The sequence below is a fragment of the Priestia aryabhattai genome (assembly GCF_023715685.1).
GTDB classification, from domain to species: Bacteria; Bacillota; Bacilli; order Bacillales; family Bacillaceae_H; genus Priestia; species Priestia aryabhattai_B.
On the sequence record NZ_JAMBOQ010000003.1, the window covers coordinates 634384 to 749726 of the forward strand.

A 115343-nucleotide genomic window follows, 5' to 3' on the forward strand; every position below is an offset into this window, starting at 1 on the left:
CCTTTATTTGAAGAAATTTCACCTGAAATTATAGAATTGCTAGATGATGCTTATTTTGTTGCACATAATGTGGCATTTGATTTAACTTTTTTACAAGAAGAACTCTATCAGTGCGGAAGCGAGACGCTTTATAATTCAACGGTAGATACCGTCGAACTTGCCCGGATTCTGCTGCCTACAGTTGATGGGTATAAACTTAGCCAATTAGCTGAGTATTTACATATTGAACATGAAAACCCTCATCAAGCAGATAGTGACGCAGAAGTAACAGCCCGCATTTTACTTTTGCTAATTGAAAAATTAAAGAAGCTCCCTTTAACAACCTTAAAACAGCTGTACGCGCTAAGTTTGCACTTTAAAAGTGAAATTGGAGAACTGATTCAACAAGTGATGGACGATAAAAGCTATGCAGAGGATGATTCCTATGAATTTGTCCATGGCATTGCATTAAAAAAATATCAGCCGCATTCAGCTAACGAAAAGCAGCACTCTCATACTTACGAAATATTTGAAACTGAAAAGCAAAAGCTGTTTCATCAGGCGTTGCCATTTTTTGAAGAACGAAAAGGGCAATGGAATATGATGAACTTTGTACAAGAATGCTTTACAGGTAACGAGCATGCCTTAATTGAAGCCGGGACCGGCATTGGTAAAACCTACGCTTATTTAGTACCTGCCGTGTTTTATGCTTCTGTTCATCATCACCCAGTCATTATTTCAACTAACACGGTAACGCTTCAGCAGCAAATCATCGAAAAAGATGTGCCCATTCTAGAAAAGATGGTTCCGTTTCCTGTTACAGCAGCCGTTTTAAAAGGAAGAGAACACTACATTAGTATAAGAAAATTTATTCAGCTTTTAAAAGAGCGTAATAATAATTACGATGCGATCCTCACAAAAGCGAAGCTGCTTATTTGGCTGACGGAAACCGAAACGGGCGACAGCGATGAAATAAACTTGCCTTCTGGCGGCAAACTTTTTTGGGAACAGCTAAATGAAAGCAATCCGTCTCCAAGTGACTTTAAGCATCCTTGGAAACTGTATTCTTTTTATGAACGAGCGCAGAACAGAGCACAAAATGCCCATATAGTGGTGACAAATCATCGCTTGCTGTTGATGGATGTAATGAGTAATCATGAGCTGCTACCTGATTATGAACAGATTATTATTGATGAGGCTCATCATTTAGAAGACATTGCCGGAGAAGAGTTGGGAGAGCGCTTAGATTATTTTGCCGTTCATGCACTATTAAATCGAATCGGAACCATTCAAGACAAAGGTCTGTTAAAAAAAGTTCATCATACGCTTGTAAAATATAGCATCGAGCTTAACACTGAACTTCTTCAAAATCTGTTTGTGCAGCTTCATTCTGAGTGCGATGACTTATTTCGTTTGATTCATTCTTTTGTCCAAAAAAGAACGGGCAATCAGCAGGGCGAGATTGGAAGAAGCAGCTATCGATATAAAGTGGAAAAAGAGCATGGGCATTACTGGACGGCTATTCAAGAAGCAGCGTCACGCATTCGTTTTTTAATTCACGATCTTCTTACATGGAATGATGGAGCACGACATTCCTTTGACGAACTATATGACAAAGTTACAAAAAATGAACAGTCGTCTCTTCATGAATTTCAAACGGCTGTTAAAGGATTTGAGCACATATCTCAGCAAATAGAAAAGCTTCTGTTCAAACAGCAGAGTAATCACGTAACGTGGTTTGAGATTGAGCCAAAAGGAGCAGCAAATGCTACGTATATCTATAGTCAGCCTACTTCCGTTGCCGATACGCTGGCTGATGAATTTTTCGCCAAGAAACAAAGCGTTATTTTAACATCGGCTACATTGACGGTGAATGGAACATTTGATTATTTAATTCAAGAGTTAGGGTTATATGACTTTCAGCCTGCTCAACTCATTCTTCCTTCCGAGTTTGATTATGAGAAGCAAGCTAGAGTCTATATTCCTCAAGATATGCCTGCTGTTAACGAAGTATCATTATATGAGTATAGCGCTATGATGGCAGAAAGTATTCTTGACGTAGCCAAAGTAACAAATGGTCGTATGTTGGTGCTTTTTACTTCATATGACATGTTGAAAGCTACGTATAGTTATTTAAAAGAGTTAAACGATCTTGAAGAGTTTGTACTGCTAGGTCAAGGAGTTACAACTAGAAATCGTAATAGACTGTTAAAAGACTTCAGTCAGTTTGAGCATTCGATTCTTTTAGGTACAAACAGCCTGTGGGAAGGAATTGATTTGCCAGGAGATTTATTATCATGTCTCGTAATTGTCAGACTTCCTTTTTCATCTCCAAATCAACCTCTGTTGACAGCTAAATTTGAGCAGATGAAAAGAGAGGGGAAAAGTCCTTTTATGAATTATTCACTTCCTCAGGCAGTTATCCGTTTTAAACAAGGATTTGGACGGTTGATCCGTTCAAAAAGTGACCGAGGAGCCGTATTTATTTTTGATAATCGTATTACACGAACAGCATATGGGTACCATTTCCTTCACTCACTTCCAAAAGTCCAGGTTGTTCAAAAAACGTTTTCGAATATCTTACTGAACTACCAAGAATGGTGGAATGAAAAGACTTGAGCATACGCTTAAGTCTTTTTTTATGCATACTGTCTCTTCACTTGAGAGACGATAGTAATATACTATGATAAGCAAATGAGGACAGTATATGATTAAAATGTTGATAAGTGCTGTACTGTTTTTTAGTTTTATGAACTGCTCGGTTTCAGCAGCCGTCATTAAAAACGTAGATTTTGGTTTGCAAGCTGATGAAGTAGTGATCACCTTTTTACCTCTTTCAGATGGAGAAGCGAGTCTGATTCAAGACGGAAGCGGTGAGACGATTTTAGTGAATACCGGGAATGCATCTTCCTATCCCGAGCTAAAGAAGTGGTTGAAGCGATATAAAGTGAAAAAAATAAACCAATTAATGATTACGAAACAGCAAAAGTACTATGATTCAAATGTTCAGCGAGCTGTGAATGATTATCATATAGAGCGTATTATTGTCCCGGCTCAGTACCAGGCGGAATTTCAAGCAGAGCAGTGGAAAGAAAATGATTTATTTCAGTTAACAGGTAATATACACGTTGATGTTTTGCATGCATCGAAGCAAAAAACAGCGGCTATGGATCTATTATTTACGATCGGAGAGCATCGAGTTCTATATGCAATGAGCAGCTCAGATGAAGTAGAAGAAAAGTTTTTACGCATTCCTCTTACACATGTAGATGTATTGAAAATTCCTAATTTTGGAGAGGGAGCATTTTTTTCGAATGCATTTTTGAAGCAATTAGACACACAGCTTGCCGTTGCGTTTACTAAACCAGACCGTTCCTATTCCCCTCGACTACTTTCAAATTTAACATCTGAATGGATTGAATTATATGACGTAAGAGAGGGGAGCGCTTACTCTATTAAAATGTCACTAAAATCCTACGATGTGATGAAATTTTCTGCAAAATAAACAAATTTCCTTTTGCAAAAAGAGGTAAATTCCTTATAATATTATATATGTTTACTTATTTATTCGGTTTTTACGCAAAACGTATAGGCTGAGTTTATGAGTGAAAAAGATGACGATGGTTTTTGAGACCTGTTATAATACGGATATCGTCATTTTTGCGTCAGATAGACGAGCTAGGAGGTTTACAATGGAAAGTAGGATTGAAGTATTATCAACTGTCCGCGTGGAAAATTCCTCGGATTTATATAAAATTGTTGATAGTTTGAATCGCACGTTAAAAAAGCAAGATTTGATGTTCGGATTAGCGTTAGATGAAGAAGATCAAAGCAAAGCTGTATTTACAATTTATCGTACATAAGTAGGGATTTTATGAAGAAGTTAATTATTGTAGCGGTAGCTGCTGTGCTTTTAATTATCGGAGGCATTTCTTTTAGCGTTTATCATTCATCCGTGAAAGATGTTCAATCTGCTGAGGAAAAAGCAGCAGCACAAGCAAAAAAAGAATTTAATTTGAAATCTGTCACAAGCACCCAGCCATATTTCGGCAATCATGCATTTTATGTAGTAGAAGGTACAAACCGAAGCAATCAAAAGGTAATTGCTTGGATGCCTAAAAGCAAAAAACAAACAGCTGTTTTAAAGAAAGCAAGCAGCGGGATCACAAAAGAGAAAGCCATTTCCATTGTAAAAAATGATAGAAACCCGCAGGAAATTAAGTCGGTTCGCCTAGGCATTGAAAATAAAAAGCCGCTGTGGGAAGTAACATATGTGGATAAAGATAAGAAGCATTTAACATACTATTATCTTGATTTTTCCAGCGGTGAATTTATAAAACGATACAGCTTATCTCAATCATAAATCGTTTATACCATATGAAATACCATATGTGTCATAATATAAGATTTCAGCGCTTTATGAAAATGAAGCCAATTTTTTATCTATAATCAGCTTGCGGGCTGATTATAGCTTTAGTTCATAGGGGGAGATTTTAGTGAAGTTAGCAAAACGTGTATCAGCATTAACGCCATCATCAACATTAGCGATTACAGCAAAAGCGAAAGAATTGAAAGCGGCTGGTCATGATGTGATTGGACTTGGAGCAGGGGAACCTGATTTTAATACGCCACAGCACATTTTAGAAGCGGCTGTCACAGCAATGAATGATGGTCAGACAAAATATACGCCAGCAGGCGGCCTTGCACCATTAAAAGAAGCGGTAATTGAAAAATTCAAACGCGACCAAGGCCTGACGTATTCACCTTCTGAAATTATTGTTTCTACAGGTGCTAAGCACGCACTGTATACGTTATTTCAAGTTCTATTAGACGAAGGTGACGAAGTGATTATCCCAACTCCTTACTGGGTAAGTTATCCTGAGCAAGTAAAGTTAGCAGAAGGCACACCAGTATTCGTTGAAGGTTCTGAAAATAACGAATTTAAAATCACACCTGAACAATTAGAAGCGGCTATTACTGCTAAAACCAAAGCTGTTATTATCAATTCACCAAGCAACCCAACAGGTATGATTTACACGAGAGAAGAGCTTCAAGCTTTAGGAGAAGTTTGCTTGAAGCACAATATTTTTATCGTATCAGATGAAATTTATGAAAAGCTTGTGTATGGTCAAAATGAACATGTATCGATTGCACAGCTTTCACCAGCGTTAAAAGAAAAAACAATTATCATTAACGGTGTTTCTAAGTCACATTCCATGACGGGCTGGCGCATTGGATATGCGGCTGGTGATGCCACAATTATTAAAGCGATGACAAACCTAGCGAGTCACAGCACGTCAAATCCAACATCTATTGCTCAATATGCCACAATTGCCGCTTATAACGGCACTCAGGAGCCGGTGGAAATGATGCGACAAGCTTTTGAAGAGCGTCTAAACGTGATTCATGAAAAGCTGATTAACATTCCAGGATTCTCATGCTTAAAACCACAAGGTGCTTTCTATTTATTCCCTAATGCAATTGAAGCTGCAAAGTTAACTGGTTTTGATACAGTTGATGCATGGGTAGAAGCTATTTTAGAAGAAGAGAAGGTAGCGCTAGTACCTGGATCAGGATTCGGTTCACCTGAAAACGTACGTCTTTCTTATGCTACATCATTAGATCTGCTAGAAAAAGCAGTGGAACGCATTCATTCATTTATGACCCGTCATATGAAATAAAAAGGATTATATCTAGAACAAAAAGAGCCTTTTAGCACAAACTACACGTGTTAAAAGGCTCTTTTTGTTTGTTACTTGTTATTATGTTTGTCGAAATGTATAATAGGATGGCATACATAATTACGAAATGTAAGTTTTTTGGAGGGATATTAATCGTGAAAATTACGATTTCAGAAGCAAGCAAGCATGTAGGAAAAGAAGTAACAATCGGTGCTTGGTTAGCGAATAAACGTTCAAGTGGTAAAATTGCCTTTTTACAGCTGCGCGATGGATCTGGATTCATGCAAGGGGTAGTTGTAAAAGCTGAAGTAGAAGAAGAAACTTTTAAATTAGCTAAATCTATCACGCAAGAATCATCACTATATGTAACAGGTGTGGTACGTGAAGATGAGCGTTCACCGTTTGGCTATGAGTTAACAGTTACAAGCCTTGAAGTTATTCATGAAGCTGTTGATTATCCAATTACGCCAAAAGAACATGGAACAGAGTTCTTAATGGATAACCGTCATTTATGGCTGCGTTCTAAACGTCAACATGCTGTTATGAAGGTTCGTAACGAAATTATTCGTGCAACGTATGAATTCTTTAACGAAAACGGGTTTACAAAAGTAGATCCTCCAATCCTAACGGGAAGTGCTCCTGAAGGCACAACAGAATTATTCCACACGAAATACTTTGACGAAGATGCATACCTTTCTCAAAGTGGACAGCTTTATATGGAAGCAGCAGCAATGGCGCTTGGAAAAGTATTTTCATTCGGTCCAACATTCCGCGCTGAAAAATCCAAAACACGTCGCCATTTAATTGAGTTTTGGATGATTGAACCAGAGATGGCTTTCTACCAATTCGAAGATAACTTGAAATTACAGGAAGAGTATGTGTCTCATGTCGTACAGTCTGTTTTAGCCAACTGTAAGTTAGAGTTAAATGTACTAGGCCGTGATACATCTAAGTTAGAACAAATTAAAGCGCCATTCCCGCGTATTTCGTACGATGAGGCTCTTAAATTCTTACATGAAAAAGGATTTACAGACATTCAGTGGGGAGATGACTTTGGAGCACCGCATGAAACGGCTATCGCAGAAAGCTATGACAAGCCGGTATTTATTACACACTATCCAACGTCATTAAAACCGTTTTATATGCAGCCAGATCCAACAAATGAAGACGTAGTATTATGTGCAGACTTAATCGCACCAGAAGGCTACGGAGAAATCATTGGAGGCTCTGAGCGTATTCATGATCAAAAGCTTTTAGCTCAGCGTGTAGAAGAGCACAAATTAGATACAGAAACGTATAAGTGGTATTTAGAGCTTCGCAAGTATGGCTCAGTTCCGCATTCAGGATTTGGTTTAGGTCTTGAGCGTACAGTAGCATGGATTAGCGGCGTAGAACACGTTCGTGAAACCATTCCATTCCCACGCTTATTAAACCGTTTATACCCGTAAGGAAGTGAAAAAAGTATTCTGACTCCTGTAGTCAGGATACTTTTTTAGCTTTTTTGATGAATCATACAAAGAAAAGAAAAACGAGGCTTTTACCTATATCAGAAGGAAACAAAGGTAAATATAGAAGAGACTCTAACTTAAAAGGGAGTTGCAAATCTTGAAAAAATAAGTTAGTGTAATATTTTTGGAAGAAAGTCATCGTTCAGATATGTTTTATATGTGCAGATCAATGGTGCGGTTTCAGCGGAAAGTTTTACATAGAAGCTTTTTTAGCTTCGAATAATTATTACTTTGACTATAAACTTCATGATATACTAACTACTGAGGTGTTCGGATATGAAAAAAGAAACGTTAATTGAATGGTTTGAACAAGGCACAGTTTCGATTCCGAAGCTGTTGTTTAATCACTATAGCGATTTGGGAATGAACGAAACGGAATTCATGACGTTAATGCATATTTATGTTTCCATTGAAGGCGGTGAGGGTTTCCCGACACCTAACGAATTAGCGGCAAAAATGAGTATTTCAAGTGCTGTCTGTATGGATACGCTGCGAGCATTAATTCAGCGCGGTTTTTTATCCATTGAGCAAGATCAACAGCAAAATGCCCTTATTTGTGAACGTTATTCATTAAAACCGCTTTGGGAAAAGCTTATTCATCATATGATGCAAGAAACAAGAGAAGTAGAAAAAAGCGAAGAAGAACAAGAAGAGCTTAATTTATATACAATGTTTGAAAAAGAGTTTGGCCGAGCGTTGTCTCCGTTTGAATGCGAAACGCTAGCGATGTGGATTGATCAAGATCATCATGATCCCATTATTATTAAAGCGGCACTAAGAGAATCGGTGATGTCTGGAAAATTAAACTTTCGGTACATTGATCGTATTTTATTTGAATGGAAGAAAAATGGTATTCGGACAATTGATCAAGCCCGTAAGCATAGCCAAAAGTTTCGTCAAAATCAACAGCCCAAAAAACTACCGTCTGTTAATCCTTCACAGTCTACATCAGCCATTCCTTTTTTTAACTGGCTAGAGCAATGAAATGACAGGATAAAAAGCTGCTTCAGGATCCAAGTAATTGAATCTTGAAGCAGCTTTTTTTAAAAGAATATGGGCAAAAGTAGCATTTGACAGGAACCCTATTGTAAAATAGGAGGGAACTACCTGTAAGAAGAAGGAGAACTAGTATGTTAACGTTAAAACAAATCAGACAGTGTCTAGATGCTATGGCGGAAATGTTTCCTGACGCTCACTGTGAATTAAATCATCGAAATCCCTTTGATTTAGTTATTGCTGTAGCGCTATCTGCTCAGTGTACAGATGCTTTAGTCAACCGCGTAACAGCGGATTTATTTAAGAAATATCAAACGCCTGAAGACTATTTAGCCGTTTCGTTAGAAGAGCTGCAGCAAGATATTAGATCAATCGGCTTATATAGAAACAAAGCTAAAAATATTCAAAAGCTTTGCCGTATGCTGATTGATGAATATGGAGGAGAAGTTCCAAGAGATCGTGATGAGCTGACTAATCTCCCAGGAGTAGGGCGAAAGACGGCTAACGTTGTTGTATCTGTAGCTTTTGGAGTACCATCAATAGCAGTAGATACGCATGTAGAACGCGTGAGTAAACGCCTTGGGATTTGCAGGTGGAAAGATTCTGTTTTGGAAGTAGAAAAAACGCTGATGCGAAAGATTCCGAAAGATGAATGGTCAGTTACGCATCATCGCCTTATCTTTTTTGGACGCTATCATTGTAAAGCACAGTCTCCTCAATGTCATGTCTGCCCGCTTCTTGACCTTTGTAGAGAAGGAAAGAAACGAATGAAAGGAAAAGAGAAGAAGACAGATGTTATCAATTGAAGTGCCGTCACATTTTATATACGAACCATTCTATTCAAAAGAAGATCGGATGCTTGAAGTAGATGCAAAGAATGGAAGGTCTTTTTTTGCTTATGATATTTTATATGATGTACACAAGGAAACGAAAACACCTTGGAGAGATGTTCAAAAGGACATACGGCCATTTTTTGAGAAGTGGGAAACTCAAAAGGAAGAGCTGCATATGCTTTTTTCTCAGCGAAAAGCAAAAAAAGCAGCTCCTTATATGAAACAAGCAGCTGCTATGTACATTAGTTTATTGTTTTGGATTAATGGACAGCCCGTTCGACGGTTAAATCAACTGCAGGAAGATATAGCAGATTTAACCTATAAGCCTATTAACTGTGCTGAGAGGCTTATGTTTTTATTGCAGCGAGTTTCTTCTTATCAATCCTATATTCAGCTGACAGAATTATTTAATGAACTGCGTAAGCAATATGCAAAAATGCTTATTTTTCATAAAAAATAAAGCCCCTACACGTGTAGGGGCTTTTTACTGCTACGTTAATTTTCAGTTGTTGGCTCTTGCTGCGGTGTAGCAGGCGTAGCAGGTGTTGACGGCGTTGATGGTGTAGCAGGTGTTGACGGCGTTTGACTTCCTGAGTCACTTCCACCGTTGTCTGCTGGAGGAGTTGTTGTGCCTCCGTTATTATTGTTGTTACCGCTATTACCATTGTTAGCATTACCGCTATCATTATTGTTATTATCGGTATTTCCGCTATTGTTTCCGCCGTTATTGTTGCCATTATTGCTGTTTTGGTTATCGTCCGGTTGCGTAGATGAATCGTCACCTTGATCAGAGCCGTTGTTTTGATCAGTGTTGCTATTGTCTTCATTTTGATTATTGTCCGTTGTTCCATCATCTTCAGGCTTAGTAGAATCATCTTCGGTAGCTTGATCTGATGAATCAGGAACTTTTACAGAAGAACTAGCGCTTTCGCCCGTATTTGTTGTTACGGTGAAACTATACGTTGCGCCTGGTGCGGGGCTGGAAATTGTTTTTCCACCGGCTCCTGCGCCAGATGCGAGTTGTTCAGAACCGCTAGGTGATGACATTGTGACGGTAAAGGTCGTATCACTGGCTGCGTTTGACGCTGACCAGTTAACAGAAATTGCTCCTCCGCTATACGAAGCAGTAATTTTTGGCTTCACATCTTTATTGTCTTTTTTGTCCTCTTTTTTATCTTCTTTCTTTTCTTCTTTTTCTTTTTCTTTTTCTTTCTTCACAAATGTTTGAGATACTTTTGTCGGTGCAGTACCGCGTACAAAGTATTCTTTAGTGATTAAGCTCGAAGGAGTAGAGCCGCTTGGACGTTTTAAGTCTTTGCCTGTTGGTTTTTCCACAGAACGTTCAACTACGCTGTCCGGCTGTTTGAAACTTCCTTTAGGTTTGCCTTCAGAAATATGAGTAATAACATGCTTAAAGATATTTTTTGCCATGCCTGTTTCACTAGCACTTAAAATATAGCCGTCTTTAGCAGTTTCATAGCCTGTCCATACGGAAATTGTATAGTTTGGCGTAAATCCATTAAACCAAACGTCTTTTTCACCAGCGTCTGGAATATTGTATCGTTTTTTCTCATCAGCACTAAAGTTTGAAGTTCCTGTTTTACCCGCAATTTCTAATCCTGGTGTACGAACAGCACGAGCTGTACCATATGATTCGTTTACGACAGATTTCATCATGTCCGTCATCATAAATGCCGTATAATCTTGCATTGCACGTTTTGATTTTGGCGTTAAATCAATTTCTGTTCCGTCAGGGAATTTTACTTTTGTAACTGTATGAGGTGCATTGTACACACCTTCATTTGCAAAAGCGCTGTAAGCTCCGGCCATTTGTAGAGGCGTAACACCAGTACGGAAGCCCCCAATAGAATAAGATTCAGAATAAGCTTCGCCGTCTTCCTCGTCTAATTTCAGCCCAAGGCCTGTAGCGAACTCTTTTGCTTTGTCCGCACCAGTTGCTTGGAACGCTTTTAAAGCAGGGATGTTCAGTGAGCGCCCTAAAGCTTCACGCGCTGAAACCCAGCCTTTATAGTTACGTCCAAAGTTTCGGATTGGCGTGCCGTTTGAATAATGATATTCTTCATCTTTTATCGGTTGTCCAGTGGACCACTTTAAGTTCTCAATCGCTGGACCGTAATCTAAAATCGGCTTAATTGTTGACCCGGGCTGACGTCTCATATTCGTTGCAAAGTTTAAGCCGCCAGATACACGATTACGTCCGCCTCCAATCGCTTGAATACCGCCTGTTTCATTATCTACAACGACAAGACCTGCTTGGAATTTATCGTTCGGGAAGTTAACGACTTTGTTATTCATCACATCATCCACATAGTCCTGAGCATCAGTGTCAAGCGTTGTATAAATTTCTAAGCCCGCAGAAAATGGATCCGCGTCTGTTTTCTTTTTTACTTCCTCGATTACTTGATCAATAAATACATCGTACTTAGATGTTGATTCAGTTTGTTTAGCTAAGTGAGCTTGTACATCTACTTGTTTTGCTTTGTCAGCCTCGGCTTGTGTAATGAAGCCGTTTTTAGCCATTAAGTTTAATACTGTGTTACGGCGTTTAGTAGCATTCTCTGGATTTGTAACTGGGTTATAAGTAGTTGGCGCTTTTGGTAAGCCTGCCAACATAGCAGCTTCATCAAGAGTTAAATCTTTTACGCTTTTAACTCCGTAGAATTTTTCGGCTGCTCGTTCAATACCGTATACTTCACCTGATGCGAAATATATTTTGTTTAAATACATTTCAAGAATTTGTTGCTTCGAATATTTACGCTCAAGCTGGTAAGCTAACCACATTTCTTGTACTTTACGTTTAACCGTCTTCTTTGGTGATAAGAACGAATTCTTTACCACTTGCTGAGTAATCGTACTACCGCCCTCAGCACCGAAGCCGTTTTTAAAGTTCGCCATTAATGCTCCGCCAATACGGTAAAAGTCGACGCCGTGATGTTTATAAAAGCGAACGTCTTCCGTAGCGATAAATGCGTTTTTGACGACTTGAGGGATTTCATCGTATTGCACATATGTACGTTTTTGAGCTCCAATTTCTTTTACAACTGTCTTTCCATCGTTTGCATATACTTTAGATGAAAAAGAGTTTTTTAATACCGAGTCATCAACTTTTGGAGCATCGCTTATCATAGCAAAAAAAGTTCCCACTCCGGCAATGAGCCCGATGATTCCTATCAGTAAAACTGCGGCAACAATTTTACGAAATAGGCCTCCTTTTTTCTTCTTTTTCGGTTTTCCTTGAGATTTACCTTCTGGTTTGTTGTCATTCATAGCTCTTCGTCGTTCTTCACGAGAGCGATAATTATCTGACATAAAAACTCCTACCTTTCAACACATTGTAAGAGAATGATTTCCGTAAACATATATATCATACTCTTAAAAGTATAATTTATCTATAGTTTTTATGTAATCGATTCTCGGATGGTAACCAAGTTCGATGAAATGTCCTTTTTTTTCAATATCTGCCTTAGGGATTGATTTTCGTCCATCTTTTTTCATGGCATCCCAATAAGGAAAAAGGAACTGTGCTTCGAACAAGTATATTTCTTGTAAAGTAGAGAACATTAATATAACGAAACAAATCCCGTTTTGTTTCACAATTTGCTTCATATGTTCAATTTGATGTTCATGAAAATTACGCAGCGGAAATGAGGTTTTATTTCTCGTTTCTTTTGCTTCAAAGTCAAGGTATTTTCCTTTATAGACTCCGTTATAGTCTGTAGTAGAAGCCTGCTTAAAATAAGCTTCTTTGATAACAGCGGCACTTCTCTTCGGATAGTCTACTTTTACAATTTGAACAGGGGTTGGTTTTTTGTGAACAATGGCTATTCCTTTTGAAACATAGTATTCGTTTGTTTCGTTTAAATCGTCCTCCAGCGTCATACCACGATTGCTATAGCTAGCTTCTAGCTTTTTAGGGGAAGGACTGCTGGTATTTAATGGCTTATAGGCCTTTCCGTTAGGATAGCGAATCATAACCATCACTCCTTTAGTGTAAATCTATTAAACAAACAAATTCTATTATACCAAATCCTACAAATAAAAATAGATGAAAGAAGATGAAGAGATGTCACTCAATAGTTCGGAACAAGCGCTGTTGACGGCGATTAAAAAAACAACAGACAAGCTGAATATTGATAATATATCAAGAACCCAAGCTTATGCAACTTTTTATCATAGATATCCTGAAGTAAAGTGGGCATTTCTCGCAAGTATGGTATCACGCAACGCAGGGTGGAATATGTGTGATTTGCAAGGAGAAAAAATGAAAAAAGCGTTATCAAAGCAAAGGCGCGATTTATTATTTTTAACGTATGAAAGAGCAAATTGGCTTATTTTTAAAGACGCCTTTCCACAATTACTATTGTATGCTGTTTCGCGTAAAAAACATGTCTCTTACGTTCATTTACTTCCCTATTTAAATGTTTCATCTTTTATCGAGGAGAAGTGGAGACAATTTATGCAGAGACCTTGTGAACTGCAGCTTATTCATGCGTTAATTGTGAATGAGCAACATGTTATTCAAAAGCCCGTTATTGAACAGCCTTTTTATCAAGATAGAGTGTTTAAAAGTATGCTGTTTTTTTTTCAAGATATATTTCACTTCAGTTCCGTCCTTTTTCCTACTACAAAAGGGGAGCTATACGGCTGTTCTGTTCATGATTTTACAAAAGTAAATAATCGTATTGATTTGGGGAAGAAATTAGCGGCTTTATTATTTCATGAAAAATATTATCCCTTGTTTTATGAATTTTCTTTGAAAACAAAGCATACAGGTTCGAGATACGATTATGAGCAGTATTTTTTAAATGAAACCAGTTGTTGTACACCTGCTCTTAGAAAGGTGTATCCGGCTATTAGACATCACGAAAAGAAGAGAGAAAAGTGGTTTTTAACGAAAAAAGACGAACGAAAGCTCATGAAAAAGCCGCCTTTTCCAAAGAAAGTTCATTTTACAACATGGTATCTTCAAAAACAAAAGCAGCTACATATATTAATGAAAGTAGCGCAAGTATTTAATGTAAATAAAAACGGTCACAAGTGACCGTTTTGTTCTTAAGTAGAAGGCTGGTTAGGACCGTTTAACTTTTTAGGATCACCGTAGGTTTTTGTTTCAGGCTTATTTTTAGGCTGTGATTTTTGCTGTTTGTTGGCCATATCTAGGCACCTCCTATCATGTTTTAATGAACGTTCAGCAGCAGAATGTATCCGCTTAACTGAAATGTCTATACTAGTGTTTTCAATATGGTCTCTTTCGATTCACCATAAATGAAAATGTCGAAAACATCTTTCTTTGACGAATAGAAACTAGTTTTGTCATGTGTGAAGGGACAATGAAAAAAAGGGAGAATACGTTATGCAAAGGAAAATTTGGAGGGATGGCGATGAAACAAAGTATGGTTAAAACAAGCGAAATGATGACTTTATTAGATAGCTTACTAGAGCAAGTAGATTTAGTGGATAAAACGATGTCTACATCTATAAATGAAGCATTTACACATTGTGAAGAAACATATATGGAACAAGTTCATCGCATTGACCAATCACTGCAAGAAATTGAAGTAGCTGTGTATGAAAGCATGCCTTCCGGAACAGAATGGGGTAGAAGCCGAAGAGAAATGGTTCTTCATACAGTATAAAGATTGTTTATGTTACAATAGTCATCGTAGAGGTGACGAATAACGATGAATGAAGATGTGAAAAAAAGTACGGAGAACATGTTTCAATATAATGAAGTAGCTGTAGAACGATTAGCGTCTATTCAACAGGAAGAAAATTATGAAGTGAAATTTTTTGAAGAAGTAAAGCCTTATGGAGATATTTTCTTCAAAGAACTCGATGAATGGGCTAGTCTTGTAACGGAATGGCTGAAGAAGGATCGACCAAAATATATTCATGTTAATCAAGTAGAGACGTTAAAAGAAAATTTACAAAACGTTGTACTACAGTCATTTTATCCCGAGACGCGAGAAAAGCGATTTAAAAAGATGTATCACTCAAACAAGTATGTGCTCGAGTCGATATTGAATAATTAAATCCCGGCCTTCCGTTAAGATCTACAAGGTGGGGATTTTCTATGGAGGCCTAAAGAGGAAACTCTTTAGGCCTTTTATCATTATCAATAAAAAGTTAATCAAAATCTTTTTGAGGTTGGATAGAAACAGCTGGGTGATCTTGTGAAGCGACTGTATCGATATGATAATCAACTTTTTCGGTATGTTTAGAAGCAACGGCGTTATTTGTTTTCGTTACTGCGCTTTGTCCTTGCTTTTTATGATCAAAATGTTTTCCACGACTCATGAGATAGACCTCCTTTATTGAATACTACATTAAAGCTTTTATAGTATAAACAAGTCAAAAAAGAAGTATGTGTTCCCTTTATAGGAAACAAAGAAACCACCGATTTCTCGGTGGTAGTAAAAAAATTAATCATCTTGTGCACTAAAATCGGGCTTAGTAGCTCCAATTTGTTCGAGTTCACGCACAGCGGCTTTGTAATTCATAGGAGTTAAAAAACCTTTTAAATACTGCTGCTGGGCAAAATCGAGTAATTCATTACTTGACTGCGGCTCATATTGTTTCACCGCAATAAAAGCTTCTTGAAGTTCGTTCACATACATGTAAATTCCCTCCTAATCCCCATTTGTGCCACTACGTATAGGTAGTATCACTTGTTCTTATCGTACCATATATTTAAATAATCTCGTTTTTTTGAAAAATTTAAACTTTCGACAGAAACCTACATATTTTCGAATGTGGTTTCCAAAAGTACAAGTAGACGAACGTCACCTCTTATTTCTGCATACATACTATATATTATGTAATATTAAAAAGGAGGTATTGATTTTGCATGTATACAAGTAAGCACTATCCGTATTATGAGCAACATCAACCAGAACGTTTTGATTTAAGTCAGGTACATCCATTTCCACAGTATCATCAGCAGCCATGGACGGAAGCTTATATGCCGCAACATCCGTACGCTCAGCAACAAATGCCTTTTGGTCCTCAGCAAATTCCCTATATGAACGGAATGTACCAGCAGCCCATGTACAATAATGCTGGTGCGCCTTTTAATCCATACCCTAAAGCTCAGCAGCAAAAGCCCCAGCCTTCTCAATTTCAGTCATTAATGTCTCAGTTTAAATCGAGTGATGGCAATTACGATATGAACAAGATGATGAATACTGCGGGGCAGATGATGGGAGCCATGAACCAATTAACATCTCTAGTAAAAGGATTTTCCGGGATTTTCAAAGTGTAAGGACTAGAAGGTGTTTTCTAGTCCCTGCTTATTATTTTTCCTTTTGATTTTTCAAATAGGTTTCTCCAAGAAGTGTAAATACTTCATTGTAAGTTAATCCAGACTGAGCATTTAAACGTTTGACTTCTTCGACATCTGTTGTTGATGAAGTTGAAATTTGATGCTTGTTTTTTTTCATAAAACCTCTCCTTCTTTATGATGTAAAATGAATAACATCCCATCTTAGTATATTTCCAAATGTGCCCCTTCTATAAGTGGAAAAAAACGCCGAAGACACTCATGGTTCTTCGGCGTTTTTTTTGCAATAAAGATGATTGTTTAGGGAAATTAAGAACGACGAGAGCGACGAGTAGAACGACGAGAACGGCGAGTAGAACGACGAGAGCGACGAGTAGAACGACGAGAGCGACGAGTAGAACGACGAGAGCGACGAGTAGAACGACGAGAGCGGCGAGTAGAGCGACGAGAACGGCGGGTAGAACGACGAGAGCGGCGAGTAGAACGACGAGAGCGGCGAGTAGAACGACGAGAGCGGCGAGTAGAACGGCGAGAACCGCGAGTAGAACGGCGAGAGCCGCGAGTAGAACGACGAGAACCGCGAGTAGAACGGCGACTACTGCGGCCAGTGCTACGAGAAGAGCGACGCCGTCTTGTTAGTGGGCCGGCAGTTGGCTCTTGAAACATAAAAGATTTTAGTTCTGTACATTCTAGAGCTTCAGCAGCCTCTTTAATTTTTTCAGCTGTAATATGCAATACAAAAACCTCCTTTTCAATTGGACTAGGTCTTGCATTAATAGAATACGCGCTGATGCTTGTCCTTGATATAAGTCAAAAGTGGAGTTTGCGGAAATAGTTGATGTGATGGGGTATCATGGAGAATTTGCCCTTCATATACTTTAATAATTGAAGAAAGGTGGTCGAGTAATGAAGCAAAAAGAAATTCCTCAATACGCTCTGTTTGTGAATGTAAAAGATTTAAAGGAAATGCAAAGAGATATTTGGTCAGAAGAAGCGTTTCAGGCAACGATGAAGTTTAATAAAAAACGTTACGATATTGATTTGTTGCTAAGAGGCTCCCATATTCGGAAGATGAAGAAAAAGTCATATTATATTGAATTTTATTCTCCAAAAATATTTCAGCGTGCCAAAGAAATACACTTGAATGCTGAATACAAAGATCCATCGCTTATGCGCAACAAATTGTCCCTCGATTTTTTCTCCTCCTTAGACGTTTTATCTCCTCACTCTCAGTTTGTCACTCTTAAGATTAATGGGAAAAATGAAGGGATATATCTTCAGCTCGAATCGGTAGATGAACTATTTTTGAAAAAAAGAAATTTAGCGGATGGATCCATATTTTATGCAGTGGACGGAGATGCTAATTTTTCTTTGATGAGCGACTTGGATAAAAAGCCGAAAACGACTTTGTTATCTGGATATGAAGATAAAGCAGTAAAACAAGGGGATGAGGAAAAATTAGAAAAGTTTATCTTTAATCTTAATACATGGACAAATACAGAATTCGAACAGAATATTGATAAGTATCTGAACGTCGACTGTTACTTATCTTGGTTAGTTGGCATTATTTGTATGCAGAATTACGATGGTTTTGTCCATAACTATGCTCTCTATCTAAATCATGAAAGCGGGCGATTTGAACTGATTCCGTGGGATTATGATGCAACTTGGGGAAGAGATGTAAATGGAAAAGTAATGGAGGGGGACTACGTCCGTGCACAAGGATTTAACACGCTTACAGCTCGCTTATTGGCAGTAGATAGCATTAAAAAACATTACATTCAAAAAATGAACAATGTTCTAAATAATCAATTTACAATAGAACATATGAAACCAATCATTTATCAACTGCATGAGTATATCACTCCTTATGTATTAAAAGATCCTTACGTAAAAGATAACATGGAGCAATTTTATAAAGAACCCGACTTTATGCTGTCTTTTATAAAAGAACGAACAGCGTATATTAAAAATAACCTTTTGACTCTTTAAATATGGATAGATTTATAGGCAACAGTGGATTTTGTTAATAATAGGCAAATGAAGGAAATCAATAGCTGTACATGATACGTATATATACAGTATGAATGACCAATAAGGATAACTAATAAGGAGGAAAAACAATGAGTAACTATTACTATGACCAAGAACAAGGGCAAAATCAAAATCCACGTCAAAAATCAAGCCAAAAATCAAGCCAAAAGCGCAGCCGAAATGTACAAATGCCTGATAAAGGCTATTCTTCTCACTTTAAACCCCTAAAAGGAAGAGTGGTGACCGTTTATCGTGGAGGACCTGAATCTAAAACAGGTTATTTGGTTGACGTGCAATCAGATTATTTAATCTTAGCGGTAGAAAGCAATAATAACAATAATAACAATAATGGTGAAAATAACAATCAAAACAATCAAAACAACCAAAACAACCAAAACAACCAAAATAATAATCAACAAGAATATACCCTTGTATATTATCACTTAGCTCATGTAAAAAGCATTACTGAAGATACTATGTCAAATTCGGCGCAAACATTTACAGGAATTAGCACAGAATTAGAATTATATCGAGGAAAAACTTTTGCTGGAACTTTATCATTGATGAAAACTAAATATGTGCAGGTTAACCAAGGTGGACCTGAGAAAAAAGCAGGTCAGCTTCTTGATGTCTTAGGTTCATTTGAATCTGCTTATATAGTATTACTCACAGAGGATGACGGTGTTATCTATATTAACACTGAACACGTTAAGAGTGTAAGTGAATATCAAAATAATGATGGGAATCAAAATAACAATGGGAATCAAAATAATCAATCTGCAAATGAACTCTTCTTGAGCCAAGAACCAGAATATATGAAATCTAAGAATTTTAACGATCTGTTTGCACACCTTTCTCATAAATGGGTATCTATCAACGGTGGAGGACCTGAAGCCGTAGAGGGCGTGTTAGTACAAAGTCGAAACGGTACATTTACACTTGTTCAGAATAATCAAGTATTACGCTTACAGCCAAGACACGTTAAAACCATTTGTGTAGGAGCAAAAGGAGCTTTTAAGCAAAACGACAACAATCAAAATAACGAGCAAACAGAAGAAAATGGAGAGACTGAATCTGCAAAGTCTAAAGAAGAACGTACAGGAAGCCGCACGGGAGGACGTACAGGAGGACGCCGTACAGGAGGAGGTCGCACAGACGATCGCTCTCGAGGACGCCGTACAGGTTCACGCTCTTCAGTACCAGGCGAGAAAGTTATTAAAACGAAAAATTATCGTTGGAAAGCATGATGAAATGGAACATAAAAGGTGCTTATAAAGCACCTTTTCTATCATATAGGAAAAAGGAGGAGAATGAGTATGAGTATGAATCATTATATCAATAAAATTGTGGAATTGGATATTTCAGGTAAAACGACGTTTGTTGGCAGACTTATTGATCTTGGATTAGATATTATGGTTTTGTATAATGGACATGATTATTTGTATATTCCTCTTTTACACATGCATCGTTTGCGAGAAGTATCAGAAGAAGACTATACGGTTTTACGTGAAATAGAAGAGAACTTAATAGAAGAAAGTCAGCGGATTTCCTATCGTAATATTTTACAGCAGGCAAAAGGAAAATTTATTGAAATTTATGTAACAGGAGGAAAGTCATTGCATGGTTATATTACAAGCGTGCTGAATGATTATCTTGTGTTTTATTCTCCAGTGTATAAAAATGTATTTGTTTCTCTGCATCATTTAAAATGGCTTACCCCTTACAGTAACGAGTTAACCCCTTATTCTTTAAGTGACAAAGAGCTCCCAGTAAGGCCTGCCTCTGCACCTTTTGTCAGAAACTTTGAAGAGCAGCTTAAAAAATATGAAAATCAATTGGTTGTATTAGACTTAGGAGATCAATCAGAAAAAATTGGCGTACTTAAAGAAGTTTCTAATAATATTGTTGAATTAATTACGGCAAATGGAGAAAGTATGTATTGGAAGTTAGCTCATGTAAAATCTGTGCACTTGCCTTAGAAAAAGAGACCTCGCTGTCGTCTCTTTTTTTATGCGCTTATCAGGACAAGTGCATCGAATAAACAAATGAGATAATTTAAATTTTTTAGAAAATTATGTTGACAATAAAGAAAATCTTTATTAAAGTTATTAACAACAAACGTTAACCAACAACAATTATATAGAACTCTTATCAAGAGTGGCGGAGGGACTGGCCCTGCGATGCCCGGCAACCATCAAATGAGACATTCATTTGAACGGTGCTAATTCCTGTGGAACATCAGTATTGTTCTAACAGATGAGAGAAATCGTGTATAAACGAACACTCTTCCATCTGTGAAGAGTGTTTTTTATTTTGAGTTAAGGAGAGAAATAGATGAAAATTGAAACTTTATTAGTTCGTTCAGGAGTAGGCCGTGACCCTTCAACAGGTTCTATTACAACACCCATTTACCAAGCATCAACATTTGCTCATCCTGCTTTAGGGCAAAGTACAGGATTTGACTATGCACGTACGGCAAACCCTACTCGTACAGCATTGGAAGAAGCAATTGCAGCTTTAGAAAAAGGAGAAGTAGGAGTAGCATTCGCTTCAGGAATGGCGGGTGTAATGGCAGTTTTAGCGCTATTTAAAAACGGAGATCATTTAATTGTATCAGAGGACTTATACGGAGGAACGTACCGAGTACTAAATGAAATCTTTTCAGAGCAAGGAATTACTGTTTCGTACGTCAACACAGCCCATCTCGATCAAGTAAAAGATGCGCTTCGTCCCAATACGAAAGCTTTATTTATTGAAACACCTACAAATCCAATGATGCACGTGACTGATTTGCCAGAAGCTATTGCATTAGCTAAACAGCATGATTTGCTTACTATTGTTGACAATACATTCATGTCACCTTACTATCAGCGTCCTTTAGAGCTTGGAGCAGATATTGTGATACATAGTGCGAGCAAATACATTGGTGGTCATAATGATGTAGTTGCTGGTCTTGTAGTGGCTCGATGTAGTAGCTTAGGAGAGAAAATTCGTTTTTATCAAAATGCAGCTGGGGCAATCTTAGGTCCACAAGATAGCTGGTTGTTATTGCGCGGTGTTAAGACGCTAGCGCTTCGTATGGAAAAACATAACGAAAACGCACTGAAAATTGCAAATTGGCTTACTACCCATGATCTCGTAGAAAAAGTGTATTACCCTGGTCTTGAAACACATCCAGGTTATGAAATCATGAAGAAACAAGCGACTGGATTTGGAGGCATGATTTCTTTTGCTGTCTCACGCCCTGACATCGTGTCCACGCTTTTGGAAAATGTCAAAGTTATTACGTTTGCAGAAAGCTTAGGAGGTGTGGAAAGTTTGATGACATTCCCAGCTCGTCAAACACACGCTGATATTCCCGAGGAAATTCGAAATCGTGTCGGAGTAACAAACTGTTTACTGCGATTATCAGTTGGAATTGAGCACGCAGATGATTTAATTAAAGATTTGAAGGAGGCATTTGATGCATACCAACAATAATAAACATAGATTTGGTACGAACTTAATTCATGCAAATACAGGAATTGACGGTCATTTTGGAGCGGTTAACGTACCTATTTATCAGGTGTCCACATTTAACCAAGAAGATGAGACGAACAACGGCCGCTATGACTATTCTCGTTCAGGAAACCCAACTCGTGAGGCTTTAGAAAACACCATTGCTCAGCTAGAAAATGGATACGCTGGGTTTGCTTTTTCATCAGGTATGGCTGCCATCTCATCGGTGTTATCTATTTTTGAATCAGGGGATGAAATTTTAGTTTCACATGATACGTACGGCGGGACATATCGTGTATTAACACGGTTATTTTCAAAGTTTGGTATTAAAACAACCTTTGTTGATACAACGAAGGTTGAGAAAGTAGAAGAAGCTATCACAAAAGATACGAAGGCTATTTATATCGAAAGCCCTTCAAATCCATTTTTACACGTAACGGATATTAAAGCAGTAGCAAGTTTGGCGAAGGAGCGCAATATCCTTACAATTGTGGATAACACGTTTTTAACACCTTATCTACAGCAGCCGATTGACCTTGGTGTAAATATTGTGATTCACAGTGCTACAAAATATATCAGCGGCCACAGTGACGTCATTGGTGGTTTAGTTGTGGTAAGCGATGAAAAGCTAGCAGAAGAAGTAAAGTTTGTACAAAATGCTTTTGGTGCTATTCTAGGACCACAAGATTGTTTTTTGCTTCTTAGAGGAATCAAGACACTAAAAGTTCGTTTAGATCAGCAGTTAAAAACAGCACTGCAGTTTGCGAAGTGGCTTGAAGAACAATCTTTAGTAAGCCGTGTATACTACCCAGGCTTAAAAAGTCATCCGGATCACAAACTGATTTCAGAACAAGCAAATGGATATGGAGCTATGATTTCTTTCCAAGTACAGGATGAAAAAGTAGCACGACATATTTTACAAGGAGTCAAATTGGCTTCAATTGGCGTTAGTCTAGGTGCAGTTGAATCAATCTTAACGCATCCTGCAACAATGTCTCATGCAAGTATCCCAAAAGAAGTACGTGATGAAAAAGGAATTACTGATTCCCTTCTTCGCCTTTCCGTAGGATTAGAGGAATTCGAGGATTTGAAGCAAGACTTTAACGCTGTTTTTCAAAACTTAGAAGAGAAAGCCTTAATTAAATAAAGAAAAGGACTTCCATCAAGGAGGTCCTTTTTTGTAGTTATATACAGCTATCTAAAAGGTTTGTGTATAGTGACGTAAGCGCAACTTTTTCATCAGAGGAAAGGCTGCTGTTTAGAATTCTTTTTATGCCAAGATGATATTTTATATGCGGTGTTTGTCGGACGCGCGGATGAGTCATTTCATCCTTTAAATCTTTCAGAATGGCTTCGTGAAGCTGATCTTCACTTGTCATGGATTGTTTGGAAGCGAACGAACGGTTCAACCATAGGGTTTGATAAGCTGCTAGTAAATGTTCAGAAGTCATTGTGCAAAGAGCTCCTTTAGATTAGTTTCTTCATTATAGTAACTTATAGTTTACCACAAGTATTAATACGTGTACGTAACTTTTACAGAAGCAGATACAGTCAAGGACTGAGCTTGAATAGGGGGAGAGGCTGCTAATAACTTAGGCGAGGAGCCAGATGACTGATAGACGGGGCCTTCTTCGATTAAAATAGGGATTTGGTTAATCGGAAGCTGTAGCGTATTAGCAATGGTAAAGGCCTTTTCTTTGGCATTTAATAAAGCTTTACTTATCGCTTCTTGTTCATATTTATCATCATTCGTAACGTGAAATTGAAGGTCTTGCGCTACATTGGCTCCGCTTGAAAAAGTAGCGTTATAGACATCGCCAGCTTGTTTTACATCTTGTACTCTTACTCTAAACAAGTGCTGTACTTCGTATCCTGTAAGAGTCGATTTTCCATCACTGTAATCATATTTAGGATTTATGGTAAAGGAAGCCGTCTCAATTTGCTGGTCATTGATTCCAAGGTTTTTCATCTCTTGCAGCAGAGTATTTGAAACAGCTGAATTTTCTTTTAAGGCTTCTTGAACATCTCGGTTCTCCGTGCGCGTTCCAATCGTCATGGAAATTTCATTTGGAATTGCTGCAGCTGTTCCTTCACCAATTACTTTAATTTCTCTATTTTGTGTATCTACGCGCAGTTGCTGTGTAGGTTCATAAGGGAAATAAGAATGTTGCATACAAAAAAACCTCCTTCACTGATCTTTAGTATGTATATGATAAGAAATGGAGATTAAAAACAAAAAAGATACACAAGTAAAAACTTGTGTACCTTTTTGTTTATTTCGATTCTTGCATTAAAATTTCTTTCATTTCAATAAATTGATTTTGAACATCGTTTGACGGTTTCTTTGTTATTAAACTTACGACGATGACAGCTAACAGACTTAAAAAGAACCCAGGAATCATTTCATAAAGAGCATCTTTTAAAGTTGGTACGTTCACCCAAATCAATACAGTGACAGCGCCTACAATCATACCTGCAAGTGCTCCCCATCGTGTCATACGCTTCCAATACAGACTCAGCAGAATAGCAGGACCAAAAGCAGAACCAAATCCAGCCCAAGCATAGCCGACCAATCCTAAAATGGTATCACTAGGTCTCAAAGACAGCACAATAGCGATAATTGCAACGCCTAAAACCGCAGTTCTCCCCACAGTCACAAGCTCTTTGTCAGAGGCTTGACGACGAAAAAATGTTTTGTAAAAGTCTTCTGTAACAGAGCTTGCTGTTACAAGTAGCTGAGAAGAAATGGTACTCATAATCGCAGCTAATAAAGCAGCATATAAAAACCCGGTAATTAAAGGGTTAAAAAGTATATCTGCAAATTTAATAAAAATAGTTTCAGGATCTGCTAGCTTCATACCCGTTTTTTCTACATATGCAATTCCAACAAGTCCTGTCAGCAACGCACCAATAATAGAAATAATCATCCAGCTCATTCCAATACGGCGTGCGGGTTTTAATTCCTTAACAGAAGAGATAGCCATAAAGCGAACGATAATATGAGGCTGTCCAAAATAGCCAAGTCCCCAGGCTAAGAAAGATATAATACCTAAAACCGTTGTACCCTTAAAGATGTCAAGGTATGTTGGATTAACTTCCTGGACAATATCCATTGTTGTGTTGACGCCTCCAACATCGGTGAAAGCCACAATGGGTACTAAAACTAAAGCAAGAAACATAATAACACCTTGAACAAAATCTGTTAAACTAACGGCTAAAAATCCACCGAAAAGAGTGTAGGCAATAACAACAGATGCTGTTACAAACAAGCCAATCTGATAATGTAAATCAAATGCTGATTCAAATAAGCGTCCGCCTGATACCATACCAGCTGAAGTGTAAAGAGTGAAGAAGATAAAGATAACGATCGCTGATACCGTTCGAAGAATTTTGGCATGGTCGCCAAATCGATTTTCAAAAAAGTCTGGAATTGTAATGGAGTCGTTCGCTACTTCCGTATAAGTGCGAAGACGCGGAGCGAGGATTAAATAATTTAAATAAGCACCTATAGACAATCCCACCGCTAGCCATACGCTAGAAAGGCCCGTTACATACATGGATCCAGGAAGCCCCATTAACATCCATCCACTCATATCGGAAGCACCAGCTGAAAGGGCGGTAACGGCTGGGCCTAGTCCGCGTCCTCCTAACATATAGCCAGCTACATCTTCAGTGGTTTTTGTATAGGCATACCATCCTATTCCGAGCATTCCCACAAAATAAATACCGAGTGAAATATAAACTCCAATATCCACAAAATCTCCCCTTTATGCATTTTTTATGCATGAGATAAGTAATACATCTCATGAAAACATCTTATGGTTTTTAAAACTAACAAACTTTTCTTATACTATCAACCCACAAAATCGTAAATTTTCTAAGTCTAAAATCCCCTAAACCTTTATACAAAAGAAATGAAATCGTTTTCAAAATAAAGTAAAATAAAAATATTCAGAAATTAATAGCGGGTTTTTTATGCAATATTTTATGCAGTAAGTAAAATAAAAAGAGCATTTTATAAAATGCTCTTTTGACATTCATGTATATTAGCGTGAATTTGGAAACACGCGTCGAACAACTTCCGAAAACTCGTCAAACAGTCCAGAAACGGGTTTGCCGGTTTGAAGCTTGTCTACATATCCGTTCATACGGTTTACAAAGTCAGGGTTTGTTGATACAAAAACTCGATGAACACTGCCGTCTGCTTTTCTTACTTCATGTGCAATCTTATGTTCCATATCTTTTGTAAGATTACCTTCTTTATTATCATCTAATACAGCTGCCACATAAGCGGTATGATCAGTTACGATTACATTAGCATCTTTTACGTTTTTTAATGCTACGATACGATCAGCTGCCACATCGGCTACTCTCATTCCACCAGACTGATTATATTGTTCTTTTTCGTTACGCTGTACGTCTTGCGTATCGTTTACGTCATTCATTTTCGTTTTATTGTTCCCATTTTCATATGTGACGTTGCGGACTGTATCATCATCAATGACGCCATCTTTACCTTGATCTGCTGTACTGCAGCCGAATAAAGAAAGAGTCGTCATACAGCCTACAACAAACAAAAACGATTTCTTCATGATAGTATCACTCCTTATAAGTTTTAACCTTTCTTATAATTTGTTAAAAACGTGTGAAGCATACATGAAAAATACAAAAAAGCCTATACTATCGAAAAAGGAGGAATATGTATGAGTGGAATCCAACAAAGCGTATTTGTGCTTCATACAAAAGAAGAAAACCATGAAGAAACAACAACATTTGCGTTAACTTCAGAAGAAGCTAAGCTATTATTTGAGACCTTGCAAAATAAACGAAAAGAAATTATCGACGCCCATATTGATAACATGTTGACGTAAGGAAGATAGATATCTTGCAAAAGGGATGGGCCATACATTAAGAATGGCCAAATATTTGCATTCTACATATAGGTATAGTATAATGTAAACGCAACCAAATTTAATAAATGTAAGTAATACTACGTTTTGACCATACACTCGAATTAGATTTAGTGAAAATTCACTTGTTATAAAAGAGATCTACTTCGCGTAGGTCTCTTTTATAATATGTGAATTTTTTATTTACGGTATAAATGTAAATATAGAGTAACATATTAAAATTTTTACATTCTTTGGAGGTTTTTTTACATGGCTACTACAGGTACAGTAAAATGGTTTAACAGTGAAAAAGGCTTCGGTTTTATCGAAGTACCAGGCGAAAATGACGTATTTGTTCATTTTTCAGCTATCCAATCTGAAGGTTTCAAAACATTAGAAGAAGGCCAAAAAGTTGAATTTGAAATCGTTGAAGGACAACGTGGACCTCAAGCGGAGAATGTTGTAAAATTATAATTCAACGCTAAATATGAAAGCTGCCGATAGGCAGCTTTTTTTGTACGAATTCGTTCGTTTATTTGTCTGATTAAAGAAATAGATTGAAATAGGGGAGAAGGGAAGGTATGAGTTCATTTCATTGCTGTGCCACATGTCAACATTTTCAAAGCATTAAATTGGATAAGGGAATGAAGTATCAATGCAAAAGACTAGGCTATGAGACCCGTCCTTCTTATCGGTTTACATGCTGGGAGCCAAAAGAAGTAGTTAAAAAGCTAATGGAAAAACGAAATCAAAAATAAGCTCTTTAAAAAGAGCTTATTTTTGACTATTCCTCGTTATTTGTGCCTTCCTCTGAAGGCAAATGCTTCCCGCAAAACTCTTTTACAGCTTCTTCTTCCTCTTCTTCAAGGGCGAAGTCTAATACTTTATTTGTTGAAACTTCGTAGAAATGAGTTTGGGCAATAGAAGTGTTGTCTTCGCTTTTAATATATACTACGCGGAGTGCTAGGTCGTTGCCGGTATATAATTCATCCTCTTCTTCTACTTCAATGTATAAATGAAATTCATAGCGTTCACCTAGAAGGAGACCAAATGGATCCTGCAATTGTTCAGCTGTATATTCTTTAATTGTAAACATATGTACGTCCTTTCCATGATATCAGTAAAATACTTGCATCATCTATTATAGTTTTTCTTTGCAAAGAAAGAAAGTGCATGGGTAATTCATGAACGGATTTATTCCTTGCTCATTCTATTTAGCAAATGTACTTGATGCGATGGCACAAGGACTTCGATTATTTACTTAAAGGCGGAAGAAACGCGCGTATATTTTTGCTTATACATGGCAGCATCTGCTTTTTGAATTAATGTATCTAGGTTGGTGTCGTCTGAAGGCGCACATATAATAAATCCGTAACTCGCAGACAGTGCATATGGCTTATTAAATTCTCTCTTTTTATCTTCTAGTTGTTCATTAATATTTTGCCACAGCTCTTGTACGTATTCTTCCGTTTGTTCAGGAGCAATTAATAAAAACTCATCACCTCCGTAGCGAAATAGCGTATCATCCTTGCTAATATAACCACTAATTGATTCCGCTATTGTTTTAATAAGCCAGTCGCCTTCTCCATGACCGTATTGATCATTTACTAGTTTTAAAGAATTTATATCGATAAAACATAATAGAAAAGATGTATCATTGGTTTTAGCTCTCAGCAGTTCCAACTGCAGTTTTTCCATTCCGTTTCTTCGATTTAAAATTCCCGTTAGCACATCAGTTGAAGCGTGCAAGCTCAATTCATGCTCAACCGCTTTTAAATCGGTTATATCGGTAATACCTGCGAGAATGCAGCTTTCGCTTTGATACTCTAGTAATTCATAATTGATCATAACCCACTTAGAATCTCCATGTTCACGTGCTTCTAGGACGTAGTTTTTTACATATTTCTCTTGTTGAAGACGTTTTAAAATCTTCCCTCGATCTTCATCGGTAGGATAGATTATAAATCCGTCTATTTGATCAAGGTCTTGAGAAACAAGATTGTAAAAATGAATAGCTTTATTGTTAATGAGCAACACTTTGTGGTCGGATAATCTCGTTAATATTAAAGGATATGGATTAATTTTAAACAACGTAGAAAAATTACGTTCGCTTTCTTTTAGCTGTAAATGATTTATATATTCTTTGTGACGGTATGTATAAAGAATGTATGAAATAAGTAAAGCAATAGCAACTGCTGCAGTTGTATTGATCTGCTTCGAAATAAGGGAAAAAGAATCCGATACATATCGTGATAAACCGTATAGTAAAAAAAGATGGTTAGAAATAAAAATAATACACAGATGTTTTAGTTTCATAGGACATAAAACAGCTGTGGAAATCAAAAGCATCATATACACGTCTACACGACCTGTGAAAAGCTGACTGTTAATAGTAGAAAGTGCTGCAGCAAATACGTAATAAAATATATAGCCATACACAATGGTGCTTAAGTAGTTAGCAAACCGCTCTTTTCTTTTACTAAAATAATAGAAAAATAAATAAAGAGAAGAGAGAGCAAAACTAGTGAAATGAATACCAATTAGTGTATGTCTGAACTGAGGTGTTCCCGCATGTTGAAGTAAAGAAAACCCTATATAAATATAAATAGGATAGGAAACTACAAGAGCAAGTGAAACTAGCTTGACTCTCTGTTGAAGCATTTCTACATTTGTTTTATCGAACATTTTATCTTCATTAACTTCTCTTCCTGAAGGGAAATGAAATTTCTTCAGAAATGGGAAAGGTAAAAGCGAAAGAAGAAAAGACATGACCATCATCTCCATATCTTTTTTTAGGTATTTTAGCATGTTTGTATAAGAAAAGACATGAATTTTTTAGATGAAAATGTCTGCTTTTCAATCAAAAAAAAGCATTGAGATTTATATGATTAAGGGTGAGGCCAAAGGGCCTCACCTTTTTTATTGAAGTTTATTCGATTCAGCATGCCGTACAAACATAGTTTCATCTTCTACTAATCCGCAAGCTCCGCATTGAATGCGTTTTTGCGGTCCGTTATAAGCAGCGTGAAATGCATCGAGTGTATCGTTTGTGTATTCTTCTACGACGTCTCCGCTTCTTGGATCCATTTTTACAGGTTTTGCATTTTGTTCAATGATATTAAAGCGCGTTCGATTTGTTTTGCAGCTAGGGCAAAGATAAGGGCTTCCCATTTTTAACATCTCCTTGAAAAATTTACTGTATTAATACCATGTCCGAATCCACCAAAAACATGCAAAAACTTATGGTTTTCTATCGAACGTTCATTCGTTAAAATAGAAGAAGGTGATGAAAATGAGAATACGAAAAAATTTACAAGAAGTAATGGATATTTTGCAAACGAATCCATCGTATCAGCAAAATATTGTTCATTGGCATACAATCGAAGAGAAAGAAGCTAAAACTGCGCCATTTCCAGCTTCTTTGCATACGAAACTGCGGGAAGCACTTGAGAAACGAGGAATTGGTTCGCTTTATACGCATCAAAAAACAGCGTTTGATTTGGCGACAGCTAAGGAGAATGTTGTGGCCGTTACGCCAACAGCGTCGGGGAAAACACTGTGCTACAACTTGCCGGTACTGCAAAGTATTATGGAGAACGATCAAGCTAGAGCCCTTTATTTGTTTCCGACAAAAGCCCTTGCCCAAGATCAAAAAAGTGAATTAAATGAAATCATTGAAGAAATGGAAGTACCAATCAATAGCTATACGTATGATGGAGATACTCCGGCAAATATCCGCCAAAAGGTAAGAAAAGCAGGCCATATTGTTATTACGAATCCGGATATGCTTCATTCAGCTATTTTACCTCATCATACTAAATGGGTATCACTGTTTGAAAATCTGAAGTACATTGTGATTGATGAACTTCATACGTATCGCGGTGTTTTTGGAAGCCACGTAGCCAACGTTATACGCCGCTTAAAGCGAATTTGTCGCTACTATGGAAGCGATCCTATCTTTATTTGTACATCAGCGACCATTGCTAACCCAAAAGAACTCGCTGAACATTTAACGGGAGCTGATGTTACGTTAGTGGATAACAACGGAGCGCCTAGCGGTCGCAAGCATTTTGTTTTTTATAACCCGCCTATTGTTAATAAACCTTTAAACATTAGAAGAAGTGCTACGCTTGAAGTGCGAAACATTGCAGGAGAGTTTTTGAAAAATAAAATTCAAACGATTGTATTTGCACGAAGCCGCGTACGGGTGGAAATTATTTTAACGTATCTACAGGAGCTCGTAAAAAACCAGCTTCAAAATAAATCTATTCAAGGGTACCGCGGAGGATATTTGCCGAAGCAGCGACGCGAAATAGAAAGAGGACTTCGAGAGGGAAGTATTTACGGGGTAGTCAGTACGAATGCTTTAGAGCTAGGAGTGGATATCGGCCAGCTGCAGGTGTGTGTGATGACAGGTTATCCAGGCACGGTTGCAAGCGCTTGGCAGCAAGCAGGACGAGCAGGAAGACGTCACGGAGAAGCCGTCATTGTGATGGTCGCAAGTTCAAGTCCGCTTGATCAGTATATGATTCAGCATCCGGATTACTTTTTTAGCCGAAATCCAGAAACAGCTCGAATTAACCCTGATAATCTTGTTATTTTAGTCGATCATTTAAAATGTGCTTCCTATGAGCTGCCGTTTAAACAGGGAGAAACATTTGATGGGGTAGAAATCGAAGACGTGCTGGAGTTTTTGCAAGAAGAGCGAGTTATTCATTTTAGCGGAGACAAATGGTACTGGATGAATGATTCGTTCCCGGCTCATAATATCAGCCTGCGCTCTGCATCCCAAGAAAATGTCGTCATCATTGATCAATCGGACGTTGCAAATGTGAAAGTAATTGGAGAAATGGATCGCTTTAGTGCCATGACGCTTCTTCATGATGAGGCGATTTACTTGCATCAAGGCATTCAGTATCAAGTAGAATACTTGGACTGGGATGAGAAAAAAGCGTATGTTCGTGAAGTCGATGTAGACTATTTCACCGATGCAAACTTAGGGGTTAACTTGAAGGTCCTAGAAGCTGATAAAGAGCGACTGGAAGGAACATATTCAATCGGTTATGGTGATGTAATGGTCAGCGCCATGGCTACGATATTTAAAAAAATAAAGTTTGAGACGCATGAAAACATAGGGTCAGGTCCCATTTCACTTCCGGAAGAAGAGCTTCATACAAATGCCGTGTGGCTAAGCTTTGAAAAAGAACAGTTTCACGAATCTGAAGAACGATTGGAACAAGCGCTCATTTCCATGGCAAATGCCATTCAGTCAATTGCGCCGCTTATGGTGATGTGCGATCCGTCTGATTTACATGTAGTGCCTCAGATAAAAGCCGTGCACAACGAACAGCCGACTATCTTCTTATATGATCGATATCCCGGAGGCATTGGGCTAAGCGACAAAGTATATGAACAAATGAATGATGTGCTAAGTCAAACCAACCAATTAATTGTAAATTGTTCTTGCGAAAGCGGCTGTCCGTCTTGTATTGGTATGGAAGCACAAGGAGAACAAGCAAAAAGCGATGCGCTCGTACTGCTACAACAACTGCAAAGTAGGTGAACTCGTGTCTTTTAAAAATAAATTAGACCGTATGAAAAAGCATCTTCATGTTACAGAAGCAAAGCCGCCGGTTGAAAGTAACCGGCAACGAACTAAGAGCACGTCTATTCCCTATGAGCAGGAATGGAAGGGAAATCATGCTGCCCCTTACTTTGCCGAAGACAGCTACTGTATGATTAGAGAAGTGATTTACCCGCTTGACTACAAGCATGGACATTATGAATTTAATGAGCTGAAAAAAGTAGTGGAAGTATGGAATCAGTCTACAGTTGCTCATCCGCTTTCATCAAAAGGCCACACATATTCAGATTTATTTTTCTTTGATACGGAAACGACGGGGCTTAGTACAGGTACGGGGACGACTATCTTTTTGCTAGGGTATGCAAGGGTGCTAAAAGATTCCGTAGTTTTTCGTCAACATATATTAACAGAGCCGAGTGGAGAAGTAGCATTTTACGAAAGTTTTTTAAAAGAAGTAGACTATACGACGCTTGTGACTTATAATGGGAAATCTTTTGATTGGCCCCATGTGAAGACTCGCCATACGCTCTTGAGAGATCACTTGCCCAAGCTCCCTAAGTTCGGTCACTTCGATTTACTGCATGCGTCAAGAAGGCTGTGGAAACACAAAATGAATTCAGTTAAGCTCGCGAATGTCGAAAAAGAAATACTTGGAATTGAACGCGTTGATGATATTCCAGGTTTCTTAGCTCCCATGATTTATTTCGATTTTATTGAAACGAAAAATCCAAGAGGCTTATTCGATATTATGAAACATAATGAACATGATATTTTATCACTTATTACGTTATACATTCATTTATCAAAACATCTCCTTACTAGTGAGGAGTTTACAGAAAAAGAGACATATGAAGTAGCAAGGTGGTATGAGCAGTTAGGGGAGAACAAGCATGCTTTCTCTCTTTATCAAGGCGTAGCAGAAAAAGAAAAAGAAGAGCATGAAAAAGCTCAGCTAGCTATGGCTTATCATTATAAAAAAGAGAAGAGTTGGAAAGAGGCAGTGGACATGTTTGAACTTTTGGTTCAAACATGTGAAGGTGACGTTGCTATAGAAGCATTGGTTGAGCTAGCTAAAATTTATGAACATCGTTTTAAAGATGTTCATAAAGCACTTCTATATACTGAGCTAGCCTGGGAGAAGTGGAATCAACTCAGAGGAATGACTAAAAAAACGTCGAAAGAAGCGCTTGAAAAAAGACTTCTTAGACTAAAAAATAAATCAGCTAAAGCATAGACTTCAGCTGATTTATTTTAAAATATTCAGAATTATTATTCTTTTGTTTTGTGGATGTTTTATATTGTTCTATTTTTCAGTCATTGATAAAATTAGTCAATGTAAGACTTATTCTTACAGCTTAAAAACAGAACTTTGGTGAGATGGAGAGAGGCCCCATGAAAAATGTGATTTTAGTATCATTTTTCGCATTAATTTGTTTAACAGTAATTGTCTTAAGCAGTTTGAAAAATTCGTATAACTCCTTTATGTAGGCCAAAAATAGGTGTTTGTCTTAGTACATGTACACTACCCTTCACATATTGTAATAGTGTAATAACTAAACAGTGAAAGGGGAAAAAGGATATGTATCCAAGACCAACAAAATGTACGCCACCAATTGTGCATCCAACAAAATGTTGCACGCAGTTTACTTCTCAGGAGGTAGTTGTACCTCACATTCATCCGAGTCATAATACATTGGTGAATCATACAAATGTGAAGCACGTGCATTACTTCCCGCAAACGCAATCTGTTGTAAACGAAACTTCAAATCAACAGTTTTTTGGCGGTGCGCAGCAATATCCAACTCAAGTAGGGGGAGCAGGCTATCCAGGTCAAGGAGGTTACCCAGGTCAAGTAGCAGGTGCTAGTTATCCAGGTCAAGGAGGCTACCCAGGTCAAGGAGGCTACCCAGGTCAAGTAGCAGGTGCTAGTTATCCAGGTCAAGGAGGCTATCCAGGTCAAGGAGGCTACCCAGGTCAAGTAGCAGGTGCTAGTTATCCGGGACACAAAGGTTGCGGCCAAGGTAGCTGTGGTACAAAAGGTGCGCATCAAGGACCTAATTCAGGTTATTTTAGATAATGTACGTTAATAGGAGCTGATTACATCAGTTCCTATTCTATTTTGTTATAAAGGAGTTATATAATGAAGGTGCTAACAGTTACTGGTTATAAGCCATTCGAACTTGGAATTTTTAATGAAAAACATCAAGGCATTACATACATAAAAAAAGCGCTCTATAAAAAATTACAGGAATTAGTAGAAGATGGATTAGAATGGGTATTGATTAGTGGCCAGCTAGGAGTAGAGATTTGGGCAGCGGAAGTGGTATTAGATCTGAAGCTCGATTATCCCGAGCTTCAGTTAGCTGTTTTAACACCATTTTTGGAGCAAGAAGAAAAATGGAATGACGTTAATAAAGAATTGTATGAATTCGTCTTAAGTCAAGCAGATTATGTAGATAGCATCACAAAAAAGAAATATGAAAGTCCAGCACAGTTTCGGTTAAAAAATCAATTTTTAATAGAAAAAAGTGAAGGTATTTGTTTAGTTTACGACGAAGAGCACGAAGGAAGTCCTAAATATATGTTAGAAACGGCTAAAAAACGTGCTGAACGAGAAGAATACCCTATTATAATGGTTACGTCTCACGACTTACAAGATATCGTAGATGAAGAAAAATTTTCATCTTTTTAACGCTACTTGGCGAAACATTTTAAAAGATAAATTGACATTTGAAGCTATTTTTGAAAAAATGAATTATAATAAAGATAAGGTTTATCGTATTCGAGGTGATAGAGATGTTAGCTGATAAAATTCGTTTAACGGCCAAAGAAATTTTAGAAAAAGAATTTAAAACAGGCATGAGAGGCTATAATCAAGAAGAAGTAGATAAGTATCTAGATTCTATTATTAAAGATTATGAAGCATTTCATGAAGAAATTGAAGTATTACAAACTGAAAATTTACGCTTGAAAAAGCAAGTAGAAGAGTTATCTAAAAAGCCGCAACAACCTTCGTTTACCCCGCCGCCTGCCCAACAGCAGCAGCAAGCGGGTACGACAAACTTTGATATTTTAAAACGTTTGTCGAACTTAGAAAAACATGTGTTTGGAAGTAAATTATACGAATAACCTAAAAATAGGAGTTGCATTCAACTCCTATTTTTATTATACTAAGGAAAGTCGTTATCAATAACGTTCGGGTAATTGCTGCATCACATATGAGGATGTAGAGGAAAGTCCATGCTCGCACAGACTGCGATGTCTGTAGTGTTCGTGCCTAGCGAAGTCATAAGCTAGGGTAGCTGTTAAAAGCTAACGGCGGGGAAAAAGCCTAAGTCTTTCTAAGATATGGCTTGACTACTCTGAAAGTGCCACAGTGACGAAGTCTTATCAGAAATGGTAAGAGTGGAACGAGGTAAACCCCTCGAGCGAGAAACCCAAATAATGGTAGGGGAACTTTCTGGAAGGAACTGAACGGAAGGAAAGACAAAATGGTTACATTTTGTAGATAGATAATTGCCACCGGAGTACGAGGTAGCTAGCCGCTTGCAGTACAATGGTACAAAACATGGCTTACAGAACGTTATTGAAAAGCAATCGACAACTGTTGTTATACACTATATTTTAATCCAACCCAGCTCTTCGTATAACGGAAGAGCTTTTTTTATGTCAAAATGACAGCTTATCATAAGCTGTCATTTTTTTGTACAATCAGGCTGAGCTTGTTATCAGCCTCAGGTCTTAGGAGAAAATAAAGCTCTAGCTCGTTTTGAAAAAACGTCATAATCCTTAAACTAAGTATATAGAGAAGCGAAAGGAGGAAACAAAATGAAAAAAGTTGGTTTGTTTTTGATTGGAGCGGTAGCTGCTATCGTTCTTCTTGCAAATGCCGGTCCGATGGTAGGACTTGCGCTTGGCCTGGTTATTTTGTACGTAGCATGTAAAGGGTTTGTTAAAGCAGAGACCCCCTTTAAAAAATGGCTTTGGGGGTTTATTGGTGTTGTCGTACTCTTAACAACTGTTTCAAACCTCCCGGCCCTTGCTGGTATCATCGCAGCAGTAGTACTTTACATTGTATATAAAAAGTGGAATAGCAGCAGCTATGTAAAAACAGAACAAGAAGATCCGTTTAAGCATTTTGAACGTCAGTGGGCTGACTTAAATCAAAAATAATAAAATTTTACTTCATTATCTAAGGAGATGAACAAAATGAGAAACTTATTTACTCGAATGAAAGAAACGATTTCTGCAGACCTTCATCAATTACTTGATCATAAAGAACAAAAAAATCCAATTGCTGCATTAAATCACTATTTGCGCCAATGCGAGCAGGAGACCGAAAAGGTAAGGCAGCTTGTTGAGAGACAGTACACGTTAAAAGAACAGTTTAATCGCGAGTACCATATGGCGCTTGACATGATGAAAAAACGTCATGAGCAAGCACAAGTAGCACAAGCAGCTGAAGAAGCAGAATTACATGAATTTATTTTAAAAGAACATGCTCATTACGAAGAAAGAGCAAAGCGTGTAAAAGAATCTTATGAAGATGCATCCAAACAGTTAGAGAAGCTTGAACAAAAGTATGAAGAAATGAAGCATAAGGTAAAAGATATGCATATTCGCCGTATGGAACTAATGGGGCGCGAAAATATTGCCCGTGCGCATCATCGTATGAATTCAGTAATGAAAACAGAATCATCTTATGCGTCTTACAGCCAGTTTAATGAAATGGAAACCTATATTGACCAGCTTGAAAATCAAATTAATACAAATTATTATAGACAAACGGTAGACAGCAAGATTGCTGAATTAGAAAAAAGAGTAAAATCATCATAAAAAATCAGTGTTACTGCATAAAACATGGTATTCTAAAAAAGGCGTAGGTTTCTGCGTCTTTTTAAGGTGAGAGAATAGATATCTGCAGGAATAGCATCCAAAGAACGCTATGTCATCTACGAGGAGAAAGGAGAGGGAGCTGTGCAAAGCGTAAACAAAACAGAATCTCTTATGTTCATTTTTATTTGCAGTTTATTTGTCCTGTTTATTGAAATTATGTTTTTTCACAGCGGCTTGATCTTTTCTGTATTAATTGCCGGTGCGTTCATGTATATTGGGCGGAAAAAAATGAGAAGAAAACTAGGGCGCATTTTATTTTGGATTGGCGTTATTGGACTTGTGTTGAATATATTTAATACGGTTGCATTTAAGTTTTTAGTTATTGCTCTTTTTCTGTATTTTTTACTTAGATTTATTCAATCAAGAAAGCATCCGGTTGAATTCAGACCAACTGACGAATTTACACAGCAGCCAAACCAAAGTTTGGTGCAAGTCCGGCCAGTTTTCACGAATAAACTTCTTGGTAGTCAAAGAACCGAAGATTCAGTATACGAATGGGATGATATTAATATTCAAAGCGTATGGGGAGACATTGTTGTTGATTTAAGCAATACGGTTCTACCAAAAGGTGATGCGGTTATTTTTATTCGTCAAGTGTTTGGAAATATTAAAGTGCTCATTCCTTACGAAACGGAAGTATCTGTGAATCATTCTAAACTAGCAGGAAACGTAACGGTTTTCGGACATCAGCGCGGCTTTTCGTTCAATGAAAATTTGTCTATCAAAACAGAGGAATTTGAACAATCTGCTCATAGGGTGAAGATTGTTACAACTGTTGTGATTGGAGATTTAGAGGTGCAAAGGATATGAGTATTCTTCAACGGCAGTTATTATGGGGGATTTTCTCAAGTTTTTTTGTATTTTTATCCGTGCTCCTTACCGTGTTTTTCGCATATCCTGTTTTTCACCTTAGTGACTTATGGGAAACAAGCGTATTTGGCATGCCTTTTGTGCTGTTTTCCTTCAGTTTAAGCCTTACGATTGGAAGTGTGATTGGAGGAATCATGGGGTTTATGTGGAGACAACAGTGGACATATGTTGAAAACCGATTATATGAAATAGAAAATGGCCACCGGCATATGTCGGCAAATGAACCGCTTATTCAAGAAACGTCTCGAATTATAAGCCGTTTAAACAAAGTAGATCATAAAATGATTCTTCAAGCACAGCAATCTCAAAAGATGGCAACGGAAAAAGTAGAAAATCAGCAAAAGCAAGTGCAAGAAATCGTTTCTCAGGAACGAAATCGGCTTGCTAGAGAACTGCATGACTCCGTTAGTCAGCAGCTATTTGCCGCTTCGATGCTTATGTCTGCTATTACGGAATCCAACCTTAAGCTACAAGACTCCCAAGCTAAGCAACTAAAGATGGTCGAAAAAATGATTAATCAATCGCAGCTTGAAATGAGGGCTTTGCTTCTTCATCTTCGACCTGCAGCATTAAAAGGAAAATCGCTACAGGCTGGAATGAAAGAACTGATGAATGAGCTTGCTCAAAAAGTACCGCTTGAATTAAATTGGAAAATAGAAGGATTTGAACTAGATAAAGGCATTGAAGACCACTTGTTTAGAATTTTGCAAGAATCCGTATCAAATACACTGCGTCATGCAAATGCAACAGCTTTAGATGTACTGCTGATTAAACGTGACTTTTCCATTATTTTACGTATTGTTGATAACGGAGTTGGCTTTGATGTAGAAAAGGAAAAAGTCGGATCGTACGGCCTGCAAAATATGTATGAACGCGCAGTTGAAATTGGAGGCATATTAAAAATTATTAGTTTGCCCGACAAAGGAACAAAGCTAGAAGTAAAAGTACCGTTAGTAGAAAGAGAGGAGAAGCAAAATGATTAATGTGCTGTTAGTAGATGATCATGAGATGGTTCGTATTGGGGTAGGAGCGTATTTGTCGGCTCAAACAGACATTCATGTAATAGCTGAAGCGGCAAATGGTCAAGAGGCCGTTGAATTGGGGCTTCAGCTGCGCCCGGATATTATTTTAATGGATTTAGTCATGGAAGAAATGGACGGGATTGAAGCAACAAAACAACTTATTAAGCAGTGGCCAGAAGCAAAAGTGATTATTGTCACTAGCTTTCTAGATGATGAAAAAGTATATCCCGCTCTAGAGGCAGGGGCAACAAGCTACTTATTAAAAACGTCTAAAGCAGGAGAAATTGCAGCTGCTATTCGCCGTACATATGAGGGGCAATCCGTATTAGAGCCGGAAGTAACCGGTAAAATGATGTCTAAAATGAGAAAACCGTCTTTACCTCATGAAGAACTGACAACTCGTGAAATGGAAATTTTACTGCTAATGACACAAGGTAAAACAAATCAAGAGATTGCAGACGAATTATTTATTGCGCTAAAGACGGTAAAAACACATGTGAGCAATTTATTAAGTAAGCTAGATGTACAGGACCGGACTCAAGCAGTCATCTATGCCTTTAAACACAAATTAGTGGAGTGAGAATCGTTATTCAAAAGAGAATAACGATTTTTTTTGTGAAAAACCTATTTTTTTGCAGGTATTCATTATAAAATAGCGATATGCGTAAATGCGAACGCTTATGTAAAAGCACTATTTTGAGGGGTTGAGCACATGGAAAAGAAATGGTGGAAAGAAGTTGTTGCGTATCAAATCTACCCGCGGAGCTTCATGGATTCAAACGGCGACGGAATTGGTGACATTCAAGGGGTTATTTCAAAATTAGACTATTTATCTGATCTTGGAATTGATGTCATTTGGATTTGCCCGATTTATCAGTCTCCTAACGACGATAATGGCTACGATATCAGTGATTATAAAGATATTATGAAAGATTTCGGAACAATGGAAGACTTTGATGAGCTGCTAGATGAAGTTCACCATCGTGGAATGAAACTGATTATGGATTTAGTTATTAATCATACTTCAGATGAACACCCTTGGTTTGTAGAATCTAGATCTTCTAAAGAAAATCCATATCGTGATTATTACATCTGGCACGAAGGTAAAGATGGAAGAGAGCCAAACAACTGGGAATCTATTTTTAGCGGATCAGCTTGGGAGTTCGACGAAAAGACAAAAGAGTATTACATGCACGTATTTTCTAAAAAACAGCCAGATTTAAACTGGGAAAACGAAAAAGTACGTCATGAGCTTTATGAAATGGTTAACTGGTGGTTAGATAAAGGGATTGACGGCTTTCGTGTAGATGCTATTTCGCATATTAAAAAAGTGGCGGGCTTCCCAGATCTACCGAACCCTGAAAAGCTAGATTATGTGCCATCGTTTGAAGGGCATATGAATCGACCGGGAATTCAAGAATATTTAAAAGAGCTAAAAGAAAATACGTTTGCCAAATACGATATTATGACGGTTGGAGAGGCAAATGGTGTAACATCGGACAGCGCAGATGAGTGGGTAGCTGAAGATGGCGGAAACTTCAATATGATTTTTCAGTTCGAGCATATGGGACTGTGGGATAAAGGAGAAGAAAAACCGCTGGATTTAATCGAGCTAAAAACGATTTTAACTAGTTGGCAAAATGGTTTAGAAGAAATCAACGGCTGGAACGCTTTATATTTAGAAAATCATGACCAAATTCGTTCTGTAAATAAATTCGGCAGCGTAGCTTACCGAGTGGAAAGTGCAAAGTGCTTAGCTGCACTATACTTTTTAATGAAAGGAACACCGTTTATTTATCAAGGACAAGAACTTGGAATGACCAATGTTAAGTTTGATTCTATTGACGATTATGATGATGTTGGTATGATTAACTACTACCGTATTCAGCGTGAAAAAGGCGATTCACATGACGATATTATGAAAGTTATTTGGGAAACAGGCCGCGATAATTCAAGAACGCCAATGCAGTGGAATACAGAAAGAAATGCAGGATTTTCTACTGGGAACCCTTGGATGAAGGTAAATCCAAATTACGTAGATATTAACGTAGAAGAGCAGAAACGTGATAAGAATTCGGTACTGAATTTTTACAAACAGCTCATTACAATTAGAAAACAACATGATGTGCTGGTGTATGGAACTTATAAGCTGTTGGCAGAAGAAGATTCCGCTATTTACGCGTATACGCGAACATTAGAAGGTAAAACCGCTGTTGTTATTTGTAATATGTCACCGAATAATCAAACCTTCGAGTTCCCTTCAGAGAGCTCATTTGCAAACACAGAAGTGCTGATTCATAATTATCCGTTGGATACAAACGAAACGCTTGAAAAATGTACGCTGCACCCATATGAAACACGTGTATACTTACTTTCATAAACAAGTTGAGCAACCGATTGCGCAATTTTAAAGTGAAAAGCTTTTAAAAACAAATTTATATGCGACATATATAAAGAAACTGCTGGCTCTACCAAGAGCGAGCAGTTTCTGCATTTTGATAAAAAGACGGAGAAAGCTTTGACTACGGCGCATGTATATGGTACTTTTACACTTAGTGTAGATAATTAGAAACAAAATGAGGTTGAAAAATGGCGAAATATAAAATTATTGCAACAGCAGCAATGGGAATTGAAGCACTGGTCGCTAAAGAAGTGCGTGCTTTAGGATATGAATGTGAAGTAGATAATGGCAAGGTTATCTTTGAAGGAGACGAGCTCGCAATTGCTCGCTGCAATTTATGGCTTCGTACAGCAGATCGAATTAAAGTACAGGTTGGACAGTTCAAAGCTCGTACGTTTGATGAGCTTTTTGAACAAACAAAAGCATTAAATTGGGGAGATTATTTGCCCGTAGATGCACAGTTTCCTGTATCGGGAAAATCAGTTAAATCTAAATTGTTCAGCGTTTCAGATTGTCAAAGCATTGTGAAAAAAGCAATTGTTGACAGCATGAAAAAACATTATAACAAAACAACAGGCTGGCTCGAAGAAACGGGGTCAACGTTTAAAATTGAAGTAGCGCTATTGAAAGATGTTGCCACATTAACAATTGATGCAAGCGGTGCAGGACTTCATAAGCGCGGTTACCGCGTTGGGCAGGGGGAAGCTCCTTTAAAAGAAACGCTAGCGGCAGCTCTAATCATGCTAACACCATGGAATGCGAATCGCCCGTTTGTCGATGTGTTCTGCGGTTCTGGTACAATTGCCATCGAAGCAGCGCTTATCGGTCAAAACATTGCACCAGGATTTAATCGTGACTTCTTATCAGAAGAGTGGCCGTGGATGTCAGCAAGTATTTGGGACAAAGCGCGCGAAGAGGCAGAAGACTTAGCGAACTACGACCAAGTGCTAGATATTGCTGGTCATGATATTGACCATCGTATGGTAAAAGTAGCAGAGCAAAATGCATTTGAAGCTGGGCTTGGAGATTTAATTCAATTTAAGCAAATGCAAGTGCGCGATTTTACTACACCGAAAGAATATGGAATCATCATTGGTAACCCTCCGTACGGTGAACGTTTAAGCGATCGTCCTTCTGTTGAAAAAATGTACGCTGAAATGGGCGAGGCGTTTTCTAAGCTTGATACGTGGTCTATTTATATGCTTACATCTCATGAGCAGTTTGAACAGTACTACGGTAAAAAAGCAACGAAAAAACGCAAATTGTTTAATGGGTTTATTAAAACAGACTACTATCAGTACTGGGGACCTCGTCCTCCACGCAACGATTAATAAATACAAAAGCCAAGCGGTGTAAAACCAGCTTGGCTTTTTGTACGTTATTTCTTTTTTAAACCCCGATAAGCTAGCATTCCAAACAAGCCTATACCGAGCACGACAATTAATAAAATAAACCAAAATGTAGCATTAAGCAGGTATTTATATAGTCCGTCATAATAATTATGCATATACTCACCCCATTATGTTTTTTATAGTATGGGCGAGTAGCAGTGCAATATATGTATTCATTTCTTTTCAATAGCAGACTTAAAATGAGAAATGATTATCTTATTTCTAACATATTAAGCGCTACTTATCATCTACTATGTTTATTTCCTTTGTAATTATGGTTGAAAGCTATATTGCTGAAAAAAAGAAGTGGTGGATATTCCCTCATCCTCCCCATCGATATCTAACAGGTGAAGCTGCTTTACTTTTAGGTCCATTTTTAGCAGGTTCTTTATGGATTAAAAAGTTCACATATGGCCATTTTGGAAAATATATGTTATTAAATGCACTCGTAGATACATTTTTTGTTTATCCTTTTCACCGAATTATGAGGCGCGCAAATCTTTTTAAGGTAGGCACATTTAAAGAGTACCATCTGCTAGGTATCTTCCTACTGTAGCCATTGATGGTATCGAGAGTCGAAGAGCGATTTTTGGATATATTTTCCACTCTGACGCTCCGTCCATGCGAGCAGCTTCGAATAGTTCCTTTGGCAAAGTTTTCATAAACCCCGTTATAATAAACACACCGATTGGAAGCAAAAAAATTATGGAGACGATAATGACGCCTATTAGCATATTGACGAGCCCGAGCTTATTCATCAGTAAAAAGACAGGAATCATATTGACTTGAGTAGGGACGATCATTCCGCAAACAAAAAAATCGTATACAATCCATCCAAGCTTTTGAGGAAGCTGAATAATAGCGTAAGCAATCATGCTTGAAAACCATAGAAAGAATCAATTTATTAAGCCAGAGATACTGGTTTTGAGAATAAAATAAACAGCTGGTGTATAGAATGATAGTATTCACTTTTATAGTAAGCACTACAGAGAGAGGATGTTTATAAATGGATAGAAACACACAATTCACTATGATTCGTCAAGCGTTGGAAAATAGCTATCATTTAATGCAGCAGGGAATAGAAGTTAGAGGAGAGACGCTTACTCAGCTTGAACAAGCAAAAGCTGAATATGAAGCCGCCTTTTTATTGTCTCAGTCCACGGACTCAAAATTCCGCTGTAATTAATTTTTTAATAGCACTTATTTCGTTTTCGTTCTATATACACGTCTTTTATATAAAAAGTTCTGTCCTTACAGGCAGAACTTTTTTATGTTTAGCTCTTTTTATTGACATTTTAGGTAAAGTAGTCAATAATTAAGTTTTGCTTACATGAGAAATTTACTAGATAAAAAGAAGTGAAGCTAATTTTTATTGATAGATATTCACATAAATAAAGGAGTCAGTATCGATGATGAGAGAGCGGTTGCCTTTTACAATTGAGCGGGATGAAAATTTTTTTGACAAATTAAATGAATGGATAGGTGATGTTTTTTATGATCATCTTCCAGATGCAGGGTTAGAACTTCGAGACGAACAAATTTTTATGGCTTTTCAAATCGAACGAGCTTTTAAAGAAAAAAATGTAATCTTTGCAGAAGCAGGTGTGGGAACAGGGAAGACCATTGTGTATTTACTTTACGCTATTTGTTATGCAAGATATATCGGCAAGCCAGCTATTATTGCCTGTGCGGATGAAACATTAATTGAACAGTTAGTAAAAGCCGAAGGAGACATTGCCAAGCTCTCTGGTATTTTAGATATTAACATGGATGTTCGCTTAGCAAAATCTCAAGATCAGTATCTGTGTTTAAAGAAATTAGATGCTGTAACAGCGCGAACAGATAATGAAAACATTGAAGAAATTTATGATACGCTTCCTGATTTTGTTCATGATCATAGCGGTATGCAGTCGTTCTATCACTACGGAGACCGTAAAGAATATCCGCACTTAACAGATGAGGAATGGAATCAAATTAACTGGGATACCTTTCAAGACTGCTCGTCCTGTGAGCAGCGTCATAGATGCGGCTTAACGCTTTCACGTGAGCACTACAGAAAAGCACATGACTTAATTATTTGCTCTCACGATTTTTACATGGAGCACATTTGGACATACGAAGCCCGCAAGCGTGAAGGACAGCTTCCGCTTCTTCCTGAAAGCAGCTGTGTTGTATTTGATGAAGGCCACCTGCTGGAATTTGCTGCCCAAAAAGCTTTAACGTATCGCATTCAAGAAGATACGTTAGAAAATTTGTTAACGCGTCTATTAGAAAATGACGTGCGAGAAGAATTTGCTGTGAAGATCGAGCACGCTATCGATGTGTATGCAATGTTCTTTGACCGTTTAAGTGAAGCAAGCACAGAGATCGTTGGTTCTAGCCGTAAAGAAGTAGCCCGCACAAACGGATTACAAAGTGTAGGAAAAGAACTTTTATCGCTGCTTGAGCATATCGGAAACGAGCTTGTGTTTGAGAGTGAGACCTATACAGTAGACGAATATACGCTGAGAATTGTAGATGAGTACCTAGATCAAATTGATTATTCGCTGCGCTTATTTATGGACAACGAAAATGCCATCTACTGGGTGGAAGAAAACAACTGGCAGCTGACGTTGGTTATTATGCCACAAGCAGTAAAGGACGTCTTAAAGGAACGAGTATTTGCGAAGAAAATACCATATATTTTCACTTCTGCCACTCTTTCAGATAACCAATCGTTTGATTATTTAGCATATAGCTTAGGAATTGCAAAGCCGCTTTCTTTTTCCGTTGAATCGCCATTTGATTATGATGAGCAAATGAAAATTGCGGTAAAAAATGTTTCGGATGATCAAGAAGAAGCTTTTGCTGAAAAATTTGCCTTTACTGTTGCTCAGCTCGAAAAAACGAACGGACGGGCACTTTTATTATTTAACAGCAAAGAAGAACTAGAGATGTTTAAAGAAGCTTCAAAAGAGTTAAATCAGTACACATTTTTATTTGAAGGGGATCAAGAGATCAGCAAATTAGTATCTCAGTTCCAGCGGGAAGAAGAAACGATTTTATGCGCTGTTCATTTATGGGAAGGGTTGGATATTCCAGGACCTTCGCTATCTAATGTAATTATTTGGTCTCTGCCTTATCCGCCGAATGACCCGGTCTTTGAAGCAAAGCGCAATCAAGTAGTCGATCCATTTTGGGATGCGGATATGCCGTATATGCTTCTTCGCTTAAAGCAAGGAGTTGGAAGACTGATTCGCTCTCATAACGATAAGGGTCTAATCACGATCTTTATGCCAAAAAGTACAGATTCAAAAGTGCGTTCAATCATTGAACAAAATGTTCCAACGAAAATAGAAAACGTATAAAAGAAAGCGCGGCTACCACCGCGCTTTCTTTTATGTGTATAATAGATTGAATATTCAGTTATATACATACCGTTACTATTATGATAAAATAATTTATGGTGAAATAAGGAAAGTAAGGAGGAAAAACAATGAGAGAAGACATACAAAAAATTGAGAAACAGTTTTATGAATACATGAATAAAATCAAAAGTTATCACGAGGCTATCGGAGTGATGTATTGGGATTTAAGGACGGGTGCTCCAAAAAAAGGGGCAGATCAACGTTCTGAAGTTATTGGCATGATGTCATCAGACGCATTCAATCTTTCTGTTTCTGATGAAATGGCAGGTTTTATTGAAAAATTAACGAACCCCCAGTCACAGTCTTACATAAACGATATTACAAAAAAAGCAGTGGAAGAATGTAAAAAAGAATATGACTTAAATAAAAAGATTCCTCCGCATGAATATAAAGAATACGTTACGTTAACTTCAAAAGCTGAGTCGGTTTGGGAAGAAGCAAAAGAAAAAGCAGACTTTGCTTTATTTCAACCGTACCTTGAAAAAATTGTAGCGTTCAATCAGAAGTTTGTGGAGTATTGGGGGTATGAAGGAAACAAATATAACCGTTTATTGGACCTTTTTGAACCGGGGATGACGGTTGAAATCTTAGACGAGGTATTTGGAAAGCTACGGGAGCATATTGTGCCTCTTGTTCAGCGAATCGCCGGTTCAAATACAAAGCCGAATACGGAATTTTTATTCCGTACTTTCCCAAAAGAAGCGCAAAAGCAATTTAGTCTAGATGTGTTAAAAACACTTGGCTATGATTTTGAAGCGGGGCGACTTGATGAAACGGTCCATCCTTTTGCTACTGGTTTAAATCCGGGAGATGTGCGCATCACGACTAAATATGCCGAAAACGATTTCCGAACGGCTATTTTTGGAACGATTCACGAATGTGGACATGCTTTATATGAGCAGAATATTTCAAAGAATCTTGTTGGTACGGTTCTATGTGAAGGTACTTCAATGGGAATTCATGAATCACAGTCGCTGTTTTTTGAGCAGTTTGTCGGGAAAAATAAAGCATTTTGGCAACATCATTACGACGTACTAAAAAAGCATGCTCCGGGACAATTTGACGATGTAGGTTTAGATGATTTTTACCGAGGAGTAAATGAGGCAAAACCGTCTCTTATTCGTATTGAAGCAGATGAGTTAACGTATCCTCTTCATATTATGATTCGTTACGAGATTGAAAAAGGATTAATAAACGGGGAATATAAAGTCGAAGATTTACCGGAAATTTGGAATGAGAAATACGAAGAATATTTAGGGGTTCGTCCAAGTCACGATGGAGAAGGTGTGCTTCAAGACGTACACTGGGCCGGAGGAAGCTTTGGGTACTTCCCTTCCTATGCTCTGGGCTATATGTACGCAGCGCAGTTTAACCATACCATGTTAAAAGAATTGCCTAATTATGATGAACTTCTTGAAAAAGGAGATATTTCGCCGATTACAAATTGGTTAACACAACATATTCACCAATACGGAAAAATGAAAAAACCTCTTGAAATTCTAAACGATGTGACGGGCGAAGGGTTAAATGTAGATTATTTAATTCAATATCTAGAAGAGAAATATGGACAAATTTATCACGTATAAAAAGTGCTATAACCGAATATTATGTTTTGTATTGCAAGTAAATGTTCGAAAATATCTTTTTTAGATATTTTCAAATAAAAGATTTGCTGATATAATACAATTAACTCAATAACGCACTCATATAATGACGAGAATAGGGCTCGTAAGTATCTACCAAACTACCGTAAATAGTTTGACTATGGGTGAGCGATGAAGTTTGTTTTTCACTTTTGTGCGTAAAAGCTCAAAGACATTGCTCTACTCATATACGAGTGCAGCTATGTTTTTGAGCTTTTTTAATACAAACGTTGGAGGAACGAACTATGAAAGCTTTGCAAAACAAAATTTTAACAGATGGTATCGTATTATCGGACACGGTTTTAAAAGTAGACACATTTTTAAACCATCAAATGGATCCTGTATTGATGAAAGAAATTGGAGAAGAATTTGCTTCGCGTTTTGAAGATGCAGGAATTACGAAGATTTTAACGATTGAATCATCAGGAATTGCTCCAGCGATTATGACCGCATTGAAGCTAAACGTTGAGATGGTGTTTGCTAGAAAAAGAAAATCTTTAACACTTCAAGACGGACTGATTACATCAAAAGTATATTCATTTACAAAAAAAGAAGAAAATGAAATTTCAGTTGCTGATAAATTTATTCGAGAAGATGATGTGATTTTAATTATTGATGACTTTTTAGCAAACGGTCAAGCTGCATTCGGCTTGATGGATATCGTTCAAAAAGCAGGTGCTAAAGTAGGCGGTATTGGTATTGTTATTGAAAAATCGTTCCAAGATGGAGGGAAACAAATTCGTAAATCAGGCGTTAAAGTAGAATCATTAGCACGCATTCAGTCTTTATCAAATGGTAAAGTTGCATTTGTTGAAGATAAACCAACAGTGGAGGTTTAATATGAATAAAGGAAAAGTCTTTTCACTTGGTTTACAGCATGTCTTAGCTATGTACGGAGGTGCGATTGTTGTTCCGCTTATTGTTGGAGGAGCCATTGGCTTGACTCAGCAGCAGCTTACGTATTTAGTGGCGATTGATTTATTTATGTGCGGTGTGGCCACATTACTGCAAGTATGGAAAAATCGATTTTTTGGAATTGGTCTTCCAGTTGTATTAGGGTGTACGTTCACAGCCGTAGGACCTATGATTTCAATTGGAGGTTCTTACGGCGTTTCCTCCATATATGGTTCTATTATCGTGGCTGGTTTACTCATTGTCCTTCTTTCTGCTTTTCTAGGTAAATTGGTTAAGTTTTTTCCGCCTTTAGTTACGGGTTCGGTCGTAACAATTATTGGAATTACGTTAATTCCTGTAGCGATTAAAGATTTAGCCGGAGGAGAAGGAAGTAAAGATTTTGGCAGCTTGAGCAATTTAGGCTTAGGTTTTGGCGTTTTGCTATTGATTATTGTTCTGTATCGATTTACAAAGGGATTTATGCGCTCCGTCTCCGTTTTATTAGGATTAGTTGTTGGAACAATTGCAGCGTCTTTTATGGGAAAAGTCGATTTTTCCGGCGTGAAAGAAGAAGCATGGATTCATATGCCACATGTGTTTTACTTTGGGATGCCAACTTTTAATATTATGGCCATTCTGACAATGTTTCTTGTTTTACTCGTTGGAATTGTCGAGTCAACAGGCGTTTATTTTGCTGTTAGTGATATTTGTAAAAAAGAAGTGGATGAAAAAGATTTATCTAAAGGCTATCGTGCAGAAGGATTGGCGATTTTATTAGGCGGATTTTTTAACGCGTTTCCTTATACAGCTTATTCTCAAAATGTAGGACTTTTACAGTTGTCAGGTGTTCGCACAAGAAATGTTGTATTTGCAGCGAGTGGAATTTTAATCGTTTTAGGTTTTCTACCTAAAATAGCAGCCGTAACGACAGTTATCCCGAGCTCTGTACTTGGAGGAGCAATGGTGGCCATGTTTGGAATGGTAATCTCTTCAGGTATTAAAATCCTTAGTCAAGTTGATTTAGCAAAACAAGAAAACCTTCTTGTGATTGCATGTTCGGTTGGCATGGGTCTAGGGGTGACGGTTGTACCTGAACTCTTCAAAAACTTACCAGAGAGTCTTCAAGTTTTGACAGGAAGCGGTATTGTAATGGGGAGTTTTACAGCAATCTTTTTAAATATTGTCTTTAATATGATGAAATCACCTCGTACGCAAGTTGCGGAAACAAAGTTAGCAAATGAAGTGGTATCGAAATAAAAAAGAGTGCCCAGCGGGCACTCTTTTTTATTTGCTTTTCCTATTAAGAACGTGTTTTGAAAAACAGTGTGTAAAGCATCTTTCCCACGTCAGGGTTTTTCGCCACTAATGAAATTTCTCTTTTTAGCTTGAAGTCTGTTATAGGTAAAGCTTTAATATTTGAGCTTTGTAAGTGGCGCATAAAAATTTCAGGAAGAATTGAAATACCTAAATTAGCTGAAATAAATCCTATGATACTTTGAGCAAATTCAATTTCATTTGCAATGGGAATTTTTAAGTTATGACGATTGTACGCTTTTTCTACTAGCGTCCGAACATCGCACCCGGGGGGAAGAACTACAATGGGCTCTTCTTTGAAATCTTCAAATGATACGTTTTCTTTTTCGGCCAACGAGTGCTGATCATTAACAAATAAATAAAAGTCTTCTTTGAACAATAGCTTTGACCAGTAAGTATGTTGAACCTCTCGATCATCAAATAAAGCTCCATCAATTTTATTTCTTTCTAACTGCTCTACCAAATCGTAATAGTGATGCGAGGTTTTTATATCAATATGGCGATTGTGGTCTTTAGCAGAAGCCAGTTGATAAGGTAAGTAAAAAGCAGCCATACTTTGCCACGTTCCGATGGTTAAATCACAAGCTTCTTGCATAGACACTAATTTTTTTTGAAGAGCATGAACGCTTGATAATATCGATTCGCCTTCTTGTAAAAGAAGTTCACCTGCTGAGGTTAATTCTACTCCTGTAGCGGAGCGAATAAATAATGTAACTCCTAAATCTTCTTCTAGTTTTCTCATTTGCTTACTAAGTGCAGGCTGCGTCATATGCAGCTGTTCGCTTGCTTTGCTTAAGCTTTTTGTTTTGGCTGTTTCAATAAAAGACTCAAGCCATTTTGTTTTCATATTTATCACCTATAACCTTTTGTTATACCCATAGTATAGAAGGGAAGTTCTCATAAATCAATGAAGATGCTAGTGTATATAGTGTAGTTAACACAGCACAAAGAAATTCACACAACTAGGAGGATGAATTATGTATCCAAACAAACTATATATTAACGGTGAATGGACAACAACAGAAGAGAAAATTGATGTGGTCAATCCAGCAACAAAAGAAGTTATAGGACAAATTCCAAAGGCAGGCGCAAGGGAAGCAGCTTCTGCAGCTGATGCAGCGGCAACGGCTTTTAAAACATGGTCGAAAAAAACTGCTCAAGAGCGCAGTGCTATTTTAATGAGATGGCATCAGCTAATTGAAAATCATAAAGATGAATTAGCAGAAATTATGACAACGGAACAAGGTAAACCATTTGCAGAAGCTAAAGGTGAAGTGCAGTATGGTAATGATTATATTGCTTGGTTTGCTGAAGAAGGAAAGCGTGTATATGGTGAAACGATTCCAGCTCATCACACGCATAAACGTATCACGGTTAAAAAACAGCCTGTTGGCGTTGTAGCAGCTATTACTCCATGGAACTTTCCTGCAGCAATGATTACGCGTAAAGTTGCGCCAGCTCTTGCAGCAGGATGTACAATTGTTTTAAAACCATCTGAAGAAACACCATTTACAGCATTTCGTTTAGTAGAGCTTGCAGAAGAAGCGGGCGTTCCAAAAGGCGTGATCAATGTTGTCACTGGGGATGCAGCAGCTATTGGTGACACATGGCAAAAAGACGGACGCATCCGCAAATTAACATTTACTGGTTCAACAGCGGTTGGTAAACATTTAATGCGCGGTGCTGCTGATACTGTGAAAAAATTATCGCTGGAATTAGGCGGTCACGCACCGTTTATCATAACAGAAAATGCAGATTTAGACGCTGCTGTGAACGGCGTAATTGCTTCTAAGTTTGTCAACGCAGGTCAAACATGCATCTGCACAAACCGCGTATATGTACAAGAATCCATTGCAGATGCTTTCGTTGAAAAATTTGCAGCAAAAGCAGCGGAATTAACAGTAGGAAATGGATTAGAAGAAGGTACACAAGTTGGACCGTTAATTAACGACAAAGCGGTTGAAAAAGTAAAAGCACAAATTGCGGACGCTAAAAGTAAAGGAGCCAAAGTTGTGGTTGGCGGACAAGCTATAACAACTAAAAACGGTTTCTTTATGGAGCCGACAATTATCACAAATGTAACAGATGACATGAATTGCATGTTTGAAGAAACGTTTGGACCATTGGCACCTGTAGCAACATTCAAAACAGTAGAAGAAGCGGTAGAACGAGCAAACAATAGCCCTTATGGTTTAGCAGCTTACGTATTTACAGAAAACATTAAAGAAGCAACGTTTGTATCTGAAGAATTAGAATACGGCATTGTAGGGGTAAATGATGGCTCTCCATCTGCAGCTCAAGCTCCATTCGGCGGTTTTAAAGAAAGTGGCCTTGGACGTGAAGGAAGTCATTACGGCATTGAAGATTATTTAGAAGTAAAATATATCTCAATGGGACTTTAATAGAAAGCAACAGCAAAGAGAATTTCTCTTTGCTGTTTTTTTTATGCACTTCTGTAAAGAAAATTTGGAATAATAGTTCTTTAGCGTAATTAATTGCATTTCTAGAATGTCTGTGCAAGAATAAATAGTTCAAAAATGGTTTAGTTTTATTTAAAGCGTGGGTAATATAACAAATGCACATGGTTGCTTGTTAGATAAAATGGAAAAGAAGAACTTTACCACTGATAAATTACGTAAGCTAGAACCAAAATAGTAGTACTGAATGGTGAAAAACATAGGAGTTGATATAGATGATTACAGCAGAGAAAAACATAGTGAAATTTAAAGCAAAAGACGAACGTGAAGTCACTATTCGCCCCGCACAGGCAAGTGATGCAGAGCATATTACAACAGCCGTAAGAGAAATTATTGAGGCGGGGGAATTTATTCAAAAAGATGAGCCGCGGACAGTCCAAGAAGAACAAGATTTTATTGCATCAGTAGAAAAGAACAATCACATGTACGTTGTAGCTGAAGTTGAAGGTGAGGTGCTTGGAATTGCACGTGTTCTTAGAGGCGAAATTAAAATGAAGCGCCACACGGGGCTCTTCCGTACATGGCTTATTTCAAAAGCACAGGGAATGGGAATAGGAAAGCAATTTATGAATTATACGCTAAACTGGTGCAAAGAAAATAATCTTCATAAACTGTCTTTAACTGTGTTTGCTTCTAATAAAGTAGCATACGAATTGTATAAAAAGGTAGGATTTGAACAAGAAGGCGTTATGAAAGAACAAGCTTATTTCAACAATGAATATGTAGATGAAATTTATATGTCCATCTTCTTTTCATAAAAAAATGAGCGCCTATTTTCGTCAATCCATAAATTGTATCTGTACATTCAGATTATTTGCGCTATAATAAAAGTGCACAACAAACATACACTTCTTCAAAACGTAGACTTTCCTGAGTTACAGGAAAGTTTTTTTATGTTCCGCCTCCATTCCACTAAAAAGGATTGAATAAATCCCCAACTATTACAAATGTTAAATGTAACGCAATCAAAGAGGTGAAGTGTATGCCAAAGATTATCTCAGTTGGATTTGGAATTCCCCCTTATGAATTAACTCAGCAAGACACGCTGCTATTTGCAAAAGAACTTTTTTCCGAATCGTTTAAAGATATTAATCGTCTGCTGACCGTTTTTCAAAATGGTCAAATTGAGAAACGTAATTTTGCAAAAGATTTATCTTGGTTTCAAGAAGATCATACATTTGAAGAAAAAAATGATGCTTTTATAGAATCTGCTGTTGAATTAGGCACAAAAGCAATTGAAGACTGCTTAACAAATAAGGACTATGTAAGTACCCCTTTGCCGTGTGGAGAAATTGAGGCTATTTTTTATGTTTCAACAAGCGGTTTAGCTACGCCTAGCATTGAAGCGCGAATTATGAATAAGCTTGCGTTCTCAGACCATACAAAAAGAATTCCTATTTGGGGATTAGGGTGTGCTGGAGGAGCGTCTGGACTTTCAAGAGCTTATGAGTATTGCAAAGCCTTTCCGCGTGCCAAAGTCCTTGTTTTATCCATTGAGCTTTGCAGTTTAACTTTTCAGCGAAATGATCGTTCAAAAAGCAACTTAATTGGTACATCTTTATTTGCAGATGGAGTAGCGGCTGCTTTAGTCGCAGGTGACGAAGCAGATACCACTTTTGCCATTCAAAAAAGCTATCCTTACATTTTACATACACAATCGACGCTTATGCCCAATTCAGAAGATGTAATGGGATGGGAGATTAAAAGTGATGGATTATTTGTTGTCTTTTCAAAAGATATTCCCACGATTATCGATTCGTGGTTAGGCGGAGAAGTTGAGTCTTTTTTACAAACTCAACATTTGACCAGTCGCGATTTAAAGCATTTTGTTGCTCATCCTGGAGGGAAAAAAGTACTTGAAGCATATGTATCAACGCTATCATTAAACGAAAATATGATTGCTGATTCCCTAGATGTACTTAAAAACCATGGAAACATGTCTTCGGCAACCGTTTTGTATGTGCTAGACCGCTTTATGAAAAAAGAAATTTCGAGTAAAGAATACGGTTTATTAACAGCTCTTGGCCCTGGATTTAGTTCCGAAATGCTTTTATTAGAGTGGAGGTAAAGCGATTGTTTTTTTATAGCTTTTTTGTATTTATTATCTTACAGCGCCTATGTGAATTGGTTATTGCCACAAGAAATGAAGCTTGGATGAAGAAGCAAGGAGCATATGAAGCTGGTCAAAGTCACTACAAATGGATGGTAAGCATACATGCCGCTTTTTTTGCTGCTCTTTTTACGGAAGTGTATGTGTTAAACGATAGAATGTATCACTTTTCTTTTTTGTTGTTTAGCTTTTTTGTGCTTGTTCAACTTGCAAGAATATGGGCTATTTCTTCGTTAGGAAAGTATTGGAATACAAAAATTATCGTCTTGCCTAATGCGAAGGTTGTGCTAAGAGGTCCTTATCGTTTTATGAAGCACCCTAATTATACAGTGGTAGCGGCAGAATTGGTGTTAGTTCCGCTTATGTTTCAGGCATACTGGACATTAGCTGTTTTTTCTGTTTTCAATTTGTGTATATTAGCCGTTAGAATTCCCTTAGAAGAGCAAGCGTTAACGAATGAAACAAATTACGGCGAAGTCATGCAAAATAGGGGACGTTTCTTTCCTTCAAAAAAATCTTAAAACTAATTGAAAATGATTATCTTTCATGATAAGATAAAATTAAATGATAAAGATTATCAATTTCATCAAGTAGAAACGGTGGTGGACGTAATGGTTAGTCTTTTTGTGATCGGAGCACTTGCTACATATGTTGGCGTCACAACGTATGTAATGAAAAATATTGAAAAAGCCCAAAAGGCGTAACATACATGCGGTGAATAAAAAGTACGATGCAAAGCTGTCAAATTATTGACAGCTTTTTTATTGTTTTTGTAACTAAAAATTCAGTTTTTTATGGGAAAACGCATGTGAATCAAGTAAAATAGAGAAAGAATAAGCAGAAATAAAGATGGATAGAGAACATTTAAATACAGTCTTGAATGAGGCAAAAGGGGTAGAGTAATAATGAGTAAAGTGAGTGTGAAACATCAAGAAAACCTCCAATTGAAAGCATCTCTTTTTCATTTACATAAGCAATTTCAATCAGCTGGAGATGAACAGCAGGCAGCAAAAGCAATACAGCTGTTAAAAAAGTGGGTGAACGGTGAATTTGTTGTAGCATTTTGCGGCCATTTTTCGGCTGGAAAATCGAGCATGATTAACGAATTAATGGGGCAAGCAATTTTGCCTGCAAGTCCTATTCCTACAAGCGCAAACTTAGTATCAGTAAAAGCTGGGGATGAGCATGCAACCGTTTATTACCGCAAACAGTCGCCGGTGCGTTATGAAGCGCCTTATGAGTATGAGCAAATTAAGCAGTTTGCTGTCGATGGAGATGAAGTAGAGTCCATTCATTTATCGATAGATACAGATGCTATTCCTAAAAATGTTGTGGTGATGGACACACCGGGAATTGATTCAACAGATGATGCGCATCGTGTATCGACCGAGTCAGCTCTTCACTTAGCGGACGTTATTTTCTACGTGATGGATTATAATCATGTGCAGGCAGAATTAAATCTTCAATTTGCAAAACAGCTGCAAGAAGCTAATAAAACGCTTTATTTAATTGTAAATCAAATCGATAAACACCAAGAAGATCAGCTTACATTTCAAGCATTTAAAGAATCTGTAGAAACGTCATTTTTAAAGTGGAATGTGAGACCAAAAGGAATCTTCTATACGTCGTTAAAAGAGCCAACCAATCGTCATAATGACCTTTCATACGTAAAGTCTCTATTACTTGCTATGATGAGTGAAAAAGAAAACCGACATCAGCATATTCAACATGCGATGCAAATGTTAATTGACGATCACCTTGCCTTTATTGAAGACCAAGAAGAAGAAAAGTTAACGATTCATGACGAGCTGCGCCATAAGCTGACGCTTGAGAACCATGAAATGAATAAGCAGCAAAAAGAGGAGCTAATCGAAAAAGAAGCTGAAATGAAGCGTGCTGAAAAGCAGTTAGCAGAAACGTATCAACGAGAAACAGGCAAGATACTAAGCAACGCCAATTTGACACCATATGAAATGAGAGAAAAAGCTAGGCTGTTTTTAGAAACGACAAAGCCTGATTTTAAAGTGGGTCTTTTATTTGCTAAGAAAAAGACCGAGGAAGTAAAAAAAGAGCGGCTAACGTTATTTTTTGATGATATGAAAGAACGAGCAGCCTCTCAGCTACAGTGGCACTTGCAGCAATATGTGCAAGAGCTAGTGAAAAATCAAAATCTTACCGCCCCGGATCTTATACGTCAAGTCCAGCAGTTTGAAATCCCGCTAGAACCGCATGATTTAATTGAAACGGTAAAAGCAGGAGCTACGATTAATGGTGATTATGTTTTAACGTACGCAAAAGATGTAGCCGATCACATTAAGAAAAAAGCCACGCGATTATTATACGAGCTTTATGCGCAGATCGAACAGAGCAAAATAGAGCAAGATGAAATAAAGCGTGAGAACATTTATCAACACTTGCAGGAATGTGAAGCATTTGAAGAAGCGTATACATCTCTTCAGGAAATGAAAGAAAAACTGGCACATACAAAAGCTTTGCTTCAATCTTTACAGCAAAGTGATGACGACCTAACGGTAGAAGACACAAACGAGTTGTCATATATGTTACAAGAAGAATATGAAACGGGTATCATGAAAGTTGAAGAAAAGCATGAAGCTGCGAGTGAGCGGGAGTTAGTTTCACAGCCTGAGGAAGCTGTGCATGAAACAGGAACGGAAAAGGTTCTTCAAGATGTATCAATTGTTCTCGAACAGCTTCGTTCATTTGGAAAGTTAGACCGCTTTATTAACAGGCTTCAAGAAAAGCGTAAAAAGCTATCAAATCAAACGTTTACCGTGGCTTTATTTGGCGCATTCAGTGCCGGGAAGTCGTCTTTTGCTAATGCGTTGATTGGAGAAAGATTACTTCCGGTATCTCCGAACCCGACAACAGCAACTATTAATAAAATTATGCCTCCAACAGAAAAACGGCCGCATAAAACAGCTGTTGTGCAAATGAAAACAAAAGAGCAGATGATCCAAGATTTAAATGGTGCGCTTAAGCTGTTTCATCATGAAGTAGAATCAATTGAAGAAGCGCTAACGATTATTCCAACTCTGCAGGCAACGGAAGAGCTGCAGCTGCATTTGTCGTTTTTACAGGCAGTAGAAAAAGGCTACGGCGAAGTTAAGCAACATATCGGTTCAGAAGTAGTAGTGGATACAGAAGAATTTCATGACTATGTAGCCAAAGAAGAAAAAGCGTGTTTTGTTCAATTTATTAACCTGTATTATGACTGTGAATTTACTCGCTTAGGCATTACGCTCGTCGATACACCTGGGGCTGATTCAATCAATGCGAGACATACGGGAGTAGCGTTTGAATATATCAAAAATGCAGATGCCATTTTATTTGTAACGTATTATAATCATGCATTTTCAAAAGCTGACCGAGAATTTCTTATTCAGCTTGGCCGTGTAAAAGATGTATTTGCGCTTGATAAAATGTTTTTCTTAGTAAATGCAGCAGATCTAGCAAGCTCGGATACAGAGCTACAGTTAGTTCAGACTTATGTAAAAGAGCAGCTTGAACAATATGGTATACGCTTTCCGCGCTTATACCCGGTATCAAGTTTACAGGCTTTACAAAACACCGAAGATACAATGTTTTTGCCGTTCAAAAATGCGTTTTACCGCTTTATAAATTATGAATTAACAGAGCTTGCTATCCAAAGTGTCTATGCAGATTTCGAACAAATTTTAGCAGTGGCCAATGAAATGAAACAGGTGCAAACAAAATCAGAAGTGGATAAAAAGCGATACATTCAATCTCTTCACATAAAAAATGAGCAGGTAGCAGCAAAACTGCATGAAATTCACTTTGAATATGAACAACAGCAGTTTGAACGAGAATTAGAAGAGCTCTTATTTTATGTGAAAAAACGTCTCTTTGTGAGGTACGATGACTTCTTTAAAGAAGCATTCAGTCCGGCAAACTTAAGAGATGATCGAGGTGAAAAGCAAAAGCAGCTGCGCCTGTGTTTGCAGGAGCTGTTAACGTCTATTTCCTTCGACGCAACTCAAGAAGTGCGTGCGACCACTCTGCGAATCGAAAAATACATCGTAAAATTAATCGAAGATTGGCATCAAATGATCGTTACAAAGCTACAGCGCTATGAACCGACGTTTACTCCCACGTTGAACTCATTAGAGCCTCCAAATGGCAGCGAAGTTGTGACAAGTCATCAATTTGATGAGAATGAATCGTATCAAAAAGAGCTTTCACTGTATAAAAACAATAAAAGCTTTTTTGAAAAAAATGAAAAAGCAAAGCTTCACGCTGCTTTACTAGAACGTATTAAGCCAGATGTTAATCACTACATTGCGAAAGAAGAAGCCGCTCTTCATTCACACTATACACATTTAGTGAATCAGTACATTTTAGCGCATAAACAGTCTGTATCTGAAGAATGGTATGATTATTACAAACAGCTGCAAGCTGCCGTGTCTGAAGAATTTCCAATTCAAGAATTGGTAAGTACAATGACGGTGCTAGAACATGTATTGGAGGAAAGAAAGGATCATTAATTTTTATGTCCACACACATAAATAAACGTTTACAGGAAATTGAAAAAGAATATAAGGTGGAAATTTTGTTTGCTTGTGAATCAGGCAGTCGTGCTTACGGACTCGACACGCTAGCGAGTGATTTTGACGTCCGCTTTATATACAAGTATAAAGCAGCACGCTATCTTCATCTCAATAGGCCGCAAGATGTCATTAATGTAATAAAAGGCAATTATGATATGCAAGGGTGGGATTTGTACAAAACCATTTATTTGTTTACAAAATCAAACCCTTCGCTTTACGAGTGGCTATGGTCGCCTGTTGTTTATTACCAGAAGTCATCGTTTGCTGAGCCTCTTCGGCAAATGATGGCTCAATCATATTCCTTAAAAGCACTGGGATATCATTATTTTAAAATTTTAACGATAAATAGTAAAAGAAATCTGATATCTTCTGTTACAATAGAGGATATAAAAGTGATGCTCCAACTGATTCGTGCATTTTTATCACTGAAAGTAGTAGTAAATCAGCGCAGTTTACCTGTCGTTTTATTTGCCGACTTATGTAAGCAGGCAAACCTTGACGATAGGCAGCAATCCATCATTGAACAATTTGTACAATGCAAGATAAGCGGGCAAGTTGTTTTTAATGAAAAGATGAAAAACTTTTTGGATAGCATTAAGAAAGAAGCTGTAGCGATAGAAGAAAACTTAAAAGAATTACCAGAAAAGCAAATCAGTCATGAGGACATTAACTTATTTTTACTAACTCAGCATAATATAATGGAGGAAAGAACATGAGTGTACATAAAGAAATTTCAGCCCATTCTAAAAAACAACATGAATTAGTACGTGCTTTTGCCAGCTTAGAAGCTCGACGCGAGCAAGCCATTGAAGCAGCTGTGCTTCTTTGCAAAGAAGGGAAGCCCTTTTCTGTAGACGGTATTAATGCTGTAACAGCGGAAATTAATGAGCTATCTCAAAAATATACCATCATTCCAGGCCGTAAAGTAGTAACAGAAGAAATGGTTAAAGAGTACGTAGCAAGAATATAAACGTGCTAAGCTCTGCCGTTTTTACCTTAATTTGAACAGGATATGACGCGCCGCTTAATCCATACTAATAGTGTACCAACGAGGTACAAATAGGAGGAGATAGCGATGGGTCGTCAAAAATTAGGTAATAAAAATGCGCAAGCGAACAACAATGCAAAGCATAATTATAACCAAGAGTTCTCTTCTGAGTTTAAAGCAAATCAGGCTCAAAAAGCAAAGCGAGCAAAAAGTGCAAATGACACTTATGCAGGGGAGTTTGCTTCTGAGTTCAACGTACAACAAAACCAAAACAATTCTGTTAACAAGAAGTTAGAAGCTAATAAAAGTGCAAATAATCAATATGGACAAGAATTCGGCTCTTATGCTGAAGTTGAATCTGCCAAAATGAATAATGCTGCACAAAAAAAGCGTAAAAAATAACAGAACTGTTTACAAAAGCGTCGGGATTAGTCTGCTCTGTCAGCAGATTAGCTCGGCGTTTTTTGTTGGGCAATATTTGCTTGGGTACGAGACGTAAATACATCGTAAACTATAGATGAGGTGAAGCAATATGAATAAAGGAATTGTCATTGCTCTTTCATCAATCAGTTTAGCCCAAGCACTAAAAATCCCGATTAAAAAGTATCAAACAGGAAAATGGGATATGCGGATGATTGCTGCGTCGGGTGGAATGCCAAGCTCTCATTCAGCCGGCGTATCTTCTTTGGCTACGTATGTAGCGTTAAAAAGAGGTGTTTCTACGATTGACTTTGCGCTAGCATCTGTTTTTGGAATTATTGTTATGTACGATGCACAAGGAATTCGAAGGCAGACTGGCGAAATTACTATTAAAGTGAATACGTTAGATGAAGAAATTGAAAAGCTTGCTGGTCTTCCAGACGGAGGCTTTCACGATTTGACGGAACAGCGCTTGAAAGAAATGCTTGGGCATCAGCCCGAAGAAGTGATTGGCGGAGCCATTTTAGGAGTAGCACTTGGAGCAATTGGCTATTTTTTAGAAGGGAAATCATAGTCAAATAGCCAAAAGTAAGCTAAGATAAAGAAGAACCTTTGCAAAAGGATGGGACGAAAAAGTGACAAAAACAGCTCAAACCGTTGAAGAGTATCTTCTTTATCTTGAAGAAAAAGGCTTTCATTTAGCAGAAGATGCACGTGGATTTATTTCATTTGGTCAGCAGTATACGCGTGCAGCTGACCAAATAGTCATATTTACAATTGAATGGACATTAAAAGTACAAAAAGAATTTGACGGCAGTTTTTTTGTATCTCTCCTCGAGAATTTGACATCAAATCGTATTAGCAATCAAAAACAAGCCATTCAATATTTAAAAGCATCAGGTATGATTTAAGCAGGATTACATTCCTGCTTCTTTTTGATTAATGGCTTGTCTGGCCAGCTGATCAGCACCTGCATTTTGAGAGCTAGGAATCCATTTTATAAAAAATAAATCAAATTGACTCGACAATTTGAGGGCTTCTTCCAGTAAAGGAGCAAACGCTTTATTTTTAACGTATTCTTGGTTCATTGCGCGGTCTACTAGCTGAGAGTCCGTTCGAAAAGATACGCTCGTATACTTTTTTTCTAAACAAATTTTTAATGCATGAAGAAGTGCATGGTACTCTGCTTCATGATTCGTCATTGTCCCAAGAGCAATAGCGTAGCGATGATGTTCACCATTCCCTTTAATTAAAATACCAGCTCCAGAAGGACCAGGGTTGCCAGCAGTGGCTCCGTCTATATAAACTTCAATCATCATACAGCCTCCTTGTTAAAACGATATAAGCTTAAACCATGTTTTTTTATCAATAGTATTGTATCATAAGTACTTCAGCTATTTTATATTAGCACGTATAAACGCTAAAATCCGCTTATTAGGTAAGAAAACTGTCATGAAAAGACATAATAGAAGATAAAATACAAAAAAGCAGAAAAAGTGTTGAATTCAAAATTGCTGATGAAAGGAATGCTCGTTATGAATTTCCAAATTGAATGGCATTATAAATCCACGAAACATAAACAGTTAATTTTCACATCCGATTTCACAGATGCGAATGAGGCGCTAATGATTGTGGGTGATTTAGAAAAAACAGGTCGAACGAAGGAAATTTTTCTACTTGATGAGCAACAGCAAAAATGGACTGTAAAAGAAGCGAAAAAGCTCTTACAGGAAGTACAGACCGAGCCTCACGATATTGTTGCATATTTTGACGGAGGCTATGAGCATGATACGCTCTTAGCGGGGCTTGGGGTTGTGATTTATTTTAAACAGAACAACCAGTCTTACCGAATACGACGTAACTCAAGACTGCAAGAGATTGAATCAAATAACGAGGCAGAGTATGCTGCTTTTTATTATTTAATACAAGAGCTTGAGGAACTGGGTGTTCATCATATATCGGTAACGTTTAGGGGTGACTCTCAGGTTGTATTAAATCAGCTGGCTGGGGAGTGGCCCTGTTTCGAAGAAGAGTTTAATCGGTACTTAGATCGAATAGAAGATAAAATGCAGGAACTCGGTATCCGACCCGTATATGAGCCTATTTCAAGGAAGGAAAATGAAGAGGCTGATCAGCTTGCTACTCAAGCTCTTCAAGGGATACCAATTGCTAGCAGGAAGCAAGTGTAACACACAGAACGAAATGGAGATGAACGAGAGTGGAACGTAAACAATTATTAGAAGAAGTAACGGAGTTATTGGATTACTACTGTAGTGATTGTTTTGTAAAAAAAACGTTTAATAAAGAAAAGGGCAAAACATACGCTCAGACGTTTTGTATTAAAGAGTGTACCGTAGGAGAAAAAATTAAGCAGTATGGAGATTTGCTGACTAAAAAGTAAGCGTGTATAATTTGCTGGCAGCAGCTTCATTCTATCCATATGGAGGTGTTCTTTCAATGGATAAGTTTTCAAATGAAGAAGTAACAACAGGATATAATGATTTAAAGCAAGTAGAAGTGTCAATTCAATCTGCTCAAAAGATGATTGGGACAGCTACGATGAGTATGAGTCCTCAGCAGCTTGAAGAGGCAACGAATGCGCTTAATGATGCAAAAGCACAGCTTCAATCTGCCAAAGCTCATGGCACAGGAGTAGACGAGCAATTTCTTCAGCAGTGCATGCAGTCTATCCACACGTGTGAACAGCAGCTTACTGAGGCCAAACGCTAGGTACAACAAAAAAGAGACTCGGAAAAGAGTCTCTTTTACTATAAAATAAAAAGATCTATTTATGATAGCTTAGTGACATTAGCGGCTTGCGGGCCTCTATTGCCTTCTACAATTTCAAAAGATACCTCTTGTCCTTCTTCCAAGGATTTATAACCTTCGCTTTGGATGGCAGAAAAATGTACAAATACGTCGCTGCCGCCTTCAACTTCAATAAAGCCATAGCCTTTTTCATTGTTGAACCATTTTACTTTACCGTTTTGCATAACTTGAATCCCCCTAGTACTGTGCAGCATCATGCTGCTGAAACTCGAATTATCATTTCCAATAGAGGTAAATGATTGGTTATATTATATAATAAGAAGAAATAAAATTTCAACATTAAAATTTCACTTTTCTGAAAATTAAATTTTATTTAAAACGAACGTAGTACATTTTAAATAAAAAAATTTCTTGCGAGATGAAAATAACTGAAAATTTAGTTTATAATAAAAGTATAGTCAGCATAATTTTAACGCGGTGATAAGGAGTGGATCGTGTATGTATCGTACACAAGTAAAGGGAAAAGAAATCATTTTGTTATTTTCAACGCTCGAAGCAGCAAAGAGCCGCAGCAACCTAGAAAAAGAACAAATTTATAAGCGAGTATTGCATTTAAATGAGCAGCTGTTAATGTTTCAAAATGGAACAAGCTTCACCATTGGCGATCCGTTAGGGTTAATTGTAGCTCAAGTGAAAAAAAGCGATTTGACAACCATATATATAGAACATATCATTGATAAACAGTTTATGTATGATGGAGATGGTCATCGAGGTGAAGTAGTGTAACAAGATGACACCTATATATGAAGAAGCGTACGGAGATACTCGTACGCTTCTTCATATGTAGGATTAAAAACATGTTATTTTACAAATATTAACAGAGATAAATGACAAATTTCAATAAATTAAAGAAGAACAGTGAAACCATGAATAGCAATCACCTTTTTAGCTAAAAAATATAGATACACATCATCTTATGTAATGAGATAGTTAAGCTTTAAAATCAATGAACACAAGAGGTTTTATAAAGCTTAAATTGAAAAACGTGTTATTGTGACGTTAATTAGAAGTAAGGTTTGGAGGACGCTATGGAAAGTAGAAAAAAATTGGATTTACTTGCTCTTGCTTCTGTGCCACTTATCATGACCCTCGGAAATTCAATGTTAATTCCGGTATTACCGGTGATTGAAAAACGTCTACAGATAAGCTCGCTGCAGGTATCCATGATTATCACGGTCTACTCAATTTTCGCTATTTTTTTAATCCCGATTGCTGGTTATTTATCAGATCGATTTGGCCGCAAGAAAATTATTATTCCCAGTTTGCTGCTTGCTGCAGTAGGAGGGGCTTTAACAGGCTGGGCTTCATGGCAAATGGCCAATCCTTTTTGGGTTATTTTAATTGGCCGCGCGATTCAAGGAATAGGTTCAGCAGGAGCTATGCCTGTTGTGATGCCTTGTGTAGGAGATATGTTTAAAGACGAGCAAGAAATTACAAAAGGACTAGGTTTAATTGAAACAGCTAATACGTTTGGGAAAGTACTAAGCCCAATACTAGGAGCTTTTTTAGCGGCTATGATTTGGTTTCTTCCTTTTTGGTTCATTCCTATCCTTTGCCTTATCTCGATTCTTTTGGTTATCTTTTTAGTAAAAGTTCCGAAAAATGATAGTTCTTCTGAATCTGAACAAAAAAAGAAAAATATTACGCAGTTTTTAAAGGATTTGAAGAAGACACTCAAAGAAAATATGGGATGGCTTATGGCTATTTTTATTTTAGGAGCCATTATTATGCTTGTATTATTCGGTGTTTTATTTTACCTATCCACCATATTAGAGGAGCGTTATCATATTGTGAATACGAAAAAAGGTTTAGTAATGGCTATTCCTTTGCTAGCTTTATCTATTTCTTCTTTTGTGGCAGGGAAAAAAGTAGGAAACAATAAAATCGTTATGAAGTGGTCTGCTTTTTTTGGCTTTTTATTGTTAACATGTTCTTTCATCATTTTATTTTTTAATACGTCTCTTTTTAGTATTTTACTCACTTTAGTGCTTGGTGGAATTGGAATCGGAGCAGCTCTTCCCAGTCTTGATGCACTTATTACAGAAGGAATTGAAAAGGAAGAGAGAGGAACCATTACGTCTCTTTACAGTTCGATGCGCTTTGTCGGAGTAGCAGCTGGACCTCCTCTTTATACATTGCTTATGAAGTGGTCGGACATGGCTGTGTTCCAAACGTCTCTAGGGATTAGTGCAGTAGGGGCAATTTTAGTTTTAAAAGCTATCAAACCAAAACCTGAAGGCGGCGTAAAACTGAAGAAAGCTGAAGTATGATTTTATGGAGCTGTCTTATGATAAAAGACAGCTCTTTGCTATTTCTAGCTCCGTCAATATGCTTAAATTTATATTGCATGTAGAAAAAATCCTTGAAATTTCTTATACTTCAATTTATAGACAGCAGATGCAATAGTTCTTATTTTATCGAATAAGGTGGTTTTAAATTGAGTATAAATTATCAGAAATTAAAAAGCATGGTGGATCACTATCAAATATTTGATCTTGTAACGTATATAACAGAAGAAGTACAAAGCCTTCAACCAAAGAGCCTTGCAGGCATTGTGAAAGAATGGTTAACAAACCTACAAACGGAAGAAGAGCTGTACGAGCTTATCCGCTTTTTTGATGAGGCTTTATTAAATCGTTTAAGCCGAATGTTAACGATATACGGCTATCGTCGATTTGGCTCCATTCGAATGGTGACTCTTTATTGTGATGATCTCCTACGTGAAGGCAAGATACTCGATGCTGATGATAGACTTTCTTTATTAATTTCTCAGCTGGATACGGACTCAGTTAAAGAAGAGCAGCTTGAGAAAATCTATTTTTTAAAGGTAAGAATTCTTTTAGAAATGAAACAAGTGGATGAAGCTTCTAAGTGGATGAAACAAGTAGCATCACATAATCAAAAGGGTATGGCTGACAGATGGGGTTATTTTTATTTGCAGCTCAATGACAGAATGAAAGCTGAAGCTTGCTTAAAAGAAGGAACGGAATATAAGGAGAACGGAGATTTTTGCTATGCAATGCTCGCGGACTTATATGCGTACGAAGGGAAGCATGAACAATCGCTTGAAACAATCAACGAAGCTATTGCCCGCTACCCGCAGCTTCCGTCTTTATATATGGATAAAGTGATGCGATTAAAAGATTTAAAAGAGTATTCTCTCTTGCTTGAAACGATTGAATTTATCGACTCAAAGTTACCCTATCACGATTATCAAGATTTTTTTACGCTGCTGCGCGCCGACATTTATTTTGAACAGCAGCAGCAATCTCAGCTTAAACATCTTCTCTCGACCAAGCGATGTTTAAAAGATTCACCCTATCACAAATTAATCGGAAAGCATACAGACGATAAATTCAATACAATCAAGCTTCCTATTGTGCCGATTGTTCAAAAAGATAATTATTGCGTGCCAGCCAGTATGAGTATGATGTTAAAACTTTTACATACCGAAAAAACACAGGATGAGATTGGAACGCGTATTTACGGAGGATTAGGATCCAAATTATCAACTGCAGTGAGCTACTTTGAATCTCTCGGCTTTGCAGCGGCGTTTTTTACAGGCACAGTTGAACAGTTTAAAGAACTATTAGACAAAGGGCTGCCTATTTTGGTCAGTCTGGAATTTGAACAAGCTTCCCACGTTCAAGTTGTATTTGGCTATGATGATGAACTTGAACTTTTTCATGTGCAAGATGCTAATTTTCTAAGTCCAACATATGTAGAGTATAAAAATTTTGATCAGCAGTATGCTAATTCGGGGTTTTTATCAATTGTTGCTTCTAAAGCGGCAGCGGATCTCGCTTCACTTTCTAAAGAGCAAGATGTGTTTATTCGTCAGCTGTATGACTTAATCGAACTAGTTGAAGCTGATGAAGAGACATACATTAACGAGCTCGTTTCTTTATTAAAAGCGAATGAGCTCGTTCCGTTTACGGCTATTTACAGTATGAAGCATTTGTACAGAAAAAAGCATGAAGCCTATATTCGTACATGTATTAATCATGTATTAGAGAAATATAGCAATCATGATTATCTTAAGCTTCACGCGGCATATGCCTTTTTTAAACTTGACGACAGTAAGGGAGCATCTTCTTTGTTACACCACATCAATAACAAAAAGCATAGCTCTTTTTATCACTATGTTAAGGGAAGAATTGCGTTGGATGAAGAGAAATATGACGAGGCCATTGAAGCACTGCGCAGCTCGCTGCAATTAGACGTAGAGCAGCATTTGAACTGGAGCTATTTAGCACTTGCATATATGTATCAAGGAAACCTCGAAAAGGCTTTTGAATGCTCGACTATTTCCTTAAATATGTATGGCGATGAACCTTATACAAAAATCAATCACGGACTTATTTTAATGGAGAAAGAAAGATACGCAGAAGCAAGAAATCTTTTTGATGCGTTATTAAAAGAAAACCCAAAAGATGCGCACAGCTGGTTTGAAAGAGCCCGTTGTGATGAACATTTGGAAAAGTTTCGTAAAGCTTATCGGGGATTTCAAGTAGCTAAACAGCTCTTGCCGACTGTTCCTTATCCATATCTCTCAATAGCTGATTTGTTACAATATCAATTAGAAAAAACAGACGAAGCTGAAAGCCATCTCAAAGAAGGCATGAAGTACCTCCCGAGCGACATGACAATTAGAGGAAGATTAGGCGATTTATACGTTGCGAATCAAAGATACGAAGAAGCTATTGCTCTGTATAAAGAAGGCTTAAAAATAGAGGAAGATGCCCTTATGTATTTGGGCTTATCTTATACGTATCTAGAAACAGGTGAACATTTAACAGCCGTTGATACGCTTACGCTCATTGCGCAGAAGTTTTCATCGAACAGCGACGTCATGTTGGACGCAGGCAGTATGCTTTTAGATGCAGCAAAACAAAAGGAGCTAGACAACCAAACGATAGAGTTTGGATTTGCTCTTTATGAAGAAGGAATCCATTTTGCTCAAACAGCGTTAGATGAAGTATTAGAAGCATATACGAGTTATTTAGAAGACACGGCTTTACTAACTCGTGGAATTAAGTTTTTAACTGCAGAACACCAAGAGCATCCTAATGAGATTTTGTACATGTGCTATTTAGGCATATTATACGAACAAGCCAAACAGCTAACGAAAAGTGAAGAACTTTATCATCAAGCGCTTCGTATCAAGCAAGATGTTTTGCCATATTATCGGTTAGGTGAAATATATCAATCAATGAATCGCATGGCTGAAGCAAAAGAGGCCTTCGAAAAATGCTTAACTCTTGATAAAACATTTGAAGCCGCTTATATGAAGCTTGCCGAAATGGCTTGTGAAGAACAAAATCGAACGGCTGAAAGGAATTGGCTGCTTCAATGGATACAGCTGAATCCTATGGAAGTAAACGTTGAGCACGCAGCTTCACTTTGTGAAACAGAGAAAGAGTATGAAGAACTGTTAGGGGTATTAAAGAGCGTAGAGGAAATGGTGCTGCCTCAATGGCTCGCTGACAGCCAGGCTCATGTGTATCGCCTAAAAGGAGACATTTCACAGGCTAAAACGTATCTAGAGAAGGCCCTTGAACTAGATCCACAGAATCCTGCTATTCGTCATCATCAGACAAAATGGCTCATCATGGAGCAGAGATATGAAGAAGCTAGAAAAATTCTTACAGAGTTACTAAGTGAGGATTCGGAAGATTACGCCCTATTTCAAACGTTCATGTCTAGCTTTCCGAATGGAAAAAAACTGTCTAGGCTTACGGCAGATTTAAAAAAGATAGAAGTGGAAAAACAAAGCAAAAGCATGTTATTTAAAAACGCAGCTGAGGCTTTAAATGAATATGCCGATTCCATCGTAGAAGAGCAGCAAGGGTCTATCTTCAAACGAAGCTTAGCAAAGTTCAAAGCAAAAACAAAAACGGTTATGCTGCTTGGTTTAACGATTGAACTGTATGAACTTGCTATAAAAACGGATAGGAATAATAAAGATGCTGTGCATGCATTTGCGGCTTTTTATGAACAAAAAGGCTTGATTGAAGATAGCATCACCGTGCTGAAAAAATCTCTGCATCAAAGCTGGGATTTTGATGTTGCCTATCATTTAGCCAATATACTTGTTAATATACATGAAAATGAACAGGTTGCACATGAAGCGCTAAACTTGGTTCAAAAACTTCTTGAACAGCAGCCATGTCATATAGATTTGCAGATATACCGAGGATTTATTTTGAGTAATCTTGAGGAAATAGAGAAAGCGGAGGCAGCTTTTCAAGAATTACTTCAGCAGCAGATTTATCAGCCGGACATATATGCAGGGCTAGCAAAACTGTATAACAAAACGGAACGTTATCACGAAACTGTTCAGCTTCTTCAAAAAGCGATTGAACAGCGTCAAGAGTATGAAGGGATGTATACCGATTTAGGTATCGCGTATCATTTAGAAGGTGAAACGGAAGCAGCAGCTTCGCTTATGATGACAAGAGTAGAAAGCGGAGACGAAGACCTTTTTATTCGCTATAACTTGGCATGCTATCTAGCTGTTCTTGGAAAAACTGCTTCTGCTCAGGAAGAGTTGGATTATGTTTTAGCGCACGATGAAACGGGAGAATTTTATGAATTGGCTATGGAAGACGATGAACTAAAAGGATTAACGGTAAGAAGGTGAAAAAAAGAAGCTGCGTTTCAGCTTCTTTTTTTATCCCTCTTTTGCAGCTTGTTTTTTCAAAGAAATCGATTCGGAGATTTCCAGTGCAAGGATGATAATGGTGCCAAGAACTAATCCGTTGCTTAAAAACGTAGTAACTAAAGGTGGCAACGTTGAAAAAGCTTGAGAAGGCAAAAACATAACCCCTATCCCAGATAACAACGCAATACCCGCTTTTTTCATCGCTTTTTCGGGCTGTTTGGCATGCTTGAATTCTCCAATTCCAAGAGCCATCATACCTGTAAAAACAGGAAAGATTGCCGCGTATCCGACGGCAGGAGGAAGAGCGGACATAATGGACGTTAAAGGAGTAAAGATACTTAGAAAAAGCAAGAGGCACGATGCTACAATAAAAGGAACTCGGCTATAAAGGTTTGTAGCTGAAATAAATCCACCGGAACCTGAAATAGGAACGGCACCGACACCTGAAAACAATCCTCCAAGCAGCTGGCTTATACCCGAAACCATTCCCGAACGCTTAATGTTGTCTTTTTCAATTTTTTCTCCTTTGTGTTTATAGACCGACTCAACAACACGAATAGAAGCGAGCATGTTTGTAATTAAAATGAGCGTCACAAAAAAAGCAGTAACAATCATATTCCATTCAACGCGGGGGGCTCCAAATACGAACACTTTAGGTATGTAAAATAACTGCGTCTGAAATTCGATAGGTTTAGCTAACCCCAGCAGTGCGAATACTCCCCAGCCTACACCGATACTAATAATAATGCTGAGCTTATTTAACGTCCGGTGCGATAATAAATAAAAAGTCAGCAGCAAAATCGCAGTTGAAGTTAGCGCAATTGGAAGTTTAATAGCTGAATTTGTTTCTGTAATGCCAAACATTCCTTTTAAAAAGGAACCGCTGAGCTGCGTCACTAATAAAATTAAATATGTACCGGTAACTGTCGGGGTAAAGTATTTTGCTAATTTATCAATGAGACCAAACAGGCTCATCAAAATAGCAATTATCCCGCTTATAAGGAGGGTGAACTGCAGCACGCGGAGCGTTTCGGAGTGAGAACCAAACAGAACGGTTCCAAGACTCGCATATAGAGAAAAGACGCCCCACCAAACGCCAGCTGGCCCTTCCATGATTGGGTATTTATGTCCTACAAACACCTGCAAGAGCCCGGATAAAGCCAAAATAAATAATGTTCGCTGTAAAAATTGAATAGAATCCGCTGCGTTTAAATGAAACTGAGAAGCAATTACAATAGGAACAATCATACTATTAGAAATCATAAATAAAAACCATTGTAGTGAAGCAATGGAGACTCGAAACATTGTTAACACCTCAATTAATGCCGACGAGCGGCTGAATGAACCAACAGATTGCTCTATTATTTTACCATGGGATTTCCAATTTGTAAGCGATATCTTGTTAAAAGGATGATGAGTAAAGTGTCAAAAAATTCAATATATTGTTGTAAAAAGAAGAAAGATAATTTATAATTTTCTTACAATTATAAATTATAAACATAAGAATAATTTATAATGAATTGACTAACAGTCAAGGAAGGAGGAGGAATAAGACAAATGAAACTATACCTGTCGGTTGATATGGAAGGAATTACAGGACTCGTCGATCACACAAATGTTCTACGAGAGAAAGAAAACTATGAAAGAAGCCGCAAAATAATGACGGATGAAGCAAATGCAGTAATTTATGCAGGCTTTAGAGAAAAGTGTTCAGAAGTTGTGGTAAATGACAGTCATTCGAGTATGAATAATCTCCTTGTTGAACGGCTTCATCCAGAAACTCAGCTTATTTCAGGAAGCGTAAAACCATATTCAATGGTACAGGGATTAGATCAGACTTTTGATGGTGCTATGTTTCTAGGGTATCATGCTAAAGCATCCATGCCTGGTGTCATGTCTCATTCTATGATATTTGGTGCTCGAAATATGTACATAGACGATACGAATATTGGAGAGTTAGGCTTCAACGCATACGTCGCAGGCTATTACGGCGTGCCAGTTTTAATGGTAGCTGGTGATGACCAAACGGCGCTGGAAGCACAGCAGCTTATTCCAAACGTGACGACTGCTATCGTCAAACAGGCCATTTCACGTTCTGCAGCCAAAACATTAACCCCCAAGAAAGCAGAACAATTACTTCAAGAAAAAACAGCCACAGCTATTCAGCACAAACACCTTGTTAAACCTTTAATTCCGCCTAAACACCCAACCTTACGAATAGAATTTGCGAATTACGGTCAAGCAGAGTGGGCGCATTTAATGCCCGGCACAGAAATTGAACCTGGAACGACGACCGTTCGGTTTCAAGCAAAAGATATTTTAGAAGCCTATCAGGCCATGCTTGTCATGACTGAACTAGCTACGCGCACAACATTCTGTTAGAAGGTGGGATAAAGGTGAAAAGTTATATTTTAAAACGATTTTTATCCATGCTTGTTACGCTGTGGGTAATTGTGACCTTAACCTTCTTTTTAATGCATTCGATTCCTGGCTCTCCATTTAATGAAGAACGGGCGACAAGCGATGCAGTTCAAAAAAATCTGGAATCATTTTATCACTTAGATGAACCGCTAGCTGTGCAATATATTCTTTATTTAAAATCCATTGTTACCTTTGACTTTGGTCCTTCCATTAAACAGCCGTCTCAAACGGTTAACGACCTTTTAGGAAGGGGGTTTCCAGTGTCATTTGAACTTGGAATGGTAACGTTAATTCTTGCGGTGATTTCCGGTATTACACTAGGCATTATCGCTGCTCTTAGAAGGAATGGAATAATTGATTACATTGCGATGAGCATAGCAGTTATTGGATTATCAGTTCCAAATTTTGTTATGGCCACGTTGTTAATTCAACAGCTTTCTGTTAATTTAAAAATTTTACCTGCTGCTACATGGACAAGCCCTTTACATATGATTCTTCCGACTCTAGCTCTCGCCACAGGCCCTATGGCTATTATTGCGCGTTTGACTCGCTCAAGCATGATAGAAGTACTAACTCAAGATTATATTCGAACAGCGCGTGCAAAAGGGCTTTCGCCAGTGAAAATTGTATTTAAGCATGCGCTTAGAAATGCTTTAATGCCCGTTATAACAGTTCTTGGAACGATTGCAGCCAGCGTATTAACAGGCACATTTGTTATTGAACAAGTCTTTGCTATTCCTGGCATGGGAAAATATTTTGTGGACAGTATTAATACGAGAGACTACCCGGTGATTATGGGCACTACGGTCTTTTACAGTTCGATTCTCATCATTATGCTTTTTTTAGTAGACATTGCTTACGGCATACTTGATCCACGAATCAAACTGCATAAGAAGGAGGGATAACGTGCTGGAAAAACAGGAGTATAAACAAACAATTCCTGATGAGTGGTTTGTGCCAAAGAAAAAAAAGAAATCTGAAGCCGAAGCAGTTGTAAGGCCGAGTCTTTCTTATTGGCATGATGCTTGGCGCAGGCTTGTAAAAAACAAGTTGGCCATGCTGGGTCTCTTTTTTTTAGTCATCCTCGTTGTGATGGCTATATTCGGTCCTATGTTTTCACCGCACAGCGTAACGAAAGCTTCTTTTACAGAGCAAAACCTTCCTCCTTCAGCTAGTCATTGGTTTGGAACGGATGACTTAGGCAGAGATATGTACACTCGGACATGGTACGGAGCTAGAATCTCTTTATTTGTAGGACTGATGGCAGCTCTTATTGATTTTATCATCGGTATAATTTACGGGGGATTCTCAGGCTATAAAGGCGGAAAAACAGATAACGTTATGATGCGCGTAATTGAAATTTTATATGGTCTTCCTTATTTATTAGTGGTGATTTTACTGATGGTGGTCATGGGCCCCGGACTTTCTACGATCATTGTGGCACTTTCCGTTACAGGTTGGATCGGGATGGCGAGAATTGTACGGGGGCAAGTATTACAAATAAAAAACTATGAATACGTACTTGCATCCAAAACGTTTGGAACAAAAACTAGTCGTATCATTAAGCGGAACCTGCTTCCAAATACGATGGGACCGATTATCGTTCAAATGACACTAACCGTACCAACTGCCATTTTTGCTGAAGCTTTTTTAAGCTTTTTAGGACTGGGTGTACAGGCTCCTTATGCCAGCTGGGGAGTAATGGCAAACGATGGTTTATCAACGATTCTATCAGGCTATTGGTGGCGTTTGTTTTTTCCCGCTTTTTTTATTTCTCTTACCATGTTTGCTTTTAATGTCCTTGGAGACGGACTGCAAGATGCACTTGATCCGAAATTAAGGAGGTAAGCAAATGGAAAAAATAATACAAATCAAAAACTTACACGTACAGTTTTCAACTTACGGAGGGCAAGTTCAAGCTGTAAGAGGCGTTAGTTTTGATTTACATAAAGGAGAAACACTAGCGATTGTAGGAGAGTCAGGGTGCGGGAAAAGCGTGACATCTCAAAGCATTATGAGGTTAATTCCGACACCTCCGGGCAGGATCACAAGCGGATCTATTTTATTTAAAGGCCAGGATTTAACGAAACTATCAGAAAAGAAAATGCGAGACATCCGAGGCGCTGATATTTCGATGATTTTTCAGGATCCTATGACTGCGCTTAATCCAACTCTTCGCATAGGTGAGCAAATTGCAGAAAATATTATGCAACATGAAAACATCTCAAAAGAAAAAGCAAAAGAAAAAGCATTTGAAATGCTGGAGCTAGTCGGAATTCCAAATCCTAAAGAACGCCTAAAGCAATATCCTCATGAATTTAGCGGGGGAATGAGACAGCGTATTGTCATTGCAATGGCCCTTGTATGCAATCCCGAAGTGCTAATTGCTGATGAACCTACCACAGCTCTTGACGTCACGATACAAGCGCAGATTTTAGAATTGTTTAAGGACATTCAGCAGAAAACTGATGTCTCAATTGTTTTAATTACCCATGATTTAGGTGTAGTTGCTCAGGTAGCTGACCGTGTTGCTGTAATGTATGCAGGAAAGATTGTAGAAATTGGAACAAGAAGAGACATCTTTTATACGCCGCAGCATCCGTATACAAAAGGATTGCTGCGTTCAGTTCCTCGCTTAGATTTATACGAAAGTGAGCTTGTGCCTATTGCAGGATCACCTCCCGATTTATTTGCACCTCCATCCGGATGTTCGTTCGCACCTCGCTGTCCTTACGTAATGGAAGTGTGTGATCGCATGTATCCTGCATCGACAAAGCTGAAAGAAAGTCACCAAGTGCACTGCTGGCTTCAAGATGAGAGAGCCCAAAAATTTGTAACAACTATAAGCTAGATTTATAGATGAATAGAGAACTTATGAAAGAGGGGGAAATGATGAAAAAAATAGGGTCTTTACTAATGATGTGTGTACTTATGTGTGCACTTGCTGCCTGTACGGCGACAAAAGATTCAGGCGCGGAGCCAGAAAAGAAGAGCAGTACAGCAAAAGAAGACGGTAAGGTCCTTTATATGAATAATGGCGCAGAACCTACGTCTTTTGATCCTCCTATTGGGTTTGATTCATATTCATGGAATATGCTTAATAACTTAATGGAAGGGCTGACTCGTTTAGGAAAAAGCGATGAGCCTGAAGGAGCAATGGCCGAGAAATGGGATATCTCTGAGGACAAAAAGGTCTATACGTTTCATTTACGAAAAGATGCTAAATGGTCAAATGGAGATGACGTAAAAGCAAGTGATTTTGTGTTTGCGTGGAAGAGGCTGTTAGATCCTAAGACTGGTTCTCCAGCGGCATTTTTAGGCTATTTCATTCAAGGTGGAGAAGAATTTAATACGGGTAAAGGTAGTGCTGATCAAGTAGGGGTAAAAGCGCTAGATGACAAAACCTTTGAAGTTACGCTTAAAAGTCCTCAAGCCTATTTCTTAAGTGTAGTTTCCAATCCAGCGTTCTTCCCGATTAATGAAAAAGTAGCAACAAAAAACCCAAAATGGTTTGCAGAAGCAGATTCTTTTGTTGCTAATGGACCCTTCAAATTAACTCAATGGAAGCATAATAGTAATCTAGTAATGGAAAGAAACGATCAGTATTGGGATGCTAAAAATGTAAAGCTCGACAAGGTAAAATGGGCAATTGTTGAAAATACAAACACAGAATATCAAATGTATCAAAATGGAGAACTAGATGTTTCTGAAATTCCATCGGATTTAAGTGAAAAGTTGTTGAAAGATGGAGATGTTCATATCGAAGACCAAGCGGGAACTTACTTCTACCGCTTTAACTTAGATAAAGAGCCCTTCCAAAACAAAAATATCCGTAAAGCATTTGCAATGGCTGTAGATCAAGATCAAATTGTTAATTTTGTTACAAAAAATAAAGAAAAACCAGCTCGCGGGTTCGTATCGTACGGATTTAAAGATGCAGATGGAAATGATTTCCGTCAAGCGGGCGGCGACTTATTAAAAACAGACGGCAAAGAAGCAAAAGCACTTCTGAAAAAAGGAATGAAAGAAGAAGGATATAAAAAGCTGCCAGCCATTACGCTAACATATAGTACAGACGATACACATAAAAAAATAGCAGAAGCCCTGCAGCAAATGTTCAAAGAAAATCTAGGCGTAGATGTGAAGCTTGCCAATATGGAGTGGAATGTTTTCCAAGAAGAACAAAAAGCGTTAAAGTTTCAGCTGTCACGAAGTTCATTTTTAGCTGATTATGCAGATCCAATTAATTTTTTAGAGAGCTTCCAGACAGGTCATTCAATGAACCGTACAGCTTGGAGCAATAAAGAATATGATGAGTTAATTAAACAAGCTATGAACGAAACGGATAATAAAAAACGTTTTGAGCTTATGTATAAGGCAGAAGGTATTTTATTTGATGAGATGCCGATTATTCCTATTCATTTCTACAACTATGTGTTTTTAATAAAAGATAACGTATCTGGAATTGTTCGTCATCCTGTTGGCTATTTAGATTTGAAGTGGGCAGATAAACAGTAAAGTGGAACTTTTCGTCAGAGGGGATTTTAATTCCCTTCTGACCCAAGTTTCACTTTCTTCATTTCTTTACACAAAAGGAGTGTAACAAATGATAAAACCTGAACGATTACAAAAAGGTGATACAGTAGCTGTTATTGCACCTGCTAGTCCGCCTAATCAGCACAATCTAAAAAAAGGAATAGCATATTTAAAAGAAATAGGATTAAACGTAGTAACAGGTGCGCATTTATATAAAAAAAACGGGTACTTGGCAGGGACTGATGAACAGCGAGCAGCCGATATACATGCGATGTTTGCCAATAAGGAAGTAAAGGCAATTATCTGTGCATGCGGAGGGTATGGAACGGCTAGACTTGCATCACAATTAAATTACGATTTAATTAAGCGAAACCCCAAAATTTTTTGGGGATATAGCGATATTACGTTTTTACATACGGCTATTCATCAGCGCACAGGTTTGGTAACCTTTCACGGGCCAATGCTTTCATCAGATATCGGAAAAGAAGAGGTTCATATAGAAACGAAGCAAACGATTTATCAATTGTTTTCTCATCGTTCTTTTTGCTATACGGATCAAATCAGTCAGCTCGAAGCTATTTGTGAAGGAGAAGCAACTGGGCAGCTAATAGGAGGAAATCTCACTTTGCTAGTAAGCACGCTTGGCACACCATTTGAACTAGATACAAAAAATCGAATTTTATTTATTGAAGATATTGATGAAGAACCGTATGAAATTGACCGTATGATGACACAGCTGTACATGGCCAATAAATTGCAGGATGCAGCGGGAATTATTATCGGAGATTTTCATAACTGCTATCCTAGAAAACGTACAGAGTCGCTTTCATTAGAAGAGGCGTTAACAAGTTACCTTACTTCTTTAAAAAAGCCTGTTATGAGAGGGTTTCGCATCGGACATTGCTCTCCTCAAACAGCTGTGGCGATTGGAAGTTATGCCACGATGTCGACTTATGAACGAATGGTGGAATTCGAATCGGGTATTACATTACCAAAAGATAAAGTCGAACGCTAAAGGTTAAACCTGCGGGGAGGATAAATAAGTGGTGGATAAAAAACTGTATTACGTCTGTGTGGCTGTGGCGACTGTTTGGACTTCCTATAACTCTAGCAGAGAAATAGATGACAATGCAACAAGTGCTCCAGTAAAACTAGATAAATGGCTAGAGCAATTAACGTATACACATCGGTTGGAGCTTTGTGAGAAAAATTTAGTTCAAACACAGCTGTTACTAGGAGAAGAAGTATATGTAACGGAAATGAAAGATAAATGGGCAAAAATCGTCATTCCTTCTCAGTTTTCTTCTAAAGATGAAAGAGGATATCCCGGGTGGGTTCCTTTTCACCAACTGATTTCTCAAGCTGAATATTCTCCGCTATGTGGACCAACGGCAGTGGTATCATCAAAGATTGCAACACTACAGCTAGCGGAAGAAGCCCTGCAAATTAGTTATCAAACGCAGCTGTCTCTTTTAAAAGAAGAGAAAGGGTGGCTAGAGGTTCAAACGCCGGTTGGGAATGGAAGAATAAAACGTCAAGATGCTGTTGTAATAGAGGATAGAAACCGTAAAGTGACAAAAGGAACTGGCGATATGATTATTGCAGCAGGAGAACAGTTTTTGAATCTTCCATATTTATGGGGTGGCATGAGTGCCTGGGGATACGATTGTTCCGGATTTGCTTATGCTACTCATAAAGCAAACGGATATCTTATTCCAAGAGATGCCACAGATCAAGCAAGGCAAGGGAAAGAAGTAGAATTAGCCTCTATTCAACCTGGAGATTTGCTGTTTTTCGCTCATGAAAAAGGTAAAGGATCTATCCATCATGTCGGTATTTATTATGGCAAAGGAAAAATGCTTCATTCACCTAAAACGGGTAAAACCGTGGAACTGATTGAATTAATAGGAACGCTTTATGAAGAAGAACTGTGCGCAGCCCGGCGCTATTATTAGGAGGTGGCAGCTATGACGATGAATCATTTGTTAGAAGTAAAACAGATGAGTAAATATTTTCCAATTGCCAATAAGCAGGTTTTGAAAGCAGTAGACGGTGTGTCTTTTCATATTTCGAAAGGAGAAACCTTTGGACTTGTTGGTGAATCCGGCTGCGGAAAATCAACTGCCGGGCGAACAATCATTGGGTTGTATAACCGTACATCGGGAGAGGTGCTTTATAAGGGAAAAAATGTGCATGAGCTATCAGAGAAAGAGAAATTTGCTTTTCATCGTAATATGCAAATGATTTTTCAAGATCCATATGCTTCATTAAACCCTCGTTCTACCGTGAAGGAGATTATCTCAGAACCAATGGAGGTTCACGGACTTTATTCGAATAAAAAAGAGATGCTGAACCGCGTGTATGAGCTGCTAGAAGATGTTGGGCTAAATCGTGATCATGCCAATCGCTATCCTCATGAATTCAGCGGCGGGCAGCGTCAGCGCATAGGGATTGCGAGAGCTTTAGCATTAAATCCAGAATGCATTATTGCAGACGAACCTATTTCTGCTTTAGATGTGTCTGTACAGGCTCAAGTAGTTAATTTATTAAAAAAACTCCAAAAAGAAAAAGGGTTAACTTATTTATTTATTGCACATGACTTATCGATGGTAAAGCATATAAGCAATCGTATTGGAGTTATGTATTTAGGGCATTTAGTAGAATTAACAACAAGTTCGGAGCTGTATCAAAAACCGCTTCACCCTTACACTCAAGCTCTACTATCAGCTATCCCTATTCCTGATCCTGATGTTGAGGATAATCGGAAGCGAATTGTTCTTAAAGGAGAATTGCCAAGTCCAATTAACCCTCCCTCTGGCTGCGTGTTTAATACGCGTTGTCCTCTTGCAGTAGCAGCCTGCAAAAATCAAAAGCCAGAGTGGCAGGAAGTTGAAGACAATCACTTTGTGGCCTGTCACTTGTACAACCAAGAGATAATGAGTAACAACTATATTGAAACAGCCGCGACAAAATGATGGAAAGAACAAGAGCGAAAATAGAAGATGCAGTTACTAAATGGAAGCGTAATAATAATGGACTAATACGTATTCATATTGAAGGAGAAGAATCCATACAGATTAATTCTTTTATTAAACAAAGAGCAGCAAGTACAATCAAGCTACTGCTTGCAATAGAAACGTTTCGTCAAATTGATGAGGGCATCTTGGCTTTAACATCTGTCATTCAAAGAACGGAAAAAAACACGGTTGGTGGAACAGGCGTACTTAGAGCTCTGCCACTGTTGGTACACATTAAAGTGGAAGAGCTGCTTACCCTTATGATGATTGTATCTGACAACACAGCTACAAATGAGCTCATTTCTTTAGTAGAATTTGAAAAAATTAACGAATGTGCTAAAAATCTAGGATTAAAGAAAACCGTTTTAAACCGCTATATGATGGATGAAACAGCTGTTAAAAGAGGGATTGATAATTATACCTGTGCCTCTGACGTAGTAAAGTGTCTAAGGGAAATATATGAAGGAAACCTTTTGCAAAAATCTAGTCGTGAAAAAATAATTAGAATGTTAGAAAGGCAGCAGTTTCAACATAAGCTTCCAGCACGTATAGGACCAGCGTTTCAAGTTGCAAATAAGACTGGAGAACTACAGGGAGCAGAACATGATAGTGCTATTCTCATTCGAGGTAATGAAACTTATTATGCCGTTGTTTTGATAGATGGACTAAGTGACAATGAACAGGGAAGGAGATTAATTGCTGATATTGGATACCTTCTGTCATCTAACATCTAAAAATCTTTTGACCATATACTTCAATAAGCGGGATTGGTTTGGTGCTTTTTATTTAATGTCTTCCATCAAAGAGAAACTCATATTTAATAATAATAAGTGCTTGTCTTCTCAGGTTTTGGTGAGACCATTCTTTGCTGTGCTGGATTTGTTCTAGTAATAGATAAACATGTTCTTTTTCATAAAATTTTATGAAAAAATAATGATAAATCATTCATCCTATACCAACTTATTCATATTTTTTATATAATAGAATAATAGTATATATTTTAAACGAATAGTGAATGTCTATGCAAAGCAGCAAGGAGCATGAAATTATTCGATTCATAAATGGTGGTGTATGTATGACAAACGAACATGTAATGATAGATATTATAAAAGCATTTAAACGCAATTCAACTGAATCTATTGCCATGGATTTAATTAAGGAAGTGCGAGGGACATTTAGTCCATTACCTAAATATATAGCGGATTTAATTGATGAGCTGAGAAAATTAAATTTAAAAGACGAAGTGATCAGTGTGATTTTGTATCAATCTGTATATGTGGCAGATCATCAATTTAATATTAAAGATACAATTACAAATCGTCAGTTTGTAAAAGATACGATTGAAATGGGCAGAAGATGGGTGCATCAGTACGGCCGAATTGAAACAGTAGAAGAAGCAATTCATATTGCAGAGCAAGTATCTACAAAAGAGGACTTGCCTCATCATTTGCAAACAGCAACAATTGACGAAAAAATTACGCTTGAGGTGCAGCTTGATCATCAAACGTATGAAATGTTAAAAAATATAGCGGTTTATTATGATCATCATTCCTATGAACAGTCAATGACTGTAGCAATTAATCGTTTATATACGCAGCTGCGCGATGCACAATCAAAAAATAGTTAAATGTCAAATCTCACATGTTCCGTGCACCATGTGAGATTTTTTAGGAGGTGAAAGATGCGCAGATGAAAACGTCTTGCTCCATCATTCATCAAAAGGAGGGAGAACATAGATGAGGGTATATTTATCCCCTCTTCAAAAAAAAGATGCTTCTAAAGTTTTTGCGTATTGGTCGGATGAAGAGGTTACTAGATATATGAATATTGAGCCGTTTACGACGCTTTATCAGGCGGAAAGCATGATTGCACTTCTACAAAGTTTGATGAAAGAAGGGAAAGCAACACGCTATGCTATTCGATTAAAAACTTCAGATGAGATCATTGGAACCTGCGGTCTAAACCGTATTGATTATGGTGAAAAGCAAGCAGAGATAGGCTATGATTTAGGCAGACCTTTTTGGAAAAAAGGCCTCATGACAGAAGCGCTCTGCCTTTTGCTAGAAAAAGCTTTTGAAGAGTTTCATATACAAGAAATTGAAGCAAAAGTTGATCCTAATAATAAAGATTCAATTACTCTTTTAAAAAAATTCTCGTTTCAACTAGAAGAGACGTATGAGTCAGATGATTGTACTTGTCTATACACCGTCAAAAAAGAGAAAGTGAGCGCGATATTGCCAGGACGTTCAAAAGGTAAGAAGTAAATCAAACAGAAGTTCTTTTGAAATAGTAAATATTTTTAGGCCTTAACCGATAACAAAGAAAAGAACGAATTGAAGGAAGGTCATGAATGAATCATCATACACATTTACTAGAAGGGATGTACAATGAGTTACTCGTTACACTCTCTTTCCTTATCGCTATTACTGCGGCGTACGCTTCTTTTGGATTAGCTAATCGTGTGAAAATTTCCCGGGCAAAATTTATTCAGTTTTGGTTAATCAGCGGGGCATTTACATTGGGAGTAGGCATTTGGTCAATGCATTTTATCGCAATGCTTGCTTTTCACTTGCCTGTAGATGTTTCATACAATTTATGGTTTGTTCTTCTCTCAATCTTGGGAGCGATAACGGGATGTTATATAGGCTTCTACCTCATTCACAAACAAAAGAAAAGTATGAAGGCACTCACCATTGCAGGGAGCTTTATGGGAGCTGGAATTGCTTTTATGCACTATTCCGGCATGATGGCAATGGAGCCAATTATGATTTCATATAATCCATTTATCATTTTTCTCTCTATTCTCATTGCTATTACTGCTTTTAATACAGCTTTGTGGCTTGGATTTTATTCAAAGCTAAATGAAGGGAAGCTTACCGTTTTTGCTAAGCTTATTTGTTCTACTATTATGGGCATTGCTGTTGCCGGTATGCACTATACGGGCATGCTGGCAGCTTCTTTTTCAGGAATATCAATGTCTGAACAATCAAACGGTTTTGCCTTAAATCCAATATATTTATCCGCCGTTATTATTTTTTTTATTGTATGCCTATTTACGGCTGTGTTTTTAACAATTTTTATGGATCGACGCGTACAAAAACAAGAAGTTTTAAAGGGGGCTTTTTTTGAATCCGCACTGGATGCTATTTTGGTGATTGATGAAAAAAGACATATTTTATCGCTCAATTATGCAGCAGAAACGCTTTTCTCTCTTAAAGCATCAGATGTGATCGGGAGTGATGTTGTTAAGCTGCTTCCCTTTTATAAATTTTCTTCTCTACAAGACGGACGAACTGAGCATTCCCTTTCGATAAGTAATAGAGAAGTTACGGTTGAGATAACGGTGAGGGCGGTAGCGATTGAAGAGACGGTTGAGTATATGCTGTATATCCGCAATATGACGCAAGAGCGTGAAGCGGAAAAAACGTTGATTGAAGCAAAAAATCGCTATGAAAACTTGTTTTACTCCTCTCCATTGGCAATTATGGTCCATCGAGAAGAAGAGGTCGTGTCTGTTAATGATGCTATGATTCAGCTTTTAGGAGTAACTGAAGACCAGCTGGTTGGTAAATCGTTATATGATTTCTTTTCATCTGAACAAGTTCCTGATATTAAAAAAGGATTAAAGGCAGTAAAGGATAGAAAAGGTGAGCCAAAGCCTCCGTTAGCTCAGTTGAAAATGTTTAATGCGTCAGGTAAGGAACTCTTTTTAGAAGTAAAATCTACGCTCATTCAAATTAATGGAGAGACGCTTTTTCAGACAGTAACTAGAGATGTAACGGAGCAAAAAAAAGCTCAAGAATCGCTTCAATATATGGCTTTTCACGACATGCTAACAGATTTACCAAATCGAAGTATGTTTTCAAACATTGTAGAGAAATCCATTGATGTAGCAGCTGCTTCAGGAAAAAAACTTCATTTCTTATTTTTAGATCTAGATCGTTTCAAACAGGTAAATGACACACTTGGTCATCATGCTGGGGATCAGCTTATGCTTCAGGTTGTCGATCGAATGAAGAGCTGCCTAAGAAACCAAGATGTGCTTTCGCGTTTTGGAGGGGATGAGTTTTTAGTTTTACTGTATGATAGGACGGATGAAGAAGTAAAAAAAATCTGTCAATCATTAAATGACTGCTTATCCACTCCCTTTGTATTGCTATCGAGAGATGTTTATTTAGGGGTAAGCATCGGAGTTAGTTTATTTCCTAAAGATGGAAAGTCGCTTGAAGTGCTAGTTCGACATGCTGATTTAGCGATGTACGAAGTCAAAAAACAAGGGCGTAATCATTATCTGTTTTATCAAAAAGAAATGCAGGTTCATACTACGCGACGAATGAGAATTGAAGATGGTTTACGCAAGGCTTTTGAGTTGGGAGAAATGGAGCTTCACTATCAGCCGAAAGTCAATATTCAAAGTGGCCATATTGTTGGAGTGGAAGCTTTGATCCGGTGGACTCATGCCGAGATGGGCGTCATTTCTCCTGCAGAGTTTATTCCGATTGCTGAAGAAACAGGCGTTATTGTTACATTGACGAAATGGGTATTAAAAAAAGCGTGCCATCAAAATAAATATTGGCAGCTGCAAGGACTTCCTCCATTAAAAATGAGTGTGAACATATCAAGCGTGGATTTTGGTACAACTGATTTTGTTGATTATGTGTTAGATGTCTTGCATGAAGTAGAGTTAGAATCACGATATTTAGAACTTGAAATTACAGAGAGTGTAACGATGAAGCAAGTTGAGCAAACAATTGAAAAGCTACAAATCTTAAAAGATGCAGGAGTATTTATTTCGATTGATGATTTTGGCTCAGGATACTCCTCGTTCAGCTATATTCAGAAGTTGCCTATTCATACGCTGAAAATTGACCGGTCTTTTATTAAAGATTTAGATCCTAATACAACGGAAGTATCGATTGTCAGAGCCATTATTACATTAGCCAAAAGTTTGCAGCTATCCGTCGTAGCGGAAGGTGTAGAAGAAGTTGAACAAGTAGAACTTCTTCATAAAGAAAAATGTGATGAAGTGCAAGGATATTATTTCTCCAAACCGATTTCAGCTGAGGAATTTTATGAGAAATTTCATAAAATCGAAGAAAAAATGGAATTTGTTCATTAATGTAAAAAGCCGTTCTTATTTAAAAGAACGGCTTTTAATTATTGGTTATTTCGATATACATAAGGGTCCTTTGGAACCTGCTCACGCTTCACTTTTGTTACTTTCAAAACAGGAATGGTTTTTTTGAACGGCTGATAGTACATTGTACTAACTTCGCCCGTAACAGTTGCCCAGTCATCATTTTTAAAAGCAACGTCATCTGGAAACTCAATGAGCATTCCAAACACTCCTGAATCTGCAATACAATGAATAATACCGAAGCGAAAGAGAAAATACTGATTCTTTTTCAACTCCTTCGTTTGATACATAAATCCTTTAAAAGAAATGGTTTTGCCACTGAATTCACCAGGATATCGGTAAATAGTTTCCATTGCATTTAAAAATTCCTCATCTTCTAAGTTGATATTCTCTCCTTTAGAAAATTTTTTAAGGTCACGATGAATCATTTGATCATAGGCTTCTTCGCCGTAAAAAGAACTTGTGTCCGGCTGTAAAAATTGATGAGAAGAATAAGGCTCTTTTTTATCATAAATAGGAAAATGAAACCCTTTAGCTTCAACAATATTAGAATCCAGGGTTGCGACAGGTAAAAATAAGACAGTGAGTACAGGTAAAATATAAATTGGGTACCATGCTCTTCGTTTCCATTTGCTTTCTTGATGGTTATGGGCGCATCCACAGCTACAACCATCATCATGTTTTTTAGGACCTATCATGTAAAAGATTAATTCGGCGATGGTTAAAAACCAAAGTACAAAGATGGTACACAATGAAATCCAAGAATATTTCATATTAATATATTTTGAGATATCCCCAGTTGCATGAAGGTGCATGAAGATGAACGTAAACCCTATTAAAATTAAAATACGAATCATGCCAAATCCCTCCTTATTAATGAACAATTAAAATCGAAACAATAAGTACTAAAATAAAGACATAAGCCGAAAGTGTAAAGACAAATTTAGTCTTAAACTGGCTTAGCATCATCAGCGTATTCTTAATGTCAAACATTGGACCGAATACCAAGAATGAAACAATAGCACTGTCTGTAAACGTACTGCGAAACGAGGAAGCGATAAACGCATCTGCAGAAGAACAAAGCGATAATACGTATGCAAGTCCCATCATTACCGCATTTGATGAAACATCTCCTTGTCCTAATGAAAATAAAGTAGATGTCTTAACAAACGTCTGCATCCCGGCTGCAATTAACCCTCCGATAATCAGAAATTTCCCAACAGAAAAAAACTCATCAATAGTATGACGGATAGCTTCTGAAACCTTCGCACTTATTTTTTTGGGGGAAGTATGCAGGTGAACCTCACGTTTCGTCTGAGGTGTTTTAAACTGAAAACTTAAAATGAGACCTACAAGTAAGGAAACAATAAAAGCTACTCCTGTACGATACAATACTATTTTCCAATCATTTCCGAAGGCTACAAAGGTAGAAAATAAAACAACTGGATTAATAATAGGACCTGTTAACATAAAAGGAATAGCAGCGTAAAGAGGAACTCCTTTTGCCATTAAACGTCTAGTAATAGGAACAATTCCACATTCACAGGCTGGAAAAAGAGCTCCAATTACACTAGCTAATAGGACGGCACCTATTTTATTTTTAGGAATAACTCGAGCCATCATTTCATCAGTTACAAAAATTTGAATAATTCCTGAAATGATCACGCCCAACAATACAAAAGGAAGGGCTTCGATGAGAATACTAATAAATATAGTATTCATTTGTAATAGAGACGAATTCACTATCTTCACTCCAAAATTAAGATTATTTAAAAGTGCATTAGTACAATAAAGTTGAATGTGGTCAACTTATAGATAGTGTATCGTAAAAAAGGAAGGGAATAAAGCTTTTTCAAAAAAGGGATTAAAAGGATTCTTCTGTTATTTATTCAAAAAATGTCCCATATTACGAGAAAACTATTGACGCGCCTTTAATTAACAGATAACATTGATGATAATGATTATCAGCGTCAAAAAGAGTATATACATAGGAGGAAGCGTTAAAATGAAGCAAGTTAAAAAGATCAGACTTGCCAGTATAGCTGCTATTGTTTCTATTTTATTTGTTCTAGCAGGATGCGGGTCAAATCAAAATTCGTCCGAAGAAAATTCAGATAATAGTCAAAAGGTATCTGTTCAGCATGAGCTTGGGAAAACGAAAGTTCCTAAAAATCCAAAAAAAGTAGTTGTCCTTGAACTATCCTTTGTAGATGCTTTGCAAGCCTTAGGAATGAAGCCAGTAGGAATTGCAGACGACAACAAAAAAGATATGATTGAAAAACTCGTAGGTGGGAAGATCGATTATACTTCAGTAGGAACACGTCAACAGCCAAATTTAGAAGTAATTAGTTCCCTGCAGCCGGACTTAATTATTGCCGATGTGCAGCGTCATAAAGCAATCTATAAAGAATTAAACAAAATTGCACCTACAATTGAATTGAAAAGCCGTGAATCTACATATGAAGAAAATATAGACTCATTTAAAACAATTGCGAAAGCAGTAGGAAAAGAAAAAAAAGCAGAACAGCGCTTAAATGAGCATGAAGAAACAATTTCAAAATTAAAAAATGAGTTAAAAGAAGAAAGTGGTCAGACAGTCTTACCAGCAGTTGTCAGAGATACTTCTTTCCAAGCGCATACGTCTTCTTCTTATGATGGAGAGTTCCTTGAAAAGCTAGGTTTGAAGAACGCTGTGCAAAACAAAGAAGCATATGCTGAGATGAATTTAGAACAGTTGTCAGACATTAATCCAGATATTTTAATCCTAGCAAATAACGAAGGCAAACTTGTAACGGATGAATGGAAAACAAATCCTCTTTGGGAAAATTTAAAAGCTGTTAAAAATGATAAAGTGTTTGTAGTAGACCGTGATTTATGGACAAGATTCCGAGGAGTGATTTCAGCTGAGGCAATTGGAAAAGATACGGTTAAGTTACTAAACAATAAGCAGCAGTAACATAACAGAGTCTGACAAAGAGGCGAGAATAGTTATTCTATTCTTGCTTCTATTTGTTTAGAAAAGAAAACTGTAGAAAGTGTGTTAAAAATGACAAATCTTGTCCAAAAGCAGAAAATAAATAAATACATTGTGTTGGTAGCTAGCGTTTGTTTGTTAATCATCGGAATGATTTTACATGTGGCTGTGGGATCTTCTGCTGTTAGCTTTACAGAAGTAATTAAGGCAATTTTTGTTCCTGATGACTCTAAGCAGACAACGATCGTACAGACGCTTAGGTTGCCAAGGGCTGTGCTGGCAGCTCTTATTGGAGCCAGCTTGGCAGCTGCTGGAGCATTGATGCAAGCTATTACACGAAATTCGCTTGCTTCACCCCAAGTTTTTGGGGTGAATGCTGGTGCTTCATTAGCGATTGTAATAGCTTTTATTTTATTTCCTGACCTTACCTCTCAATCAACTGTGTATATTGCCTTTTTAGGAGCAGCTTTAGGGGGAATAACTGTTTATTTGTTCGCATCAGGCGGAAAGACAACTCATGTGAAACTAGCACTTGCCGGAATGGCTGTGCATTTATTTTTATCGTCACTTACTCAAGGAGTAATTGTGCTAAATGAACAAGCTACGGACGTTTTGTATTGGCTTGTAGGTTCTATTAACGGGAAAGACTGGACTCATGTAAAAATTCTTTTACCTTGGTCGTTTCTAGGTCTTCTCCTAGCTTTTGTATCATCTCGTTCTATATCGATCCTAGTATTAGGAGAAAATATGGCAACAGGGTTAGGAGAAAAGGTAAAATGGATTCGCTTTTTTGCAGGTATACTAGTCATTATGCTCGCCGGTGCATCTGTTGCCGTTGCGGGGCCAATTGGATTTGTAGGTCTCATTGTACCTCATATAGCTAGGAAATTGGTAGGGGGAGACTACCAGCGAATCCTGCCATTTTCAGCTCTATTAGGAGCCATTTTGCTTGTTTATGCCGATGTACTGTCTCGTTTCATTGCATATCCTTTTGAGTCGCCAGTAGGGATTGTAACAGCTCTTATTGGAGCTCCTTTCTTTTTATACCTTGCTAGAAAAGGGAGGAATATTAAGCAATGAAAAGAAAACACCCTTATCAAATGTTAAGTATCTTATTGTTATGTTTAATAATCACGATTGTAATTAGCTTAGGGGTAGGAGCCGTTTATATTTCCCCTGCAGAAATCTTTCAGCAAATAATCGGGAGTTCTCAAGAAAGTTCATTTATTTTAACAAATTATCGTATTCCACGCACCCTCATTGCTATTGTTGTAGGTGCGGCTTTAGCAGTAGCAGGAGCTATTTTGCAAGGGGTATTAAAAAACCCACTGGCTTCTCCCGATGTTATCGGTGTAACAAAAGGAGCGGGGCTATTCGCGGTTTTTATCTTAATTGTATTTCCAGCTGCTTCTATGCTTCTGTTGCCACTTTCAGCTTTTTTAGGAGCAGCAGCCATAGCTGTTATACTTATGGTGTTTTCCTACTCTCAAGGAGCTAAACCTCATACGCTGGCTTTAGTTGGCGTAGCGTTAGGAGCTATTTGTCAGGCTGGAATTCAGTATTTTATGATTAAGTTTCCAGATGACGTGAATACAACTCTTCTTTGGCTCACAGGAAGTTTATGGGGAAGGGGCTGGAGTGAGCTTTGGATGTTAATTCCTTGTGTTGTACTTGTGCCTTTTATTATTATATTTGCATCTAAGCTCGACATTTTAAACTTAGGAGATGAGATTGCAGTTGGCTTAGGAGAGCGAACGAAATACGTTCGTTATACGCTATTGAGTATGGCTGTGATATTGACAGGGTTATCTGTAGCTGTGGTTGGGTCAATTGGTTTTATTGGTTTAATTGCTCCTCATATTGGTAGGAGGTTAGTAGGAAGCCGTTCGAAGTTCTTGTTACCAGTTTCGGCAGCAGTAGGTGCTTTATTCCTGCTAATTGCTGACAGTCTAGGAAGAGGGGGCATGCCGCCCGTTGAGATTCCAGCTGGAATCGTAACAGCCGTTATTGGTGCCCCTTATTTTCTATATTTACTGCGCCGTGAACAGAAAAAATAGAGGAAAGGAGGAACAGTAATGACAAAATTAACTGCTGAAAAAATTTCACTATCATATGATTCAACTTCAGTTATTCGCAATATTGACCTTCACATTCCAGAAGGAAAGGTAAGCATAATCATTGGATCAAATGGCTGCGGAAAGTCAACAATCCTTCGTTCATTGGCCCGTTTATTAAAGCCTACAGAAGGAAGGATATATTTAAATGGAAAAGATATTCATCGTCATTCATCAAAAGAAGTAGCAAAAAAACTGGCTATTTTGCCTCAAGCTCCTGAAGCTCCTGAAGATTTAACAGTAAAAGAGCTATGCTATTATGGTCGTCACCCTCATAAGGGCTTATTTGCTCGCTATTCTGCTGAAGATCATCAAATTGTAGAGGAGGCTTTACAGGCAACCAAACTGTCTAATTTAAGTCATCGTACACTGGATGCGCTCTCTGGAGGACAGCGTCAGAGGGCCTGGATTGCAATGGCATTAGCACAGGGTACGGAGCTTCTGCTTTTGGATGAGCCTACGACATATTTAGATTTAGCTCATCAGATTGAAGTGCTTGAACTTCTTCGTTCCTTAAACCAAAAGAGAAATTGTACAATTGTAATGGTCTTACACGATTTAAACCAAGCGGCTCGCTATGCAGATCATTTAATCAGTATTTCAAACGGTCAGATTTACAAAGAAGGTTCTCCTGCTCAAGTATTTACAGAAGAAATGATAAAAGACGTGTTTAATTTATCATCAACTATCATTCAAAATCCGGTTGATGGTTCACCTTTATGTATACCAACTGGAATTATAAAATAAACTGCATTTTAAAACAGCGTACTATTTTTACATAGTACGCTGTTTTACATTTAAGGTCAGAGCTAACAATTTATACAGCACATAGATTCCAAGGTACGCACCGGTTAATAAAAAAGCTGGATTTAAAAAGATTGCATGAATGCTTGTCATAAAAACAGTATGATTTTTTAAGATACGATAGATAGAAGCAGCAGCTATATTTCCAAATACTAGCGCTGCAAGAAGGGCTAACGTATTAAAAACTAGCTCTGCCCCTTTCCATTTTAGTGAGAAAAAGAGCATCACAATAGGAAAAATAATACTTCCAGCAACTATCAGAAAAACCAATGAATCATCTCCAATACGCTATCTTATTTCAGTTATATAAAATAAGGATTTTGCTTATTTTTAGATAGTCTTCCCTTTTTATAGTCTGTTAAGCTTTTTTCTTCCATTTTTTACTTATATAAGAAAGCAAGATAATAGATAAAAGCACTAAAATGATTCTACCTTGCATAGATCCTTGTGAAATATGATAAACCAAATAAACTTCAATAAAAAGCGCTGGGATTTTTCCTAGTGCGCTAGCAGAAATGAATACCGCAAAGGAGCCTTTTCCTACAGCGCTGAAGAATGTAATGAGCCCTGATGGAACAAAGGGAAGTAATCGCAAAGAAAGAATCAATATAAAACTCTCTTTCCTTTGTACGTGCAACAGCTTTAGCCACTTGGAGTGAGAAGGTGTTTTTGTATGAACAAGTGTACGGAAACCTTTTTGGTACAGCCAAAAAGAGAGAGCTACACCTAAAACCTCTCCAATAAAAGAAAGCAACCCGTTCCAAAAACCAAATAATTTTACGTTTATGAACGTAAGAGGCGCGCTTGGAAATATGCTGTAATGCTAATAAGCTCTGCTGCTTCTAAATGTTCAAGCAGAAATGTTTGAAGATAGTCAGTCATGGTTATACTCCGGTTTATGTTTTACTTGGAGGGCTGATTTTAGATGATTTTCTACTACTATATAATTTTTGGCATTAAATAAATAGGTAAGCAGTTTAGAGAAAACGAAAGAGGGTAATTACTTACTAATGAAAGATGATTTACTGATTTGAAGGGATGGACAACTGATGTTGAAATTATTGCTTGTTATTGTGGTTGTATTATTAATTTTTATGATTTTTAAACGCTTTATCCGAAAATAAAAATGCTAACTAAGCAGCTCGTGAGACCTTTCTCACGAGCTCTTTTGCGGAGCTGTTCAGTGACTTAGCAATACATTTTTTACCTGTGATGAATATCACTGCAACTAGGGAAATGAAGGGGTAAGATAGAAATGGGAGGGAGGTATATGGAATTAGTATTCTATCTCAGCATTTATTTATCAGGGGGAGCTATCGCATTATGGTTAATGAATGCAGCATTTAATGGATTATTAAAATAACAGAGGGAGAGAAAATGAACGATTCTAAAGGTATATTTAACGAAAAAGAAAGAAAGCTTGCTCGCTATTTGGAGACATACACAACCGAGCAGATTTTAAACGAAGCAGGCATGTCTTCGTCTGCTGCGTTATATGAATTGAAAAAAATAAGATTACCGCGGGCAGTTGCTAATACGATTGTTTATTACGTACTGGCAACAAATAATCAAAAGCTGGTTATGTACAAACTGCTAATGTTAGCTGGCGTTTGTAAAAAGCTTGGCATTCAAGATGCACAGGCAGCCCTTACTTTTATCAAAAAATATTACGTTTGTCACCAGCACTTACATTAAAAAGTGCATCTGTCTGAGGGGGAAAAGAGATGAGTATTGTCCCGTTTAAGCAAAGTTCACCTGCAAAAATTTATCAAGGTAGAGAACGGCCGTTTCAATACTTTATTGAGGGAGATCGGTTTCAGTTAGATTTGTATATGACATATTTATTTCATCGCTGCCATTCTAGCAGGTATAGATATAGCCGTGCTAACAGAAAGGGTAGGGTGTAATGATAAGATACCAGTGGTAAGCGGCTTCATTTTTCCTAATGGAATAATGAAGCCGTTTGTTGTGTTAGAAAGAATGATTTACTATGATGTAGTTAATGGTAAAAGAAAAAAGGAAGGGAAGGAACGTAATGGATTTACATAAATGGGAATATTGGATTTCAAAGCTCGAGCTGCAGCCTCATCCAGAAGGAGGTTTTTATAAACAAACCTATCGTTCTAACGATGAAATTTCTGATAAAGAAGTGTCATCGCAGTTTGATGATAAACGATTTCTATATACGAGTATTTACTTTTTATTAAGGTCTCAAGATGTATCGCATTTCCACCGGCTGCAATCAGATGAACTATGGTACTATCATGGGGGAAGTCCTTTAACCATTCATATTATTTACCGCGACGGAACCTATCAAGAAGTAAAACTAGGTACAAACTTAGAAAATGGAGAAGTTCCTCAATTTTTAGTTCCAAGAGATACCATTTTTGGTTCCTCTGTCGCAAATGAGAATACGTTTTCTCTAGTTGGATGCATGGTCGCACCAGGTTTTGATTTCCGTGACTTTGAATTATTCACAAAACAGCAACTGCTTGATGAATTCCCCGAGCATGTTGTGATTATCGACAAATTAGGTTACGATAAATTGCCAAATGATTAAAAAGCATGCATCTCGGTTTGATGCATGCTTTTTTCATTTGAACCAGCCTTTTTCCTTAAAGCGAGTAATAGCTTCAATGCGGTTTTTCACTTCGAGTTTGTCCAGAATGGTAGAAATGTAGTTGCGCACCGTTCCAGTCTTAATGGATAGTTCGTCAGCAATTTCTTTAGTGTTTTTTCCATCAGCTACTAGAGCTAATACTTCTTTCTCTCTAGCTGTAAGAGGACTAGTAGATTCACTATATAAGTCATCCACTAATTCTGGAGCATAGAGGCGTCTGCCTGCCATCACGCTTCGAATTGAATTTGCGAGTTCTTCACTTGGACTATCTTTTAGCAAGTATCCACTTACACCTGCTTTCAAAGCTCTTTGAAAATAGCCAGAGCGAGCGAACGTTGTTAAAATGATGACTTTGCAGTTTAAATCTTTTAGTTCCTCCGCAGCTTCAAGCCCAGTTTTAAGAGGCATCTCGATATCCATTACGCATATATCTGGCTGGTGCTGCTTAGCAAGTGATACCGCTTGTTCACCATTTGAAGCTTTTCCGACAACTTCCATGTCATCTTCTAAATTTAACAAAGAGCCTAAAGCACCTAACATCATTTGCTGATCTTCGGCAATGACAATTCGAATCATAATTGTTCCTCCTTAATATGTTTGACTATGTTTGGAACTGTAATATGAATAATCGTCCCCCCTTGACTGGAGATATCAAGATGGCCGTTTACAAACTCCAACCGCTCTTTCATTCCTAAAAGACCGTTTCCTTTCCAGCAGGTTTTTTTCGTATTAATACCAATTCCATTGTCTTCTACCGTTATGCCTACTTCTTTTGCAGACTGATGTAAAGTAATCGTGCAAACGGTGGCTTGACTATGTTTGACCACATTGGTTACTGCTTCTTTTAAGCACATGCTAAGAATATTTTCAATTAGCAAAGACACATTCTCTAATGACATGGCCTCTTCTCCTACAAACTTAATTTCGGCGGCTTCTAAAAGCTCTTGAACGCGTTGTAGTTCTTCACTAAGGCGGATTCCACGCATTTGAGAAACCATTTTTCTCACTTCATTAAGAGCCGTGCGCGCTGTTTGCTGGACATCTTTTAATTCTGATTTTGCTTTTTCAGGATCTTTTGCAATAAGTTTTCTTGCTAAATCACTTTTTAGACCGATAAGAGACAGCTTTTGTCCTAACGTATCGTGCAGGTCGCGAGCTATACGCTGGCGCTCTTCTTGTTTTACAAGCTCAGAAATACGTTTATTTGCATCTTCAAGCTGTTCTTCCAGCCGATCTCGCTTCTTCCGGTTATAAATGCTGAATGGCAGTACAATTACACTGATGGAAATTACAAAAATGAAAGGAAGCTGTTTTAAAAAGACCGCTTCTTGCATAACAACGTTAAAGTTTACAGAAATAACGGTGCTAATTAAATGAACAGCATACAAAGTGAAAAAAGCGAGCCGTTTTTGGATATTTCCAATAAAATAAGCGATAAAAAAAGCAAAGTAAAAGGCAAAGTAAATATAATTAAAAATAGTTGTTAGGGCTAAGGAAATGGCGATTAACAAAGCCGTCCATACGTAAACGGACTTGTCTGTTGAAACAAATGCAAAACGATAGAAAATAAAAAATAAGATGGTGAGTAAAGAGCCAAGAATAATGTTATTCATGGATGAAGACTGTAAGATAAAATAAAATGGTAAAATGGCAAATACCGTCCATATGTAAGGAGATAGCCCAGTGATTTTTTGGAAAAACGTATATTTTTTCATAAAGAACCTCGTTTACTTGTTAAAATACACTATTAGTTTACCACAAAGTAGAATGAAATAAGTTTAGACGGATAGATAAAACAGTCAAGCTTTTGAAAGCTTGACTGTTTTATTAAAGTTCTGCTTTTGTTTGAGATGAAATTCTGCTTGCTTTTGGTGCAGCTGGGCGTGTTTTTATTTCTTTAAAGCTCACAAACATTTTGTTTTCTTCATCCCATAGACGGAATCGAAGAGAGCGAAGGCTTGTTGCGAGTGTAATGGTTGGTACATTTTGAAGAGGCTGTGTGTGTTGATGAACAGCTTCAAGCTTATAGTTGGGCACTCTTGGGCTTAAATGATGTACATGGTGAAACCCGATATTGCCTGTTAGCCATTGCAATAGTTTTGGAAGCTTGTAAAATGAACTTCCTTCAACGGCTGCTTTTACATAATCCCAGTGCTCATCTTCTTCAAAATAAGAATCTTCAAACTGATGCTGTACATAAAACAGCCAAATTCCAATTGAACCTGAAATGAAGAAAATCGGTCCTTGAATTAATACAAACGCCTGCCAACCTACCAACCAGCAGGTCGCTGCTGCTAATGCAACAATCAATACATTTGTAAGATACGTATTCATTCTTTCTTTTTTCTTCGCATTTTTTCGATTGAATCGGTTTGTAATCAAAAATACATATATAGGTCCCACGCCGAACATAATGAACGGGTTGCGATAGATACGGTAAGCGATTTTTTTCCAAATAGAAGCTTCTTTATATTCTGTTACGGTTAACACCCAAATGTCACCCGTACCTCTTTTATCTAAGTTGCTGCTCGTTGCATGGTGAATTGCATGGCTATGTCCCCATTGACTGTAAGGAAACATTGTTAATACACCGGTAATTGTTCCGAGAATTTTATTGTGTTGTCTACTCTTAAAGAAAGAGTAGTGACAACAGTCATGAAAAATAATGAATATTCTTACTAAAAACCCTGCTGCGATAACAGTTAGCGGAAATGCTAAAAAATAAGAAATTGAAAGGCTCTCATAAGCGAGAAACCATAGTGTGAAAAAAGGTAAAAAAGTATTAATCAATTGTCTTATGCTGTCTTTCATTACTGCTTTTTCAAAAGGTGCAACTTGTTTTCGTAAATTCTTTTGTTTTTGTATAGTCATATGAAATTCCTTTCATCACCGTATATTACCCTCAGTATAAAGGGATTTTTCTGACTATTTAAGACATACGTGTCATATAGAAACTATGACAGTTGTCATATATACGTAGGGGGAAGCTGTAAAAATTGAAAAAAAGAGGTATTTCACAGTCTGCGGTTCTGATAAAATTATATAGTGAAGTCTTATTGTTACGGGGTGCACAGGGTGAATCAAATGAGCCTTTAAGGAGAAAAAGGAGTTTGGAATGAATAAAAGAAATAGATGGGTATATCTTCTTCTAGCTATTATTATCATGGGAGCAGGCCTCTTATCAAGAAAACTTACAGTGTATATTCCTCACATCATAAATATATATATAGGAGATTTTTTATGGGCCTTAATGATTTTTGTCGGCGCAGGTTTTTTATTTCCTAAAGAGAAGACAAAAATGATTGGTATGTTTGCTATAGTGTTTTGCTACTTCATTGAATTTACACAGCTGTATCACGCTCCGTGGATTGATGACATAAGAAAGACTACGCTAGGAGGGCTCATTCTGGGGTATGGCTTCTTATGGAGCGATATACTAGCCTATTCGATTGGGATCGCGATAGGAATGAGCTGGGAGTATTATAGATATCGATTTAAAAAATCCGCCTAGCAAATACGGTTCAATGAATCTTAGAACCCAGCTGAGGATGAAATAAGCCGTAGGGTTATGAAGCAGGATGTATATACATAAAAATAAACTTATGCATAAAAATTTTTTATTTAAAAACTATTGTCTATTCGTTGAACGAGAGGAAGAGAGGGGATTATTTGAATTTAATAGCCTGGATGATTATTGCATGTGAAATCGCTTTTTGGATAGTCATCATTTTAGGATTAGCAACAAGGTATATGTTTAAAAAACAAAAGCTCAGTTTTTTTATTTTAGCTCTAACACCTGTTGTTGATTTTTTTCTTCTGATTGTGACGAGCGTAGACCTTTACGGAGGTGCCACAGCGACCTATGCTCACGCTATTGCAGCCGTTTATATTGGAATTTCGATCGCTTTTGGAAAAAGTATGATTCAATGGGCAGACGAACGCTTTCAATATTATGTGATGAAAAGCGCAGAAAAACCTCGCAGGCGCTATGGAAAAGAATATGCAAAGCATTATTTTAAGTTATGGATACAGCATCTTGTTGCTTACGCTATTGGGGCAACTCTCTTAGCGGCGATGATGTATATAGTACCAAATGGAAAAACCAGCGTATTGCAAAATGTAGTGGAATTTTGGACAGTTATTGTAGGAATTGATTTCTTATTATCTCTTTCTAATTTCGTTTGGCCTAAAAAGGAAAAAGAGTCCGATTATACAAGATAATAAACGGACTATGTGTGAAAAGCCAGTGATAAAACCTCCCCTGTAAGGAGGTTTTTTGTTTTACCATCCAGGGTATAGGTATATGAATGATGCTTGTCTGAGGTAGTTCAGTTTAGTTGCTTAAGCGGCTAAACTGCTTTTTGTGCAAATATATGTACATTTTATGTTTCGTGTATGATAAGAATTTTGTGTATTCCATATACTACCTCATATGAAAGATAGACAAGTGATACAATACAGTTTGTTTTTAGGAGAGCTTTTATGAAAAAACGCCGGTTGGACTTTATTTTTTTATTTATTATTTTACTTTCAATTTATGCTTTCTTTTTTACCTCTATTGATGTTCATTGGAAGTATGCCCTAGTTGGCTTATATGGTGTCATCATTTTCATTTGTATGTATTCACTTATGCTTGAAAATCGAACGCCTGAAAGTACGTTGGTTTGGATGTATGTCCTCTTTTTCTTCCCTGTTGCAGGTTTTTTCTTTTATTTGTATTCGGGACAGCTCTATTTAAAGGGGCATATGTTCAAAAAAAAGCGTATGCATAACCGAGAGATGCTTAGAAAGATGGCAGATAAAGAAACGACTCCTGATCTATCGTCGCTTCAATCTCATCAGCGTTACTTTGCTCAGTATCTTCAATGTGTATCTTTGACGAAGATGAATGTTCATACAAAAACCTACGTCCTTAAGAACGGGCAAGAAACGTTTAATAAAATCAAAAAGCATTTGCAATCAGCAAAACATTTTATTCATATGGAATACTATATGTTTCACTCAGATTCTCTAGGAAAAGAAATCATTGATATTTTAATAAAAAAAGCAAGCGAAGGTATAGAAGTGCGCTTTACGTTCGATACAATGGGAAGTTTTACATTATCGGGTTCAGATATTAAACGAATGAAGAAAGCAAATATTAAAGTGCATCCTTTCTTACCCATTAAGTATGGATTCTTCAATCAAAAATTTAACTTTCGGAATCACCGTAAAATAGTCGTAATTGACGGGGAAGTAGGCTTTGTAGGGGGATTGAATGTAGGTGATGAGTATCTAGGAAAAAACCAAAAAATTGGTTTTTGGAGAGATACTCATCTGATGCTAAAAGGTGAATCCGTTCAAACCTTGCACTCGATATTTATGTTCGACTGGGAGTACGTTTCTGGAGAATGCTTAATTAACAATGAAGCATATACAAAACCTCACCCTGTTGAAGGAGAAGGCTTTGTGCAAGTGGTGGCGACGGGGCCAGATACGCAGGAAAATATGAGTGATTATTACTATACCATGATTACAAGTGCGACGAAATCGATCTGGATTTCAACCCCGTATTTTGTGCCAAATGAAGCCATAAGAACTGCGCTTCGTATTGCGGCTAGAAAAGGTGTACAGGTACGAATTATGGTACCGGAAATTAACGATGGCTTTCTGACTCAATATGGAACGAGGTCATATTTTGCTGAACTTCTTCGCTGTGGAATTGAAGTATATTCGTATAGAAAAGGATTTTTGCATCAAAAAATCGTGATTATAGACGGAGATATGGCCTCGGTCGGTACCGCAAATATGGATATGAGAAGTTTTCATCTTAACTTTGAAGTTAATGCATTTTTAATTGAGGGAGAGACAATTCAAACGCTCATCAAAAATTACGAAGAAGATATCGAAGACAGTCATTTGATCAAACCAGTAGCATTTTACAAGCGAAGCTTAGTAGAACGTTCGAAAGAGTCGTTTGCTCGCTTATTTTCAGGTGTTTTATAAAATAAAGTTTGCTTTCAAAAAGCAGGAGGAAACGTATGGGTGAATCTCCATTTGTTAAAAAAGATACGTTCGGTCGAAAGTTACATCGCTTAAAAGAACGCACTAAGCCATTTGTCGTGCGTTTTTCACGGTTTGGTCATGTGGCTCAAGGCGTTGTCTATTTTATCATCGGTATATTAGCGATTCAGACAGCTTTCGGATTAAAAGGCGATTTAGTTACTTCTCAAGGAGCACTGCACACAATTGCAAAGCAGCCGTTTGGATTTTTAATTTTACTTGTTTTGTCAGTAGGTTTAAGTGGATATGCATTTTGGCAAATCATTTCTGCTATTTTTGATCCTCACCACGTCGGGCATGGGATAAAAGGCGTTTTTACTCGTCTAGGCTATTTAGTTGTAGCCACGTTTTATATTAGTCTTTGTGTGAGCTCGGTAAAAATTTTGCTTCATGCTCACGTTCATACGTCAGGTAAGCATTATCAAACGGTATCTGCCAAGTTGTTATCTTACCCATTTGGGCAAACTATCATTGCGCTTACAGGTATCGGCATTATTATCTTTGGGATTGGACAAGTGTACTGGGCTCTTTCAGGCCGCTTCCTAAAAAAACTAAAGAAAAACGAAATGTCAAAAGAAGAGTGGCGATGGAGCGGGCATATTGGAAAAGTGGGCATCATTGCTCGAAGTATCGTCTTTGGGATTATTGGTTTCTTTCTTATTCGGACGGCTCTTCAAGCGGATCCAGACGAAACGAAAGGGTTAGATGGAGCCCTTGCTGAAGTAGCGCAGCGTCCTTTTGGGTCTGTACTGCTGGCTATCGTATCAATAGGGCTTATGGCATACGGGGTATATATGTTTGCAGAATCAAGGTATAAACGTATTAATCCTTAATAAAATTAAAAAGATGAAAAAGCTACTTTTTGGCCTTCTGCTCATATCATATAGCAGATAGATAATGAACAGGGGGAGAGGCAGATGCCATCGGTAGTAGGAGCCGTAAATATCTCAAATGTATTGGTTTCATCTTCAGTGGAGTTTGGTGATTGTCTGGCTATTAAGCCAAAAAGCACAGCTTTTACAACAGTCGGTTCTGGTAGCGGGAACACAGGAAATTTTATGAATATTACAAGCAGTGCCAGTACCGCTAATACAATTGATATGGATATTAATGATCAAAATGTAGTGGGGAATGCATAAGAAACGAAAGCTTATCGTCATCGGACGGTAAGCCTTTTTATTTGAGTTTTACGTATACACAGGCGTCTCTTTACCACAATGTACCTCTAGGATTCTATCTTATAGGAGTAGTAAACTAGACAGGTGATGTCAAAAAGTGGGGAGGCGAGATTATAAAATGAAGAAAATATGTATGAGCCTAATTATTCTCTGTCTTTTCAGTGGAGGATTGGCCCCGATGAGTAAAGGAGCCGCTGCTTCTTCAGTGGGCACTGTCAAAGGTGACAACGTAAACGTGTATCGTTCTCCTTCCTTACACTCTTCTGTTATGCAGACAGTGAAAAAAGGAGAAGAATTTCCTGTCATTTCATCTGAAGCTGGAGATGCAGCTCAAGTTACTACTCATACGGTAGTGCCAGGAAATACACTATGGCTACTAGCTAAGCAATACGGTGTAACAGTCAGTGATCTAATAAAACAAAATCAGCTAAAAAAGACGGAGCTGATTCCAGGGCAAACGCTGAAAATACCACCAAAAGGCTTGTTACATAAAGTAGTATCAGGAGATACGCTTTGGAAAATCTCTGTGAAGTACGGTGTAAAAACGAATGAATTAACAAAGTTAAATCAGCTGTCATCAACAAATATTGAGCCTGGACAAACGCTTGTTATTCCTGATTACTATGTACAAGTACAGCTTTTGGAAGGGAAAAAGGGCTGGATCAAGAAATCTGGTTTAGCGCAACAGAAGCATCAGCCTGTAGTTATGGGATGGAGCTTTAATGAAAAAACAGCAGGCTACACAGAATCGATGAAGCAAAAGAATTTAGACGTTGTTTCACCGCGTTGGTTTACGCTAACGTCGAGTGACAAAGTTGTTTCATCTTCCATAAATGCATCATATGTTCAAACGGCTCATAAAAACGGCAAAAAAGTCTGGCCGCTTATTGGTAACAATTTTGATGATGTGCTTACAAATGATGTGCTAAGTAACAAAGCAAAGCGGCAAAAGCTTGTATCCTCAGTAGAAAGTTCGCTAGTAAAAACAAACAGCGATGGGATCAATGTTGACTTTGAAAATATTAATATCAAAAATAAACAAGATTTTGTTTTATTTATTAAAGAGTTAAAAGCAGTGTTAAAGCCTCATGGTATGACTGTTTCAGTAGACGTAACAAGAGAAAATAATGATCCGTTTTGGTCGGGAAGCTTTGATCGGAAACAGATTGGTCAAGTGGCAGACTATGTCATTATGATGGGATATGAAGAACACTGGGGAGGAAGTCAGGTTCCAGGATCTGTTGCTTCGCTGCCTTGGGTGAAAGAAGGAACAGAACTTCTTATGAAAGATGTACCTGCACACAAAATTCTGCTCGGAGTTCCTTTTTATACGCGAGAATGGAAAACGGACCTATCGACCAAAAAAGTTGTCACAAAAGACTTAACGATGAAAGAAGCCGAAGCTGTTATCTCTTCTAAAAAGTTGACTAAAAAATGGGATAGCCAAGCCTCACAGTACTATGTAGAATACACGGAAAATGGTACGAAGCATCAAATATGGCTCGAAGACAAAGCATCTATGCAGCGCCGGGTTAAATTAATTAATGACTATCATTTAGGTGGAGCGGCAGCTTGGTATATTGGTTCAGAAACATCAGATATATGGGAGTTATACAACTTTTAAATAAAAAAACACACCTCATGCTTAATTTAGCGAGGTGTGTTTTTTATTTGAATCATAATGAAGCGCATACATCTATTTACAAACGAGATGAATTTTACAATATTTGTTTTTCTTGAGTTAATTTATAACTATATTCCAAAATGAGCCTATTTAACCTTTTTTTAGTTGAAAACGCTTAATGACTTTACGATAAAGATAATTTATAGTAAATTCAGTTTCTATACAATAAATTTACTAAATGAACAATTAAGTGATTTAATTATTAACTAAGTGAAAGGAATGGATGTTATGGGAAATGTATTAGTAATAGGCTTTCCAGGTGAAGGACATGTGAACCCTTCTTTAGGAATTGTAAAAGAATTGATTGCTCAAGGGGAAAAGGTCGTCTATTACGGCATTGAAGACTATGCTGAAAAAATTCGAAAATCAGGCGCGGAATTTCGTGAATACGAAGATTTTCGTCCAAGTCTTGATATGAGCAACCGGATGACTAAAGAAGAGTCTTATGACCGCTATGAAATAATGAATTTGTTTTTAAATGAATCTGAAAATATTATTACTAAAATTATGAGTGAAACAAAACATGAAACATATGATTATGTACTTTACGATTATCACCTTTTAGCAGGTTCCGCTGTGGCCGACCTTCTTAAGCTTCCGAAGATTTCTCTTTGTACGACATTTGCGTTAAATAAGGAGTTAGCAACTTGTATGATGCCAAGTGGTCAAACAGAACCTGAACAATCTTCCTTTTATCCTCAATTCGAAAAATCATTAAATAAGTTCAACAACCAATATAATACTGGATTAAAAGATTCCATGGACATTATGTCGAATCCAGGGGATATTACGTTAGTATTTACGTCAGAATTCTTTCAGCCAAACGTATCTGAATTTACGAGTGAATACAAGTTTATTGGTCCTTCAATTGTTAAACGACTGGATATTGAAGATCCTTCTTACTTACAAAATGAAGATGAAAAAATTATCTTTGTTTCCATGGGAACGATTTTTAATCAGCAGCTAGAAATCTATAACTTATGTGTAGAAGCATTAAAAGATTTTGAGGGTAAAGTAATTTTATCTATTGGTAAAAATACAAAACCTGAAGAATTAGCACACATTCCAGAAAATTTCGTTGTGAAGCAATACGTGCCGCAGCTAGAAATCTTAAAACGTGCGGATTTATTTATTACTCACGGCGGAATGAACAGCAGCAGTGAAGGTTTATACTACGATACGCCGCTTGTCGTTATTCCAATGGCAGTGGATCAATTTATGGTTGGCGATCGTGTGCAGGAGTTAGGAGCAGGTGTAAAATTAGATAAAAATAATGTATCTGCTGAGCTAATCAAAAATACAGTTAATGATGTTTTAACCACTGACACATATAAACAACATGCACAACAAATTGGAGCATCACTTCGCTCGGCGGGAGGATACAAGCAAGGAGTGAAAGAGATTTTTAAGATGGTGCCTGTTAAAGCGTAATATATGTAAGACAACTAGATAACTAAAAGAGAGGAGTAAATAATATGCAGCCTATAAAAAAAGCAGTTATACCAGCAGCAGGGTTAGGTACTCGTTTTTTACCAGTTACAAAATCTATTCCGAAAGAAATGCTTCCAATTGTAAATAAGCCTGTAATTCAATTTATTGTAGAAGAAGCCTTAAAATCAGGAATCGAAGATATTTTAATTGTGACAGGAAATGGAAAACAAGCGATTGAAAATCATTTTGATCATAATATTCAACTAGAACACTTGCTTCATCAAAAGGGAAAGACCGAACTATTAGAAGAAATGGAGCATATCTCTGAACTAGCGAATATTCATTACGTTCGTCAAAAAGAAATGAAGGGGCTTGGCCATGCGATTGGCTGTGCTCGACAGTTCGTTGGAAACGAACCGTTTGCGGTTTTACTTGGAGATGACTTAACAGACCCAGACCAGCCTTGTTTAAAACAGCTAATTGACCAGTATAACCAAACGGGGTCATCCGTTATCGGTGTACAGCGCGTAGAGGAAGAATCCGTTCACCGATACGGGATTATTGATCCCAAAACAAATGAAGACCGGTTATACAAAGTAAATGGCTTTGTAGAAAAACCGTCAGCTGAAGAAGCTCCGTCTAATTTGGGTATTGTTGGAAGATATGTATTTACACCTGACATTTTTGATTACCTCGAAACGCAGGAAGCTGGAAAAGGCGGGGAAATTCAGCTAACGGATGCTATTCAGCGTATGAATATAGACCGTTCTATTTACGCTTACGAATTCGAAGGTGAACGTTATGATGCAGGGGAAAAATTAGATTTTATTTTTACGACCCTTGCTTTTGCATTAAAAGATGAAGAATTAAAATCACCTCTTTTAACTAAATTCAAAGAGCTGATCAACAAGGAAGAACAAAAAGAAAAAATTGCTGTACAAATTGGAAAATAACCTTCATTTACACACCTTTCTTCTACAGTTTCTTGAAGAAAGGTGCATTTTTTTGTAGAAATTGAACGTTTGACAGCTGGATAGAAAGGATTGAAATGACTTCATGTCGAAAGCAGAAAATTCGTTTGTATCAGGCATAAAGATTGTATTTACCGACCGGGATTTTCGAACGATTTTTATTTCATTATTTATTATCGGATTGTCTGTTGGCGGCTTTATGCCTTATTTAACCGTTTGGGCAACAAATACATTGCACGCGACTTCGTTTCAAGCAGGGTTTTTATTTGTCCCAATGAGCATTATTGGTTTGATCGTCTCGTTTTATTTAGCTTCTTTATCAGACAAATGGGGGAAACGAAAGCCATTTATTATTTGGGCGTTACTGATTGGAACCATTTCAAAAGTTCCGTTAGCATTTACGCATTCTTATACAATAGCACTCATTTTACTTGCTATAGGAGGGTTTAATGCGTTTTCCTTTTTCTTTGCTCTACTGAATGATTTTATTGTTAAAAAAGAAGAAAGCAAATCGAAGGCAGGTACGATTACCGGTACCGTCCGAATGGCTTTTTCACAAGGCTATATTTTTGGACCTATGCTTGGCGCTTTAATCATTGACCACGGAGGATATGCTCTTTTGTTTTTACTATCAGGGTTGTTATCGCTAGCAACTTTAGCGTGGGTTCTTTTTGCGCTTAAAGAAGACAGTATGCCTCAAACTTCAGCTCATGCATCTTCAAAAGCGCCAGCTGGTATCCCTTCTGTATTAATAGCTGTATTCGTAGCAGCTCTTTTCATTTTTGCGGGTGATTCCGGACGTTCCATGTACTTGCCGCTATATATAACTGATACGTTAAAGCAATCCGTTTCTATTGTAGGGATTCTCTTTACCGTTACGTCTGTTTTTGAGCTAGTATTTATGCCGTTAGGGGGCTATTTTTCTGATAAGATCGGAGTTAAACGATTCTTTATTATTGGAATTGCTTGCCAAGTACTTTATTTTATTTTAACGAGCCTTCATTTACCGCTGAGTGGATTAATTGCACTTCAGGTATTTTATGCCTTTATTCTATCCGCTACAATGGGAGTGGGAATGGTGTATGCTCAGTCACTGGCCCCACGTCAAATTGGACTAGCCACGACGGCATATATGACAGCTATACAAACTTCAGCAGTTGTCAGCAGCTTAGCTATGGGGTCACTAGTTAGCGCGATTCCGTTGCCTTCTACTTTTTACATTTTAGCTGTTTTTGCGGTTGTTTCAGGTGTGATGTTTCTATTTATGAAGCAAAAGTCAGCTGAGGAAATGAACTGAAAAATTAAAAAGCCTTTTCTCTATTAAAGGAGAGAAAAGGCTTTTTTTTATGATGCTGTTTCTTGAATTTGTTCGCTGCGCTTTTTATCTAAAATTTTGCGGTAGCGGTAATTAACAAAGGCAGCAGCCACCATACCTACTACTGAAAGCATCGCATCAAAAATAAAGATAATTGAAATATGTCCCGTTTTAGACATGAGACCTGTTGCTAAAGGCAATAAAATAGCAGCTAGTCCAGCAGCGGTCGCTACAATTCCAGTAACTGTTCCTTTTTTGTTCCAGAAAAGCTCGGTCATAACAGTAATCGCTAATTGAAAGACCCCAGCCGTAGAAAAACCCATGAAAAAAGCAGCTACAACTGCAATAGTAGGTACTTTAACAAACAGAAGCGTAAGTACGGCTATAAGGGTAATCATCGGGTAAACGAGAATAACCGTTACAGGACGAAGCACTTTGCTTAATAATACAGCTAATACTAAAACAGAGATTAAAGCTCCGATACTGTAGTAGCTTAAAAGGCGAACCGAGCTGCTTTCAGCCATATCTAATACTTGTTGACCATAAGTAGGCAGCCAAATTTGAGCCACCGTAAACAGCGCTGTAGAAGTAAATCCAATCACAATAAGAGCAATTCCTTCTTGTTTCATTTTAGGAGGAGAGATGAATTTATTCTCTCCTGTATTTTGTTGTTGAACTCTACTCTGTTCGCGTTTATGATTGGGAAAAGGCAGTTTGAACATAAAGATCATATTTAGTAAATAAATAAGAGCCGGAAGGAAAAAAGCATATCCATAAAACAAATCACGATCCGCAAAGAAGGCAATCATAAACGGAAGAAGTGCCGCTCCAGCTGAAATAAATGCTTTTACAAGAACACTCGCTGAACCTGAAGATTTAGGAAAGACCTCAATCAAAGCAGGGTATGTTCCAGCATCCATAGCGGAGTTTGCAATACCAGCAATAATGGCAAAGATAAAGGCTGTTTGATAATTTGGCGATAATGGAATGCCAATTAAGAAAATAGCCATCGTCAGAGACGAAATAATAATCAAAGGCTTTCGTCCGAATTTATCAGACAAGATGCCTGATAGAGAATATGAAAGTAATTTTCCAATTCCGATAGCAGAAATAATATAGCTGATTCCCGCACCGTCGGTATTTAATTGTTTTGTCAAAAATGACATATTTGATGCAAGCATGATATTTACCATGCCAAGTAGAAAGTAGTTAATATACATACCTGAAGCGGACAGCATGTACTTATTTTTCATCGTTTACACATCCTTACGTAAATACAGCTTATATGAAATGGATAAAAGTAATCATCTGTTCCTCCTTTTTTTCTTCGTAATTTATAAACCTACTTCCATGATAAGTTTATGAAGACATTACCTTTACCTTTTATCATTGGATTCATTCAGTTCTTTTTAGTATGTGACTAAATGCGTGCATCTAGTGCTTTAAATCAATATGGAATCTATTCTAACATGTTTTTAGCGCTTTAAACCAAAAAAGTGATGTTTTATAAAAAATTCCTACCTTCTTTCACGGTTTCACTAAAGAAATTCTACAAAAAATGTGCGCTGGAAAGCAGGCTGTATAAGAATCGCCTCTTAATAGTGATTATTCCAAAGGGGAAAAGGGTATTTATAAACTAAGGAAAAGGAAACAAAGGAAGAAAGGTGGAAACAATGAAGCACAAAGTATTTTTTGATGCGGAATGTCCTTTATGTTACAACGTAAAAAAAATAATTAAAGCGCTGGACTGGACGAACCAAATCCAGTGGATTCCAGTTCAGTACATTGAACGAACGGAGTATAGTTATTTAAAAGAAGAAGGAAGAGATTTGTATGACCAAATCCATATGGTAACCAAAAAAGGTGAAGTGCTGGCAGGATTTGAAACGGTTAGACGGCTTTTAACTGTTTTGCCTTTTACATTTCCAATCGGCGTACTTCTGCATTTACCATTGATGAAAAAAGCGTTCAGTCCGCTATACAAATGGATCTCCACAAACCGATACGACTGGTTTGGACGCTACGATTCGCCGCGGACCACATAAACATATAAAAGGGACGAGCTTTGAAAAGGCTTGTTCCTTTTGTTTTGATGGAATTATAATTTATACATACCTTGATTTTTAAAAAAAGAAAACGTGAAGGTTTCAGATAAAAAACGTGAAATTTAGTATGAATGAAACGCTTGCTACATTCTAGAAAAACAGTTATAGCTGAAAGGGAGAACTTATATGACAACAAAATGGACAGCTGAACGGATGCCCGATGCAACGGGGAAAACAGCCCTTATAACGGGAGGAAACAGCGGTATTGGATTTGAAGCTGCAAAGGCTCTAGCTGCGCGCGGAGTAGAAATCATTCTTGCTGTGCGTAATGAGGCAAAAGGAAAAGAAGCTGAGCAGAGAATTAAAGCGGCTAATGGAAATGCTGAGGTGACTATTATGTCATTAGATCTCAGTGACTTGACCTCTATTGGGCATTTTGCCAATCAATTTCTTCAACAATACTCGTCTTTGAATCTTCTCATTAATAATGCAGGGGTGATGGTGCCTCCTCACAGCAAAACAAAAGACGGATTTGAACTGCAGTTTGGCTGTAATCATTTAGGGCATTTTGCACTTACGGGTTTGCTGCTTCCTCTACTAATGGCAACTCCACATTCACGTGTCGTAACGGTAAGCAGTATAGCCGCTAATTCTGGAGAAATCTATCTTGATAATCTAGATGGGGAAAAAGGCTACAGTCCAATGAAGTTCTATAGACAAAGTAAACTCGCCAACCTATTGTTTGCTAAAGAATTGCAGAACCGCTTAGAAGCAGCCGGATCAACGACAATTAGTGTCGCTGTGCATCCAGGTATTTCAAATACAAACCTATTATCACGTGGGTCAGGTAAAGAACCAAACGGCTTGTTGAAATTTTTAGTCAAGCTATTTAGTCAATCTGCAGAAATGGGCGCGCTGCCTACTCTTTATGCAGCCACTGAAGCAATAGAAGGCGGTACGTATATTGGGCCAGACGGAAAAGATGCTAAAAAAGGATATCCTGTAAAAGATAGGATGGGGGATGTTTTGTTTAAACCGGACGTAGCGGAAAAACTATGGAGCGTATCGGAAGAGTTAACAAAAGTGAAATATATATTCAAAAAAAGGTAAAAACCAGCGGCTATTGGTCGCTTTTTATCTTTTTTTAAACCAAAACATTATAACGTTATATTTACTTATTTATTTCTTTATGTTATTCTACATTTGTAAAAGCAGAAAAATAATTAATATTGTTGTAAGCGTCATCATAAGAGGAGTGAACGAAATGAAGAATCGGTTTCTATTACGGAATGTCAAATCGGTCACTGAAAAAGAGTTTGATATTGTTATAGAAAATGGAAAAATCTCTGAGATAGCAAAAGCTGGTGAAGGAAAAGCACCGCTTGTTTATGATTACTCAGGAACCTACATATCCAGCGGATGGATTGATTTACATGTTCATGCATTTCCAGATTTCGAGCCATATGGAGATGAGATAGACGAGATAGGAGTGAAACAAGGAGTAACAACACTTGTAGATGCAGGTAGCTGCGGTGCTGATCAAATAGCAGATTTAATTCAAAGCCAATATGCAGCAAAAACTAATTTGTTAGCGTTTTTAAACATTTCACATATTGGTCTAAAACGCACAGATGAGCTTTCAAATATGGAATGGCTAAAAGCGGAAAAAATTTTGGAAGCCATGAAAGCATATAGAAGCATTATTGTAGGTTTAAAAGCCCGTATAAGTAAAAGTGTAGTAGGTAAAAGCGGTATTGAGCCTTTATATTTTGCTCGAAAAATGTCTAGTGAAATTTCACTTCCATTAATGGTTCATATCGGATCTGGCCCTCCTGCTATTGAGGAAGTTGTTTCGATTCTAGAAAAAGGAGACATTATTACTCACTATTTGAATGGAAAAGCTAATAATCTATTTGATGATGAAGGAAAGCCGCTTCTACCCCTAATAGAGGCCATCCAACGAGGTGTTCATTTGGATGTAGGGCATGGAAATGCAAGCTTTTCGTTTCAAGTAGCAGATGCTGCAAAAAAATATAATGTTAAATTCGATACAATCAGCACAGATATTTATCGGAAGAACCGACTAAATGGGCCTGTATATAGCTTAGCTCATGTATTATCTAAATTTCTTTATTTAGGATACAGCCTTGAAGAAGTAGTAAATGGTGTTACTGTTAATGCGGCAAAGTGGCTTAACAGACCCGAGTTAGGAAGGATACAAGTTGGAGACCGTGCTAATTTAACTCTTTTTACTATAGAAGACGAGCCTGTTCTGTTTATTGATTCCGAAGGAGAGCAGAGAGAAGGTAAGCAAATAATTAAAGCAAAAGGAGTAGTTGTAAATGGAACGTTCATTGAATGCTAAATATGGCTTGAAACGAGTAATTAACGCGAGCGGCCGAATGAGTATCCTGGGTGTATCAGCACCAACTGATACAGTAATGGATGCAATGAAGCAAGGAGGACAAAATTACGTTGAGATTGCTGATTTAGTTGATAAAGCAGGCGATTATATTGCTGAGATTCTAGGAGCAGAAGCAGGTGTGGTCGTTAACTCAGCTTCAAGTGGAATTGCTCTCTCTGTAGCTGCTCTTGTTACACAAGGAAACCGCCGCAAGAGCGAGCGTCTTCATCAAGAAGAAATTCCCAAAAAAGAAATTATTATGCTGAAAGGTCATAACGTACAATACGGGGCACCAGTTGAAACAATGGTTTATTTAGGTGGCGGAAAGCTTATTGAAGTTGGCTACGCTAATGAAGGCAGAGCAACTCATATTGAAGAAGCAATTTCCGAAAACACAGCCGCCATTCTTTATGTGAAATCTCATCATACAGTTCAAAAAAATATGATCTCTGTGGAAGAAGCGTGGGAAATTGCACAGAAAAACAATATTCCGTTAATTGTGGATGCTGCCGCAGAAGAAAACCTTCAAAAGTATGTAAAATACTCAGATCTTGCAATTTACAGTGGCTCAAAAGCAATTGAAGGACCAACTTCTGGAATTGTTGGAGGTAAACGCAAATATATCGAATGGCTGAAAGTTCAATTACATTGTATTGGAAGAAGTATGAAAGTAGGAAAAGAAACAACATTTGGGTTACTTCAAGCACTTGATGAGTATCGAGAAAAGAAAGATAAAAGTGCAAAAGAAAAAGAAAGTTTACAAGCGCTAATGTCGTTAAAAGACATGGAAGGCGTTAATGTAGCAATTGTGCAAGATGAGGCAGGCCGGACGATATTCCGCGCTAGAATTCAAATCTTTCCAGAACAGGCTAATATAACTGCAGAAGAAGTTGTAAAAGAGTTGAGTGAAGGTGAAATTGCTATTTATACACGTGATTACGGGATAAGACAAGGATATTTTGACATCGACCCAAGACCTTTAAAAGGCGATGATATACATGTAATTGAGTCTAGAATACGCGAAATTGTAGGAGGAAAGTGACATGTCAAACATTACAAAACGTTTTTATAAAGAGCGTGCAACATTAAACGTATTAGCAAACAGTATCGAAAATGCCAAAGAAGTATTTGAGGCTGCAGAAGGGCATGTATTAGTAGGCGTGTTATCCAAGGATTATTCTACTGTCGAAGAAGCAGTAAAAGCAATGAAAGAATACGGAAAGGAAATTGATGAAGCAGTATCAATCGGTTTAGGCGCTGGAGACAATCGTCAGGCAGCTGTAGTAGCAGAAATTGCAAAGAACTATGCTGGCAGTCATATTAATCAAGTATTTCCCGCTGTTGGAGCAACACGTGCTAATCTAGGTGAAAAGGATAGCTGGATTAATAGTTTAGTATCCCCCACCGGAAAAGTCGGCTACGTAAATATTTCGACTGGCCCAGTTAGTGCAGCACATAGTGAACAAGCTATTGTACCGGTAAAAACAGCTATTGCACTAGTGCGTGACATGGGAGGCAACGCGCTCAAGTATTTTCCTATGAAAGGGTTGAACCATGAAGAGGAATTCCGAGCTGTAGCACACGCTTGCGGCGAAGAAGGATTCGCTCTAGAGCCAACTGGCGGAATTGATAAAGAAAACTTTGAAACAATTTTGCGTATTGCTTTGGAAGCGGACGTTCCAAAGATTATTCCGCATGTCTATTCGTCAATCATTGACCAAGAAACAGGAAAGACAAAAGTAGATGATGTACGTGAGTTACTTGAAAAGATGAAAAAGTTAGTTGATCAGCATGGCTAAGAGTTTTGCAGCATTTGGAGAGGTAATGATGCGTTTACAAGTACCAGGATATGAATTGCTTTCTCAGGCTCATACATTAAGCTATTCGTTTTCTGGTACAGGGGTAAATGTAGCGGCGGGATTAGCTAACTTCGGGTATACGGGATATTTGATTTCTGCTCTACCCGATAATGCTGTGGGAGATGCCGCTGTATCTTATCTTAAAAAGTTAGGTATTTCACAGTCATTTATTAAACGCAGCGGAAAACATGTCGGTATATATTTTTTAGAAAATGGATTTGGGTCCCGGTCTAGCCGAGTTACATATACCAACCGTTTAGAAAGCAGCTTCAACAGAGCTCCTGAAGATATATATGATTTTGAGAATATTGCAGAGAAAGTAGATGTGGTGCATTTTTGTGGAATCTCCCTGGCAATGAATGATTCCGTCCGGTCCCATATGAAATCATTTGCCAAAGCGGTAAAAGAACGCGGTGGTACGGTCGTATTTGACTGTAACTACCGTCCGTCTCTATGGGGGGATGGAGGGTATGAAAACGCAAAACCTCATTATGAAGATATGCTGTACCTTGCAGATATCGTAATGATGAATGAACAAGATGCTATGCACATTCTTAAGATGAAAACAGAAGAAACAAGCAGAAGAGAGCAGCTGATGAAACTAATTCCAAAAGTAGCAAAGAAATACGGTCTTTCTGTCGTAGCCGGCACGCACCGAGCTATTAATCAGGACAATAAGCACTCTTTATGCGGTTTTATATATAAAAATCATACATTTACATTTTCTGATACGATTACTTTTTCTGTCTATGATAGAATAGGCGCAGGAGATGCCTATACAAGCGGCATTTTATATGGTGAACTGGAGAGCTTTTCAGCAGAAAAAACCGTTGCATTCGCTGTAACAGCGGGAATGCTTGCTCATACAATCGTAGGCGATACTCCTATGTCATCCCAATATGATATACAAAAAGCGATGACAGAATCAGTAGGCGATGTAGAAAGGTAGAGGATGTAATAGTGAACGTATCTCGAAAAAAAGGACCCCTGTATTTACAAATAAAAAATATCTTAAAAGATCGAATTTTGCATGGCGTGTATCCCATTCAAACAAATATTCCTTCTGAACCGCAGCTGGAAGAAGAATTTCAAGTAAGTAAAATTACGGTTCGAAATGCTATCAAAGAACTTGTGAAAGATGGATATTTAGAAACAAAAAGTGGTAAAGGAACAAAAGTTATTCGAAATACATCCATTTCAAGGCTGTCAAAAGGAAAACGCTTTACCGAAGTGTTGGTGGAAAAAGGGCATATCATTCAAAAAAAGCTGCTTGGGGCAGAGACAATTGAAAATGCACCAGAAACAACTTTATATACGCTGTTCGGTGAGCAATGCATTCGAATAGAACGTCTTTACTATTTAGATAATGAACCTTATATTCATTACACGCATTATTTAACCGTGCAACGTATGGAAGGGATAGAATTAACGCACTTAAATGCACAGTCATTATACGATTTGATCGAAGAACAGGATATTGCATTGGAGAAATTTCGAGATCAGTTTGCTGTTGCAAAAGCTGATTCTTATGTAGGAGAAAGACTAAATATGCGGGCCGGAGAAGCGCTATTAAAAAGATCACGGTATTCATATGATGAAGAAGGAAATATCATCGAATACAGTGAGGGCTATTATAATACAGAGATGCAGCAATACATTGTGAATTACGATATTTAAGAAGTGCGAGAAGAATACATATTCTTTTCGCCTTAAAAATGAGAGCGTTTACTAAATGGGGGAAAAGAGGAATTTAGTATGGATATGTATCTATTGCTTGTGACATGCCTAGCAATTGTTATTGTTGTATTAGGAGTCTCTTGGTGGAAGTGGCATGCTTTTATCAGCTTAACCGTTGCCAGTTTATTTCTGGCTATTATGTCGGGGCTTTCGATGGACAAAATTGTGGGAGCTTATGAAACAGGAGTGGGCAGTGTTTTAGGTCACCTTGTTGGAATCTTGGCGCTTGGAACGATTTTAGGAAAAATGATGTCAGACTCAGGTGCTGGCATGCAGGTCGCGGAGTTTTTTATTAGGTTTTTTGGAATCAAAAAGTTGCCATGGGCGATGCTCTTTGCTGGTTTTATAATAGGCATTCCGGTTTTTTTTGAAGTCGGAATTGTTATTTTACTGCCGTTAGTAATTTCTATTCATAAAACAACAAGACAAAATATTCTATTAATTGCACTACCTGTAATTGCAGGACTATCGATTGTACACGGTCTTGTGCCCCCCCACCCGGGAGCGATGACAGCCATTGGAATATATAATGCAGACTTAGGAAGAGTTTTGCTCTATTCATTGGTTATTGCTCTTCCAGCAGCAATAGTAGCAGGTCCCGTATTCGCAAAATGGGTGCATAAACGTGTGATTCCTGAAGGGGAACCTGAATTAATTCGTGTCAGCACTTCATCTGAAAAATTACCTAAAACAGGTATTTCGTTTTTCATCATCTTATTACCTGTGTTATTAATGGTGTTATCTGTTATGGCTCCGTATATACCGCTTTCTAGCTTTTTAACTAAATTTTTTGTGTTTATCGGCAGTCCTGTCATCGCACTTTTAATTTCTTGCTTTGCC

At 37.7% G+C, this 115343-nt stretch carries 118 protein-coding genes, 1 other RNA gene and 2 riboswitches (2 of these 121 only partly in view); of the genes, 91 read left to right on the top strand and 28 right to left on the bottom strand.

Translation table 11 applies throughout. From position 1 onward, the window contains the following. The 9 genes from dinG to M3225_RS16365 all read left to right on the top strand — a co-directional run. On the top strand, positions 1-2598 hold the 3' portion of the coding sequence (gene dinG, locus M3225_RS16325; RefSeq protein WP_251395378.1) for an ATP-dependent DNA helicase DinG. 204 nt of this gene lie to the left of the window's left edge; 2598 of the gene's 2802 nt are visible here — the last part of the coding sequence; its start codon lies off the left edge, out of view; its stop codon occupies positions 2596-2598. An 88-nt stretch (positions 2599-2686) separates the two neighbouring features. Beyond that, positions 2687-3484 carry a hydrolase gene (locus tag M3225_RS16330; protein WP_251395380.1) on the top strand — a complete coding sequence of 266 codons (798 nt, stop codon included), beginning with the start codon at positions 2687-2689 and terminating at the stop codon, positions 3482-3484. 187 nt (positions 3485-3671) lie between these two features. Beyond that, positions 3672-3842 carry a YpmA family protein gene (locus M3225_RS16335; protein ID WP_013056102.1) on the top strand — a complete coding sequence of 57 codons (171 nt, stop codon included), beginning with the start codon at positions 3672-3674 and terminating at the stop codon, positions 3840-3842. An 11-nt stretch (positions 3843-3853) separates the two neighbouring features. Continuing rightward, complete coding sequence (locus M3225_RS16340; protein ID WP_251395382.1) at positions 3854-4342, top strand: cell wall elongation regulator TseB-like domain-containing protein; 489 nt, start codon at positions 3854-3856, stop codon at positions 4340-4342. Between the two features lie 133 nt (positions 4343-4475). Beyond that, positions 4476-5660, top strand: coding sequence for a pyridoxal phosphate-dependent aminotransferase (locus M3225_RS16345; protein WP_251395384.1), 1185 nt, complete (start codon positions 4476-4478; stop codon positions 5658-5660). A 155-nt stretch (positions 5661-5815) separates the two neighbouring features. Beyond that, positions 5816-7108: an asparagine--tRNA ligase gene (gene asnS / locus M3225_RS16350; RefSeq protein WP_251395386.1), complete on the top strand. Its 1293-nt coding sequence runs from the start codon at positions 5816-5818 to the stop codon at positions 7106-7108. 336 nt (positions 7109-7444) lie between these two features. Continuing rightward, positions 7445-8152, top strand: coding sequence for a DnaD domain-containing protein (locus M3225_RS16355; protein ID WP_251395388.1), 708 nt, complete (start codon positions 7445-7447; stop codon positions 8150-8152). Positions 8153-8298: 146 nt separating this feature from the next. After that, positions 8299-8970, top strand: coding sequence for an endonuclease III (gene nth, locus M3225_RS16360; RefSeq protein ID WP_251395390.1), 672 nt, complete (start codon positions 8299-8301; stop codon positions 8968-8970). Further along, on the top strand, positions 8957-9457 hold the full coding sequence (locus M3225_RS16365) for a YpoC family protein (RefSeq protein WP_251395392.1): 501 nt from the start codon (positions 8957-8959) through the stop codon (positions 9455-9457). Before nth ends, M3225_RS16365 begins: the two co-directional genes overlap by 14 nt. 35 nt (positions 9458-9492) lie before the next feature. Here M3225_RS16365 and M3225_RS16370 read toward each other — a convergent pair whose 3' ends face one another. Next, positions 9493-12327 (bottom strand): PBP1A family penicillin-binding protein, encoded by a 2835-nt coding sequence (locus tag M3225_RS16370; RefSeq protein WP_251395394.1) that lies wholly within the window; start codon positions 12325-12327, stop codon positions 9493-9495. Positions 12328-12390: 63 nt separating this feature from the next. Next, positions 12391-12990, bottom strand: coding sequence for a Holliday junction resolvase RecU (gene recU, locus M3225_RS16375; protein WP_013082333.1), 600 nt, complete (start codon positions 12988-12990; stop codon positions 12391-12393). Positions 12991-13063: 73 nt separating this feature from the next. Between recU and M3225_RS16380 the strand changes: the two genes are divergently transcribed. Continuing rightward, entirely contained in the window at positions 13064-14059 is a 996-nt protein-coding gene (locus M3225_RS16380) for a DUF2515 family protein (protein ID WP_251395396.1), read from the top strand. Between the two features lie 11 nt (positions 14060-14070). Here the strand turns inward: M3225_RS16380 and M3225_RS29955 are convergent, their stop codons facing one another. Then, positions 14071-14172: a hypothetical protein gene (locus M3225_RS29955; protein WP_016763465.1), complete on the bottom strand. Its 102-nt coding sequence runs from the start codon at positions 14170-14172 to the stop codon at positions 14071-14073. Positions 14173-14399: 227 nt separating this feature from the next. On the opposite strand from M3225_RS29955, the gene M3225_RS16385 reads away from it, so the two are divergent. Together M3225_RS16385 and M3225_RS16390 are read left to right on the top strand one after the other, a co-directional pair. Continuing rightward, complete coding sequence (locus M3225_RS16385; RefSeq protein ID WP_251395398.1) at positions 14400-14654, top strand: hypothetical protein; 255 nt, start codon at positions 14400-14402, stop codon at positions 14652-14654. Between the two features lie 45 nt (positions 14655-14699). After that, positions 14700-15050 carry a YppE family protein gene (locus M3225_RS16390; protein WP_251395400.1) on the top strand — a complete coding sequence of 117 codons (351 nt, stop codon included), beginning with the start codon at positions 14700-14702 and terminating at the stop codon, positions 15048-15050. Between the two features lie 94 nt (positions 15051-15144). Here M3225_RS16390 and M3225_RS16395 read toward each other — a convergent pair whose 3' ends face one another. Both M3225_RS16395 and M3225_RS16400 read right to left on the bottom strand, forming a co-directional pair. After that, a complete protein-coding gene (locus M3225_RS16395; RefSeq protein WP_164797456.1) occupies positions 15145-15315 on the bottom strand; it encodes a hypothetical protein in 171 nt (56 codons plus the stop codon). Between the two features lie 125 nt (positions 15316-15440). Further along, entirely contained in the window at positions 15441-15635 is a 195-nt protein-coding gene (locus M3225_RS16400; protein WP_013056115.1) for a YppF family protein, read from the bottom strand. Positions 15636-15865: 230 nt separating this feature from the next. Here M3225_RS16400 and M3225_RS16405 point away from each other — a divergent pair, with 230 nt between their 5' ends. Beyond that, positions 15866-16279 carry a YppG family protein gene (locus tag M3225_RS16405; protein ID WP_013056116.1) on the top strand — a complete coding sequence of 138 codons (414 nt, stop codon included), beginning with the start codon at positions 15866-15868 and terminating at the stop codon, positions 16277-16279. 31 nt (positions 16280-16310) lie between these two features. Here M3225_RS16405 and M3225_RS16410 read toward each other — a convergent pair whose 3' ends face one another. Together M3225_RS16410 and M3225_RS16415 are read right to left on the bottom strand one after the other, a co-directional pair. Then, positions 16311-16457, bottom strand: coding sequence for a hypothetical protein (locus M3225_RS16410; protein ID WP_251395402.1), 147 nt, complete (start codon positions 16455-16457; stop codon positions 16311-16313). 149 nt (positions 16458-16606) lie between these two features. Continuing rightward, positions 16607-17032: a CotG/ExsB N-terminal domain-containing protein gene (locus tag M3225_RS16415; RefSeq protein WP_251395404.1), complete on the bottom strand. Its 426-nt coding sequence runs from the start codon at positions 17030-17032 to the stop codon at positions 16607-16609. Between the two features lie 171 nt (positions 17033-17203). Between M3225_RS16415 and M3225_RS16420 the strand changes: the two genes are divergently transcribed. The 5 genes from M3225_RS16420 to M3225_RS16440 all read left to right on the top strand — a co-directional run bounded on the left by M3225_RS16420 (position 17204) and on the right by M3225_RS16440 (position 22976). After that, the gene (locus M3225_RS16420) at positions 17204-18289 is read left to right on the top strand and encodes a CotH kinase family protein (RefSeq protein ID WP_251395406.1); all 1086 of its coding nucleotides are present in this window, start codon (positions 17204-17206) and stop codon (positions 18287-18289) included. 230 nt (positions 18290-18519) lie between these two features. Beyond that, the gene (locus M3225_RS16425) at positions 18520-19578 is read left to right on the top strand and encodes a spore coat protein (protein WP_445164675.1); all 1059 of its coding nucleotides are present in this window, start codon (positions 18520-18522) and stop codon (positions 19576-19578) included. A 69-nt stretch (positions 19579-19647) separates the two neighbouring features. Next, positions 19648-20310, top strand: coding sequence for a hypothetical protein (locus tag M3225_RS16430; protein WP_014460954.1), 663 nt, complete (start codon positions 19648-19650; stop codon positions 20308-20310). 166 nt (positions 20311-20476) lie between these two features. Beyond that, positions 20477-20594, top strand: a riboswitch (SAM riboswitch). 71 nt (positions 20595-20665) lie between these two features. Further along, positions 20666-21811: a trans-sulfuration enzyme family protein gene (locus M3225_RS16435; RefSeq protein ID WP_251395410.1), complete on the top strand. Its 1146-nt coding sequence runs from the start codon at positions 20666-20668 to the stop codon at positions 21809-21811. Beyond that, positions 21795-22976, top strand: coding sequence for a trans-sulfuration enzyme family protein (locus tag M3225_RS16440; RefSeq protein WP_251395412.1), 1182 nt, complete (start codon positions 21795-21797; stop codon positions 22974-22976). Before M3225_RS16435 ends, M3225_RS16440 begins: the two co-directional genes overlap by 17 nt. A 37-nt stretch (positions 22977-23013) precedes the next feature. Here the strand turns inward: M3225_RS16440 and M3225_RS16445 are convergent, their stop codons facing one another. The 4 genes from M3225_RS16445 to M3225_RS16460 all read right to left on the bottom strand — a co-directional run bounded on the left by M3225_RS16445 (position 23014) and on the right by M3225_RS16460 (position 26421). Next, on the bottom strand, positions 23014-23280 hold the full coding sequence (locus M3225_RS16445) for a hypothetical protein (RefSeq protein WP_251395414.1): 267 nt from the start codon (positions 23278-23280) through the stop codon (positions 23014-23016). A 62-nt stretch (positions 23281-23342) separates the two neighbouring features. Next, the gene (locus tag M3225_RS16450; protein ID WP_251395416.1) at positions 23343-24002 is read right to left on the bottom strand and encodes an SIMPL domain-containing protein; all 660 of its coding nucleotides are present in this window, start codon (positions 24000-24002) and stop codon (positions 23343-23345) included. 100 nt (positions 24003-24102) lie between these two features. Next, the gene (gene putP / locus M3225_RS16455) at positions 24103-25584 is read right to left on the bottom strand and encodes a sodium/proline symporter PutP (protein WP_251395418.1); all 1482 of its coding nucleotides are present in this window, start codon (positions 25582-25584) and stop codon (positions 24103-24105) included. Positions 25585-25875: 291 nt separating this feature from the next. Beyond that, on the bottom strand, positions 25876-26421 hold the full coding sequence (locus M3225_RS16460; RefSeq protein ID WP_016763474.1) for a YhcN/YlaJ family sporulation lipoprotein: 546 nt from the start codon (positions 26419-26421) through the stop codon (positions 25876-25878). Between the two features lie 111 nt (positions 26422-26532). Between M3225_RS16460 and M3225_RS16465 the strand changes: the two genes are divergently transcribed. The 3 genes from M3225_RS16465 to M3225_RS16475 all read left to right on the top strand — a co-directional run bounded on the left by M3225_RS16465 (position 26533) and on the right by M3225_RS16475 (position 27476). Further along, positions 26533-26700: a hypothetical protein gene (locus tag M3225_RS16465; protein ID WP_176547858.1), complete on the top strand. Its 168-nt coding sequence runs from the start codon at positions 26533-26535 to the stop codon at positions 26698-26700. A 288-nt stretch (positions 26701-26988) separates the two neighbouring features. Beyond that, the gene (locus M3225_RS16470) at positions 26989-27192 is read left to right on the top strand and encodes a cold-shock protein (protein ID WP_013056130.1); all 204 of its coding nucleotides are present in this window, start codon (positions 26989-26991) and stop codon (positions 27190-27192) included. Positions 27193-27299: 107 nt separating this feature from the next. After that, positions 27300-27476 carry a hypothetical protein gene (locus M3225_RS16475; protein WP_192885547.1) on the top strand — a complete coding sequence of 59 codons (177 nt, stop codon included), beginning with the start codon at positions 27300-27302 and terminating at the stop codon, positions 27474-27476. Between the two features lie 26 nt (positions 27477-27502). Here M3225_RS16475 and M3225_RS16480 read toward each other — a convergent pair whose 3' ends face one another. The 3 genes from M3225_RS16480 to M3225_RS16490 form a co-directional block, all read right to left on the bottom strand. Beyond that, positions 27503-27814: a DUF6509 family protein gene (locus M3225_RS16480; protein WP_251395420.1), complete on the bottom strand. Its 312-nt coding sequence runs from the start codon at positions 27812-27814 to the stop codon at positions 27503-27505. Positions 27815-27975: 161 nt separating this feature from the next. Continuing rightward, on the bottom strand, positions 27976-29487 hold the full coding sequence (locus M3225_RS16485; protein ID WP_251395422.1) for a sensor domain-containing diguanylate cyclase: 1512 nt from the start codon (positions 29485-29487) through the stop codon (positions 27976-27978). A gap of 150 nt (positions 29488-29637) precedes the next feature. Further along, complete coding sequence (locus M3225_RS16490; protein ID WP_013056134.1) at positions 29638-29889, bottom strand: hypothetical protein; 252 nt, start codon at positions 29887-29889, stop codon at positions 29638-29640. 121 nt (positions 29890-30010) lie between these two features. On the opposite strand from M3225_RS16490, the gene M3225_RS16495 reads away from it, so the two are divergent. From M3225_RS16495 to M3225_RS16555, 13 genes are all read left to right on the top strand, one after another. Further along, positions 30011-32281: a DEAD/DEAH box helicase gene (locus M3225_RS16495; protein ID WP_285885695.1), complete on the top strand. Its 2271-nt coding sequence runs from the start codon at positions 30011-30013 to the stop codon at positions 32279-32281. A 4-nt stretch (positions 32282-32285) separates the two neighbouring features. Further along, complete coding sequence (locus M3225_RS16500) at positions 32286-33536, top strand: ribonuclease H-like domain-containing protein (RefSeq protein ID WP_251395426.1); 1251 nt, start codon at positions 32286-32288, stop codon at positions 33534-33536. A gap of 345 nt (positions 33537-33881) precedes the next feature. Further along, entirely contained in the window at positions 33882-34379 is a 498-nt protein-coding gene (locus M3225_RS16505) for a spore coat protein (RefSeq protein ID WP_285885696.1), read from the top strand. A gap of 63 nt (positions 34380-34442) precedes the next feature. Next, positions 34443-34994, top strand: coding sequence for a DUF1273 domain-containing protein (locus M3225_RS16510; protein ID WP_251395428.1), 552 nt, complete (start codon positions 34443-34445; stop codon positions 34992-34994). Between the two features lie 104 nt (positions 34995-35098). Further along, positions 35099-35431 (top strand): cell division regulator GpsB, encoded by a 333-nt coding sequence (gene gpsB, locus M3225_RS16515; RefSeq protein WP_251395430.1) that lies wholly within the window; start codon positions 35099-35101, stop codon positions 35429-35431. Positions 35432-35494: 63 nt separating this feature from the next. Beyond that, an RNA gene (rnpB, locus tag M3225_RS16520) (RNase P RNA component class B) lies at positions 35495-35883 on the top strand. Positions 35884-36130: 247 nt separating this feature from the next. Continuing rightward, the gene (locus M3225_RS16525) at positions 36131-36475 is read left to right on the top strand and encodes a lmo0954 family membrane protein (RefSeq protein WP_251395432.1); all 345 of its coding nucleotides are present in this window, start codon (positions 36131-36133) and stop codon (positions 36473-36475) included. 36 nt (positions 36476-36511) lie between these two features. Beyond that, positions 36512-37138 carry a PspA/IM30 family protein gene (locus M3225_RS16530; RefSeq protein ID WP_251395434.1) on the top strand — a complete coding sequence of 209 codons (627 nt, stop codon included), beginning with the start codon at positions 36512-36514 and terminating at the stop codon, positions 37136-37138. Positions 37139-37279: 141 nt separating this feature from the next. After that, positions 37280-38008 (top strand): cell wall-active antibiotics response protein LiaF, encoded by a 729-nt coding sequence (gene liaF, locus M3225_RS16535; protein ID WP_251395436.1) that lies wholly within the window; start codon positions 37280-37282, stop codon positions 38006-38008. Continuing rightward, positions 38005-39051 carry a sensor histidine kinase gene (locus M3225_RS16540; RefSeq protein WP_251395439.1) on the top strand — a complete coding sequence of 349 codons (1047 nt, stop codon included), beginning with the start codon at positions 38005-38007 and terminating at the stop codon, positions 39049-39051. The genes liaF and M3225_RS16540 overlap by 4 nt, the downstream gene beginning before the upstream one ends. Further along, complete coding sequence (locus tag M3225_RS16545; RefSeq protein ID WP_251395441.1) at positions 39044-39670, top strand: response regulator; 627 nt, start codon at positions 39044-39046, stop codon at positions 39668-39670. The genes M3225_RS16540 and M3225_RS16545 overlap by 8 nt, the downstream gene beginning before the upstream one ends. Before the next feature lie 132 nt (positions 39671-39802). Continuing rightward, entirely contained in the window at positions 39803-41470 is a 1668-nt protein-coding gene (locus M3225_RS16550; RefSeq protein WP_251395443.1) for a glycoside hydrolase family 13 protein, read from the top strand. 209 nt (positions 41471-41679) lie between these two features. Next, complete coding sequence (locus M3225_RS16555) at positions 41680-42822, top strand: THUMP domain-containing class I SAM-dependent RNA methyltransferase (protein ID WP_155008271.1); 1143 nt, start codon at positions 41680-41682, stop codon at positions 42820-42822. A gap of 47 nt (positions 42823-42869) precedes the next feature. Here M3225_RS16555 and M3225_RS29620 read toward each other — a convergent pair whose 3' ends face one another. Next, the gene (locus M3225_RS29620; protein WP_285885697.1) at positions 42870-42998 is read right to left on the bottom strand and encodes a hypothetical protein; all 129 of its coding nucleotides are present in this window, start codon (positions 42996-42998) and stop codon (positions 42870-42872) included. A gap of 402 nt (positions 42999-43400) precedes the next feature. Next, positions 43401-43757, bottom strand: coding sequence for an ABC transporter permease subunit (locus M3225_RS16560; protein ID WP_251395446.1), 357 nt, complete (start codon positions 43755-43757; stop codon positions 43401-43403). Positions 43758-43888: 131 nt separating this feature from the next. Between M3225_RS16560 and M3225_RS16565 the strand changes: the two genes are divergently transcribed. The 5 genes from M3225_RS16565 (at position 43889) to M3225_RS16585 (ending at position 50083) form a co-directional block, all read left to right on the top strand. After that, positions 43889-44068 (top strand): hypothetical protein, encoded by a 180-nt coding sequence (locus tag M3225_RS16565; RefSeq protein ID WP_251395448.1) that lies wholly within the window; start codon positions 43889-43891, stop codon positions 44066-44068. Between the two features lie 223 nt (positions 44069-44291). After that, positions 44292-46229 (top strand): ATP-dependent DNA helicase, encoded by a 1938-nt coding sequence (locus tag M3225_RS16570; protein WP_251395450.1) that lies wholly within the window; start codon positions 44292-44294, stop codon positions 46227-46229. Between the two features lie 128 nt (positions 46230-46357). After that, positions 46358-47875, top strand: a complete 1518-nt coding sequence (locus tag M3225_RS16575) for a carboxypeptidase M32 (RefSeq protein ID WP_251395452.1) — start codon at positions 46358-46360, stop codon at positions 47873-47875. A gap of 97 nt (positions 47876-47972) precedes the next feature. Beyond that, positions 47973-48074: riboswitch (purine riboswitch) on the top strand. A gap of 103 nt (positions 48075-48177) precedes the next feature. After that, the gene (locus tag M3225_RS16580) at positions 48178-48771 is read left to right on the top strand and encodes a xanthine phosphoribosyltransferase (RefSeq protein ID WP_251395454.1); all 594 of its coding nucleotides are present in this window, start codon (positions 48178-48180) and stop codon (positions 48769-48771) included. A gap of 1 nt (position 48772) precedes the next feature. After that, positions 48773-50083 (top strand): nucleobase:cation symporter-2 family protein, encoded by a 1311-nt coding sequence (locus M3225_RS16585; RefSeq protein WP_251395456.1) that lies wholly within the window; start codon positions 48773-48775, stop codon positions 50081-50083. Between the two features lie 43 nt (positions 50084-50126). On the opposite strand, the gene M3225_RS16590 is transcribed toward M3225_RS16585, so the two are convergent. Next, positions 50127-50987: a LysR family transcriptional regulator gene (locus M3225_RS16590; protein WP_251395458.1), complete on the bottom strand. Its 861-nt coding sequence runs from the start codon at positions 50985-50987 to the stop codon at positions 50127-50129. Between the two features lie 130 nt (positions 50988-51117). Here M3225_RS16590 and M3225_RS16595 point away from each other — a divergent pair, with 130 nt between their 5' ends. From M3225_RS16595 to M3225_RS16645, 11 genes are all read left to right on the top strand, one after another. Continuing rightward, positions 51118-52542: an NAD-dependent succinate-semialdehyde dehydrogenase gene (locus M3225_RS16595; protein WP_251395460.1), complete on the top strand. Its 1425-nt coding sequence runs from the start codon at positions 51118-51120 to the stop codon at positions 52540-52542. Positions 52543-52832: 290 nt separating this feature from the next. Then, positions 52833-53375 (top strand): GNAT family N-acetyltransferase, encoded by a 543-nt coding sequence (locus M3225_RS16600; RefSeq protein WP_251395462.1) that lies wholly within the window; start codon positions 52833-52835, stop codon positions 53373-53375. Between the two features lie 224 nt (positions 53376-53599). Beyond that, positions 53600-54685: a type III polyketide synthase gene (locus M3225_RS16605; RefSeq protein WP_251395464.1), complete on the top strand. Its 1086-nt coding sequence runs from the start codon at positions 53600-53602 to the stop codon at positions 54683-54685. A gap of 5 nt (positions 54686-54690) precedes the next feature. Continuing rightward, positions 54691-55248 carry an isoprenylcysteine carboxyl methyltransferase family protein gene (locus tag M3225_RS16610; RefSeq protein ID WP_251395466.1) on the top strand — a complete coding sequence of 186 codons (558 nt, stop codon included), beginning with the start codon at positions 54691-54693 and terminating at the stop codon, positions 55246-55248. Positions 55249-55260: 12 nt separating this feature from the next. Continuing rightward, complete coding sequence (locus M3225_RS16615) at positions 55261-55431, top strand: hypothetical protein (protein WP_251395468.1); 171 nt, start codon at positions 55261-55263, stop codon at positions 55429-55431. 201 nt (positions 55432-55632) lie between these two features. Next, on the top strand, positions 55633-59250 hold the full coding sequence (locus M3225_RS16620; RefSeq protein WP_251395470.1) for a dynamin family protein: 3618 nt from the start codon (positions 55633-55635) through the stop codon (positions 59248-59250). A gap of 5 nt (positions 59251-59255) precedes the next feature. Then, positions 59256-60029 (top strand): nucleotidyltransferase domain-containing protein, encoded by a 774-nt coding sequence (locus M3225_RS16625; RefSeq protein WP_251395472.1) that lies wholly within the window; start codon positions 59256-59258, stop codon positions 60027-60029. Continuing rightward, positions 60026-60283 carry a DUF2533 family protein gene (locus tag M3225_RS16630; protein ID WP_013082381.1) on the top strand — a complete coding sequence of 86 codons (258 nt, stop codon included), beginning with the start codon at positions 60026-60028 and terminating at the stop codon, positions 60281-60283. Before M3225_RS16625 ends, M3225_RS16630 begins: the two co-directional genes overlap by 4 nt. Before the next feature lie 105 nt (positions 60284-60388). Beyond that, on the top strand, positions 60389-60703 hold the full coding sequence (locus M3225_RS16635; RefSeq protein WP_013056168.1) for a hypothetical protein: 315 nt from the start codon (positions 60389-60391) through the stop codon (positions 60701-60703). Between the two features lie 130 nt (positions 60704-60833). After that, positions 60834-61295 carry a divergent PAP2 family protein gene (locus M3225_RS16640; protein ID WP_251395474.1) on the top strand — a complete coding sequence of 154 codons (462 nt, stop codon included), beginning with the start codon at positions 60834-60836 and terminating at the stop codon, positions 61293-61295. Positions 61296-61356: 61 nt separating this feature from the next. Next, positions 61357-61632, top strand: a complete 276-nt coding sequence (locus M3225_RS16645) for a DUF6123 family protein (protein ID WP_251395476.1) — start codon at positions 61357-61359, stop codon at positions 61630-61632. 6 nt (positions 61633-61638) lie between these two features. Here M3225_RS16645 and M3225_RS16650 read toward each other — a convergent pair whose 3' ends face one another. Continuing rightward, positions 61639-62037 carry a reverse transcriptase-like protein gene (locus tag M3225_RS16650; protein ID WP_033578453.1) on the bottom strand — a complete coding sequence of 133 codons (399 nt, stop codon included), beginning with the start codon at positions 62035-62037 and terminating at the stop codon, positions 61639-61641. Positions 62038-62256: 219 nt separating this feature from the next. Between M3225_RS16650 and M3225_RS16655 the strand changes: the two genes are divergently transcribed. Genes M3225_RS16655 through M3225_RS16665 form a run of 3 tightly spaced genes read left to right on the top strand, consistent with a single transcriptional unit; the run spans position 62257 to position 63451 of the window. Continuing rightward, on the top strand, positions 62257-62910 hold the full coding sequence (locus tag M3225_RS16655; RefSeq protein WP_251396117.1) for a ribonuclease H family protein: 654 nt from the start codon (positions 62257-62259) through the stop codon (positions 62908-62910). 29 nt (positions 62911-62939) lie between these two features. Continuing rightward, positions 62940-63122, top strand: coding sequence for a zinc-finger domain-containing protein (locus M3225_RS16660; protein ID WP_013056173.1), 183 nt, complete (start codon positions 62940-62942; stop codon positions 63120-63122). Positions 63123-63178: 56 nt separating this feature from the next. Then, the gene (locus tag M3225_RS16665) at positions 63179-63451 is read left to right on the top strand and encodes a DUF2564 family protein (protein WP_251395478.1); all 273 of its coding nucleotides are present in this window, start codon (positions 63179-63181) and stop codon (positions 63449-63451) included. Positions 63452-63510: 59 nt separating this feature from the next. Here M3225_RS16665 and cspD read toward each other — a convergent pair whose 3' ends face one another. After that, the gene (gene cspD, locus M3225_RS16670) at positions 63511-63714 is read right to left on the bottom strand and encodes a cold-shock protein CspD (protein ID WP_013056175.1); all 204 of its coding nucleotides are present in this window, start codon (positions 63712-63714) and stop codon (positions 63511-63513) included. Positions 63715-63988: 274 nt separating this feature from the next. Between cspD and M3225_RS16675 the strand changes: the two genes are divergently transcribed. The 3 genes from M3225_RS16675 to M3225_RS16685 all read left to right on the top strand — a co-directional run bounded on the left by M3225_RS16675 (position 63989) and on the right by M3225_RS16685 (position 70193). Next, a complete protein-coding gene (locus M3225_RS16675; protein WP_251395480.1) occupies positions 63989-64276 on the top strand; it encodes a hypothetical protein in 288 nt (95 codons plus the stop codon). A gap of 302 nt (positions 64277-64578) precedes the next feature. Continuing rightward, positions 64579-65820 (top strand): MFS transporter, encoded by a 1242-nt coding sequence (locus M3225_RS16680; RefSeq protein ID WP_251395482.1) that lies wholly within the window; start codon positions 64579-64581, stop codon positions 65818-65820. 167 nt (positions 65821-65987) lie between these two features. Then, positions 65988-70193: a tetratricopeptide repeat protein gene (locus M3225_RS16685; protein ID WP_251395485.1), complete on the top strand. Its 4206-nt coding sequence runs from the start codon at positions 65988-65990 to the stop codon at positions 70191-70193. A gap of 30 nt (positions 70194-70223) precedes the next feature. Here M3225_RS16685 and M3225_RS16690 read toward each other — a convergent pair whose 3' ends face one another. Further along, positions 70224-71519, bottom strand: coding sequence for a purine/pyrimidine permease (locus tag M3225_RS16690; protein ID WP_251395487.1), 1296 nt, complete (start codon positions 71517-71519; stop codon positions 70224-70226). A gap of 252 nt (positions 71520-71771) precedes the next feature. Here M3225_RS16690 and M3225_RS16695 point away from each other — a divergent pair, with 252 nt between their 5' ends. From M3225_RS16695 to M3225_RS16750, 12 genes are all read left to right on the top strand, one after another. After that, complete coding sequence (locus tag M3225_RS16695) at positions 71772-72596, top strand: M55 family metallopeptidase (RefSeq protein WP_251395489.1); 825 nt, start codon at positions 71772-71774, stop codon at positions 72594-72596. 14 nt (positions 72597-72610) lie between these two features. Continuing rightward, positions 72611-73540 (top strand): ABC transporter permease, encoded by a 930-nt coding sequence (locus tag M3225_RS16700; RefSeq protein ID WP_251395491.1) that lies wholly within the window; start codon positions 72611-72613, stop codon positions 73538-73540. 1 nt (position 73541) lies between these two features. Continuing rightward, the gene (locus M3225_RS16705; RefSeq protein WP_308215747.1) at positions 73542-74483 is read left to right on the top strand and encodes an ABC transporter permease; all 942 of its coding nucleotides are present in this window, start codon (positions 73542-73544) and stop codon (positions 74481-74483) included. A 4-nt stretch (positions 74484-74487) separates the two neighbouring features. Then, entirely contained in the window at positions 74488-75486 is a 999-nt protein-coding gene (locus tag M3225_RS16710; protein WP_251395493.1) for an ABC transporter ATP-binding protein, read from the top strand. A gap of 23 nt (positions 75487-75509) precedes the next feature. Then, positions 75510-77153 (top strand): peptide ABC transporter substrate-binding protein, encoded by a 1644-nt coding sequence (locus M3225_RS16715; RefSeq protein ID WP_251396121.1) that lies wholly within the window; start codon positions 75510-75512, stop codon positions 77151-77153. An 88-nt stretch (positions 77154-77241) separates the two neighbouring features. Further along, positions 77242-78186 (top strand): S66 peptidase family protein, encoded by a 945-nt coding sequence (locus tag M3225_RS16720; RefSeq protein WP_251395495.1) that lies wholly within the window; start codon positions 77242-77244, stop codon positions 78184-78186. A gap of 31 nt (positions 78187-78217) precedes the next feature. Then, positions 78218-79126 carry a C40 family peptidase gene (locus M3225_RS16725; protein ID WP_251396123.1) on the top strand — a complete coding sequence of 303 codons (909 nt, stop codon included), beginning with the start codon at positions 78218-78220 and terminating at the stop codon, positions 79124-79126. Positions 79127-79138: 12 nt separating this feature from the next. Continuing rightward, positions 79139-80146 (top strand): ABC transporter ATP-binding protein, encoded by a 1008-nt coding sequence (locus M3225_RS16730; RefSeq protein ID WP_251395497.1) that lies wholly within the window; start codon positions 79139-79141, stop codon positions 80144-80146. Continuing rightward, positions 80143-80922: a serine hydrolase gene (locus M3225_RS16735; protein ID WP_251395499.1), complete on the top strand. Its 780-nt coding sequence runs from the start codon at positions 80143-80145 to the stop codon at positions 80920-80922. The genes M3225_RS16730 and M3225_RS16735 overlap by 4 nt, the downstream gene beginning before the upstream one ends. Positions 80923-81263: 341 nt before the next feature. Further along, on the top strand, positions 81264-81815 hold the full coding sequence (locus M3225_RS16740) for a hypothetical protein (protein ID WP_193423534.1): 552 nt from the start codon (positions 81264-81266) through the stop codon (positions 81813-81815). Between the two features lie 109 nt (positions 81816-81924). Further along, a complete protein-coding gene (locus M3225_RS16745) occupies positions 81925-82452 on the top strand; it encodes a GNAT family N-acetyltransferase (RefSeq protein WP_251395501.1) in 528 nt (175 codons plus the stop codon). Positions 82453-82538: 86 nt separating this feature from the next. Then, the gene (locus M3225_RS16750; RefSeq protein ID WP_251395503.1) at positions 82539-85307 is read left to right on the top strand and encodes a bifunctional diguanylate cyclase/phosphodiesterase; all 2769 of its coding nucleotides are present in this window, start codon (positions 82539-82541) and stop codon (positions 85305-85307) included. A gap of 38 nt (positions 85308-85345) precedes the next feature. Here M3225_RS16750 and M3225_RS16755 read toward each other — a convergent pair whose 3' ends face one another. Then, the gene (locus M3225_RS16755; protein ID WP_251395505.1) at positions 85346-86182 is read right to left on the bottom strand and encodes a TIGR03943 family putative permease subunit; all 837 of its coding nucleotides are present in this window, start codon (positions 86180-86182) and stop codon (positions 85346-85348) included. A gap of 16 nt (positions 86183-86198) precedes the next feature. After that, positions 86199-87068 (bottom strand): permease, encoded by an 870-nt coding sequence (locus M3225_RS16760; RefSeq protein WP_251395507.1) that lies wholly within the window; start codon positions 87066-87068, stop codon positions 86199-86201. A gap of 262 nt (positions 87069-87330) precedes the next feature. On the opposite strand from M3225_RS16760, the gene M3225_RS16765 reads away from it, so the two are divergent. The 4 genes from M3225_RS16765 (at position 87331) to M3225_RS16780 (ending at position 91160) form a co-directional block, all read left to right on the top strand. Further along, a complete protein-coding gene (locus M3225_RS16765) occupies positions 87331-88281 on the top strand; it encodes an ABC transporter substrate-binding protein (RefSeq protein ID WP_251395509.1) in 951 nt (316 codons plus the stop codon). Between the two features lie 90 nt (positions 88282-88371). Then, a complete protein-coding gene (locus M3225_RS16770) occupies positions 88372-89379 on the top strand; it encodes a FecCD family ABC transporter permease (protein ID WP_251395511.1) in 1008 nt (335 codons plus the stop codon). Further along, positions 89376-90356 carry a FecCD family ABC transporter permease gene (locus M3225_RS16775; RefSeq protein ID WP_251395513.1) on the top strand — a complete coding sequence of 327 codons (981 nt, stop codon included), beginning with the start codon at positions 89376-89378 and terminating at the stop codon, positions 90354-90356. The genes M3225_RS16770 and M3225_RS16775 overlap by 4 nt, the downstream gene beginning before the upstream one ends. Positions 90357-90374: 18 nt before the next feature. Continuing rightward, positions 90375-91160 (top strand): ABC transporter ATP-binding protein, encoded by a 786-nt coding sequence (locus M3225_RS16780; protein WP_251395515.1) that lies wholly within the window; start codon positions 90375-90377, stop codon positions 91158-91160. Between the two features lie 27 nt (positions 91161-91187). On the opposite strand, the gene M3225_RS16785 is transcribed toward M3225_RS16780, so the two are convergent. Together M3225_RS16785 and M3225_RS16790 are read right to left on the bottom strand one after the other, a co-directional pair. After that, positions 91188-91487, bottom strand: a complete 300-nt coding sequence (locus M3225_RS16785) for a transposase (RefSeq protein ID WP_251395517.1) — start codon at positions 91485-91487, stop codon at positions 91188-91190. An 88-nt stretch (positions 91488-91575) separates the two neighbouring features. Continuing rightward, positions 91576-91971 carry a TVP38/TMEM64 family protein gene (locus tag M3225_RS16790; RefSeq protein ID WP_251395519.1) on the bottom strand — a complete coding sequence of 132 codons (396 nt, stop codon included), beginning with the start codon at positions 91969-91971 and terminating at the stop codon, positions 91576-91578. A gap of 623 nt (positions 91972-92594) precedes the next feature. Between M3225_RS16790 and M3225_RS16795 the strand changes: the two genes are divergently transcribed. After that, the gene (locus tag M3225_RS16795; protein WP_251395521.1) at positions 92595-92912 is read left to right on the top strand and encodes a hypothetical protein; all 318 of its coding nucleotides are present in this window, start codon (positions 92595-92597) and stop codon (positions 92910-92912) included. A gap of 340 nt (positions 92913-93252) precedes the next feature. Further along, the gene (locus M3225_RS16800; RefSeq protein WP_013056196.1) at positions 93253-93777 is read left to right on the top strand and encodes a cupin domain-containing protein; all 525 of its coding nucleotides are present in this window, start codon (positions 93253-93255) and stop codon (positions 93775-93777) included. Between the two features lie 33 nt (positions 93778-93810). On the opposite strand, the gene M3225_RS16805 is transcribed toward M3225_RS16800, so the two are convergent. The 3 genes from M3225_RS16805 to M3225_RS16815 form a co-directional block, all read right to left on the bottom strand. Continuing rightward, complete coding sequence (locus M3225_RS16805) at positions 93811-94413, bottom strand: response regulator transcription factor (RefSeq protein ID WP_013056197.1); 603 nt, start codon at positions 94411-94413, stop codon at positions 93811-93813. Further along, positions 94410-95552 carry a sensor histidine kinase gene (locus M3225_RS16810; protein WP_251395523.1) on the bottom strand — a complete coding sequence of 381 codons (1143 nt, stop codon included), beginning with the start codon at positions 95550-95552 and terminating at the stop codon, positions 94410-94412. Before M3225_RS16810 ends, M3225_RS16805 begins: the two co-directional genes overlap by 4 nt. A 112-nt stretch (positions 95553-95664) precedes the next feature. Beyond that, on the bottom strand, positions 95665-96708 hold the full coding sequence (locus tag M3225_RS16815) for a fatty acid desaturase (RefSeq protein ID WP_251395525.1): 1044 nt from the start codon (positions 96706-96708) through the stop codon (positions 95665-95667). A 244-nt stretch (positions 96709-96952) separates the two neighbouring features. Between M3225_RS16815 and M3225_RS16820 the strand changes: the two genes are divergently transcribed. From M3225_RS16820 to M3225_RS16860, 9 genes are all read left to right on the top strand, one after another. Continuing rightward, a complete protein-coding gene (locus tag M3225_RS16820) occupies positions 96953-97348 on the top strand; it encodes a ribosomal maturation YjgA family protein (protein ID WP_251395527.1) in 396 nt (131 codons plus the stop codon). Between the two features lie 158 nt (positions 97349-97506). Further along, on the top strand, positions 97507-98058 hold the full coding sequence (locus M3225_RS16825; RefSeq protein ID WP_251395529.1) for a hypothetical protein: 552 nt from the start codon (positions 97507-97509) through the stop codon (positions 98056-98058). A gap of 261 nt (positions 98059-98319) precedes the next feature. Continuing rightward, a complete protein-coding gene (cls, locus tag M3225_RS16830) occupies positions 98320-99822 on the top strand; it encodes a cardiolipin synthase (RefSeq protein ID WP_251395531.1) in 1503 nt (500 codons plus the stop codon). A gap of 35 nt (positions 99823-99857) precedes the next feature. Beyond that, complete coding sequence (locus M3225_RS16835) at positions 99858-100712, top strand: DUF1206 domain-containing protein (protein WP_251395533.1); 855 nt, start codon at positions 99858-99860, stop codon at positions 100710-100712. Between the two features lie 84 nt (positions 100713-100796). After that, positions 100797-101018 (top strand): spore germination protein, encoded by a 222-nt coding sequence (locus tag M3225_RS16840; RefSeq protein WP_028413997.1) that lies wholly within the window; start codon positions 100797-100799, stop codon positions 101016-101018. A 217-nt stretch (positions 101019-101235) separates the two neighbouring features. Beyond that, complete coding sequence (locus M3225_RS16845) at positions 101236-102681, top strand: LysM peptidoglycan-binding domain-containing protein (protein WP_251395535.1); 1446 nt, start codon at positions 101236-101238, stop codon at positions 102679-102681. A 288-nt stretch (positions 102682-102969) separates the two neighbouring features. Next, positions 102970-104172: a macrolide family glycosyltransferase gene (locus M3225_RS16850; RefSeq protein ID WP_251395537.1), complete on the top strand. Its 1203-nt coding sequence runs from the start codon at positions 102970-102972 to the stop codon at positions 104170-104172. A 44-nt stretch (positions 104173-104216) separates the two neighbouring features. Beyond that, the gene (galU, locus tag M3225_RS16855; RefSeq protein ID WP_251395539.1) at positions 104217-105125 is read left to right on the top strand and encodes a UTP--glucose-1-phosphate uridylyltransferase GalU; all 909 of its coding nucleotides are present in this window, start codon (positions 104217-104219) and stop codon (positions 105123-105125) included. 103 nt (positions 105126-105228) lie between these two features. After that, a complete protein-coding gene (locus M3225_RS16860; RefSeq protein WP_251395541.1) occupies positions 105229-106440 on the top strand; it encodes an MFS transporter in 1212 nt (403 codons plus the stop codon). A 47-nt stretch (positions 106441-106487) separates the two neighbouring features. Here the strand turns inward: M3225_RS16860 and M3225_RS16865 are convergent, their stop codons facing one another. Next, on the bottom strand, positions 106488-107711 hold the full coding sequence (locus M3225_RS16865; RefSeq protein WP_251395543.1) for an MFS transporter: 1224 nt from the start codon (positions 107709-107711) through the stop codon (positions 106488-106490). A 420-nt stretch (positions 107712-108131) separates the two neighbouring features. Between M3225_RS16865 and M3225_RS16870 the strand changes: the two genes are divergently transcribed. The 8 genes from M3225_RS16870 to M3225_RS16905 form a co-directional block, all read left to right on the top strand. Further along, a complete protein-coding gene (locus M3225_RS16870) occupies positions 108132-108503 on the top strand; it encodes a thiol-disulfide oxidoreductase DCC family protein (protein ID WP_251395545.1) in 372 nt (123 codons plus the stop codon). 186 nt (positions 108504-108689) lie between these two features. Continuing rightward, the gene (locus tag M3225_RS16875) at positions 108690-109613 is read left to right on the top strand and encodes an oxidoreductase (RefSeq protein WP_251395547.1); all 924 of its coding nucleotides are present in this window, start codon (positions 108690-108692) and stop codon (positions 109611-109613) included. Between the two features lie 154 nt (positions 109614-109767). Next, positions 109768-110868, top strand: a complete 1101-nt coding sequence (locus M3225_RS16880; RefSeq protein ID WP_251395549.1) for an amidohydrolase/deacetylase family metallohydrolase — start codon at positions 109768-109770, stop codon at positions 110866-110868. Continuing rightward, entirely contained in the window at positions 110846-111949 is a 1104-nt protein-coding gene (locus tag M3225_RS16885; RefSeq protein ID WP_116073228.1) for a DgaE family pyridoxal phosphate-dependent ammonia lyase, read from the top strand. The genes M3225_RS16880 and M3225_RS16885 overlap by 23 nt, the downstream gene beginning before the upstream one ends. Position 111950: 1 nt before the next feature. Then, entirely contained in the window at positions 111951-112706 is a 756-nt protein-coding gene (dagF, locus tag M3225_RS16890) for a 2-dehydro-3-deoxy-phosphogluconate aldolase (RefSeq protein WP_251395551.1), read from the top strand. After that, on the top strand, positions 112699-113715 hold the full coding sequence (locus M3225_RS16895) for a sugar kinase (RefSeq protein WP_251395553.1): 1017 nt from the start codon (positions 112699-112701) through the stop codon (positions 113713-113715). Before dagF ends, M3225_RS16895 begins: the two co-directional genes overlap by 8 nt. 11 nt (positions 113716-113726) lie before the next feature. Beyond that, positions 113727-114443, top strand: coding sequence for a GntR family transcriptional regulator (locus M3225_RS16900; RefSeq protein ID WP_116073222.1), 717 nt, complete (start codon positions 113727-113729; stop codon positions 114441-114443). Positions 114444-114521: 78 nt separating this feature from the next. Next, a protein-coding gene (locus tag M3225_RS16905) for a GntP family permease (RefSeq protein ID WP_116073220.1) crosses the window boundary here: on the top strand, positions 114522-115343 show its 5' portion. It continues 504 nt past the right edge of the window; 822 of the gene's 1326 nt are visible here — the first part of the coding sequence; it begins with the start codon at positions 114522-114524; the stop codon falls past the right edge of the window.

Bases quoted from the DNA above. Each gene is read 5' to 3' on its own strand.
- M3225_RS16330 (WP_251395380.1), top strand. From the start codon at position 2,687: ATGATTAAAATGTTGATAAGTGCTGTACTGTTTTTTAGTTTTATGAAC.
- M3225_RS16335 (WP_013056102.1), top strand. From the start codon at position 3,672: ATGGAAAGTAGGATTGAAGTATTATCAACTGTCCGCGTGGAAAATTCC.
- M3225_RS16340 (WP_251395382.1), top strand. From the start codon at position 3,854: ATGAAGAAGTTAATTATTGTAGCGGTAGCTGCTGTGCTTTTAATTATC.
- M3225_RS16355 (WP_251395388.1), top strand. From the start codon at position 7,445: ATGAAAAAAGAAACGTTAATTGAATGGTTTGAACAAGGCACAGTTTCG.
- nth (WP_251395390.1), top strand. From the start codon at position 8,299: ATGTTAACGTTAAAACAAATCAGACAGTGTCTAGATGCTATGGCGGAA.
- M3225_RS16365 (WP_251395392.1), top strand. From the start codon at position 8,957: ATGTTATCAATTGAAGTGCCGTCACATTTTATATACGAACCATTCTAT.
- M3225_RS16370 (WP_251395394.1), bottom strand. From the start codon at position 12,327: ATGTCAGATAATTATCGCTCTCGTGAAGAACGACGAAGAGCTATGAAT.
- recU (WP_013082333.1), bottom strand. From the start codon at position 12,990: ATGATTCGCTATCCTAACGGAAAGGCCTATAAGCCATTAAATACCAGC.
- M3225_RS16380 (WP_251395396.1), top strand. From the start codon at position 13,064: ATGAAAGAAGATGAAGAGATGTCACTCAATAGTTCGGAACAAGCGCTG.
- M3225_RS29955 (WP_016763465.1), bottom strand. From the start codon at position 14,172: ATGGCCAACAAACAGCAAAAATCACAGCCTAAAAATAAGCCTGAAACA.
- M3225_RS16385 (WP_251395398.1), top strand. From the start codon at position 14,400: ATGAAACAAAGTATGGTTAAAACAAGCGAAATGATGACTTTATTAGAT.
- M3225_RS16390 (WP_251395400.1), top strand. From the start codon at position 14,700: ATGAATGAAGATGTGAAAAAAAGTACGGAGAACATGTTTCAATATAAT.
- M3225_RS16395 (WP_164797456.1), bottom strand. From the start codon at position 15,315: ATGAGTCGTGGAAAACATTTTGATCATAAAAAGCAAGGACAAAGCGCA.
- M3225_RS16400 (WP_013056115.1), bottom strand. From the start codon at position 15,635: ATGTATGTGAACGAACTTCAAGAAGCTTTTATTGCGGTGAAACAATAT.
- M3225_RS16405 (WP_013056116.1), top strand. From the start codon at position 15,866: ATGTATACAAGTAAGCACTATCCGTATTATGAGCAACATCAACCAGAA.
- M3225_RS16410 (WP_251395402.1), bottom strand. From the start codon at position 16,457: ATGAAAAAAAACAAGCATCAAATTTCAACTTCATCAACAACAGATGTC.
- M3225_RS16420 (WP_251395406.1), top strand. From the start codon at position 17,204: ATGAAGCAAAAAGAAATTCCTCAATACGCTCTGTTTGTGAATGTAAAA.
- M3225_RS16425 (WP_445164675.1), top strand. From the start codon at position 18,520: ATGCCTGATAAAGGCTATTCTTCTCACTTTAAACCCCTAAAAGGAAGA.
- M3225_RS16430 (WP_014460954.1), top strand. From the start codon at position 19,648: ATGAGTATGAATCATTATATCAATAAAATTGTGGAATTGGATATTTCA.
- M3225_RS16435 (WP_251395410.1), top strand. From the start codon at position 20,666: ATGAAAATTGAAACTTTATTAGTTCGTTCAGGAGTAGGCCGTGACCCT.
- M3225_RS16440 (WP_251395412.1), top strand. From the start codon at position 21,795: ATGCATACCAACAATAATAAACATAGATTTGGTACGAACTTAATTCAT.
- M3225_RS16445 (WP_251395414.1), bottom strand. From the start codon at position 23,280: ATGACTTCTGAACATTTACTAGCAGCTTATCAAACCCTATGGTTGAAC.
- M3225_RS16450 (WP_251395416.1), bottom strand. From the start codon at position 24,002: ATGCAACATTCTTATTTCCCTTATGAACCTACACAGCAACTGCGCGTA.
- M3225_RS16460 (WP_016763474.1), bottom strand. From the start codon at position 26,421: ATGAAGAAATCGTTTTTGTTTGTTGTAGGCTGTATGACGACTCTTTCT.
- M3225_RS16465 (WP_176547858.1), top strand. From the start codon at position 26,533: ATGAGTGGAATCCAACAAAGCGTATTTGTGCTTCATACAAAAGAAGAA.
- M3225_RS16470 (WP_013056130.1), top strand. From the start codon at position 26,989: ATGGCTACTACAGGTACAGTAAAATGGTTTAACAGTGAAAAAGGCTTC.
- M3225_RS16475 (WP_192885547.1), top strand. From the start codon at position 27,300: ATGAGTTCATTTCATTGCTGTGCCACATGTCAACATTTTCAAAGCATT.
- M3225_RS16480 (WP_251395420.1), bottom strand. From the start codon at position 27,814: ATGTTTACAATTAAAGAATATACAGCTGAACAATTGCAGGATCCATTT.
- M3225_RS16485 (WP_251395422.1), bottom strand. From the start codon at position 29,487: ATGTCTTTTCTTCTTTCGCTTTTACCTTTCCCATTTCTGAAGAAATTT.
- M3225_RS16490 (WP_013056134.1), bottom strand. From the start codon at position 29,889: ATGGGAAGCCCTTATCTTTGCCCTAGCTGCAAAACAAATCGAACGCGC.
- M3225_RS16495 (WP_285885695.1), top strand. From the start codon at position 30,011: ATGAGAATACGAAAAAATTTACAAGAAGTAATGGATATTTTGCAAACG.
- M3225_RS16505 (WP_285885696.1), top strand. From the start codon at position 33,882: ATGTATCCAAGACCAACAAAATGTACGCCACCAATTGTGCATCCAACA.
- M3225_RS16510 (WP_251395428.1), top strand. From the start codon at position 34,443: ATGAAGGTGCTAACAGTTACTGGTTATAAGCCATTCGAACTTGGAATT.
- gpsB (WP_251395430.1), top strand. From the start codon at position 35,099: ATGTTAGCTGATAAAATTCGTTTAACGGCCAAAGAAATTTTAGAAAAA.
- M3225_RS16525 (WP_251395432.1), top strand. From the start codon at position 36,131: ATGAAAAAAGTTGGTTTGTTTTTGATTGGAGCGGTAGCTGCTATCGTT.
- M3225_RS16530 (WP_251395434.1), top strand. From the start codon at position 36,512: ATGAGAAACTTATTTACTCGAATGAAAGAAACGATTTCTGCAGACCTT.
- M3225_RS16540 (WP_251395439.1), top strand. From the start codon at position 38,005: ATGAGTATTCTTCAACGGCAGTTATTATGGGGGATTTTCTCAAGTTTT.
- M3225_RS16545 (WP_251395441.1), top strand. From the start codon at position 39,044: ATGATTAATGTGCTGTTAGTAGATGATCATGAGATGGTTCGTATTGGG.
- M3225_RS16550 (WP_251395443.1), top strand. From the start codon at position 39,803: ATGGAAAAGAAATGGTGGAAAGAAGTTGTTGCGTATCAAATCTACCCG.
- M3225_RS16555 (WP_155008271.1), top strand. From the start codon at position 41,680: ATGGCGAAATATAAAATTATTGCAACAGCAGCAATGGGAATTGAAGCA.
- M3225_RS29620 (WP_285885697.1), bottom strand. From the start codon at position 42,998: ATGCATAATTATTATGACGGACTATATAAATACCTGCTTAATGCTACA.
- M3225_RS16560 (WP_251395446.1), bottom strand. From the start codon at position 43,757: ATGATTGCTTACGCTATTATTCAGCTTCCTCAAAAGCTTGGATGGATT.
- M3225_RS16565 (WP_251395448.1), top strand. From the start codon at position 43,889: ATGGATAGAAACACACAATTCACTATGATTCGTCAAGCGTTGGAAAAT.
- M3225_RS16570 (WP_251395450.1), top strand. From the start codon at position 44,292: ATGATGAGAGAGCGGTTGCCTTTTACAATTGAGCGGGATGAAAATTTT.
- M3225_RS16575 (WP_251395452.1), top strand. From the start codon at position 46,358: ATGAGAGAAGACATACAAAAAATTGAGAAACAGTTTTATGAATACATG.
- M3225_RS16580 (WP_251395454.1), top strand. From the start codon at position 48,178: ATGAAAGCTTTGCAAAACAAAATTTTAACAGATGGTATCGTATTATCG.
- M3225_RS16585 (WP_251395456.1), top strand. From the start codon at position 48,773: ATGAATAAAGGAAAAGTCTTTTCACTTGGTTTACAGCATGTCTTAGCT.
- M3225_RS16590 (WP_251395458.1), bottom strand. From the start codon at position 50,987: ATGAAAACAAAATGGCTTGAGTCTTTTATTGAAACAGCCAAAACAAAA.
- M3225_RS16595 (WP_251395460.1), top strand. From the start codon at position 51,118: ATGTATCCAAACAAACTATATATTAACGGTGAATGGACAACAACAGAA.
- M3225_RS16600 (WP_251395462.1), top strand. From the start codon at position 52,833: ATGATTACAGCAGAGAAAAACATAGTGAAATTTAAAGCAAAAGACGAA.
- M3225_RS16605 (WP_251395464.1), top strand. From the start codon at position 53,600: ATGCCAAAGATTATCTCAGTTGGATTTGGAATTCCCCCTTATGAATTA.
- M3225_RS16615 (WP_251395468.1), top strand. From the start codon at position 55,261: ATGATTATCTTTCATGATAAGATAAAATTAAATGATAAAGATTATCAA.
- M3225_RS16620 (WP_251395470.1), top strand. From the start codon at position 55,633: ATGAGTAAAGTGAGTGTGAAACATCAAGAAAACCTCCAATTGAAAGCA.
- M3225_RS16625 (WP_251395472.1), top strand. From the start codon at position 59,256: ATGTCCACACACATAAATAAACGTTTACAGGAAATTGAAAAAGAATAT.
- M3225_RS16630 (WP_013082381.1), top strand. From the start codon at position 60,026: ATGAGTGTACATAAAGAAATTTCAGCCCATTCTAAAAAACAACATGAA.
- M3225_RS16635 (WP_013056168.1), top strand. From the start codon at position 60,389: ATGGGTCGTCAAAAATTAGGTAATAAAAATGCGCAAGCGAACAACAAT.
- M3225_RS16640 (WP_251395474.1), top strand. From the start codon at position 60,834: ATGAATAAAGGAATTGTCATTGCTCTTTCATCAATCAGTTTAGCCCAA.
- M3225_RS16650 (WP_033578453.1), bottom strand. From the start codon at position 62,037: ATGATTGAAGTTTATATAGACGGAGCCACTGCTGGCAACCCTGGTCCT.
- M3225_RS16655 (WP_251396117.1), top strand. From the start codon at position 62,257: ATGAATTTCCAAATTGAATGGCATTATAAATCCACGAAACATAAACAG.
- M3225_RS16665 (WP_251395478.1), top strand. From the start codon at position 63,179: ATGGATAAGTTTTCAAATGAAGAAGTAACAACAGGATATAATGATTTA.
- cspD (WP_013056175.1), bottom strand. From the start codon at position 63,714: ATGCAAAACGGTAAAGTAAAATGGTTCAACAATGAAAAAGGCTATGGC.
- M3225_RS16675 (WP_251395480.1), top strand. From the start codon at position 63,989: ATGTATCGTACACAAGTAAAGGGAAAAGAAATCATTTTGTTATTTTCA.
- M3225_RS16680 (WP_251395482.1), top strand. From the start codon at position 64,579: ATGGAAAGTAGAAAAAAATTGGATTTACTTGCTCTTGCTTCTGTGCCA.
- M3225_RS16690 (WP_251395487.1), bottom strand. From the start codon at position 71,519: ATGTTTCGAGTCTCCATTGCTTCACTACAATGGTTTTTATTTATGATT.
- M3225_RS16695 (WP_251395489.1), top strand. From the start codon at position 71,772: ATGAAACTATACCTGTCGGTTGATATGGAAGGAATTACAGGACTCGTC.
- M3225_RS16710 (WP_251395493.1), top strand. From the start codon at position 74,488: ATGGAAAAAATAATACAAATCAAAAACTTACACGTACAGTTTTCAACT.
- M3225_RS16715 (WP_251396121.1), top strand. From the start codon at position 75,510: ATGAAAGAGGGGGAAATGATGAAAAAAATAGGGTCTTTACTAATGATG.
- M3225_RS16720 (WP_251395495.1), top strand. From the start codon at position 77,242: ATGATAAAACCTGAACGATTACAAAAAGGTGATACAGTAGCTGTTATT.
- M3225_RS16730 (WP_251395497.1), top strand. From the start codon at position 79,139: ATGACGATGAATCATTTGTTAGAAGTAAAACAGATGAGTAAATATTTT.
- M3225_RS16735 (WP_251395499.1), top strand. From the start codon at position 80,143: ATGATGGAAAGAACAAGAGCGAAAATAGAAGATGCAGTTACTAAATGG.
- M3225_RS16740 (WP_193423534.1), top strand. From the start codon at position 81,264: ATGACAAACGAACATGTAATGATAGATATTATAAAAGCATTTAAACGC.
- M3225_RS16745 (WP_251395501.1), top strand. From the start codon at position 81,925: ATGAGGGTATATTTATCCCCTCTTCAAAAAAAAGATGCTTCTAAAGTT.
- M3225_RS16750 (WP_251395503.1), top strand. From the start codon at position 82,539: ATGAATCATCATACACATTTACTAGAAGGGATGTACAATGAGTTACTC.
- M3225_RS16755 (WP_251395505.1), bottom strand. From the start codon at position 86,182: ATGATTCGTATTTTAATTTTAATAGGGTTTACGTTCATCTTCATGCAC.
- M3225_RS16765 (WP_251395509.1), top strand. From the start codon at position 87,331: ATGAAGCAAGTTAAAAAGATCAGACTTGCCAGTATAGCTGCTATTGTT.
- M3225_RS16770 (WP_251395511.1), top strand. From the start codon at position 88,372: ATGACAAATCTTGTCCAAAAGCAGAAAATAAATAAATACATTGTGTTG.
- M3225_RS16775 (WP_251395513.1), top strand. From the start codon at position 89,376: ATGAAAAGAAAACACCCTTATCAAATGTTAAGTATCTTATTGTTATGT.
- M3225_RS16780 (WP_251395515.1), top strand. From the start codon at position 90,375: ATGACAAAATTAACTGCTGAAAAAATTTCACTATCATATGATTCAACT.
- M3225_RS16795 (WP_251395521.1), top strand. From the start codon at position 92,595: ATGAACGATTCTAAAGGTATATTTAACGAAAAAGAAAGAAAGCTTGCT.
- M3225_RS16800 (WP_013056196.1), top strand. From the start codon at position 93,253: ATGGATTTACATAAATGGGAATATTGGATTTCAAAGCTCGAGCTGCAG.
- M3225_RS16805 (WP_013056197.1), bottom strand. From the start codon at position 94,413: ATGATTCGAATTGTCATTGCCGAAGATCAGCAAATGATGTTAGGTGCT.
- M3225_RS16810 (WP_251395523.1), bottom strand. From the start codon at position 95,552: ATGAAAAAATATACGTTTTTCCAAAAAATCACTGGGCTATCTCCTTAC.
- M3225_RS16815 (WP_251395525.1), bottom strand. From the start codon at position 96,708: ATGACTATACAAAAACAAAAGAATTTACGAAAACAAGTTGCACCTTTT.
- M3225_RS16820 (WP_251395527.1), top strand. From the start codon at position 96,953: ATGAATAAAAGAAATAGATGGGTATATCTTCTTCTAGCTATTATTATC.
- cls (WP_251395531.1), top strand. From the start codon at position 98,320: ATGAAAAAACGCCGGTTGGACTTTATTTTTTTATTTATTATTTTACTT.
- M3225_RS16835 (WP_251395533.1), top strand. From the start codon at position 99,858: ATGGGTGAATCTCCATTTGTTAAAAAAGATACGTTCGGTCGAAAGTTA.
- M3225_RS16840 (WP_028413997.1), top strand. From the start codon at position 100,797: ATGCCATCGGTAGTAGGAGCCGTAAATATCTCAAATGTATTGGTTTCA.
- M3225_RS16845 (WP_251395535.1), top strand. From the start codon at position 101,236: ATGAGTAAAGGAGCCGCTGCTTCTTCAGTGGGCACTGTCAAAGGTGAC.
- M3225_RS16850 (WP_251395537.1), top strand. From the start codon at position 102,970: ATGGGAAATGTATTAGTAATAGGCTTTCCAGGTGAAGGACATGTGAAC.
- galU (WP_251395539.1), top strand. From the start codon at position 104,217: ATGCAGCCTATAAAAAAAGCAGTTATACCAGCAGCAGGGTTAGGTACT.
- M3225_RS16860 (WP_251395541.1), top strand. From the start codon at position 105,229: ATGTCGAAAGCAGAAAATTCGTTTGTATCAGGCATAAAGATTGTATTT.
- M3225_RS16865 (WP_251395543.1), bottom strand. From the start codon at position 107,711: ATGAAAAATAAGTACATGCTGTCCGCTTCAGGTATGTATATTAACTAC.
- M3225_RS16870 (WP_251395545.1), top strand. From the start codon at position 108,132: ATGAAGCACAAAGTATTTTTTGATGCGGAATGTCCTTTATGTTACAAC.
- M3225_RS16875 (WP_251395547.1), top strand. From the start codon at position 108,690: ATGACAACAAAATGGACAGCTGAACGGATGCCCGATGCAACGGGGAAA.
- M3225_RS16880 (WP_251395549.1), top strand. From the start codon at position 109,768: ATGAAGAATCGGTTTCTATTACGGAATGTCAAATCGGTCACTGAAAAA.
- M3225_RS16885 (WP_116073228.1), top strand. From the start codon at position 110,846: ATGGAACGTTCATTGAATGCTAAATATGGCTTGAAACGAGTAATTAAC.
- dagF (WP_251395551.1), top strand. From the start codon at position 111,951: ATGTCAAACATTACAAAACGTTTTTATAAAGAGCGTGCAACATTAAAC.
- M3225_RS16895 (WP_251395553.1), top strand. From the start codon at position 112,699: ATGGCTAAGAGTTTTGCAGCATTTGGAGAGGTAATGATGCGTTTACAA.